Below are 113543 nucleotides of genomic sequence, written 5' to 3'. Positions count from 1 at the left end.
ATCGTCGTAGCGGTACTCCACCCGGTCGGGGAAGGCCTCCTCGTTCCAGAGCGGGACGGCCTCGATGCCGCAGGAGGCGGCGGCCCGGAGCGTGTCGTCGTTGTACTCGCCGTAGGGCGGCCGGAACAGCCGCGGGCGGGCGCCGATCTGCTGCTCCAGCTGGTCCTGCTGGCGGCAGATCTCGTCGCGCTGCTGGTCGTAGCCGAGCACCTTGAGGTTGCGGTGGTTGATCGTGTGGTTGTTCACCGCGTCGCCCTGGGCGGCGAGCCCGCGGAAGTAGCCGTAGTCCTCGCGCGCCAGGTAGTCGGCGACGAAGGTGCTGAGCGGGATCCCGAGCTCGTCCGCCATCCGGGAGAACTCCGGGTCCTTCTCGGCGCCGTCGTCGACGGTCAGGAAGACGATCTTCTCGCTGGTCGGCACCCGGTAGACCACCGGGGGCCGGCCGTCCTGGAGCTTCACCCCCTGCACGGGGCTGAGCTCCGCCCTGGCCGCGGGCCGCTGCGGGGCCTTCAGCGGCGGCCGCTCGACTCCCCAGCGGTGCGCGGTCTCCAGCGCGGTGCGCACGGCCGCCTCCCTCCGGGCCACCGCCGCGCCGGCGGCCTCCTCCTCGGCCCGGGCCGGGCCGGGCAGCATCAGCGGCGCGGCGGCCGGCCGCGGCCCGCCCCGGTCGGCAGCCTCCTTCGCCGCGCCCTCGGCGGCCCCCTCGGCGGGAACGGCGCTCGCCACGGCCCGGGCCGAGTCCGGACGGCCCGTCGGGGGTGCGGCGCAGCCCGCGACCGCGGCCGACAGGCAGACCGCCACCGCGAGGCCGGCCCTGGCCCGGTGACTCCCCCTCAACCCCCCATTAATCACATGATCTGACAATGTGTTCATGGAGCACTGCTCCCCCGCACCACCCCCCGGCCAATCCCCTCCTCACCCGCCCGGCCTACCGCACCGCCGGGGCCGCCGGCGCGGCGAAGTCCCCCTCCCCCGGCCCCGCCCCGGCTGCACCCGGTGCGGCGGCGCCGGCCCTGCCCGGTCCCGCGCACCCCCGCCGACCTCGGAAAACGCCTCGCTTCCGGGGAGGGCGGCCGACCATAATGCGCACATGACGATCACCGTTCCGCGCCCTGCCGACCGCTGGGACGTCTCCCCGGCCGATGTGGGCTCGGAGGAGGCGCAGGCGCTGCTGCGCGACTACTACATCGACGTCGCCAACCGGTACTACCGGCTGCACCTCGGGCGCGACGGCACACCCGAGGAGATCGAGTCCGGCCTGGCCGGCTCCCCGAGCGACGACCTCGCCGCGCCCACCGGGGCGTTCGTGCTCGGGCGCTACGACGGCGCGGCGCAGGCCTGTGCCGGGTTGCGTGTGCGGGACGCGCGAACGGTGGAACTGACCAGGGTGTTCGTCCGCCACGCGGTGCGCGGCACGGGCGGCGGCGGGCGGCTGCTGGCCGCCGTGGACGAGGCCGCGCGGTCGCTCGGCGCCGGGCGGATCGTGCTGGACACCCGGCTCGACCTGGTCGAGGCCCGCGCGCTGTACAGCCGGCACGGGTACGCCGAGATATCGGCGTACAGCACCGGGCCGTACGCCCAGATCTGGTACGGCAAGGACGTCACGGCGCCGGCGCATGCAGACCGTTGAGCTGGTCTGCGACGCCGCCTTCGACCGCGCGGTGCGCGAGGTGTGGCAGCGGCTCTCGGACGGCGGGGTGGACAGCCTCGCCCACAACACCCATGCCGGCCACCGCCCGCACCTCACCCTGGCCGCCTGCGCCCGGATGCCGGCCGACGCCGGGCCGCGGCTGGACGAACTCCTCGCCGGGGCCCTGCCGCTGACCGTCCGGCTGTCCGGCCTGGTCTCGTTCGGCGCGCGCAGCCGGCGCCGGGTGCTCTCCTGGTCGATCGTGCCCACCGTGGAGCTGGTCCTGCTCCACCAGCGGGTCTGGGAGATCCTCGCCGAGGCCGAGGAGCCCGGCCCGTACTACCTGCCCGGCCGCTGGTCGCCGCACCTCGGGCTCACCCGGCGGCTCGAACCGGACGCCCTCGCGCTCGCCCACACCGTGCTCGGCCGCCACCCGGACCTCGTCGGTGACTTCACGGCGGCGCGGAGCTTCGACTCGGAGAGCCAGCAGACCACCTGGCTGGGGGCGGGCTGAGCACGGAGGCCCGGCCCGGTCACCCCGGAGCCGCCCCCAGAGCCGCCGGGGACTCCGCGTCGCGGGCGAGCAGCCGCGGTTGTCCGGTGCCGTCCGCCGGGACGGTCCAGACGTCCGCGCCCGTCCCGGAGTGCGGCAGCCCGTAGGCGACGGTGGCGTCGTCCAGCCAGGCCGCCTGGTCGTCGACGCTGCGGGTCTCGGTGAGCGGGGTCTCGGCGAGATCGGCCAGCCGCAGCACGGTGAGCCGCCAGCCGCCGTCGGGCAGCATCCGCTTGTAGGCCAGCCGGGTGCCGTCGGGGGCCAGTGACGGGCACTCCACGTCGTCCTTGAGGGTGCGCAGGCTGCGGGCGGCGAAGTCGCCCGCCACGAGGGAGCGGTGGCCGTCGGCCGACAGCGTCGCGTAGAAGCGGTTGTCGTCCGAGGTGAAGGTGACGCCCCAGACGTTGGCGTCGGGCGCGGGGGCGTGACCGTCGACCGTGAAGTCCTCCAGGTTGCCGACCAGGGTGCCGCCGCGGGTGTCGAGGATGCCGGAACGGGTGGAGAACCGGCCGCCGTTGTAGGAGTCCCCGGTGACGAAGACCGTCCAGGAGACCATCCGGCCGGAGGCGGAGACCCGGGCCCGGCTGGGGACACCGTTGAGCGGGATGTTGCTCTGCCGGTGCAGCTCGCGGTCGAGGACGGTGAGCTGGTAGGAGCCCGGGCCCTCCAGCAGGCAGACACCGGTCCCGGCGGCCGCGTACACGCGGGCGCAGGGCAGCGTGGAGGGGGTGCGCCGGCCATCGGGGTGCTGCACCGCGAGCAACCCCGTCCGGGTGTCGCGGACCAGCAGCCCGGGGCCGTCCAGGGTGGGCGCGGCGTCCGCCGGGTCACGGGCGGGGACGGGCGCGGCCCGCAGCACGGTGTAGCCGACGGCGACGGCGGCGAGCAGGACGGTCGCGACCAGGGCGGTGAGGATGCGCCACTTCATGGCGAGGGGTGTCCTTCGTGCGAGGGCGGGACGGACGGCGGGGCGGACGGGGAGACGGGCGGAGAGGACGGCGGACGGGGACGCGGCGGGGCCGCCGTGAGCAGGGGGGCGGAGACGGCCAGGGCGGTGGCGGCGGCGCCGGCCGCGCCCAGGCAGGCGGTCGGCGCGCCCCACGCCTGCCAGGCCGCCCCGAACGCCACCGAGGAGCAGAGCGCGGCCAGGGCCTGCCCGGTCTGCAGCAGGGCGAGTCCGCTGGTGCGCAGTTCGGGCGGCAGCAGCGGCCCGGCGAGGGCCATCAGGACCCCGTCGGTGGCGGCGTAGAAGGCTCCGTGCAGCAGCAGGACCAGCGGCACCAGCAGCACCGGCGAGCCCGGGCCGAGGGCGAGGAGGACCTGGACGGCGACCACGGCGCCGAAGCCGCCGAGCACCACCGGCCGGTGGCCGGTGCGGTCGGCGAGCCGGCCCAGGGGCGCGGCCAGCAGCAGGTAGGCCAGCGCGGAGCCGACCGCCAGCAGCGGGAACGCGGTGAGCGGCAGGTCGTCGCGGCGCTGGAGGAGCAGGTAGACGAACCCGTCGCCGACCGTGGTCAGCGCGAGCAGGGCGGCGACCGCGCAGAGCCGGCGGAACGGTCCGCGGCGCAGCAGTGCCAGCGCGGCGCCCGGCCGCACCCGGCCCGCGGGCAGGGGCTCCTGGCGGTCGTGGACGAAGAGCGCCAGCAGCAGGACGCCGAGCAGGGCGAAGCACAGGCTGGTCAGGAACACCGCGTCGTAGGAGCGGCCCGAGCCGGCCAGCGCGAGCACGCCGACCGCGACGAGCGGCCCGGCGAACGCCCCCAGGCTGTCCAGGGCGCGGTGCGCGCCGAACGCCCGGCCGAGCCGGTCGGCGGGGACGGAGAGGGTGATCAGGGCGTCCCTGGGCGCGGTGCGCAGGCCCTTGCCGGTGCGGTCGACCGCCAGGACGGCGCCGATCGCCGCGGGTGCGGCGGCGGTCAGGAGCAGCCCGGCCCGGGCGGCGGCCGACAGACCGTAGCCGATCCCGGCGACGAGCTTGCGGCGCCGGAACCGGTCGGCGGCGTAGCCGCCGAGGAGCCGGGTGAGGGCGGTGGATCCGCTGAACAGGCCGTCCACCACACCGTACTGAGCGGTGCTCAGGTGCAGTCCGAGGACGAGGTAGGCGGGGAGCACCGAGCCGACCATCTCGGCGGAGACGTCGGTGACCAGGCTGACCAGGCCGAGGGCGAGGACGTTGCCGGTGAGGACCCGCCGGGCCGGGGCCCCGGTCGTGGGGGCCCCGGCTCGCACGCTGGAGAGGTACACCGGCTCAGCTCAGCGTGATGTCGTCGAACCAGGTGATGCTGGGATCACCCGGGTAGTCGTCGTCGTGGTTGACCAGCTGCACGGTGTAGGAGTGGCCGGGGGTGAGGGTGTCGGTGACCTGCCGCCAGCCGCCGTTCGCGGTGCAGGTCCTGGGCAGCGGGGTGGCCGTCGTACCGCTGGTGTTGTGCCGGACGGTGACGGTGGCCCAGGCGTAGTCCACGCTGTCCCGGCAGTCGCCCTTCCACCAGACGGTGAGCCTGGTGATGCCGGGTGGGGCGGTGAAGGTCTGGCTGAGGACGGAGTCGCCGTCGGTCGGCCCGCTGGATCCGGCCGCGCCGCCGTAGGCGCCGGAGTGCGGCACGTCGGCGACGGCGGTGGTGCCGGTGCGGGTCCAGCCGTTGAAGGTGCCGTACTCGAAGCCGCCGTTGACCAGGCCGGCGGGCGGAGAGGGGGTGGGCGTCGGGGTCCCGGTGGGCGAGCCGGTGGGTGTGCCGGTGGGCGTCGGGCTCGGGGTCGGCGAGGTGGTCCAGATGTCGGTGATCGGGGCGGCGCTCGCCGCGTTGCCCAGGGCGCCGAGGCCGTAGGCCTCCTCGATCGTGCGCAGGACGCCGTAGTGGTCGATGCGCTCGGAGTAGACGCCCGGGCGGACCTTCTCGCCCACGAAGACGGTGGCGATCTGGTTGACGGAGCTGAAGTTGTCCTCGTCGAAGGTGACGACCAGCAGGCTGTTGTGGGTCTTGGCCCACTGCGCGTACCCGTCGAGGTTGGTGCGCAGCCAGGTGTCGCCGGTCTCGGGTGCGCAGTCGTGCATGTCGTTGCACATGTCGGGGATGACGAAGGAGACGGTCGGCAGCTTGGTGTAGTCCGTCGGGAAGCCGCTGTAGGGGAGGCTGGCGGCGGCCGGGACGTTGTCGAAGTCCGCCCAGGGGTTGTGCTTGCGGACGTAGTTGCCGCTGCTGCAGCCGGTGTAGCCGGTGGACGGCAGGCCCTCGGAGTAGCCCTTGAAGGTGTACCCGGCGGCGGTGAGCTGGCTGCCGAGGTTGGCCTTGCCGGTGAAGTTCTGCGGGCAGGAGTCGCCCGTCACGCCTTGCAGGTCGCCGGAGAACAGCGCGACGTAGTTGCCCTGGCTGGGGTGGGTGATGCCGAACGAGCGGGAGAAGCTCGCGCCCTGCCCGGCCAGGGAGTTGAGGTAGGGGACGGCGGGGTTCCCGATGATCTTCGAGTAGTCCTTGTTCTCGAACAGGACGACGACGACGTGGTCCGGCCGCGGTACGGCGGCGGCGGTGCCGCCCTGGTCCGGCGCGGCGGACGGGCGGGCGCCCATGGCCGCCCCGGCACCGGTGAGGGCGATCAGGAACGCCACCACGGCGGTGATCACCGATCTGGTTCTCGGCGCGGGCCGCCGCCCGGGCGGGGACTGCGGTCTGAGTCGGGACTGCGCTGCCGGCATGGCCTGCTCCTCGGTCTCGCACCGGTCCGGGCCCGCCGGATCCGGTCCGTGCGGGTGTGATCCGGATGGTTTTGTCGCGGACATGGTGGAGGCGGCCCGGGTGGGAGCGATAGCGTGCGGGCGGCCGTCCGCACGCCCCGCGACGCGGCCGCAGCGGCGCCGCCTGGGGCGATGGACCGGCGGCGCTGGAAATCCAGTACCGGCGAGTAACCACGGGATCCGCGATCGACGACCTCCACGGCGCGCCGCACGGCGGCCCGTTCCACAGCGCCCTGCGCTCGGCCATCGCCGCCCGCGGCCTCAGTCTGGAGCGGCTGCACGAACGGCTGGCCGCCGCCGGACTGCGGGTCAGCGTCTCCACCCTGAGCAACTGGCAGCGCGGCCTGAGCCGGCCGAGCCGCCCGCAGAGCCTGCGCGCGGTCGCCGGGCTGGAGCGGGTCCTGGGCCTGGCGGCGGGCTCGCTCGGCGGTCTGCTGGAGGAGCCCGCGCACCGCGGCCGCCGCCTGCCGGCCCCCGCCCCGGGCACCCCGGTGCTTCCGGCGAGCCGGCTGCGGGCCCGGATGGACGTCCCGGCCGAGCCCGAGCTGGACGTCCTCGCCGTCCAGGACGAGGTGACCGTCTCCGGGGCGGGCTGGGTCGCCACCACCCGGACGGTCGTCCGCGCCCGCCGCTCCGGAGTGGCCCGGCACGTCGTGCTCAACCACGTCCGCGGCGACGCGCTGCCCGAGATCCGGGCCGGCCGGGACTGCACGCTCGGCCGGGTGCGGACCGACCGCGCGGCCGGGCTGGTCGCCGCCGAGCTCCTCTTCGGGCCGCTCGGCCGCGGGGAGACCTTCGCGGTGAAGCACAGCACGGCCGCCACCGAACCGGAGCCGTACTACGGGCACTGGTTCCGCACCGCCGGGCAGCACTACGAGTTGACGCTGCGCTTCGAGCCCGGGACCGGGGCCCGGCGGGCCTACCGGATCTGGCGGCTCGACGCGCGCTCACCGCACCGGGACGTGGTCCGGCTGCGGCTCATCGACGGCCGCCTCGCCCACTTCGCCGACTTCGACCTCTCCCCCGGGTTCCACGGCATCCGCTGGACCGGCCGGGAGCCCTGAGGGGCCGGCCCTCCCCGGGCCTGAGCTGTCCCTGGCCCTGAGCTGTCCCTGGGCCCTGAGCTGTCCCCGGGTCAGCTCCCGTCCGCGGGCGGGTGGTAGGTGATGAGCTCACCCCCGATCCGCCAGGTCCCGCCGTCGGCCGAGGCGCCCCGCATGCCGTGCAGGACGTCGGCGCCGGCGCGTTCGACGACGGCGACGGTCCCGATCGAGGCGAAGCCGAAGGTCCGCGCCGGGTCCCAGTCGGTGCTGAACCGCAGCCGGCGGCTCATCTGCGCCCAGCCCTCGGGGCCGCCGGCGACGACCCAGGCGTCCGGGGTGGCCGCGGTGAAGCGGGTGGCCGGGCGCAGCCAGGAGGCGGCGGCCTCGGGCCAGTCGACGACGGCGAGCACCTCCCCGCCCCGGGCCCGCCAGGCCTCGGCGAGGGCTCGGGCGGCGGCGGTCGCGGCCTCGGCGCGGCCGTGGCCGATCACCACGGACCGGATCCGCTCCGGTGGCCCGGTCAACAGGCCGAGGAGGGAGGCGAGTTCGGCCGGGGTGTGGGCGGCCGGCGGCGGCAGCGGCGGGCCGCCCGGGCCCGGAGCGAGGGGCGAGCGGGGGCGCCCGAACCCGTGGGGGCTGCTCATGGTGTCTCCCTGTCGGTCCGGTCCTTCGGGTCGCCGTGCCCGCCACCGCGCGTACGCCTCCGGCAGGCAGACCGCGCACGGACGGTAGCCGGCGGCGCGGGCGGTGGCCGCGTCGGCGAAGAACACCCGGTGGCGGACGTAGCCGCCGGCGGCGATCGCGCGCAGCGCGCTGGGGCAGTCGAGCCGACCGTAGAGCCGGCCGCGGCGGTGGCCGCCGAGGGTGCCGGGCACGGCGCTGCGGTACGGGCGGCCGTCGGCGCCGAGCAGGAGGTGGTCCCGGCCTGATGCGCGGGTGGTGTCGGCTCCGGACACGGTGGCTACGCGGCGTCGTGGAAGACGAGGCCAAGGGTGTGCCGCCGGCCGGTGCGGACGGTGCTCACCCCGTGCCGCACCGGCGCGGCGGACCAGCCCCGGGCGGAGGGCACCGGGCGGTCCCGGGTGGTGAACACCAGGCCGTGGCCCTGGGGGAGGGTGAGGGAGGTGCCGCGGGACTGGGCGCGGGGGCGCTGCTCGACCAGCAGGAACTCGCCCCCGGTGTAGTCGGCCCCGGCCGCGTCGAGGCCGATGACGACCTGGAGGGGGAAGACCAGGTCGCCGTACAGGTCGCGGTGCAGGGCGTTCCAGTCGCCGGGGCCGTAGCGCAGCAGGATGGGGGTGGGCTTGGTCTGCCCGGCCTCGTGGCACAGCTCCAGCCACTCGGCGAGGGTGTCGGGCCACGGCGCGGGCCTGCGGAGCCTGGCGGCCCAGTCGCGGGCGATCGGGAGCAGGCGCGGGTAGAGCGCCTCGCGCAGCTCGGCCGGCAGTTCGGGGAAGGGCTCCCGGAAGTAGCGGTAGCGGCCGGAGCCGAAGCGGTGGCGGGCCATGTCGACGGTGCTGCGGAAGTACCGCTCCTCGTCGTACAGGGCGGCGACCGCGGCGCACTCGCCGGGGGTGAGCAGCTGCCCGGTCGGGGCGCAGCCGAACGCGTCGATCTCGGCCGCGAGCGCGGCCCAGTCGGTGGCGGCGACGCGGTCGGCCGCACGGCCGGGGCTGGTGGTGGGGATCATGTCCGTCTCGCTCGGTGTCGGGGTGGGTGTGCGCGGATCGCGGGGCGGGTGACGCGGGTCGGCAGCGTGGATCAGGCCGCGCGGGCCGGCAGCGCGGGTCGGAACGCGCGGGTCATGCCGCGAGCGCGCCCTCGTGGGTGAGCAGCAGCCGCTTGCGCTCGACGCCGCCCGCGTAGCCGGTGAGCGAGCCGTCGGCGCCGATCACCCGGTGGCACGGGCGCACCAGGAGCAACGGGTTGGCGCCGAGCGCGGCCCCCAGCGCCCGCACCGCCCCAGGCGGGAGCCCGGCCCGCTCGGCCAGCCCGCCGTAGCTGGTGGTGGCGCCGTACGGGACGGTCTCCAGCGCCGCCCAGACCCGCCGTTGGAAGTCCGTGCCGGCGCCCGCGGCGTACTCCAGGTCGAAGCCCTTCGCCTCGCCCGCGAAGTACGCCCGGATCTGCCGGGTGACCTCCCCGAACGCCTCCGGCGCGCGGATCCAGTCGTCCCGGACCTCCGCCGCGTTCTGCTGCCCGGTCATGGACACCGAGGCGAGGGCCGTCCCGCCCTGGGCGGTGGCGGACTCCTCGCCCACCAGCAGCAGCTCGCCCACCGGGGTACTGATCGTCGTGTAGAGGGTCACGGTCCTTCTCCAGCCGCTCGTCAACCTGTCGTGCACCACCCACTCTGCGGTCTTTCCCGCGCTGGATCCGGCGGGATTCGGACACGGCGTTCCGCCGCCCCGGGCCGTGCGCCCGGACGGCGGGGGCCAGGCCGGGACCAGGCGGGGATCAGGTGGGGACAAGCCGGCGGCGTCAGCCCACGGCGAGGAGGGCGGCGTTCAGCTCGGCGGTGTCCGGCGGGTTGGCACCCGCGCGCGAGACGGTGAGTGCGGCGGCCGCGGCCGCCGTGGCCAGGGACCGGTCGAGGTCGGCGCCGGCGTGGCGGGCGTGGAGCAGGGCGGCCATGAAGGAGTCGCCGGCCCCGACGGTGTCCACGACCGGGACGGGGACGGCCGCCGTCTCGGCGCGGCGCCCGTCGGAGGTCAGCGCGAAGGCGCCCTGCGCGCCGAGGGTGACCGCCACCGTGGCCGGTCCGAGGTCGAGCCAGCGGCGCGCGACGGACTCCGGGTCCTGGCCGGGGTAGAGCCAGTCGAGGTCCTCGTCGCTGGCCTTGACCAGGTCGCTGAGCGCGACGCAGCGCTCGACCCGGCGGACGGCCGACTCCCGATCGCCCATCAGCGCGGGCCGCACGTTGGGGTCGTAGCTGACGCCGGCCCGGCCGGGCCGGCGTCGGACCAGGGCGAGGACGGCCGCCGCCCCCGGGTCGGTGACGGCGGCGATCGAGCCGATGTGCAGATGGCCGGGTACGAACGGGAGCTCGGCCGCCGCCAGCGTCCAGTCGATGTCGAAGCTGTAGCGGGCCCGGCCCTGCTCGTCCAGCTCGACCAGTGCGGACGCCGTCCGGGCGCCCTCCCCCGGGTCGGCGAGGACGGCCACGCCCGCGGACTCCAGGTGGGCCCGGATCAGCCGGCCGTGGGGATCGGCGCCGAGCTCGGTGAGCAGGGTGGTGGGCAGGCCGAGCCGCGCCAGCCCGTAGGCGACGTTGGCGGGACTGCCGCCGGGGTGGACCCGGTCGGGCCCGCCCGGGGTGCGGACGATGTCGGCGACGCACTCGCCGATCACCAGGAAGCTCGGGGCGGGGCTGGTCACGGCTGCTCCTGACGGTCCGGGGCGTCGGCGCGATGGCGGCTGCCCAGCCTACGCGTTCGCGCGGCCGGGCCGCGGCCGGACCGGAAAAGGGCATGGGAACGGCCGCCGGACCTGGCCAGGTTCTCCGACGGCCGTGGCCCCACCCGTCAGGGGGTGGAACACTCCGAACGCTATGACAGCCCGCAGCCGGTCCGCTACCACTGTGGTCCGTCCGGGGGAGGCCGCGTGTCACGGGACCGCCCGGACTGTCCGACCGGTCCACTACGATCCGTGGTCGGACGGTCGCTTTCCGGTGTGCGGCTTCCGGTGTGCGGCCGGCCCGCCGCGCACCCCGACGACCCGGCACGACCCGGCACCACTCAACACGACCCGGCACGACCTCGACCCCGAAAGCGGTGATCACCCTGCCCAGGCTCCGCTCCGGCCGCCGTGGCCCCGCCGCCCTGGCGCTCGCGCTCAGCACGGCGGTCCTCTGCTCCGCCGCCCCGCCCGCCGCCGCCGCCGGCGCGGGCGGTGTCGGCGACCCGGTCTTCCCCGCGCTCGGCAACCCGGGCTACGACGCGCTCGCCTACGACCTCTCCTTCGCCTACCGGCCCGACAGCCGCACCGTGGACGCCACGACCGTCCTGACCGCCCGCGCGCTGACCGGCCTGCCGGAGTTCGACCTCGACGCGCTCGGCCTGGACGTGCACACCGTCCGGGTCGACGGCCGACCGGCCGCCTTCCGCCTCCACGACGAGAAGCTGACCGTCACCCCGGCCCGGCCGGTGCGGCGCGGCACCGTGCTGAAGGTGACGGTCGCCTACACCGCGGACCCACGCGCCAGGCCGCCGCACACCGGCTGGGTGCCCACCCCCGACGGGTTCGCCGTCGCCGGGCAGCCGGACGGCGCGCACACCGTGTTCCCCTGCAACGACCACCCAAGCGACAAGGCCCGGTTCACCATCGCCGTCACCGCGCCGGACGCCCTGCTCGGTGTGGCCAACGGGACGCCCACCGGTACCGAGCGGCGCGGCGACGGGCTGACCACCCGCCGCTACGTGTCGCGCGATCCGATGGCCACGGAGCTGGTGCAGGTCTCGGTCGGCGACTACACCGTGCGCGAGCGCACCGGTCCCGGCGGGCTGCCGCTGCGGGACGTCGTCCCGACCGCGCGCGCCGCCGACCTCGAACCGGCCCTCGCCCTCACCCCCGCCCAGCTGGAGTGGGCGGAGCAGCACCTCGGGCCGTTCCCGTTCGAGACGTACGGGCTGCTGCCCGCCAACACCGACGACGAGGCCGCCTTCGACTTCACCGGTCTGGAGACGCAGACCCTGACGCTCTACAAGCCGAACTTCCTGCGCCAGCCCGAGCGCCTGATCGGCTCGCACATGATGCACGAGCTGGTGCACTCCTGGTTCGGCGACAGCGTCTCCCCGGGGACCTGGGCGGACCTCTGGCTGAACGAGGGCCACGCCGACCTCTACGGTCTGATGTACCGCTACGAGCGCGGCTGGCCGGACTCCGGCGGCTTCACCACCCTCACGGACCGGATGCGCGACGTGTACGCCCGGGGCGACCAGTGGCGGCACGACTCCGGCCCGGTGGCCGCGCCGACCGCCGCCGACCTCTTCGACAGCCAGCGGTACACCGGGGGCGCACTGGTGCTGTTCGCGCTGCGCGAGCGGGTCGGGGCGGCCGTGTTCGACCGGATCGAGCGCACCTTCCTGCAGCGGTACCGGTACGGCACGGCCACCACGCGGGACTACGTCCGGACGGCCTCGGAGGTCTCCGGCCGGGACCTGTCGGGCTTCCTCGGCGACTGGCTGTACGGGCGGCGCACTCCGCCGATGCCGAACCACCCGGACTGGACGGTCACTCCGGTGCCGGCCACCGCGCGGGGCGACGCCGCCCCGCGCGGCACCGGGACGCTCTGAGCGTCCGGGGCGGTTCCCGGTACGCCCCGGCGCGCCGGTCCGGTGCTCCCGGGCGCCCTCCGCGCGCCCCTGCGCGGCGGTCGCCCGAAGGCACATCGTGGTGCCCACGGCCCGCCCGCCGCCCGGCCCAGCTCCGGCCGGCTCGCGGGCCGTCCAGCGTTCCGGACCGGACCGCCGCCGCACCTCGGCCACCCCCCTGCCACCCGCCCGCGCGCCGTAGGAAATAGTTGCGGTGACCAGGCAACCCGCACGGACTCCCAACGCGTTCAGCTTCCGTGAGAAGGACACGACTGGCGGGAATGATGGGGACACCATGGCGGGGACGGCACGATGAGGGATGCGACTCCGGACTTCGAGGAGTTCGTCGCGGCCCGCAGCCCTCGCCTGCTGCGCATGGCCTGGCTGCTCACCGGCGACCCGCACCTGGCGGAGGACCTGTTGCAGACCGCGCTGGCGAAGGTCTGGCCGCGCTGGGAGAAGATCGCCATCGACCGGCCGGAGGCGTACGTCCGGCGGGTGCTGGTGAACTCGCACGTCTCCTGGTGGCGGCGGCGCTGGCACGGGGAACTGCCGCACGGCGACCTGCCGGAGCCGCCGACCACCGCCGACCCGTTCGAGAACTGGGCGGTCAACCAGGTCGTGGCCGCCGCCGTCCGGGCCCTGCCGCCGCGTCAGCGGGCGGTGGTGGTGCTGCGCTACTTCGAGGACCTGAGCGTGGAGGAGACCGCCGAAGCCCTGGGCTGCACCTCGGGCACGGTCAAGAGCCAGACCCATCGGGCCCTCCAGGCGCTGCGCGGCAAACTGCCCACCCCGGAGCTGATGTTCGACGGGGGACGCCGTGACCTGGTCTGAGCACCCCGATCCGGACAGCCCGCGGGCCGCCGACACCGAGGAGGAGCGGGAGCTGCGGATCCTGCTGCACCGGGCCGCGCCCGAACTGCCCGCCCCCGACGACCGGATGGACCGGATCCGCGAGCGCGCCGACCGGACCCGCCGCCGCCGGCGGGTCGCCGGACTGTCGGCGGGCCTGACCACCGGCCTGGTCGCCGCCTTCCTCGCCGCCGCCCCGGCCACCGCCCCCGCGCCGTCCCCGGCGGCGCTCCGGCCGGCGGGCACGCCACCGCCCGCCACCGCCCCCGCGGTCTCCCCCGCCGCGACACCCGCCGTGCCCGGCCCTCCGACCAGCGCCTCCCCCTCCCCCACCGTGCTCGAACGGGAGATCCCCTTCGGCGTGGTCGACGGCCTGCGCCTGGACGCCCCGAGCACCTGGTACACCCTGCACCTCCCGACCTTCGATCCGCCGGGCACCACCGGCTTCGTCGCCACCCAGCCCCTCACCACCGCCCCGTCCTGCACCCGGGAGCAGGTCTTCTGCCTGACGACCGGCGCGCTGGACGAGGGCGGGCTGCTGATCGCCTTCGGGCTGGTCCGCGACCCCGATCTCCAGGGCAAGCTGGCCACGGCCGTCGGGCCGGCGGTCGACATCCCCCTCGACAAGGAATGCGGCCGGATCGGCGGCACCCGGCAGCTCCGGGGCCACCACACCGTGGAGACCGTCGGCACGACGGCCGTGATCGAGCTGACGGCCTGTCTGCGGGAGCCCGGCGAGAAGGCGCTCCAGCAGGTCCAGCGGATCCTCGCCTCGGTCCGTGCCGCGGAGGATCCCACCATCGGGTCAGGCATTACGGGCCGCTGACCCGCGTCCCCTCCGGTCCCACCCGGACGGCGGAGGCACCGGGCCGCAGGGCCTCCGAGCTGCAGAGCCTCCGAGCTGTCGGCGCCGCGTTGTCGGGCCGCCGGGCGCGGCCGGATCCCTCGTCAGCCGTCCCGCTGGTCCCGGCCCGAGGAGTCGGGGAACTCCGGGAACGCGTCCCGCAGCGACGGCCGCAACGGGCTCGCGGGCCGGGCCGCCAGCGCCGCGGCGAACCCCCGCCGTGCGGCGCTCATCGCCGGGGACACGACGGCGTCGAAGTCGGCCACGGTCCGCAGGCCGAACGGCCGGACCCGGGAGTACCACGTGCGCCTGCGCAGCCCGAGGCTCAGCCCCAGGTCGCGGAGCTCCCCCGGCCAGTCCGTGGAGGCGTTGTCGGGATCGTCTGCGTCCCACGGCTCCAACAGGATCACCGTGTCCGGGTTGAGCCGGAGGAACAGGTGCAGCTGCGACAGCCGGTCCCGGTTGCGCAGCGCCCACCGGTCCACCAGGAGAAGGGCGGGATTCACCGGGCCGCCGTTGTCCAGCAGCACCTGCACCTCCTCCTCGAACGTGTGGACCGAGGCGTCCATCCCGAGCCGCCGCACGGCCTGTGCCGTGTGCTCGCCCAGGGAGATCTCGGCCCGCGGCTCGTACGGGTTCCAGTCCGTCCGCTGCGGGCCGTAGAACTCCGGGCGCCGGCCCGGCGGCAGTTCGTGCTCGGCGAGCGACAGCACCAGGACCCGCAGGCTGAGCACGTCCTCGGCCCGGCGCAGTGCGGCCGGGTGCTCGAAGGCGTTGGGCTGGGACAGCAGGTCCAGGGGGCGGCCGGTCTGGATGACCGTCTCCTCGGCCACCTGGACGATCCGGCTCGCCAGCCGGTGCACCGCCACCTCGTACGCGGAGCGGGAGTCCGCGCTGCCGATCAGGGCGAGCAGCCCCGGCTCCCCGTCGCTGCGGGCGCCCTGTCCGGTGACCACGAGCTGCCGGGCGACCGCGGGTATCGCCCCCTCGGGCAGCGGCTCCCAGAGCACCGGCACGATCCCGGTGGCCCGTCGCTCACCGGTGCCGACGCGGTACACCGGGCGGCGGGAGAACGCGTACCACTCCCATCCGCAGACCTCGTTGGCGAAGTAGTCGGGCGAGTACAGCGGTACGAAGACCCGACAGGACGCCAGGGCCCGGGTGTTGCGGGCGGCCCAGCGCGTGCCGAGACGGTCGGAGGTGTCCATGAAGCCGACCGTGGCCGCGTCCCACTCGGTCGGGACCAGTTCCAGGACGGCCTCGCGGAGATCCTCGAAGAACACCTCCAGCCGCCAGCCGGTGGCGGGCGACCCGGACGGGCCGCCGCGCGTCAGATGGGCGTGGCTCAGGTAGAAGTAGGGCTTCGGGTCCTGCTCCGGGAGGGCGTCCGGCGCGGTGAGGGAGCGGGTCCGGGCGGTCGCCTCCGGCCTGGGCTCCTCCGCCGAGCGCGCCACCCGCTCCGCCACCTGGTCCGCCGCCTGCCCTTCCGCCGGCTCCGCCGGAGCCGGCGGATTCGCCGCCTCCGCTGCCGGTTCCTCCTGCGGTTCGCCCGCCGGCCCTTCCAGCGGTTCCTCCACCGGTTCCGCCACCGGGGCAGGGCGGGCCAGCGACTCGGCCACGGCCGTCAGGCCGCGTCGGCGTGCTTCGGCCTCCAGTGCCTCCCGGGCCGTGGGCACCGCATGCTCGACCAGCACGGACCAGAGCCGGTCCGGCGGTTCGGCCTCCGCCGCCCTCCCGCGGTGGCGCGCCTCCAGCACCGGGTTGACCAGGTAGTGCGGACCGCGCTGCGGCTCGTCGCCCAGGTACGCGTGGACCTGTCGCAGCAGGCCCGGCAGCCCGAAGATCGGCCGGCACGCGTCGCCGAGCGCCGCGGAGAACCAGGACGCGCCGAGTCGGTTCCGCTCGTCGTCCCCCAGGTAGACGAGTGCTCCGGCCCACAGCAGGCCGGACGACAGGGCGGGCGGGTGGCCGAGCGCACGGACGGCCAGGGCGGCATCGAGCATCGCCCGGACCTCCGCCGGGGCGGTCCGCCGGCGCTCCAGGAGCTGCGGCACACCCGCCATCGCCTGGATGATCCGGCGGTCCCCGGCCAGCAGGGCCGCGTCGGCGAGGCGGCTGTCGAAGGCCGCCGCCTGCTCGGCCTCCTGCTCCGAGAAGGCGTCCGGGACGGTGATCAGGTCGCTGGCCGCGATCAGGGCGCGGACCGGTGACCACCTGTCGGCCCCATCACCGCCGCTGAGGTGCTGCACGTAGGAGGACCGCATCGTGCCGAGCAGCAGGACCGGCCTGCGCTCCTCGTCGTCCAGCAGCTGCCGGAGCAGCCGGGCGAAGGCGTTGCGCTCCGACTGCGGTCCGTCCAGCAGCAGACGCTGGATGTCGTCCAGCCAGATCACGCTGAACGGCCCGACCTCGGCCGGGACCAGCTCCCGCCAGCGGTCGATCCGCTGCAGGCGCCAGTGCGGTGGCAGCTGGCGCAGCGCCTCGTAGCAGGCCCGCGTCGTTCCGGTGACCGCGTTGCCGACCAGCAGAACGGACCGGTTCCGGCCGGCGTCCGCCTCGCGCACCAGCGACCGGAGCCGCTTGTCGTGCTGTCGCTCGAAGTACCGCCCCAACCCGTCGGGCGTCTCGGGCCCGTCCTCGGGCTCGTCCCCGGGCGCCGTCATGTGGACACCGAACGCGAGCGGCGTGATCAGGTCCGCGAGCGAGGGGGCCGCCGCGGTCGGGGGCGGCCCGGCCTCGGCCGACTCCGCGAAGGGCAGCGCGGCTCCGTCCACCAGGCGGCTGCCGCTCCGCCCGGTGACCCGGGCGGCGGTGAAGTCCGCCGTCGCGGCGCGGCGGGCCTTGAGGTAGGCGGCGACCTGGTGGCGGACGGTGCTGCGGATCTCCGCGACCTCGTCGCGGCGCTGGGCGGCCAGCAGGGCCTCGCGGACGCCGGGCAGGAAGTCGAAGCGGAGGGCGTCCGGGTCGGCGCCGGGCGGCGGTGGCTGCCAGGGGGCGAGCAGCCCGCCCAGCAGGACCTCGGCGAGGTGGCCGTGGTCGGCCTGCGGAAGCATCACGCGGCGGACCAGGGTCATCACGGGGAGGACCAGCGGGACGGCGGAGAGGTGGCCGGCCAGTTGCCGGGCGAGCGGGGAGGCCGTCTCCCGGAACTGCTTGAGCGCGGGATCGGCGCTCTGCGGCAGGGCGGGCGGTGCGACGGGGGCGGGGGCGCCGTCGCCGACGAGCAGACTGCTCAGTCGGCTGCGCCGACCGGTGCCGGAGACCAGGGAGGCGAGGGCGCCCAGCGCGGACGGCGAGGCGTCGACCACCGGGACGGGCATCGGCCGGTCGGACCGCAGCCTGCGGTGGGTGCGGCCGCGCGGGCGGGTGGCGGTGGCCTCCCAGCCGGTGTTGGGCGCGGCCGGTCCGGTGGCGCGCAGCCAGAGCGGGGTGGGGCGGACGGAGCCGCGCGACCACAGGCGCTCGGGCAGGACGTTGAGGAGAGCGACGGAGCCGTGCCGCCCCCAGCCGCGCAGGACGGTGTCCAGGGCCGGGCCGCCCCAGCCGCCGCCGACGGTGTCGGTGACGACCAGGACGAGCCGGCGTCCGGACGGGTCGGCGATCTCCTGCGGGCGCCGGGGCGCACCGCCGGGGCGGGCGGCGAGGGAGGGCGTGCCGCCGGCCTCGGTGCCGCCGAGGTACCAGGTGCGGACGTCGCGGAAGACCCCGGTCTGGGCGACCACCCGCCGCAGGTCGGCGACCAGGTTGTGCCAGAGAGTCATCGAGCGGTGGGTGTCGATGACCAGGGCGAGGTCGAGCCAGCGGCCGGGCGTGGGGCGCAGCACGGGGACCAGCAGGCGCTGGTCGACGCCTGCGCTGACGGTGGCCTCCTCGTCGAGTTCGGGCTCGCCGCGGCTGTCGGCGAGGGTGCGCCGGCCGAGCGGGCGCAGGGCGCGCATGACGGCGAGCGGGTCGGCGAGGGCGCCGGCCCGGGCGACCCGGACGAGGTCGCCGCGCCGGGCGGCGGTGCCCTCGTCCGGGTCTTCGGGGTCTTCGGGTTCCTCGGGGCTCCCGGGTGCGGCCAGGTCGGCGGTGGCGTAGTGCTGTTCGAGCGGGCCGTCGGCCGAATCGCCGGAGCCGGGGTTCCCGGTCCGGTCCTCGGGGGCGTCCTGGTCCGCGGGGGCTGGTGCGGCGGGCGGCTGCGGGCGGTCACGGCCGGAGTCGTCGAGGCAGCCGGCCAGCCAGAGGATGTCGGCGAGCTCCTCCGGTCCCAGGTCGGCCGCCGAGGCGGCATCGGCCTCGGCGAGTGCGCGCAGCAGCCGGGCGATCACGGCGAGGCCGGTCCGGTGAGCTTCTGCAGGACGGTCCGCAGGAAGGTGTCGCGTTCGGTGTCGTCGGACCAGGCGCCGCTGAGCCGGAGTTGGACGGCGTTGAGCAGCTGGTCGGTGGCGAGGTCCCCTTCGACGCGGCGTTCGTCGAAGGCGCGGATCAGCCCGTGGACGAGGTCGCGGCGGTCGTCGTCGAGCTCGGCGGGCAGGTGGAGGCGCTGTCTGATGATCTGTTCGAGCTTCTCGGTGCTGGGCGGCTGGACGTGCAGGCGGATGCAGCGGCGCAGGAAGGGCGGTGGGAAGTCGCGTTCGTTGTTGCTGGTGAGGATGACGACGGGGAAGGCCAGGCACTGGACGCGGCCGTGGTCGACGCCCACGGTGGCCTCGGTACCGGCCGCCGGGTCCGCTCCGAAGGTGTCGTCGGTGCCGATCCGGACCCGGGGTTCGCGGGCGGCGATCCGGGCGAGTTCGGGGATCTCGAAGCCGCCGTCCTCGAAGACGGTGAGCAGGTCGCCGGGGAGATCGATGTCGCTCTTGTCGATCTCGTCCACCAGCAGGACGCGCGGCTGCCGCTGCGGAAGCAGTGCGGTGCCGAGCGGGCCCAGCCGCAGGTAGGGGGCGATCGAGCGGTCGGGGGCGGGCGGGGTCGGCGGGTCGGCCGCGTCGCCGCCGCGCAGCTGCTGCAGGTTGGCGTCGTGCAGGCGGCTGATCGCGTCGTAGCGGTAGAGGCCGTCGCGCAGGGTGCTGCGGCTGGTGATCGGCCAGTGCAGGACCGGGCCGAGGCCGAGGTCGGCGGCGATGCTGTAGGCGAGGGTGGACTTGCCGACCCCGGGCTTGCCGGTGACCAGCAGCGGGCGGCTCAGGTAGAGGGCGGTGTTGACGGCGTCGGTCTCGGCCTCGTCGGGGACGTAGCCGGTGCCGCGCCGGGTGGTGCGCTCCCAGGCGGGGCCGGTGCGGCCGGGCGGGCGGTAGCCCGGGTCGGGGGTGCCGTCGAAGTCGCGCCACGGCGGCTGCTTGCCGGCCAGCCGGGCGAGCCGCTCCTCGGGGGTGCCCGCGCCCTGGTAGATCCACCAGTCCTTCATGGGCTCCTCTTTCCTTCCCTTCGGGTGGGTCGGGTGGGGTCGGTCGGTGGGTCGTTCGGGTCGTGTCGGTCAGTGCGGGTCATGCGGGTCGTGCGGGTCGGACAGGTCGGACGGGCGGTCAGGAGAGCGATCTGGTCTGCGGGCGGTGCTCGGGGTCGTCCCAGAGCAGGCCGAGGGGTTCGCCGCCGGGGCAGCCGCCGCAGCCGCCGGGCGGGCCGCCGATCCGGACCTGCCGTACGGCGGCGGGCAGGCGGCCGAGGTCGAACTCCCCGGTGGCTCCGGCCGCGGCGAGCACGGCCGCCAGGCCGTCCGCGGTGCGGGCCCGGCAGCCGCCGCAGCCGGGGCCGAGGGCGCCGTCGGTGCCGTCGGCGCCCCCGGTTCCGTCGGCGCCGCGGTCGGTGTCCGTGCGGGTACCGGATTCGGTGCGGGTACCGGAGTCGGAACCGGTGGAGGTCCGCCGCCAGACGGCGATCGGCATCCCGGCGTCGAGCAGGATCTCCAACCGGTCGGACAGCGGTGCACCGTGCCGGTCGAGCAGGGCACAGACCCCGGGCGGCCGGGCTGGGCGGCGTAGAGCACGAAGGTGCTGCGGCCCGGTGCGCGGCCGCCGCTGCCGTACCGGGTGCTGCCGAAGGTGGAGCGGACGCGGGAGGGCACGTCGAGCCGGCAGGCGTCGCCGATGGACACCACCCGGGGGAAGCGGCCCCGGGTGATGCTGGTGGACCGCCAGAAGCGGAGGGCCGAGTCGAGGTCGAGGTGGTGGACCGACTCGGTGCCGGCGTCCGCGAAGGGCAGCAGCAGCCGGTCGTCGTCGTCCGAGTAGCCGTGTCCGGCCCAGTAGAGGACGAGCAGGTCGCCGTCGCACTTGGGCAGTTCGCGGAGCAGGGCGGCCTCGATCTCGGCCTTGGTGGCGGGGCGGTGGTCGGGCAGCGGGTCGGCCGGCGGGTGCCCCTGGACGGCCGGAAGCGGGGAGAGGAACAACCGGACGTTGGCCTCGGGGACGCCTGCGCCGCCGGTGAGCCACTCGGCGAAGCGGACGGCGTCCCGGGCCGGGCCGCGGAGGTTCCAGTCGGCTCCCACCCGGTACGACTCGATGCCGACGACCAGGGCGAAGACCCGTTCGGGGGACAGCTGGGGGCCGGGGCCCCCGGGGGTGGGCATCACCCGCCGTCCTCCGGGGCGGTCGCGTCCGCCGGGCCTGCGCCGCCCGTCGGCCCCGCGGCGGGCGTGCGGGTGGTGGGGGCGGTCGCCGGGGTGGTGGGGGTAGCGGCCAGGGCGGCAGGGGCGGTCGCCGGGGTGGTGGGGGCGGCGGCGAGGGCGGCGGCGATCCGGTCGTAGAGGGCGGGGAGCTTGAAGTAGGCGCTGTGGCAGTACGGGAACGGCTGGCGGCTGCTCACCTCGTGGTCGGTGACCCGGGGGTCGCCGGGAAAGACCGGGGCGGCCCGGTACCCGAGGAGGTCACCGGGGTCGTAGATGTTCAACCAGTCGGGGAACCCGCTCGGCAGGCCGCTGCCGGGTTCGAGCCCGTTGAGCGCCCCGAGCTCGTGCAGGAAGGGCGCCTGCGAGCCGACGGTGACCAGCAGCCGCAGGTCGGGCGGGACGCCGCGGTCGGCGGCGGCCAGGGCCAGGCAGTCGACCAGGGCGATGCCGCCGAGGCTGTGCCCGATCACGACGGTCGGGCCGGGGGCGGCCGCGATCCGCTCGGCCAGGTAGGCACGCAGCGGCCCGCCGCGCGCCTGGTAGCGCAGGATGTCGCCGAGCGCGGGGGTGGCGCCGACGGTCAGCGCGCCGCGTCGGCGTTCCAGCAGGCGCTGGCCGCCCACCCGCATGCCGAGCCTGCCGAGGACGCCCGCCGCCCGGCCGAGCGGTCCGCGGGCGGTGCCGCCGAGGCGGTCGGCGAGGAGTTCGGCCAGCCGGTCGCGTTCGTCGGCGGTGCAGAGCGCCCGGGGGCCGGCGGCGGCGAGCAGTTCGGCGGTGAGTGCGCGGGCGGTGGCGGCGGTCAGCTCGGCGGCGGCCGCAGCGTCGACGGCCTGCTCGCAGGCCTCGGCGAACTCCTCGGCGGCGGCGAGGCGGCGCAGCGCGGCCGGGAGGTGCGCGGCGAGGGCGGTGGCGGCCAGGAGGGTGGCGAGTTCGTCGGCGGCCGGGGTGCCCGCCGCGGCGGGGCCTGCTGCCGGCCCTGATGCGGGGCTCGCCGTGGGCTCCGGTGCGACCTCCGGCGCAGGCTCCGGCGCGACCTCCGGTGCGAACTCCGACGCGAGCGCGGCCAGCCGGTCGGCGACGGCCTGGCCCGGGGCGTGGGCGCCGGGGATGCCGAACCCGTCGTCCTCGGTGGGTAGTTCGGCGAGGACGCGCAGTTCGCAGAGCGGGTCGACGAGCAGCAGGGTCCAGCCGCCGTCCGCCCGATCGGGGGCCTCGGGCCAGTCGGGCCAGTCGGCTGGGTCCGCCTGGCCCGCGTGGCCCGGCTGGCCGTCCAGTGACCCGGGTGCGCCCATGGGCAGGCCCGCGAACCCGGGAATCGAGGCGCCGCCGGCACTGAGCGTCGCGCCGTGCTCGTCACCCCAGTAGCAGGGCACCACGTCGGCATCCGGGAACCGGGCCCGGAGCTCACGGGCCACCAGCTCGAACAGCGGGTCGTAACCCTCGCGCCGTACCCCGGTGCCGTGCACGAACAGGAACCGCATGACGCCCCCGCGTTCTCCCCGAACTCCCCCGCCCGACCAGCACCCTAGCGCCGCCGCCGCCCGCCGACACCCGGTCCGCCACAAAGTCCGCCACAAAACCGTCGGGCTCCCCGCGCGGGTGGCGGGGAGCCCGTGGGGCGGCGACGGGCGCCGGGTGGGTCAGTAGCGCAGGACGGCGGCGATCCGGCCGCGGCCAGCGAGCTCGTCGGCCGGGACGAACTGGACCTTGGCGCCGGTGTCCAGCGCCCGCTCGACGATCTCGTCGACCATGTCGTCGCGGACGTCCGGCTCTCCGGCCGGGGCGGGCACCAGGTGGCTGTCGGTGACCCGGACCGGCTCCCAGTAGTCCTCCTCGACCGCCACCAGGCCGGCCCGGCCCTCGGTGACGCTCTGCCAGACCTCGTCGATCCCGGCGGCCAGCGCCTTGACGCCCTGGGCCTGGTCGAGGCGCTCGTGCAGCTCCGCCACCGCCTTCTTGCCCTGCTGCTCGACGGTGGCCCGGACGGCCTCGGCGACGGCGGCCGCCTGGGCGTGGCCGAGACCGCCCCGGTGGACCTGGGCGGTGGCGCGCTTGGCGGCGGTGCCGACCTCGTCCAGCAGCGACAGCGCGGCAGCCTCGCCGAGCACGTACAGCGGGCGGGCGTCGGTCTCCAGCAGGACGGCGAGCGCGGTGTCCGCCTCGCGCAGGAAGCGGCGGGTCTCCTCGTCGCGGAAGGTGCTGGGCACGTCGCCGATCCGCTCCTGGCGCTCGACGTCCCAGTCCGGCCGGACCTGGTCGAGCGGGAAGCCGCCGGCGGCGTGCTCGACCAGCCTCGGCCCGGTGCCGTTGAACAGGGCGACCCGGTCGGCGGCGACGGTCAGCACCCAGTAGGGCGCGCCGGCCGTGGAGGCGGAGACCAGGTTGCGGGTCAGGAAGGTCTCGGCGAGCACCACCCTGGCGGGGACGGTACGGGGCAGCGACCACACCTGGTGCTCGCCCGGCGCCGCGAAGATCACCAGGCCGTCCTCCGCGTGGACCAGGTCGACCTCGGCCAGCGCCCGGTCCAGCTGGTCGACCACGTCCAACCGGTCGGCCCGCGTGACCGCCTCGTCGGCGTGCAGCCGGTTCTTCGCCTCGGCCACGAGGTTGCGCAGGCGCACCGGGTCCTGGGTGTTGTCGGGCTCGCTGCGGTGGGTGGGCAGCAGGACGGAGACGGCCGGGTAGCGCCGGGGGCGGCGCAGCTCGGCGAGGACGGCAGGCGTGAGCTCGGCTGCGTGCATCGGGTGCCCTTCTTGTCGTGGTTGCGTCGGCTTGTCGGGTGCCTCGGCAGGATCGGCACTATCGGCTGTTTTTCTGTTTTGCCAGAGTTTGCCGGATTTGCCTCCCCGACCCTTCCCCATCCGAACGCCTACCTATGCCCGTCACCACCGAAAAGGTGTCCGTATGCGGCGCGGTCCCGGGCGGGCGCGGGCGGTCTCGCGCGGTCGGGAGCTGTTCAGGGGTCGAAAGCGCCACGGCCACGGGCGCGGGATCCGGCCCGGGGCGGGAGAACGGCTGCGAACGGCGGGTGTTAACTTCCTTCCCGTGGCGGAGCACCAGGACGAGACCAGGGCGGCCTACGACGGGGTCGTCGAGCTGTACGCGTCGATGTTCGACGACCGGCTGGAGACGCGGCCGTTCGCGCGGAACATGATCGGCACCTTCGCCGAGCTGGTGCGCGGGTCGGGGAACCTGCGGGTAGCCGATGTCGGCTGCGGGCCCGGACATCTGACGGCCATGCTGCACGAGCTGGGGCTGGACGCCTTCGGGCTCGACCTCTCCCCGGCCATGGTCGACCACGCCCGGCGGACTCGTCCGGCGCTGCAGTTCGACGAGGCGCGGATGGAGGCCCTGCCGGTCGAGGACGGCACGCTCGGCGGGGTACTGGCCCACTACTCGATGATCCACACCCCTCCCGGGGAGCTCCCCGCGCTGCTCGCCGAGCAGGCGCGCGTCCTGGCACCGGGCGGCCTGCTCCTGGTCTCGTTCTTCGCGACCGACGCGCCCGAGCCGGTCCGCTTCGACCACAAGGTGACGCCCGCCTACAGCTGGCCGGCGGACCGCTTCGCCGACCTGCTCGCCGGGGCCGGGCTCGTCACGTTCGCCCGGCTGCTCCACGACCCGGCCTCCGAGCGGGGCTTCCTGGACGCCCACCTACTGGCCCGCCTCCGCTAGGGCGTGTTTGCAACGTCCCGCCGGGCTCAGGACGCAATGTCCGATTGTCGCCAGCGCCCTTCCCGTCGGATCGTCACCATGACCTGCATGACCGCAGAGAACTAGGTCCTGTCCGGCCGATCTTGCCGGGCGCGCAACGCCGGGCATCCCGCCTGGACGCACGCCCGAATCACCCAAGTACGTCCAGTACGAGGGCGATCCGGGCGCACGCCCAACCGGGCGCCCACCGCCGCACGCTGATCCGCCAAGATCGACCGGACAGGACCTAGGATCTCCCGGCAACGGGCAACCCTCCTGCGGTTCGTGATCAACGGATCCGCACCGACGTGCCGCCAGGTCTCCGTCACTGGCGTGGGATGGGTACGCCTGCGGAGCGGAGTCTGGCCTCGGTGAGGGCGGTCAGGCGGGCTGAGGCCGGGGCCTGCTCCCCGCGGTGGTTGTTGATCAGCCGGTACTGGGTGGAGGCCCTGTTCCAGGCCCGCTGGCTGGCGGGGTTCCCCAGCAGCGCGGGGTTGGCGAGGTAGTGGTCGGCCATGGCGGTCGCGAGTTCCTCGATCCTCGGGTCGTCCGGCTCCCAGCCGTCGGCCTCCTGGCCGCGCTTGGCCAGGTCGATGTACCCGGGGTCCTCCAGCCGGTGTTCGAGCTGGGACAGGAAGCCGTCGAAGCCCTCCGGCACCAGCACTCGGGCCAGTACCAGGGCCTCGCGCTGCGCGGCCACGTAGTCGGGGCCGAAACCGAGGCCGGGCATCCGGTCCAGGAGCGTGCAGGCGCGCTCGGGCAGCAGGGCCCGGTCGCCCTCGGCGAGCCGGTGCAGCATGTCGAGGCGCGCGACCAGGTCCGCGATCCGTTCGGTGAGCTGCTGCGCGACGTCGGCGAGGCCGTCGGCGAACCGGTCGGCGTCGGCGTCGAGCAGCGGTCCGGTCTCGGCCAGCGGCACCCCGGCGGCGGCCAGCGTCCGGACCTGCACCAGCCGCAGCAGCTCCGCCGATCCGTACCGCCGGTAGCCGGAGGCGTCGCGCTGCGGCTCGTCGACCAGTCCGGTCCGGTGGTAGTGCCGCACCGTCTTCACCGTGACGCCGACGAACGCCGCCGCCTGTCCGATCGTGACCCCGCTCGTCATCCGCTCAGCCTGCCTCGTGCTCGGGCCCGGCCACGCGCACAGCGCGGCCGAGCAGGGGACGGGGCCGCGCCGGGCCCGTCCGGCCCGGCGCGGCCCCGGTTCGCGTCCTGTCCTGTCTGACGTACGGCCAGAAGGGGCCGCCCTCGAAGCGTACGGGCCCGGGTGATCAGCCCGTCGGCCGCGCCGGGTCGGCCTGCCCGCCGCCGAACACCTCGCTGACGAGCCTCTTCTGGGCGGCCTGGAAGGCCGGTGCTATGGACATGTCGGCGTCGTCCACGTAGGTCAGCCCGGCGGTCATGGTCGTACGGCCGTCGGGCGTGCTGTACATCAGGGCCGCCGAGCCGATGGTGGCGCCGTTGTGGTGGAAGACGGTGCCGCCGCCCGGGCCCAGGTCCTGGGCGAACACCCCCAGGCCGTAGCCGATCGTGGCCTCCGGGGTGCGCATCTCGGCCAGCAGTCCGGCCGGCAGGAGCCTGCCGCCCATCAGTGCGGAGAAGTACGTGTGCAGGTCCTGCGTGGTCGAGATCATGTCGCCGCCGGCCGCGACCCAGGAGGGGTTGTGCCGGGTGACGTCGAGCGTCCTCTCCTGCCCGGCGTCCTCGTAGCGGTAGTAACCGTGGTTGTGGGGCTCGGGGATCTCCGGCGAGGCGCCCGGCGCCACGGTGCCGGTCAGTCCCAGCGGCCCCAGGATCAGCCGCTGCAGCTCCTCGGCGAACGACCGGCCGGTGACGCTCTCGATCACCAGCCGGGCCAGCACGTAGTTGGTGTTGGAGTAGCTCCAGCCCGACCCCGGCGCGAACCGCGCCGGCTTGGACAGCGACAGCCGCACCAGCTCCTCGGGCAGGTAGGTGTGGAACCGCTTCTCCACCCACTCCCTGCCCCGCCACGGGACCCCCGGCACGACCGTCCCGTCCTCGTGGAGCTCGCCGGTGTGGCTGAAGATCCCGCTGGTGTGCTGCAGGAGCATCCGCACCGTGATCCGCCGGTCCAGCCCGAACCCGGGCAGGTAGTCACCGGCCGGGGCGTCCAGGCCGACCCTGCCCTCGGCCACCAGCAGGAGCACCGAGGCCGCGACGAAGCTCTTGGTGCTGCTGCCGATGCGGAAGTGCCCGTCGGTCAGCACCCCGGCGCTCCGGCCGAGCTCGCACGCCCCGGCGCCGGCGACCCACTCGCCCCGCTCGTCGTTCACCCGCAGCTGCACCCCGAGAACACCGCACGCGACGACCTCCTCGATCGCCTTCCGCAGCTCCGGGCGATCCTGCTGCTGACCGGCAAGGGTGATGGACATGTTGCTCCTTCGGATCTGCTGTGCCCGCCTCGGCGTCGGGCCGTTGCGACGAGCTTCCGGCCTGACCCAAGGTCAACCTCAACTGTGTTCCGGCTCACAGTGCGACCGCGGACGGGAAAACGCCTCGCTCTGCCCGGCGCGACAGCTACCGATGCGGTCCCACCGGTCTCAAGTCCCGGGCCGACTCCCCGGCTGATGCAAAATCAGGACATGTTGATCGCTTGATAGTTCTGCCATACCGCTGGTCCAGCCCCTACGCTGAGCGCTGCCACGCATGGGGACCGAGGGGAGTCACTGGTGGGGGACGTCATCATGGTGGATCTCGGCGGGGGCGCGCTCGTCCACGCCGGGGTGACGGTGCCGGAGCGCGCGAAGGCCACGGCCGCCGCACCGGTCGAGGCGGTCGGCGCCGCCGGGGTAGGGACCGCTTCGGGGATACGGGACACCGTCGGGGCGCGGGACGCTGCCGGGCAGCCGCCGGTCGGCGTTCCGCCGCGGTCGGACGCGGTCGGTAACGGGCCGGGCTGTGGACCGCCCGGTGTCGGGGCCCCGGTCGGACCGCGGGTGAGCGGCGCCCGGTGACCGGCCCGTGGCCGCTCGGGGTGGAGGCCGCGCTGACCGCCGTCGTCGAGGTGTGCGACGACTCCGGCTTCCTGGGCAGCGGGTTCGTGCTCTCCCCCGGCACCGTGCTGACCGCCGCGCACGTCGCCCGCCGGGGCCGCAGCGGGCTGGGCGTGCGGGGTCCGTGGGGCTGGGTCGGCGCGACCTCTCCCGTCCGGCTGTTCCCCGCCGAGCCGGGCGACGGCAGGTTCCACGCCTTTCCCGACCTCGCCCTGCTCGACCTCGACCGGGAGGTCGAGCAGGCGCCGTTCGCCCTGGACGCCGGGCGGCCGCCGAATCCCGGGACGGTGGTGCTGGTGGCCGGGTTCTCCACCTACACGCCAATGCCCGGGGCCCAGGAGGACTCGCTGCTGCTCACCGTGGCCGGCCCGTCGGCGGGCTACCTGCGGGTGACCGGGGACGAGGTGAAGGACGGCTTCAGCGGCAGTATGGTCATCCGACTGGACTCCGGCGCGGTGTGCGGGGTCCTGAAGGGCAGCCGGGACTTCGACGGCGTCCGCGGCGGCTGGTTCACGCCCCTCGCGGCGCTCGCGGCCGCCCTGCCGGCGGGCGACCCCTTGCAGAAGGCGCTGACCCCCGGGGCAGGGACGGCCGCGATGGCACGGCCTGCCGAGGAGGCGCAGCCCACCCAAACGACACGTCATGCCGATCTGGCACGCGATGCCACCCCCGCCGGGCCGGCCGCGCCGGCACCTCGCGCCGCTGCGGCACGACCTGCCACGTCGACACGACGTGCCACCACGCTGCCCGGGGCACGGGAGCTCGTCCCTCTCCTCCTCGCGATCCCGGACATGGACGACCCCGACTTCCGCCGACAGGTGCTGCGCGGCGCAGCAGAACGGCTCGGCCCGGCCGCGCCGCTCCGGGTCGCGTACCGGGCACAGGCGGTCGACCACCTGATCGAGACGGTCCAGGCCTGTGCGAGCCACCGCGATCCGGCAGCGGCCCTGACCGCCGTGCTGGACACGCTGGACTTCCTGCGCCCCGGCCTCGCGGCCGTCGACGAACTCCGCGCGCTGGCGGGCCTCCCGGAAGCCGACCCGGACGCGTTCGACGGCCCCGACGGCGCCGACGACCCCGGCGGCCCCGGCGGACCGGTGGGCAGACCGTGGTAGAGCGCCGCGGTCTGCTCGCCCGCCTGGGCGGCCGCCGCCGACCCGGCGCCGCAGACACCGACACCGGCCTGCCGAACGGCGCACCCGCCGACGGCGGGCCCTGGCCGACCGGCGCCGACCGGCAGCTGTGCGAGATCCTCGCCGAGATCCCCGGCGTCGGAGACCCCGCCTTCCGTGAACGCACTCTGGAGGAACTCGGCCGCCGGCTCGGGCTGCCCGGCGCGTTCGCCGTCCCCTACAGCGCCCTCGCCACCGACCACCTCCAGGACGTCGTCCGCGGCTGCCGCCGCTGGCACGACCCGGCGCAGGCCCTCCTCCAGCTCGCCGACGTCCTGCGCTTCCAGCGCGACGGCACGGCCGCCGTCGGCTGGCTGACCGCCTGCGTCGAGGCGATCACGGTGCCCGGTCTGCTCGCTCCGGCCCCGCAGCTGGCCCTGCTGCGGATCCTGCGCACCGTGCGGCCGACGCCCGCCCCGGCCAAGGTCCTGCACCTGGTCGAGGCCGCCTGCGCGCCAGGCGAGACCCACCCGGTGCGGAGCCAGGACGGCCTTCCCGAGGCGGTGACCCGGCTCAACCAGGCCCGGCTCGACCAGCCCCACCCCGGCCGGGCCCCTCACCACCAAGCCCACCACCAAGCCCATCACCAGTCCCACCAGGCCTGCTACCACCAGCCCCGCACCGATGACACCCGCACCGACGGCGCCCGGACCACCACGCACCGGCTCGGCCAGTCGACGGCGGCCCATGACCCCGAACCGCCGGACGACCGGGCGGCTCCCCCGCTGCTGCTGCGCTTCCTGACCAGACTCGCCCAGGAGGCCGCCGGCCCGGAGGCCACCGCGCTGACCGACCTGGTCAAGCAGCAGGCCCACGAGCTGGGCGTCGCCGAGGCGGACCTGGTCGCACCCGCCTCGGCGCCCGCCGCCCACCGCGGCAGTCCGGCCGAGCAGCACCACCCGCTGGTGCTCCAGATCGTCCTGGACGACGTCTCGCCGGTCGGCTCGGACGCCGAGCCCGTCTACGCCTTCGAGGCCCTCCTGTACGACACCACCGAGCACCCGTGGCGGCTGGTGTCCAAACACGCCTCGGACGACCAGATCCCGCAGTCCGCCCTGCGCAGCAGCGGCAGCCGGCATCTGACGACCTGGCGGGAGCTGGCCGCGGCGGCGGCCGACGCCGAGGGCCTGCGGGTGGAGTTCCTGCTGCCGTGGTCCCTGCTCGGCCACCCCGCCGAGCTGTGGCCGATGGACGAGGACGACTACCCGGTCGGTATGCACTTCCCGGTGGTGGTCCGCTCACTGGACCGGATCCGGTCGGCGCTCTGGCACCCCGCGTGGAAGAACAAGTGGCGGGCCCTGGAGGCGGCCGTGGACAGCGGCGCCCCGGGTACCGTCGCCGACCTGCCGGGCTGGTTCGCGCTCGATGCCGACCTGGGCCCGATCGACGCCGAGACCAGCGGCCGGACCCTGCACGTGGGCGGCCGCCAGGGCGACGTTCGGCGGTGGCTCGACGAGCGGCCGCAGACCGCGATCCTGGCGCTGTGCTTCCCGTACGCCTACCACCCGAAGCACCGGGCCGTGCCCTACCGCGCGGTCAAGGACGCCGTCCGGGAGGGCATCCCGGTCATGCTCTGGCGGCGCGACTCCGGCAGTTCCATCGAGCTGCACGAGCTGCTGGGCGAACTGACGGCCTCGCACCTGGCGGGCCTGGCGGCCCACATCCACCGCCGGCGCCGGGCCTCCGCCGAGGACGACCCCGCCGACCTCGGACACCACCTCACGCTGCTCTGGGACGAGCCCGGCCAGGCCGCCTGGCTGGCGCCGACGCCGTTCAGCACTCCCGCGCACCGCACCGCGCCCGACCCGGACCCGGGCGGCCGGACCGGCGCGGCCCCCCGTCCGACGCCCCACCAAACCCCCCGTCCGGCGCCCCACCCCGACCAGCGGGCGGCCCAGCAGGAAGGACAACCCGCGTGACGACCCCGTACGACGACGCCCTGCCCGACTCCGGCACGCCTCCGCAGGCCCCACCGCCCGGGCACCAGCAGCACCAGCAGCACCAGCACCAGCACCAGCACCAGCACCAGCACCAGGGCGGCGGTGCCCCGGACTGGTGGATCTACCGCAGCACCGGCGTCCCGCACGACGGGATCCGGCGGCTGCCCGACGCCCCGCCCTGGCGCTCCTTCCGCCGCGACGGCGAGGACGGCGCCGACCTGCCCACACCGCCGGAGATGTCCGAGGCCGTCGCCTTCCGCAAGCTCGGCCGCGACCACCAGGCCGCCGCCTACCAGGCCGACGAGAAGGAGATCCACCTCGTCAACATGGCCCTGCACCTGCGCCGCCCGCTCCTGGTCACCGGCCCGCCCGGAGTCGGCAAGTCCACCCTGGCGTACAGCGTCGCGCACGAACTGGGCCTCGGCCCGGTGCTGCACTGGCCGGTGACCAGCCGCGCGACCCTGCAGGAGGGCCAGTACCACTACGACGCGATCGGCCGCCTCCAGGACACCGGCCTGCGACCCGGCGGCGGCACCGGCGGCGGCACCGGCGCGGAGGGTCGATCGGCCCCCGGCATCGGCCCCTACCTGCGGCTCGGCCCGCTCGGCACCGCGCTGCTGCCCTGGGACCGGCCCCGGGTGCTGCTCATCGACGAGATCGACAAGGCCGACCTCGACCTGCCCAACGACCTGCTCACCGTCTTCGAGGAGGGCGAGTTCGTCATCCCCGAGCTGAACCGCCTGGACGAGGAGGACGCCCAGGTGATGACGGGCGACGACGACGGCTGGACGTCCCTGAGCCGGGGCCGGGTGCGGTGCACCGAGTTCCCCCTGGTCATCCTCACCAGCAACGAGGAACGCGAGTTCCCGGCCGCCTTCCTGCGCCGCTGCCTGCGCCTGGAGATCCCCCGGCCGGGCCCGGACAAGCTGGCCCGGATGGTCGCCGCGCACCTGTCCGGCCCGGGGGCCGCCGTCCCGGCCGAGGTCCGCGAGCGCCTGATCGCCCGGTTCCTGGCCAAGCAGCAGGAGGAGGGCGCCGACCTCGCCAACGACCAGCTGCTCAACGCCCTGCTGATGGCCTCCCGCGGCCTGTGGGACAGCGACGGCGGCCGGGACCTCCTCGACACCCATCTGCTGCGCTCACTAGAGGAGCGGTGACACCCCGATGTCCACCGCCCCGAGGTCCGAGCCGTCGACGCCAGCCGCGTCGGCGCCCGTCGCGTCGACGTCCACGGCCCCGGTGCCCGGGGAGCTGCTGCGCCAACTCGGCCGTCTGCTGACCGCCGACGGCGCCGAGCCCGAGGGCAGCACCGACCCGCGCGACCTGGCCGATGTGCTCTGGCTCGCCCGGGTCTGCGGGCTGCGCCCGGACACCGGACCCGAGCCGCCCGGGCCGCTCCACCCCGGGCTGCCGGCGCTGCCGACGATCGACGCGGAGGAGGACGAGCGGGCGGCCGCCGCCTGGGGGGCCGCGCTGCGCGCCGCGGTCGACCGGGCCGCCCAGGAGCAGGACCGCGCCGGCGCCCCCGCCGCCCGGCCGCCCGCGCCCGACCGCCCCGACCCGGCACCGGCGGCCGCCGGACCGAAGCCCTCCGGGCAGCACGAGGAGACCGGTTCGCCCGGCGTCGTCCCGCTCCACCTGCCGCCCGTCCCGGACACCCCCGGCCACCGGGACCGGCCCGCCGCCACCGTCCGCAGCCCCGCCCGACCCGCCCTGACCGGCACCCTCGCGCTCTCCCGCGCCCTGCGCCCGCTGCGCCGCTCCGTGCGCTCGGTGCACGAACGGGTGCTGGACGAGGCCGCCACCGTGTCCGTCTCCGGCCGCGCCGGACTGGTGCTGCCGGTCTGGCAGGGCGCACCGGAGCGCTGGCTGGACGTGGACCTGGTGGTGGACTGCGGTCCGACCATGGCCGTCTGGTCCTCGCTGGCGGACGAACTGGCCGCGCTGCTGCGCCGCCACGGCGCGTTCCGACGGGTACGCGCCTGGTCGCTGCACGAGCGGTACGGCGTGCCCGTCCTGACGCCGCGCCACCACGGCGCGCCCGCCGCCTCCCGCTCCGCGATCCGCCGGTCCGCCCGCCCCGGCCTCGGCCTGACCGCCGACCCGCGCGGGCGGCGGATCGTCCTGCTGCTGACGGACGGTGTGGGCCCGCTCTGGCAGGGTTCCGCGCTGCCCGCCGCGATGCACGACTGGAGCCGCCACGCCCCGCTCACCGTGCTCCAGGTACTGCCGCGCAGGCACTGGCACCGCACCGCGCTGCACCCCGTCCCGGCCCGCGCCAGGGTCCGGCCGGGCGAGCGGCCGACCGTGCTGTTCACCGCCGAGGACCCGTGGGGCGAGCCGGCCGCGGGCGCGGCGTCCGACCGGTCGGCGCCCGGCACCGCCTGGGCCGGCGTGGTCGAGCTGCGTGCCGACTGGCTGGCGCCCTGGTCCCGGATGCTCTCCGGCCGCGCCGCCGACTGGACGCCGGTGCTGGCCGTGCCGCTGGACGGCCGGCCGGCGGGCCCCGGCGGCGGCTCGCCCTTCGGCCCGCCGCCCGCACCGGCCCGCCTGCGCCCCGGCGCCGAGTCGCCGGCCGAGCTGCTCGCCCGCTTCCGCCGGGAGGCCTCCCCCACCGCCTACGAGCTGGCCGGGTTCCTGGCCGCCTCCCCGCTCAGCCTGCCGGTGATGCGGCACGTCCAGCAGGCCATGCTGGTGGAGTCCTCGGCGGCCCACCTGGCCGAGCTCTACCTCTCCGGCCTCCTGGAGCGCCGCTCGCCGGAGCAGCCCGGCGAGGACCCGGAGTCGGTGCTCTACGACTTCCGCCCCGGGATCCGCAGCAGGCTGCTGTCCACCCTCACCAGGGGCGAGTCCGCGGAGGTGCTGCGCGTCCTGGCCGGGGTGTCGCAGTCGGTCGCCGGGACCTTCGGCACCCTCGACTTCCGCGCGCTGGCGGCGCTCGCCGAGGCCGCCCCGGCCGGGGCGCCGGCCCTGCCCGCGCACAGCGTCCCGTTCGCCGAGGTGGCGGTCGAGGTCCTGCGCGGCCTCGGCGGCGCGGACGGCGCGCTGGCCGACCGGCTCGCCGTCAGCCTGCCGTCGGGGGCCCTGAGCGGCCCCTCGACCGGCCAGGCGGCCCGGCCCGCCCGTCGGCGGCCCTTCCGGGGCGGGCTCACATCGGGCACCACGCTTGCCGCCGGCGTCGTGGCCGGGGCCGGCATCGGCGTGGTGGCACGGCGCTGGTGGCAGCGCCGCGCCACCACGGCCGCCCCGCCCGCGGAAACGGCCGAGCAGACCGAGGCGCAGACCGAGCCCACCTGGAACAACCTGCCGCCGGACCGCCCCGACATGACCGGACGGGAGGGCGAACTCGTCGAGGTCGAGCGGATCCTGCACCCCCGCGGCAGCGCCTCCGCCGCCCGCTCGGCGCACTACCCCGCCCGGGAGCGCTCGCTGTGCGTCGTCCAGGGCCCGCCCGGGGTCGGCAAGACCTCGCTGGCGCTGGCCCACGCCCACCTGCACCGGGAGTCCTACTCACTGGTCTGGTGGGTGGACGGCCGCAGCCACGCGCGGATCCTCCGGGCCTTCACCGAGCTCGCGGACCTGTTCACGCTCACCGACGGCGGGCCGCACGCCGAGGACGCGGACGGGATCGGGGCCGGGGACGCGGACGGGGGCACCGCGGAGGCGCTCAACCGCCTGCTGACCGAGCACCCCGGCTGGCTGATCGTCATCGACGGCCTCGGCGACGAGATGGGCGAGCAGGAGCGCTGGCTGGCCGGATACTCCCCGCGCACCCTGGTCGGTGACCACTGGCCGCCCGACGGCTACGGCAGCGTGCTGGTCACCACCCGGATCAACAGTGCCGACCGCCGGGCGCTGGAGGGCCATGTCCTGCCCCTGACCCCCGTCCGGGACTGGTCCGGACCGGACGGTCCGGCGGTGCCGGGCGCCGATCCCGGGGACCACCTGGCGGCCCTGCCCGACCTGCTCGCCCGGGCCAGCGGGACCACGGCCGTCCGGGACGACGGCCCGGCCGCGTCGGACGCCCGGAGCGAACCGGCCGTCTCCTACGACGCGCTGCTCGACCGGCTCTCCGACCGCGACGGGCGGGCCATGGAGATGCTCTCGGTCTGCGCCTTCCTCGCCCCCCAGGGCCTCAGCCTCGAACTGATCGCCCAGGGGCTGCGGGCCGCCGCCGACGAGCCCGGCACCGGGGCCGCCCGCCCCGACGGCCGCCCGCTGACCGACGTGCTGGGCCGGCTCTCCACCGCCCGCCTGCTGCAGATCGCGCCCAACAGCCGCACCGGCTCGATCGCCATCCAGAGCCACGAGCAGCTCCAGCGCGCCGTCCGCGCCCGGATGACACCCGCACAGCGGCGCGGGTGGGCCCGGGCCGCACTGCAGGCCGTGCTGGCCTGCTTCCCCGCCGACCCGACCTCGCCCCAGCACTGGGCGGCCTGCGCGGCGCTGCTGCCGCACGCCCACACCGTCGTCCAGCGCGCCGAGGACGACCACGCCGAGAGCACCGCCCGGCGCTCGCAGCTGCTCCACCGGCTGGCCCGGTTCCGCGCGCGGCAGGGCGACCTCGCCGCCGCCCAGGCCTACCTCACCTACCAGGAGTCCCTGCGCATCCGGGCCGGGCTGGCCGGGCCGGAGGAGGTGGACTCGATCCTGCTGCTCGCCGAGGTGCTGCGGGCCTGTGCCCGGTACGGGCCGGCCGAGCGGCAGGTCCGGCAGGCGCTGGCGGAGCTGTCCGGGCAGCCCGCCGGGCCCGCCACCACCCTGCTGACCGTCCGCGCCCACCGGCTGGCCGCCGCCCTCCGCCGGGACCTGGCCGACCCGGCGGGCTCGCTGCGCGAGCTGCAGGCCGCGCGGCAGGCCCTCGGCGGACTCGGCCGGCTCGGCCGGGCGGAGCGCTCGCACCGCGAGCTCGTGCTGCCCACGGTGGCGATCGATCACAAGGCGGCCCAGATCGAGGTCGCCATCGACCGCGAGCTGGCGCTGACCGAACTGGAGGGCGGCCGGCTGGGCGCGGCCGCGGACCATCTGGAGCGGGCCTGGACGGAGCTGCTGCGCCTCGGCTCGCAGCTGAGCTGGATGTCCCCCGTGCTGGAGGTCTCGATCCGCCAGGACCGCGCCCGGCTCTCCCTGCTCCAGGGCCGCCCCAGCGTGGTGGCGTGCGATCTGCTCGCGCAGAGCGTGCGCCAGGCCGGCGCCGACCACAACGACCACGACGCGGAGTCGCTGGACCTCATCATGGGGGCCAGCGAGATCCTGGTCGACACCGTCCGCGAGTACTTCGAGCAGTTGAAGACCCCCCAGGAAGGCCTGCCGGGCACCTACTACCCGCTGCGGGACCGTCAGCTCGCCTCGGCGGCCGCGATCGTCGACGCCGTCCTGGCCTACCGGCGCGGCCGGGCGGAGCTGCAGCCGCACCGGCTGGCCGCCGCCCTGGACGTGTCCGGCATGCTGCTCGCGGCGCGCGGCCACCGGGAGGAGGCGCTGCGGACGCTGGCCGAGGCGGCGGAGCTGCACGAGCGGGTGCACGGCCGCGGCCACCCCGCGTGGGCGGACAACCGGTGGCGGCTGGGCCGGGTGCTCGCGGCCGCCGGCGACCGCGGGCAGGCCCAGGCGCTGTTCGCCGAGGCCCGGGCGGTGCTGGTCGCCAGGCTCGGCGCGGACCACCCGCGGCTGGTGCCGGTGGAGGCCGCGCTCCGGCGCCCTCCACCGGGTTCGGGCCACGAGAACGGGTGAACCCGCCGGCCCGTCCGTAACCCGGGTGGCGCAGCGTCGTTGGGCGGGGCATGAAGAAGCGCAGCATGCTCGCCGTCGCCTCGCTCGCCGTGGGCGTCGTCGCCTCCCTGACCGCTCCCAGTGCGCACGCCAGCGCGGTCGGCGGTCAGGGCGACCTGGCCGGACCGCTCGCCCAGAGCGGGGTGCTCGACGCGGCGCCGGGGGCCGTCCAGGGACAGGTCGGGGACGCCGGTGGCGTGGTCGGCGAGGCCACCGGCCATGTCACCGGGCAGGCGTCCGACCTGGTCGCCCGGTAGCGCACCGCCTCCGGTCCGCTGCCTGCCGCTCCTCCCTGCCCCCCTTCCCCGCTATCCGAGTGCGGTGCCGAGGTCCTGGGTCCAGTAGAGGCCGGCGGGGCCGGTGGCCACGCCGATGCCGACGTCCTTGAAGGCGCAGTCCAGCATGTTGGACTGGTGGATGCCGCCGTCCATCCAGCGGCTGACGACGACCGCGGGCGCGCCGGGGCCCCGGTCGAGGTTCTCGCCCCACTGGGACCAGCGGTAGCCGGCGGCCGTCAGCCGGGCGTCGGCCCGGGCGCCGTCCGGGTTGACGTGGTCGAAGAAGCGCCGGGCGACCATGTCCTCGGCGTGCTTCTGGGCGGCCGCGTGCAGCTTCGGGTCGATCCGCAGCTGGCCGCAGCCCACCTTGGCGCGCTCGGCGTTGACCAGGTCGACGAGCTGGCGCTCCGGGCTGGGGGCGGTCGGACGGGGGCTGGGTGACGCCGTGGGAGAGGCCGTGGCGGTCGGCTCGGGCGGATCCGTCGGTGCGGGCGGGGAGACGACCGGCGGGGGCGCGGCGGTGACGGTCGGCGTGTCGGCGGCCGTCGGCCCGGGTATCGGGACCGCCGCCGGGGTGTCGGGCGCGGCGGCCGGAGGAGTCGGTTCGGGCGCGGCCTGCTCCGGCGGCGCGTGGTGCGGCCAGACCAGGGCGAGGGTCGCGACGGCCAGCACGGCCGCGGCCCCGCCCGCGACGGCGGTCTTCCGGGCGAGGCCCGACCGGAAGCCCTGGCCTGCGCCACCGGGGTGGACGGCGGCAGCGGCGGCCTGCGGGTCGAACGGCACGGGTGCGTCCGCCGGGATCGGCACCAGCGCCAGGCCGGCCAGCAGCCCCTCCGCCGGGAAGAGGTCGCGGCCCAGTCCGTCGCAGGCGGCGCAGCTCCGGATGTGCCGGGCTATGCGCTTGCGCCACACCGAGCCCGGGGTGCCGTCCCAGCCCGCGGTGAGCTCGGCCAGCTCGGGGCAGCGCGGGTACGCGGTGAGCGCCCGGACCACCACCCGGCCCGCCTCCAGCTGCTTCTTCATCCGCTGCACCCGGACGGCCGCGTGCTGCGGCGTCAGGTCGAGCGCCTCGGCGAGTTCGGCGCGGGTGAGGTCTCCGCAGGCCTCCAGCCACCACAGGGCCAGCAGCTCGCGGTCGTCCGGGTCGAGCCAGCGGGTGGCCTCGGCGACCTCCCGGCGCTGGCCGGACAGGCCCAGGCGCAGGATCGTGAGGTCGGTGAAGTCGGCGCGCGGGTCGGCCACCTCCCAGCTCTCGTCGAGGCCCCCGACGGCCGCCTGCTGCTGGCCGGTGGAGCGGCGCCTGATCTGGTTCATGGTGATCGCCACCAGCCAGGAGCGGAACGACTCCGGGTCGCGCAGCCCGTCCAGCCCGTCCAGGGCTCGGATCATGGTCTCCTGCGCGACGTCGTCCACATCGGCGTGGCCGTTCAGCGCGCGCCCGGCCACGTTGTAGACCAGCGGGAGCCAGGCGGCGACCAGCGCCTCCTGGGCCTGCCGGTCACCCGCCTGGGCCGCGAGCACGAGGGTCGTCCCGGTCCTGCTCTGCACGTCAACGTTCATGGGTCCGTACTCCGTCTTGCCGTCATCCGTCCGCCGCTGCCTCCTCGGAGACCTGGGGGGAGTGCTCAGATAACAACAATTCGCGCGGATTCGGAAAACGGGGGTCGTCGGGGGTCGGGCGGGGGGTCAGGCGGGGGCCGCGAAGACCTGGGTCCACCAGGGGCCGCCGGAGCCGGTGCGGACGCCCACGCCGAGCTCCTTGAAGGCGCAGTTGAGGATGTTCGCGCGGTGGCCGGGGCTGTTCATCCAGGCGTCCATCACGGCGGCCGGGTCCTTCTGGCCGCGGGCGATGTTCTCACCCCAGGTGCTCCAGCGGTAGCCGTTCGCCTCGATCCGGTGGTCGGCGTGGTAGCCCTCGGGGCTGGCGTGGTCGAAGTAGCTGCGGTCGGCCATGTCCTCGCTGTGGCTCTGCGCGGCGGCCGCCAGGCGCGGCTCGGCGGTGACCGGGCCGCAGCCGTGCTGGGCGCGCTGGGCGTTGACCAGGTCGACCACCTGCTGGGCGTACTGGGCGGCGGTGCCGCTCGCCGGGGTGGTGGCGGGCTTGGGCGGTGTGGCGGCCGTGGTGGTCGCTCCGCTGCTCGCCGACTTGGTGGCGGTGGTCGGCCGGGCGGAGCCGGTCGGGCTCGGCGAGCTCGTCGGCTTGGCCGTCGCGGAGGGGCTCGCCGCGGGCGTGGACGGGCCCGCGGTCGTGCCGGTGGCCGTGGGTGTGGTGGCGGAGGCGGAGGTCGGCGCCGGCGCGGCCTGTGCCAGGTCGGTGGCGGGCGGGGAGGCTGCGGCCGACCCGGCGGCCGCGGCGAGGGCGCTCGGGTCGCCGCCGGAGGCGCCGGGCACCTGGATGCCCTCGTGGGTGCCGGCCTCCGCCGCGATCTGCGGCTCGAAGGCCACCGCGCTCTGGTCCGAGGTGTTCTCCGCCCCGCCGTACACCGCGAATCCGGCGCCGGCGAGCGCACCGATCACGCCGGTGCCGGCCACGGCCGCCACCACGACGGTCAGCGGTCCGATGCCGCCGCGCCGGCGGCTCCGGTGCCCGCGTCGCCGGCCCCTGGCCTCGGCGGCCCGGCGCTCGGCGCGGCCGCCGGATGGGCCGACGGCCGGGAGGATGGTCGTCCTGTCTTCGCTGTTCACCCGCACACGCTTCCTGCTCGGGTCGGCCGAAGTGGTGCCGACACCTGGGAGACCTCCGCGCGGTACGCCGATAACAAAAAGTACGAACGAATTTCCGTGCGCGATCGGACCGGTCGCGAGCAGGGCCTCAGTCGGCGGCCCGGACGCGGTGGGGCGCCTGCTCCGGGGCCATGTCGTAGGTGACGAACATCGTCCGGGTGGCGACCTGGTCGTACTTGGAGCGGGCCCGGTGGTTGTCGTCGGCGGTGATCCAGCGGACCACGTTCCAGCCGCGCTCGGCGGCGATCGCCCGCAGCCGGGCGAGCAGCTCGTCCACCGCGCCGCCGCCGCGTACCGCAGGGGTGACGAACAGGTCGTCCAGGTAGCAGCCGACCGCGCCGTGCAACGGACGTGAGAACGGCCGGTAGTGCGCAAGCCCGACCGGGGTGCCGTCGGGGTCGCGGACCAGCAGGGCCTCCAGCTCGTGCGCCGGGTCGGTGAGCCAGGACCAGACCAGGTCGGCCTTCTCCTCCGGCATCGGCACCTTGTAGAAGGCGCAGTACCCGCGGAAGAGCTCGCGCCAGGCGGCGAAGTCCGCGCTCCCGGGCGGGGTGACCGTCCAGGGGGTAGCGGCGGTGCTGGTGGTGGGCATGGGCGTCATCTCGGCCTCCGGGCGTCGGGCGTTGGGCTGCGGGCGTCGGACGGCGGGCGTCCGGCGGGTCACGGACTGCGGACGGCCCGGTGCCGCGCCGGGTACCGGCACAGCATGACGGTCCGTCGGATCACCGAGCTCTGACGCGGTGGACAAGTCGACGGCCGTCCCGCTCCAGAGTGTCACCGGCGCGTGTCCTGCCGTCCGCGCCGGTCCCGGCCGCCGATGCTGGACCTCCCGCACCCCTGCCGCCCCACGTCCCTGCACGCCCCGCACCCCGAGGAGTCCCCGCATGCTGCTCCGGCACCTGGCCCTGACCTCCCGCGCGGTCGCCGCCGAGTCCGGCCGCCGGGCCAAGACCACCCTGCTCGCGGACGGCCTGCGCGAGCTCGGCCCGGCCGAGGCGCCGGCGGCGGTGGCCCTGCTCTCCGGCGAGTCGCACCGGCTGCGCACCGGCATCGGTCCGGCCGCCCTGCGCGACCTGCCGCCGCCCGCTGCCGAGCCGTCCCTCGGCGTCCGGGAGACCGAACTCACCCTGGAGCGGATCGCCGCGGTGCACGGCTCGGGCGCGCAGGCCGAGCGCCGCCGGCTGCTCACCGGGCTGTTCGACCAGGCCACCGACGTGGAGCAGGCATTCCTGCGGGCCGTCCTGGTCGGCGAACTGCGCCAGGGCGCCCTGGACGCGGTGGTGGCGGACGCCGTCGCCCAGGCCGCCGGGGTGCCGGCCGCGGCCGTGCGGCGGGCCCTGATGTTCCGGGGCTCGGCCCGCGCCGTGACCGAGGCCGCGCTGACCGCCGGAGTGTCCGCGCTGGACGCCTTCCGCCTGGAGGTGGGCCGCCCGGTGCGGCCGATGCTCGCCGCCTCCGCCCCGGACGTGGCCGCGGCGCTGGAACGGACCGGTCCGGCGGCACTGGAGTGGAAGCTCGACGGCATCCGGGTCCAGGTCCACCGGAACGGCCCGGACGTCGCGGTGTTCACCCGCAGCCTGGACGACATCACCGCCCGGGTGCCCGAGGTGGTCGAGGCGGCGCTCGCACTGCCCGTCAGCGCGGCGGTGCTGGACGGCGAGGCGATCGCCCTCGGCCCCGACGGCCGCCCGCGCCCGTTCCAGGAGACCGCCGCCCGCACCGCCACCCGGCAGGACCTCGACCGGCTGCGCGCCGAAGTCCCGCTCAGCGCCTACTTCTTCGACCTGCTGCACCGCGACGGCGACGACCTGGTGGACCGCCCCGGCCGGGAGCGCTGGGCCGCCCTGGCCGAGGCCGTACCGGCCGGGCACCGGGTCGCCCGCACCGAGACCGGGGACCGGGCACAGGCGCTGGCGTTCTTCCGGGAGACCCTGGCGCTCGGCCACGAGGGCGTCCTGGTGAAGGATCCGGCGGCCGCCTACGCGGCCGGGCGGCGCGGCGCCGGGTGGATCAAGGTCAAGCCCCGGCACACCCTGGACCTGGTCGTGCTCGCCGCCGAGTGGGGCAGCGGACGGCGGCGCGGCCTCCTCAGCAACCTGCACCTCGGCGCCCGCGCGGCGGGCGAGCCCGGGCTCGGCCCGTGGGTGATGCTCGGCAAGACCTTCAAGGGGCTGACCGACGAGACGCTCGCCTGGCAGACCGAGCAGCTGCTCGCCCGCGAGACCGAACGGGACGCCTACACCGTGCGGGTACGGCCGGAACTCGTCGTGGAAATCGCGTTCGACGGCGTTCAGCGCAGCCCCCGCTACCCCGCCGGGCTCGCCCTGCGGTTCGCCCGGGTCCTGCGCTACCGGCCGGACAAGCAGCCGGACGAGGCCGACACCGTCGCCACCGTCCGGGAGATCGCCGCCGCCGAAGGGCTGTGATCAGGAGATGACGATCCCTCACATCACCTGCGCCCCTGCGGTATTCACAATGCGAGCGAAATCGGCCATTCTGCGCGATCCCGGCGCCGCACCCTTCGTGTGCGACAGAGCGGCGGTTAGGTTGGTATCAGCAACCGAGGGATCCAACGGGGGCGACAACGGGGGGCCGAGCGGCCCGGGCGATCCGGTGCCACACCAGTGAGAGGTGTCCGTCCCATGCAGGTGAGCATCGACCAGGACCGCTGCTGCAGCTCCGGCCAGTGCGTCGTGACCGCGCCGGAGATCTTCGAACAGGGCGACCACGACGGTCTGGTGAGACTTCGCCGGAGCACCGTGGCGCCGGAACACCTCGCCGACGTCCGGCTCGCCTCCGAGCTCTGCCCCGGCGGCGCGATCACCGTCACCGAGGAGGCCTGAGGCCGGTCCGGCCGACCCGCCCCAGGGCCCGGCCAGGCCGGCCGTCCGAGCCGTGCGCCACGCCAATCCGTCTGCCACGCAAGGAGACCCCACCTTGACGAGCACGCCCACCGCCCCCGCCCTGCTGCTGCCCGCCCCCCAGACCGGCGGCTGCCCCTTCGGCCCGCCGTCCGCCTACGCCGAGGCCGCCCGCACCGGCCCCGTCACCCACGCCGAGCTGATCGACGGCACCTCCTGCTGGCTGGTGACCGGCTACCCCGAGGTGCGCACGGTCCTCGCCGACCGCCGCTTCAGCGCCGACGCCCGCCGGCCCGAGTTCCCCTTCCTCGCCCCCGACCGGCGCGCGCTCGTCGCCGCCAACCCCAGCTTCATCCGCCTCGACGACCCCGAGCACGCCCGGCTGCGCCGCATGGTCACCGAGGACTTCCTGGTCAAGCGGGTCGAGGCGCTGCGCCCCGAGATCCAGCAGATCGTGGACGAGTCGATCGACCGGATGACCGGGCAGGGCTCCCCCGCCGACCTGGTCGCCGGTTTCGCGCTGCCGGTGCCCTCGCTGGTGATCTGCCTGCTGCTCGGCGTCCCGTACGAGGACCGGGAGATCTTCCAGTCGCTGAGCCGCGTCATCGTGAGCATCACGGCGCAGGAGCCCGAGGCCCGCCGGGCCCAGGGCGAGCTGCTGGACTACCTCGGCGGCCTGGCCGCGCACAAGCGCGAGCACCCGGGCGAGGACATCCTCAGCCGGCTCGCCGCCCGGGACGACCTCAGCCTGCGGGAGATCGCCGCGACCGGCCTGCTGCTCCTGGTCGCCGGGCACGAGACCACCGCCAACATGACCGCGCTCTCCACCGTCCTGCTGCTGCGCCACCCCGAGCAGGCCGCCCGGCTGGCCGACCCGGCGGCGGTGCCCGGTGCCGTGGAGGAGCTGCTGCGCCACCTCACCATCGTCCACACCGGCCTGCCCCGGCTGGCCCTGGAGGACGTCGAGCTGGGCGGCACGCTGGTCCGGGCCGGTGAGGGGGTGATCGCGATGCTGTCCACCGCCAACCGGGACGAGGAGCTGTTCGGCGCCCCGGGCCACCTGCCGGTCGACGAGCTGGACCTCGACCGGGACGCCCGTCGCCACCTGGCCTTCGGCTTCGGCGTGCACCAGTGCCTCGGCCAGCCGCTGGCCCGGGCCGAGCTGCAGATCGCCCTCGCCACCCTGTTCAGGCGGCTGCCCGGGCTGCGGCTCGCGGTGCCGGAGAGCGAGCTGGTCTACCGCCCGGACGCGATCATCTCCGGGGTGGAGGCGCTGCCGGTCGCCTGGTGAGGCCGTCCGGGAGCACACTCCGCCGAAAGCTCGGTTGGCCCTGGCGCGGGCGCGGAGGCAGGCTGGAGGGGCGACAAGCAGACCCGGCCCGGCCACCGCCCGACGTGACGGCGCCCCGGCCGGCCGAGGAGACGGAGCCCGCGATGACCGACATGAGCGCACGGTCCGAGGTAAGCGTCGACCAGGACGAGGACGTTCGCGCGGCCGACCCCGAGGAGGGCATCACCTCGATGCAGAACCTCCACGCGCAGGAGACCTCCCAGGCCGAGGGCGATGCCCTCGACGAACCGGGGGCCACCGGCTGACCGTCCGCGACACACGAGTTGCCACGAGGCCGCCCGGCAGCCGGGCGGCCTCCGCGACCGCCGGTGTCGCTGCCCGGGCGGCGGCGGACGGGCGAGGGAGGATGAGTGCATGAGCGAGCAGCAGCAGGGCGAGCAGCAGACCAGGCCACCGGAGGACCCGCGGGCCTCGTGGGCCACCTGGACCACACAGTCGATCATCAGCGGACCCGGCGGGGTCACCACCGCGGAGGTCGGCCCGATCTCCGGCGACCTCACCGTGCACACCACCTGGGTGGACGGCGAGGCACGGCTGACCGTGCAGTACACGGGCGCACTGGACTGGTACACCGTGGACGGGAGCCCCGTCCGGGCGGCGGACGAGATCACGGCGCGGGCGATCCACCAGGCGATGGTGAACGGCGTCAAGGCCGGCCGGGGCGCGGTCGCCCCGTCGGCACCCTAGGGCTCGTCGCTTCGCCCCCGGGGCCGGCCCGATTCGACTCGGGCCGGCCCCGGGTCGGTTCGGCGCCGGCCGGTTCAGCCCCGGTCGAGTCGACCCGGCTCGGTGCGGATCCCGTCCGGTCCGTCCAGGTCCCGTCCGTCCTGACCCCGTCCATTCTGGTCCCGTCGGTCCCGGTCCCGTCGGTCCGGGTCGGCGGCGGACCAGTAGGACGGGTCGGCCGGGTGGCGCGCGCGCAGGTCCTTGCGGACCTCGCGGGCCAGTTTGCGCGTGTCGCGCCGGTTCACCGTGGCGCCGATGCCCGCACCGACCAGCAGCGGGGTCAGCGAGGGCAGGCGGCGCAGCGAGCTGCGGGTGAGCCGTTTGCGGACCTGCTGGCGGACCTCGGCGCCGAGCGCCATCGCGGCGAAGCCGGCCGGTCTGACCAGGACCGTCGCGTCGATGCCCCGGCGGTTGGCCCAGGCCGCGACGTAGGCGGAGGCCCGCTGGGTGGTCGAGCCGGTGGCCGGCAGGCCGTACGCCTCGTGCAGTTCGGCGATCAGCTTGATCTCGACGGCTGCCACGGCGAGCGTCTCGGCGGCGATCTCCACCGGCATCGCGGGCGGCACCGGGAGCATCGCGGCGGCGCCCACCCCCGCGCCCAGGGCGCCGGAGGCCCGGCAGGCGCCGGTGACCAGCAGATCGGCCAGCTGGTCGGCATCCGCGGCGGCCGGGTGCTGGGCCCGCAGGGTGGCCAGGGTGCGGACCGGGATGCGCGGTGCGGCCTGCACCAGCTGGTCGGCGAGGGCCCGGCCGCCGAACTTGGCGCCCTTCGCGGCGGCCCGTCCACCGGTGCCGATCAGCCGGCTGACGGAGGCGACCAGGGCCGCTCCCCGGCGCCGCCCGCGCTCGGCCCCGTACTCGGCGACCTCCCGGTCCAGGGTCTCACCGGGCTTGCCGGGCTCGAGCTGCTCCAGCTCCTCGACCAGTTCGGCCAGTTCCTCGGCGACGTGTTCGGGGGTGGGCTCCTCGCGCCCGGAGCGTCCCGGTTTCCTGAAGATTGCCATGCTGTGCCGGTACCCGGTGCGGCGCGGCGGTACGCGCTGTTCCGCGATCTCCGACCGCGCGGGCGACCCGGCACGCCCCGCCGCGACGGAGGTCCGGGTCGGCCGGGCGGTCCGGTCAGCCTGAGGTCCGGGTCAGCAGGGCGGTCCGGGTCAGTCGGCGATCTCCACCCCGCGCCAGAAGGCCACCCGGCCGCGGACGTGCTCCGCCTCCGGCTTCGGCTCCGCGTAGAACCAGGCCGCGTCCGGGTTCGTCAGGCCGTCGACCTGCAGGGTGTAGTACTCGGCGGTGCCCTTCCAGCCGCAGACCGTGGTGGTCCCGGACGGGATCAGGTACTCCACCCGGACCGAGTCGGCCGGGAAGTAGTGGTTGCCCTCGACGACGGTGGTGTCATCGCTCTCGGCGATGACCGTGCCCTGCCAGCGCGCTGTGGTCATGCGCCGATTCTGCCCGAGACCGCGCCCGCGCACCGGCGGTTCGCCGGGTTCAGGGCAGCGGCTGGGCGTGCACCGGCAGGTGCGGGGACTGGTGGCCGCCGCTGGCGAGCATCCGGACCTCGCCCGCGTCGCTGATCTCGGCTCGGACGATGCCGCTGGCGTCCTCGTACACCGGGTGCCCGCCGGGGCCGGTCGCGCTGGTGCGGTTGACCACGACGACGTCCTGCGGGGCCTGGGTTCCGGGGGTGCCCGGGAAGGTGAGCGCGTAGCGGTTGGGGGGGTTCATCACCGACCTCCTGGTCCCTGCCGGTCCGCCGTCCCTCTAGGCGGTGGCATCGGCGGTACGGGCGTGGGCGCCACGCACCTCCAACTCGGCGAGCAGCCGTGCGGTGGCGTCGGCGACGGCGTCCACGGCCCGGTCGAAGGCCTCCCGGTTGTGCGCCGCCGGGGCCCGGAACCCGGACACCTTGCGGACGTACTGCAGGGCGGCGGCGCGGAAGTCCTCCTCACCTGCGTCGGGCGTCACGGGTGGTCTCAGCGTCTTGATACTGCGGCACATGCACCCAGTCTCGCGCGCGGGCGCCCGGCTGGCGACCCCCGTCGTGTAACCGTCCCGCCATGGACGGCATACGGGGGCGACACCCGGCGGCATTAGGATTTCGCCCGAACTAAACAGCTTCGTCCCCACCCTCGCCCACCCTCGCCCACTCTTCCACCGGCCCGACGACCGTGCCGGCCCCTCCCGCTGCCCGCCTGCGTCGGGCGTCACCCCGGAGTCACCCCTTGCCTCTCGCGCTGGTCGCCCTGGCCGTCACCGCGTTCGCCATCGGCACCACCGAATTCGCCGCCATGGGGCTGCTCCCCCAGGTGGCCGACAGCCTCCACGTCTCCATTCCCCAGGCCGGGTGGCTCATCTCCGCCTACGCCGTCGGTGTGGTGATCGGCGCCCCGCTGCTCACCGCGGCCGCGGCCGGGCGGCCGCGCAAGGCCGTGCTGGTCGCCCTGGCCGGCCTGTTCGCGACCGGCAACCTGCTGTGCGCGCTCGCTCCCGACTTCTGGTCGCTCGCCGCGGCGCGACTGGTCACCGGGCTGCCGCACGGTGCGTTCTTCGGCGCCGGGGCGGTGGCCGCGGCCGAACTGGTCGCTCCGCACCGGCGGGCCCGGGCGGTCGCCGTGATGTTCTCCGGACTCACCGTGGCCAACATCATCGGTGTCCCGGCCGCCACCCTGCTCGGCCAGCACCTCGGCTGGCGGGCCACCATGCTCGTGGTGGTCGCGATCGGCGCGGCCGGCACCCTCGCCATCGCCCGGCTGGTGCCGGAACTGCCCTCCCCCGCGCAGGCGGGCCTGCGGCACGAGCTGTCCGCGTTCCGCAGCGGACAGCTCTGGCTGGCGCTGGGCACCGTGGTGTTCGGCTGCGGCGGCTTCTTCGCCTGCTACAGCTACATCGCACCGCTGCTCACCGAGGTCTCCGGGTACGCCACCGGGTCGGTGACGCTGGTGCTGGCGCTGTTCGGCGTCGGGATGACGATCGGCAACGTGGTGGGCGGCTTCGCGGCCGACCGCGCGCTGCGCCCGACCGTCTGCGTGGCCTTCCTGCTGCTGGCCGCCACCCTGGCGCTGTTCGCGGTGACCGCCCGGACCGAGTGGTCGGCGGCGGTGACGGTGGTATTGATCGGGATGTTCGGGTTCGCGATCGTCCCGGCCGTGCAGACCCTGGTGCTGCAGAAGGCGCGCCAGGCGCCGACGCTGGCCTCGGCGACGGTGCAGGGCGCGTTCAACCTGGCCAACGCCCAGGGGGCGTACTTCGGCGGGCTGGCCCTGGACGCCGGGCTGGGCTGGACGTCGCCGACGCTGGTCGGCTCCGGGCTCGCCGCCTCGGGTGCCGCCATCGCGCTGGTCGCCTGGGCGGCGGACCGGCGGCGCCCGGAGCCGGCCGGGCCGACGGCGGTGGTCGCGCTCGCGGCGGACGGAGGCGCGGTGGACGGGGTCGCGACGGACCCGGTCGGGGTGGACGGAGGCGCCGTGGACGGAGTCGACCCCGAGGCGGCCGTGCGCGGCTGAGCGCCGGAGGGGGTCGCGTCGGCGCCCGGTTCCGTGGGCGCCGGGCACGTCTGCTCACGTTCCAGGCGGTGCCGCCCCCGGGCTCCCGGGGGCGGCACCGGCCGCTGGGACGGTGGCCCCGGCCGCTACTCGGCGGGCCCGACCGGCTCTATGCTCCGGTGGCCTTCGGCGAGCAGGAGGTAGCCCTCGCCGTTGAACTTGATGCCGGCCCGCTCCTCCTCGGTCAGCTCCCGGCGGACCTTGGCCGGCACCCCTGCGACCAGCGAGCCGGGCGGCACCTGCATCCCCTGCGGCACCACGGCGCCGGCGGCGACCAGCGAACCGGCGCCGATCCGGGCGCCGTTGAGCACCGTGGAGTTCATGCCGACCAGGACGTCGTCCTCGATCACGCAGCCGTGCAGGACGGCGTTGTGCCCGACCGAGATCCTCTCGCCGACCACCAGCGGGAAGCCCAGGTCGGAGTGGAGGGTGCAGTTGTCCTGGATGTTGCTTCCGGCGCCGACCGCGATCGACTCGGCGTCGCCGCGCAGCACCGCGCCGTACCAGATGCTGGCTCCGGCGGCGACCGTCACGTCCCCCACCACGACCGCGTTGGGGGCGACGAAGGCCGTCGGGTCGACGGAGGGCACCTTGCCCCCGACTGCGGCGATCAGCGGCTCTGCCATGTCTCGTCCTCCTGGTGGCGACTGTTCATCATGCGCCTGCCATGATGGCACCTCGGCCGGCCCGGGTGGCCGGGATTGCGGTCAGCCGATCTTCCCGGCGGCCCCGGCAAGGCCCGCCAGACCGGCCGGGCCCGTCAGACCTGTCAGACCTGTCAGACCGGCCGAACCCGCCGGGCCGGCGGGGTCGGCGGCCGGCGGACGCCCGCCGCACTCCCCGGCGAGGATCAGGCGGTTGAACGCGGCGTTGGCGGTGTCCGGGTCGGAGACGTCGTACGGGTTGACGGAGGCCGCGAACTGGCGCCGCCCGCCGGCCTCGCCGAGCATCACGGTGGTGTAGCCGGGGATACCGCCGCCGTGGCCCCAGAACTCGCCGCAGGGGGTGGTCATCCGCTGCAGGCCGAGGCCGTAGGTCGCGCCGTCGCCGATGTCGGCCGTCCGCTGCATCTCGGCGAGTTCGGCCGGGCCGAGCAACTGCCCGCCGAGCAGGGCGGAGATGAACCTGGCGAGGTCGGCGGTGGTGGAGATCCCGGCACCGGACGCGCCCGCCATGCTCGGGTCGAGCAGGGTGGCATCCGCCGGGCCGGTGTCGAGCGGGAGGTAGCCGTGGGCGTGCGGGCCGGCGATGAACGGCGAGTGGACGGGCATCGAGGTGCCGGTCAGCCCGAGCGGGCGGATGATCCGGCGCTCGACCTCCTCGGCCCAACTGCGGCCGGTGGTCCGCTCGATCAGCATCCCGGCCAGGATGTAGTTGGTGTTGGAGTAGTGCCAGCCCTGGCCGGGCGCGAAGTACGGCGGGTGCGCGGTGGCGATGTCGACGAGCTGCTGCGGCCGGTACGGCGTCCACCGGCCGCCGGCCAGCCACTGGCGCACGACGGCCGGGTTGTCGAAGTTGAAGGCCGCGTCGTCGGTGTAGCTGACCAGCCCGCTGGTGTGGTTGAGCAGTTGGCGGACGGTGATGCCGGCGCCGTTCGGCACCGCGCCGGGCAGGCGGCTCTCCACGGAGTCCTCCAGGCCGATGCGGTGCTCGGCCACCAGCTGGAGGACGACGGTGGAGACGAAGGTCTTGGTCACGCTGCCGATCCGGAAGCGGCCGTCGGCCGAGGCGGCGGCCCCGGTGGCGAGGTCGGCGCTGCCGACCGCTCCCGCCCAGGCGGTCCGGCCACCCTCCCGCACCCGGGCGAGGGCCGCCGTGGAACCGCCGGGCCCCGTCATGGCGCGCAGGGCGGCGTCCAGGGCCGCCCGGTCGACGCGCTGCGCGGAGCCCGCGGCGGGCTCGCCGTCGGCCGACGCCGTCACCCGGTAGGGCGCCGGCGCGTCCGCCGCACCGGCCGCCGGGGCGAGCGCGCCCACCAAGCCCGCGCCCGCGAGGACCACCGCCGCCGCCCGGGCGGCGAGGCCGCGCCTGCCCCCGCGCCCCGGGGAGCCCCCCGCCACCGTGTCCGTCGGTCCCGTCCTTGCCGTCGTTCCCGTCGTTCCCGCCATGTCGCCCTCCCGCGGTCGAGCGGTCGGACGCCGACGGCATCCGACCCGGTCCTGACAGCTGACACGCTGCCAGGCCGGTGCCGGTGCGGTCCTCAGCCCCAGGTCTCGTACGTGTCCGACCCAGGTGCCGACTTCCCCACGTGTCGCTCCGCCTCAGGTGCCGGACCAACCCTGAGGGATCCCGGAGCCCGCAGCCGGGTGCCCCCGAGAACCGGGGTCAGGCGACCGGCGCCTTGACCCGCAGCACCTCGATGAACGCCCGGAGCCACGCCGGGTGGTCCGGCCAGGCGCGGGCCGAGACGACCACGCCGTCCACCACCGCCTCGCCGTCGACGTACTCGGCGCCGGCCGCGGCCACGTCGGGCTCCAGCGCCGGGTAGGCGGCGCTGCGCCGACCGGAGAGCACCCCGGCCGCGGCGGTGATCAGCGGGCCGTGGCAGATCTGCGCGACGGGCTTGTCGCCCTCGAAGAAGTGCCGCACGATCCGCTGCAGCTCGGGGTTGTTGCGCAGGTACTCGGGGGCGCGGCCGCCGGGGATGACCAGCGCGACGTACTCGGCCGGGTCGACGTCCGCGAAGGCGAGGTCGGCGGGCCAGGTGTAGCCGGGCTTCTCGGTGTAGGTGTCGAAGTCGTCCACGAAGTCGTGGACCACGAACTGCAGCCGCTTCTTGCCAGGCGCCGCGATGTCGACCTGGTAGCCCTCCTCGCGCAGCCGCTGGTAGGGGTAGAACACCTCCAGCGACTCCGCGGCGTCACCGGTGACGAGCAGGATCTTCGATGCCATCGTCGACATCCCTCCACTTGATAGACCGTCAGGCACGCTTCGGGCCCTGGCCGGTGATCCCCGGCCGGGCCGTGGACCAACCTCCCGCACCGGCGCAGCCGACGCAACAGGGCGCACCGGGTTCGTGACGGCGCGCGAGCGGTCGCGCACGCGGGCCGTGGACGACGCGCGCCCCCGGAAACCCGGATGTCTAGACTCCTGCTGCCCGCGCCGCCTTCCCCGAAGGGAGTCCGTCCCCGATGTCGGACCGCACCACGTACCTCGTCCTGCCCGGCTACCAGGGTTCGGAGGCCGAACACTGGCAGAGCCGTTGGGAGGCCGCCGACCCGGCGGACTTCCGGCGCGTCCGGCAGGCCGACTGGGACCACCCGGACCCGGACGCCTGGGTGGCGGAGCTGGACGCCGCCGTCGCCCTCGCGGCCGCCGCCGGCCCGGTCGTCCTGGTCGCCCACAGCCTGGGCTGCGCCACGGTGGCCCGCTGGGTCGCCACGGCGCCCGCCGGACACACCGCCGCCGTCCGGGGCGCGCTGCTGGTCGCGCCCGCCGACATCGACACCGCGGACGTCCCGGCGCTCCTTGGATTCCGCCCGGTGGCCGTGCAGCCGCTGCCCTTCCCCGCGGTGGTCGTCTCCAGCACCGACGACCCGTGGGTCACCCCCGAGCGCGCCCGTCACTTCGCCCGCGCCTGGGGCGCCAGGTACGTCGAGCCCGGCGCCTACGGCCACCTCAACGCGGCCTCCGGGCTGGGTGACTGGCCCGAGGGACGCAAGCTGCTCGCGGAACTCTGAGGCCCGCCGGGGCGGCCGGCGCGGGTCACGGGCGGCCGAGCGGACCGATCGGAGGGCGGGGGCCGCCGAGCGGGCGAGGGCAGGGCGAGAGCGGGCCAGGGCGGGGTGGGCGGAACTTCTCCCGCAGTTCGCCCGAAGGCCACCCGGCCGGGCGCCACTGCTCCTAGTCTGCGGGCGACGACCACGATCGCCACGCCACCAGTGCGAGCAAGGAGCACCCATGACGTACCGTCCGCTCGACGGCAGCAGCCCGGCCGAGCCCGCTCAGGGCGCCGACTCCTCGCGCCGCCGGTTCCTGCGCGCGACCGGCGCCGCCGGCCTCGGCGCCGCCGCGTTCAGCGCCGCGGGCGCCGGTGAGGCCTTCGCCGCGTCCGGCGACGAGCAGCCCGACGGCTCCGACGAGCGCGGCGCGGCCGCCGCCCGCCCGAGCGGCACCCGCACCCCGGTACGCACCGGCACCGGCCTGGACCGGCTGCCGCACCCGCTGATCATCGGCCACCGCGGCGCCCCCGGCTACCGCCCCGAGGAGACCCTCGGCTCGTACGAGCTGGCGCTGGAGCTGGGCGCGGACGTCATCGAGCCGGACCTGGTGCCGACCAAGGACGGCCACCTGGTGATCCGGCACGAGAACAACATCGCGGAGACCACCGACGTCGCCGACCACCCGGAGTTCGCGGGCCGCAAGGCCACCAAGACCATCGACGGCGTCTCCCTCACCGGCTGGTTCACCGAGGACTTCACCCTCGCCGAGCTGAAGACGCTGCGCGCCAAGGAGCGGCTGCCGCTGCAGCGCCAGCGCAACACCCTGTACGACGGCCGCTGGCAGATCCTGACCTTCCGCGAGCTGGCCGACTTCGCCCGCAAGCGCTCGCGCTCGCTCGGCCGGGACGTCTGGCTCTACCCGGAGACCAAGCACCCGAGCTACTTCCGCTCGATCGGCCTCCCGCTGGAGGAGCGCCTCGCGGACGAGCTGCGCCGCACGGGCCTGGCCGGCAAGCGTGGGCAGGCGATCCTGCAGTCCTTCGAGCCGAGCAGCCTGCAGCGGCTCGCCAAGCTCGTGGACAACCCGCGGATCCAGCTGCTGAGCGGCCCGAACACCCAGCCGTACGACTTCGTGCTGTCCGGCGACAAGCGCACGGTCGCGGACCTGGTGACCCCGGCGGGGCTGCGCTGGATCGCCTCCTTCGCGCACGGCATCGGTCCGACCACCCAGCTGATCGCGCCCGTCGACGCCACGGGCAAGCTCCAGCAGCCGACCACGCTGGTGCGCGACGCGCACGCGGCCAACCTGCTGCTGCACCCGTACACGGTGCGCAACGAGAACGGCTTCCTGCCGCTGGACTACCGGCGCGGCACCGACCCGAACGCCTACGGGGACGCGATCGGGTGGGCCTGCTACCTCTACGAGCTGGGCGTGGACGGGTTCTTCACCGACCAGACCGACACCAGCGTGCTGGCCCGGCAGGACTTCTGGGCCGCCAAGGGCGTCAACTGACGCTCCCGTCACAGGACACGGCGGTGCCCCGGGCCGTTGGACAGCCCGCGGCACCGCCGTCAGCGGTCCGCCCGCCGGGAGCTCCCCGGCGGGTGGCGCTCTAGCGGGTGGCGGTCCGCTGCTGCTGCTCGACCCGCTGGGCGGCCTTGCGGCGGTCCGGGGCCTGGACGTCGACGGTGGTGCCGGCGCCCGAACCCGGCTCCTGCGACCAGCCGCGGATCCGGTCGGCGACCGCCTTCAGCCGTGCGTCACCCGGCGGGACGGCCAGGTAGAACAGGCCCTCGTCCACGTGCTTGTCGTCGCCGCCCCAGGCGACCACGCCGTCGAGCTCGGCGAGGATGTCACGGATGACCAGCAGCTCGTACGGGAAGTAGCCGCCCTGGACGCCCGGCGGGTAGCTGCCTGGCCGCAGGGCCACGGCCGTTCCGGAGGCCAGGTTGCTCTCGGCGAGCGCGGAGGAGCGGATGCCCTCCGGGCTGCGCCAGCCGGCCACCTCCTCGGCCCGGAGCTCGGCGACCTCGTAGTGGTAGCGCCGCGCCAGATGGACCAGCACCGTCTCCACCTGGCCTATCCGGACGGCGAGTTGTGCGGTCGTACCGGGCAGCGGACGCGTCCAGACCGCCCCGCCCGCGTCCACCGCGTTCTCCATCCGCCAGCCGTTGGCCGAGGTCCGGGCGTTGCGCACACCCGGCTGCGGCGCCGCGTCGGCCCCGGCCCGGCCGGCCGCTGCGCCGGTCGCCGGCGCGGCCGCAGCCGCGGCCGCGGCCGGCTGGGCCAGCACGGTACCCGCACCGGCGACGAGCAGCCCGGTGGCCGCCGTCCCCTTGAGAACGCCGCGCCGCGAGATCTCCGATGACACTTCTTTCACCCTCCCGGAATCACTGTTCAGAACCGGCCCGGCGCTTCCCGCGCACCGGGCCGTGGCCGCTCGCGGGCCGCGTGGATCAGAGGCCGCGCTGCGGCGCAAAGTACTTCTCCAGCGTGCGGTAGAGCCCGATCACCCGGCGGCCGTACTCGTCGGCCTTCGGGCCGGTGCCGTTGTAGCGGGCGAGCAGCCGCTCGACGTCGGCCTCGCCGGTCTCCGTCGTCGGCCGGTCCAGACCGAGCCGGGCGGCGTTGTGGAGCGTCAGGTAGGCGACGGTGGCGATGTTGTACTGCTGGTCGTCGTGCAGCTTGTTCCAGACGGCCGCGCGGTCCCTGTCCCAGGTGAGGCTGCTGCCGTTGATGATGCCCTGGTCGATGCAGTGGTTACGGGCGTCGATCGCCGCCGCGGCGGGGATCCGGCCGAGCCCGGTGGCGGAGTCGGCCTGCGCGCCGCGCCTGACGGCGTCGTCCGCGGCCGCGTCCAGGCCGTCGAACCTGCGGATCTCCCACAGCACCGGTGCCTGGAGGAGCGCCTTGCGGACGTTCAGGGTGCGGGCGAGGCGGGTGAACAGCCAGTCGTACGCGAGGACCGTCTCCAGGGCCTGGGTCGTGGAGTTGGCGAAGGTCGTCGTGGTGTCCTCGTCGAGGATGCCGGAGCCGCCGCTCTCGGGGACGCCGAGGCCCTCCAGGTACTGCTGGACGTCCTTGAGCAGGGCGCCCTTCTGCGCGACGGCGAACTCGACGTCCGGGCGGGCGGGGCTGGTGCCCGGGTCCACGCCGTCCTGGCCGAGGTCGCGGCCGGAGGCGATGTCGTTGTCGATCTCGATCGCCCCGTCCCCGGTGCCGACGGTGATCGTGGCGATCTGGTCGAACGCCCAGTTCGTCGGCATCGGGTAGCCGAGGTTCCCCGAGAAGCCCACCGACATGTCGGAGACGAAGCTGGTGCCGGCGTAGCCCACCGCGCTCACCCGGGAGCAGGCGTTGCGCGGGCCGTAGATGCCCACCTCGTAGCGGGAGTTCTCCCGGATGGTCTCGAAGACGCCGCGGAAGTGCGGGATCACGCTGTCGGTGATCTGCTGGTCCAGCGCGTCGAAGTCCACCGCGAAGTAGATCCGGGTGCCGTCGCGGAACCCGTGGAAGCGGGCCCACTCGATGGCGGCGAAGGCGTCGGACCGGCCCTGGTTGTAGGTGAAGTAGCTCGCCGAGCCGCCCCAGGTCTGGTAGATCGGGAAGACCCGCAGCCCCTTGGAGAAGATCACCGACAGCTCGCCGGGCTGGATCATCTTGTTGAGCGTGGTGTTCGGCACGTTGGACAGGTAGCGGCCGACGGTCTGGTACCCGGCCGCGACCAGGGAGTCCGCCCGGGCCGGCGTGACCTGGGTGACGCAGTCGAACGCCGTGCCCTTGCGGGTCGTGTCACCGCTGGTGGCCAGGAGCGAGGCCCAGGTCTGGAAGTCGCCGCGGCCGGTCACCGGCAGCTTCACGAAGGACTGGAACTCGGCGGTCTGGGAGGCCAGGATCGCGTTGAAGGTGCTGTTGAAGCTCACCCCGGCGCGCTGGTTGAAGACCATCGCGGCGGTGAACAGCTGCACCCAGGTGCCGGTGGAGCCGACCTTGACCGTGTTGTTCCGCACGCCGGCCTGGGTGCCGGGGCCGAACACCCCGTTGGCGACGTCGTCGCTCATGCCGATCTCGTACTGGACCGCGAACATCAGCGCCCGCTGGACGTCGCGCGAGTAGATGCCGTCGCAGGGGACGACGAAGAAGTTGCGGCGGCCGACGTACTTGCCGTTCATCCACTGCTGGATGGCCCGCACGGCCTGGCTGCCGGAACCGGTGACCGCGTACGCGTCCATGTTCAGCAGCGCCTTGAACAGCTTGGGCACCATCGCGTCGCCCGGGAGGGCCCCGGCCACGCCCGTGTCGGCCTTCAGCTTGCGCACCGCGGCCGCGACCCGGTCGCTGTAGACGCCGTCGAGGCCGCCGCCGTCGTAGCCCTTGCAGTACAGGCCGGCCTGGACGATCCGCACGACGTTCGCCGGCTGGGTGCCGGTCCGGTCGATGGACGGCCACTTGCCCTGCAGGGTGGAGAGCGTGGTCGGCCCGAAACTGTCGGAGAGCGCGGTGATGCCCAGCTCGTACTGCAGTGCGCGGGTCAGCGCGTACATCAGCGGCCAGCCGGTCCTGCCGTCCTCGGGGACGGTGCCGATCCCGGCCACGCTCCCGTAGGTGGTGTTGATGAACCGCTGTGCCTGCCGCACCATTTCGTCTGCCAACGAGGCCCCCTCGATCGTGAACGTCTTCGGGGGAGGCGCCGGTCACGGCGTGTGCGGACCATACGTCAGGAGGACCGTTCGTACGGCCTCTGATCTTCCCCCGCCGCGCAGCCTAACAGTGTCCCCAGCAGCCCCCGGACCTGCCTTGGGCGAATCGTTTCGCCTGGTCCGCCGACCCTCGAAGCCGCAGGCCCGGGCGGGAGCGATCGCTCCGGCCCGGGCCTGCGGAAGGCCTAGCCTTCGGTGGTCGGCTGGTCCTGCTGGTCCTGCTGCTGGGTCTGGGCCTGCTGGGTCTGCTGCGGCTGCTGGGACTGCTGGTTGCGCGGGCGGCCGGGCTGCTGCGAGGAGCCGCCGCCGGGACGGTTCGGGCCGGTGCCGGGTGAGCTCGGACCGCCGCTGGGCGAGCCGGTGCCGCCGCTCGGGCTCGCGGTCGGGTCCTTCTTGGGCGGCGGGTCCGGGATGTAGACGGTGTTGAACCTGGCCTCGGGCATGTCCCGCACCGCGCGGCTCATCGCCATCTGCCAGATCGGGCCCGGCCCGGTGGCGCCGAAGATCTCCGGGAAGTAGGCGCCGCCGATCCGGATGTTCTTCATCGGCACTCCGCCGGCCGGGCCGCCGAGCCAGACCGAGGCGGCCAGGTTCGCGGTGTAGCCGCTGAACCAGGCGGACTTCTTCTCGTCGGTGGTACCGGTCTTGCCCGCGATCTGCCGGTCGTCGTCGAGGCCGAGGTCGCGTGCGGTACCGCCCTTCTCGGTCACCCCGAGCAGCACGGTGTTGATCACGTCGGCGGTGTTCTCGGACATCGCCTGGCTGCACTTGGCGGGCGACACCGGCACGTCCCGGCCGTCCACGGTGACGATCCGGTTGATCGCGACCGGCGCGCAGTAGGTGCCCCGGGCGGCGAAGGTCGCGTACACGTTCGCCATCACCAGCGGGCTGACCTCCTGGGTGCCCAGGCCCAGCGCCGGGAGCTCCTGGAGCGGGGCGCCGCTGGCCTTGCCCGCGACACCGAGCTTGTTGGCCATCTGCTTGACCGCGCAGAGCCCGATCTCCTGCTCCATCTGCACGAAGTAGGTGTTGACCGAGAGCGCCATCGCCTGCTTGAGGTCGTAGGGACCGCTCTCGCCCGCCGACTCGTTGGGGATCGAGCCGCCCTTCTTGCCCTTTTCGAGGTTCTTCCAGGTGCCGTCGCAGGTCTTCGTCGTCGGCCAGTCCATCCGGTTGGGCGCCGGGTACTGCTGGGTGGACGGCAGCCCGGCCTCCAGCGCGGCGGCGGCCACGATCGGCTTGAAGTTGGAGCCCGGCTGGAAGCCGTTGCCGCCGCCCATCGCCGCGTCCACGTTGTAGTTGACGACGGTCTGGTTCTTGTCCTTGTCGAGGCCGTACGGGCGGGTCTGGGTCATCGCCAGGATCTTGCCGCTGCCCGGCTCGACCATGGTCATCGCCGCCGAGACCGGATCGGTGACGAACACCTTCTTGGTCACCGCCTCCTGGGCGGCGGCCTGCTTGTCCGGGTCCAGGGTGGTGTAGACGTTCAGACCGCCCTGGTCCCACAGCTTCTTGCGCTCGGCCGCGGTCTTGCCGAACACCGGGTCCTGCTTGACCACATGGCGCACGTAGTCGCAGAAGAAGCCCATCCCGGCGTTGGCGGTGATGCAGCCGTTCTGCGGCTCCTTGTACTTCAGCCCCAGCGGGACGGCCTTGGCCTCCCTCGCCTGCTCCGCGGTGATGTGCTTGTTCTCCACCATCTTGTCGATGACGGTGTCCCGGCGCTTCTGGGCGGCGACCGGGTGCAGCTTCGGGTCGTACTGGGACGGGTTCTGCACCAGGCCCGCGAGCATCGCGGCCTCGGGCAGGTTGAGGTCCTTGGCGTCCTTGCTGAAGTACCGCTGGGCGGCCGCCTGGATGCCGTAGGCCTGGTGGCCGTAGAAGGTGATGTTCAGGTAGTTCGTGAGGATCTGGTCCTTCGTCAGATCCTCCTCCAGCTTGATGGCGTACCTGAGTTCCTCGATCTTGCGGCCCAGGGTCTTGCGCTGGGCGTCCAGCACGGCCTGCGGATCGTCGCCGGCCTTCTCGACGTTGACGTTCTTCACGTACTGCTGGGTGAGGGTGGACGCGCCCTGGACGGTCGCGCCGCTCTCGGCGTTCTTGGTGATGGCCCGCAGGACGCCCTTGAGGTCGACGGCGCCGTGCTCGTAGAAGCGGGCGTCCTCGATGTCCACCTGCGCCTGGCGGATCAGCGGGGCCATCTGGTCGGCGGGCAGGACGGTGCGGTCCCGCTCGTAGACCTTGGCTATCAGGCCGCCCTTGGCGTCGTATATCTGGGTCGCCTGAGTGAGCGGCGGGGTCTTGAAGTCGTCCGGAATGCTCTCGAAACTCTCGGCACCGCTCTTCGCGCCGAGCCCCAGCGCGCCGGCCGCGGGCAGGGCCACACCTGCCAGCAGGACGCCCGCCAGGGTGCTGTAGCCGAGGAACTTCAATCCGTGGCCCACCATGCCCAGCGGGGTCTCGCGGCGCCTGGGGCGCGGGACCCAGGTGTCGCCCGGGTCCGAGGCAGGTATGCGGCTCTTCGGTGACATAGCTGGAACCCTACGTCCACGAAAACCGCGCGTGGGACGGGTGTTCGCCAAGCTTTGTCACAAATCGGCGACAGATTCACCTCGTCAGGACACCTCGGACACCTGGCCGATGGGCGACCCTCCAGCCGAAGGGACCGTTCGTCTACGGCCGTTCACGAACGGCCGCCTCGGTGCAGGCGGCACCCCAGCCGAGCAGCGCCGCAATACGAGCGACGCCTCAGCCCGAGCGGCGCTTCCGGAGCAGGCCGAACACCGCGGCGCCGGCGGCGAGCAGGACCAGCAGCCCCACGCCGCCGCTCGACGGGCCGTCGGACGCGGGCGCCGCCGCGTCCCCGCCGGCCGACGGGGACGGCGCGGCGGACCCGGCCCCCGGGGCGGGCGCCGGTGCCGGCGTGGTGGACGGCGGGACGGTGTCGGGGAGTTGGTCGTTGTCGAGCGGCTCCCGCCAGACCGGGCTGTTCTTTCCCTCGGCGCCGTACAGCACGGCCCGCCCGTCGGCGGAGAAGGTGACGGACTCGCCCTGCCCCTGCCACGGGGCGGAGAGTGGAGCGGGTTTGACGGGCGCGTCACCCTGCCAGCGGTACAGGGTGGCGCCGAGGTACCCGCGCAGCACGAGCCGGGTGCCGTCCGGGGAGAAGGCCCCGTCGGTGATCCAGGGCACGTCGGCGACCCGGCGGAAGGTGTTGATGCCACTGGCGGAGAGCTTCTCCGGCCCCTGGTAGAGGCCGCCACCGCCCTGCTTCTTGCTGGCGATGTAGGCCCGGCCGGTGACGGGGTGGACCATCAGCGCCTCGGCGTCGCGCGGCCCGTCCTCGTAGCGGACCCGGTAGCGGACCGCGTCCACGGTCTGGTCCCGCAGTTCGGCGGGCTCGGCGAAGGCGTAGATCCAGACCTCCGGCCACTTCCCGCCGAGGTTGTCGCCGATGTCCCCGAGGTAGAGCCGCCCGTCGGGGCCGAGCGAGATCGCCTCGACGTCGCGCGGTTCCACTCCGCGCAGCGTGACGGTGGCGACGGTCCGGCCCTGCGAGTCGACGGCGTAGACGTACGGGCCGTCGTCGCTGTCGTTGTGCGTCCAGTAGACGCCCGGGTGGGACCGGCTCGCGGCGAGGCCACTGGACTCGGTGATGCGCGGGTCCCCGATGGTGAACAGCTGCCCCGCGGGGTCGGCCGCGCGGGCGGGCGGCGCGACCGTGAGGGTGGTGGCGGCGGTGGCGAGGCACGCCAGCAGCAGTGCCGCCGTTCGTCCGACCGACCTCTGACCTGCTTCCGTTCGCATCCTCAGCACCTGTCGATCCTCCCACGGCTGCCGAACGGGGTGAGCGGGCACCGGACCCGGGACGAGGGCGGGGTGCACCGTTTTCGTCACCTTGACGAGATCAGCCGCCGCCCAATATCGTCTGAGTGACGAAAAGGGGTGGTCATCCATGGCCGACATCACCAGGCGCTTCGGGCTGCGCCACCTGCGCGCCGTTCCCACCGCGCACATCCGCCACCTGCGCCGCGGCGAGGTCGCCCACGACGGCACCGGACTGGCCTTCTGGTTCCGCCCGCTCACCGCCGCGCTCTCCGAGGTGCCGGTGGACGACCGCGAGCTCGCGATGCTCTTCCACGCCCGCACCTCCGACTTCCAGGACGTCACCGTCCAGGCGACCCTCACCTACCGGATCACCGAGCCGGCCGTCGCCGCCGCCCGCGTGGACTTCGGCATCGACCCCGACACCGGTGCCTGGCGGGCCGCCCCGCTGGACCAGCTCGCGACCCTGCTCACCGAGACCGCCCAGCAGCACGCGCTCGGCCTGCTCGCCCGCACCACGCTCGCCGCCGCGCTGGTCGACGGCGTCAGTGCGGTCCGCGAGCGGATGGCCGACGGGCTCGCCGCGGAACCCCGGATCACCGAGACCGGGCTCGCCGTGATCGCCGTCCGGGTGGTCGCCCTGCGGCCCGAACCCGAGGTCGAGCGAGCCCTGCGCACCCCCGCCCGCGAACTGGTCCAGCAGGAGGCGGACCGGGCCACCTTCGAGCGGCGCGCGGTGGCCGTCGAACACGAGCGCGGGATCGCCGAGAACGAACTCGCCAACAAGATCGAACTGGCCCGGCGGGAGAAGCAGCTGATCACCCAGCAGGGCGCCAACCGCCGGCTCCAGGCCGAGGACGAGGCGGTGGCCGACCGGGTCCGCGCCGAGGCCGAGGCCGAGCGCCGGACCAGGCTCGCCACCGCCGAGGCACAGGCCGCACGCGCCCTCGGCGACGCCCGAGCCGCCGCCGAGGCCGCCTGGCTGACCGCCCACCAGCAGGCCGACCCGGCCGTCCTGCGGGCGCTCGCCCTGATGCGGCTGGCCGAGCACCTGCCCCGGATCGACAGCGTCACGCTCACCCCGGACCTGGTCACCGGGCTGCTGGCGAAGCTCTCCGGCGCAGCGGGTGGGGAGTGAGCCTCGCGCCCCGGGCGGTCCTGGTGCGCCGCCGCACCGAGTACGAGGAGCTGCTCGCCCACCACGGCACGCCCGGCCAGGCCGCCTTCTTCCTCTCCTCCCGGGGCCGGTCCGCCGACGAGGTGGAGCAGCGCCACCACCGGCAGGCGGACGCCCTGGCCCGGGCGGCGGCGGCCGTACCGCTGGACTGGCGGCGGACCAGGGTCGAGCGGGCCGACCTGCCGCGGTTCCTGTTCGAGCCCGAGGACGTGGTGGTCGTGGTCGGCCAGGACGGGCTGGTCGCGAACGTGGCCAAGTACCTGGACGGCCAGCCGGTGATCGGCGTGGACGCCGATCCGGGCCGCAACCCCGGCGTCCTGGTCCGCCACCGCGCCGAGGCCCTGCCCGCGCTGCTCCCGGCGGCGGTCGCGCGCAGCGGCGCCCGGCACCTGGAGGAGCGCACCATGGTCGAGGCGGTGGCCGACGACACCCAGCGGCTGCTGGCGCTGAACGAGGTGTACGTCGGGCAGCCCGGGCACCAGACGGCGCGCTACCGGCTGGCCGTGGACGGTTCGGCGGCCGAGCCGCAGGCCTCGTCCGGCGTGCTGATCGGTACCGGGACGGGGGCCACCGGCTGGTGCCGCTCCACCTGGCTGGAGCGCGGCGGCCCGATCGACCTGCCCTCGCCGGCGGCGCCCGAGCTCGGCTGGTTCGTCCGCGAGGCCTGGCCCTCCCCCGCGACCGGCACCTCCCGGGTGCACGGTCTGCTCGGCGACGGGCAGCAGCTGGTCCTGACCGTCGAGTCCGAGCGGCTGGTCGCCTTCGGGGACGGCATCGAGGCGGACGCGCTGGAGCTGACCTGGGGGCAGAGCGTCCGGGTGGGCGTGGCCGCGACCCGGCTGCGGCTGCTGGGCTGAGGCCGGGCCCGTCGGAGCGCGGCCCTTCGACAGGGGGCCGTCCCCCGCAGGGCCGCCGCCCGTCAGAGCAGGGTCAGGATGCGCGGGCCGTCCGCGGTGATCGCCACGGTGTGCTCGATGTGCGCGGCCCGGCTGCCGTCGACGCTGCGCAGCGTCCAGCCGTCCGGGTCGGTGTGGTAGTCGTCCCGGCCGCCGGCCGTGAGCATCGGCTCGATCGCGAGCACCAGTCCGGGTCGCAGCGGGTAGCCGCGGCCCGGTCGGCCCTCGTTGGGTACGTGCGGGTCCTCGTGCATCCGCCGGCCGATGCCGTGCCCGCCGAAGCCCTCGAGCAGCCCGTGGCGGGCGCCGCGCGCGACGGTGCCGATCGCGTGTCCGATGTCCCCGACCCGGTTGCCGACCACGGCCGCGGCGATCCCGGCGTCGAGCGCCCGGCGGGTGGCGTCGATCAGCTCCGTGTCCCCCGGCCTCGGGGTGCCGACGGTGAAGCTGACCGCCGCGTCGCCCGCCCAGCCGTCGAGCACGGCGCCGCAGTCGATGCTGACCAGGTCCCCGTCGCCCAGCCGGTAGCCGTCGGGGATGCCGTGCACCACCGCGTCGTTGACGGAGGCGCAGATGACCGCCGGGAACGGCACCGGTGCGAAGGCCGGCCGGTACCCGAGGAACGGCGACGACGCCCCCGCCGCCCGCAGCACCCCGCGCGCCACCTCGTCCAGTTCCAGCAGGCTCACCCCCACGGCGGCCGCCTCCTCCACCGCGGCCAGGGCCTGCGCCACCACCCGCCCGGCCTCGCGCATCGCCGCCAGCGCCGCGTCCGACTTCAGTTCCACCACGACTGCACTCCTCGTCCCGCACTGCCAATTCTTATACCGGTATATCTATCACGGTCTCGGCGGTATTAGTATCGGGGCATGGTGAGGACCCCACTGACCCCCTGGGAGCGCGAACGCGGCGAGCGCTTCGGCGCGCTGCTGCGCGAGGCGCGCGGCGAGCGCAGCATGGTCGAGGTGGCGGCCGTGGCCGGCATCTCGGCGGAGACCCTGCGCAAGATCGAGACCGGCCGGGCCCCGACGCCGGCCTTCTTCACCATCGCCGCGCTGGCCTTCGCCCTCGGCCTCTCGCTCGACCGGCTCGCCACCGCGGTCGCCGCCACCGACCCCGCCGAGGACGAACCGGCACTCTCGGCCTAGCCGCTACGGAGGGCACGCGGCCCGCCTTCGCCTGCCCTCCGGGGGGACGGCCGGGCGTCCGCGGACGGCACGGACACGCGCGGCGGGAAGAGCCCGGAAAGATTCCTGGACACCGATGTCGAGAACGCGCAACCGGCTCCGTCCCGGTGGTGATCGCGACCACAATGGGTCGCACCAGCACCCAGGAGAGACACCATGGCCAAGTACCTGTTGCTCAAGCACTACCGCGGCGCCCCGGCGGCGGTCAACGACGTGCCCATGGACCAGTGGACGCCGCAGGAGATCTCGGCGCACATCCAGTACATGCGGGACTTCGCGGCCCGGCTGGAGGGGACCGGCGAGTTCGTCGACGGCCAGGCACTCGCCCCCGAGGGCAGCTGGGTCCGGTACGACGGCGAGGGGCGCCCGCCGGTCACCGACGGCCCGTTCGCCGAGACCAAGGACCTCATCGCCGGCTGGATGGTGATCGACGTCGACAGTCACGAGCGCGCCGTCGAGCTGGCCGGGGAGCTGTCCGCCGCCCCCGGTGCGGGCGGGGAGCCGATCCACGAGTGGCTCGAACTGCGCCCGTTCCTGGCCGAGCCGCCCACCATCACGGAGTGACCTCCCAGGTGAACGAGGTCCTGCTCCGGAGCCTCACCCCGAGCGTGCTCGGGATCCTCGTCCGCCGCGGAGCCGACTTCGCGGCGGCCGAGGACGCCGTGCAGGACGCGCTGGTCGAGGCGGTCCGGCTCTGGCCGGCCGACCCGCCGCGCGACCCCAAGGGCTGGCTGATCACCGTCGCCTGGCGCAAGTTCCTCGACGCGACCAGGGCGGACACCGCCCGCCGCCGGCGTGAGGACCTCGTCGACGACGAGCCGGCGTCCGGGCCCGCGCCCGCGGCGGACGACACGCTCCAGCTCTACTTCCTGTGCGCCCACCCGTCGCTGACGCCCTCGTCCGCGGTCGCGCTCACGCTGCGCGCCGTGGGCGGGCTGACCACCCGCCAGATCGCCCGGGCCTACCTGGTGCCAGAGGCGACCATGGCCCAGCGGATCAGCCGGGCCAAGCGCACCGTCTCCGGCGTGCGCCTCGACCGGCCCGGCGACGTCGCCACCGTGCTGCGCGTCCTCTACCTGGTCTTCAACGAGGGCTACTCCGGCGACGTCGACCTCGCCGCCGAGGCGATCCGGCTCACCCGGCAGCTCGCGGCCGCGATCGACCACCCCGAGGTGGCGGGGCTGCTCGCCCTCATGCTGCTCCACCAGGCCCGGCGCGCCAGCCGGACCGCGCCCGACGGCAGCCTGGTGCCGCTCGCCGAGCAGGACCGCGGCCGCTGGGACACCGGGTCGATCGCCGAGGGCGTCGGGATCCTCCAGACGGCCCTCGCCCGCGACCGGCTGGGCGAGTTCCAGGCCCAGGCCGCCATCGCGGCGCTGCACGCCGACGCGCCCACCGCCGAGGAGACCGACTGGGTGCAGATCGTCGAGTGGTACGACGAGCTCGCGCGCCTGACCGACAGTCCGGTCGTCCGGCTCAACCGGGCGGTGGCGGTCGGCGAGGCCGACGGTCCGCGCGCCGGTCTGGCGGCGCTCGCGGCGCTGGACGAGTCGCTGCCCCGCCACACGGCGGTGGCGGCGTACCTCCACGAGCGCGACGGCGACCTGGCGACGGCCGCACGGCTGTACGCGCAGGCGGCTCACAAGGCACCCGACCTCGCCGAGCGCGACCACCTGACGCGCCAGGCCGCCCGGCTCAACGCCCTCCGGCGGCGCTGACGGGTCGCGCCCGGTTCCTCCTCGGCCGCCGCGATGACGCTCCGGCCACCCCGGCCGCACCGGCCGCCGCCGTGACGCCCCGGGGGCCCAAGGGCCGGCTCAGATGTCCCGGACGAAGAGGATGGCGTCGGTCCGGTCGGTGGTGGCCGGGTCGAGGGAGAAGTAGGTGTGGTCGGCCGGGACGCGGGGTGCCGGCTTCCGGTCGAGGGCCGCGGCGAGCCGACCCGGGTCGAGGACGGCGCGGGCGTGCGGCAGGGTCGACAGGAGGCCTTCGAGGGTGTCGGGAGGGGGGATGTCGGAGCCGCGGGTGCCGAAGGTGGTGGCGGCGAAGGCGTACCGGTCGCCGAGGCGGGTGCCGATGACGGCGCCCGCGCTCCACCACTGCAGCAGCTGGCCGGCGAACCGCACCTGGCTCCGGTCGCGCTGCAGGTGGCGGTTGTGGGCGAAGGCGAGGACGGGCCCACGGCGGGCCTCGCGGCGGACGACGGCGTCCAGGTTGTCGGCCATCATCGCGTCGCGCAGGCCCATCAGGGTGCTGACGCGGGTGGGCGCGGTGTCGGCCAGGCCTGCGTGGTAGCGCAGGAGTCCGGTGGCGGTGCGGGCGTGCAGACCGGCGCGCCAGTGCTCCTCGGCGGACGTGACGGCCACCAGGTGCGGGGCGTGCAGGGTGAGCAGCACGCCCAGATCGTCGGCGGCCAGGCGCAGTTGGGCGGCCTCGGGGGTGCGGCCGACGGACCGGGCGGGGTCCGTGAGGGCGGCCGGGTCGGTCCAGCGCTCGTCGGGGCCGAGCAGGTCGTCAAGGGTCTCGCGGCTCCAGGCCGGGTCCAGGTGGTCGGCGAGGTAGGCGTGCAGGGCGGTCAGGGCCGGGCGGGGGCTCGCGGCGCCGGTCGTCTCCAGGGGGCCGTCGAAGCCGTGGAAGCGGAGCCGCTCGTGCCGGGGGCGCTGCTCGTTGTGGGCGCGCATCCAGCGCAGGAGTTCGCGGTTGGCGGGTGAGGCGCCGAACCCGTGGCTGAAGCCCCGGCCCGCCGCGTCGTCGAGGGTCCCGGTGCCGTCGGCCACGTACGCGTCGGCGACCAGGGCCGAGAGGCAGTCGGTCTCAAGGGCGATCGAGCGGTAGCCCTCGTGTTCGACGAGGTGGCGGAAGAGCTCGTTGCGCAGCTCGGGGAAGGCTTCGACGCCGTGGGTGGGCTCGCCGAGGCCGAGCAGGAGGGTGTCAGGGGACAGGAGCGCGGTGAGGGCGCCGCCGCTGAACGGGCGGGCGGCGTCCCGGATCGAGGCCGTCATGGATTCAACCGTATCGTTGAACCTTCGGTGTAAACTTTGGCGCCATTTCCGGCTGTCGGCGAGGACGAACCTTCACATGCGGTTGCGACCCATCGATCTGGCGCGCGAGCACGGCCTGTCCACCCAGGCGGTGCGCAACTACGAGGAGGCGGGGATCCTGCCGCCGGCCGAGCGCACGCCGCACGGCTACCGCGTCTACGCCCCGCGCCATGCGGCGGCGTTGCGGACGTTCCTGGCGCTGGTCCCCGCCCACGGCCATGCGACCGCGGGGGCGGTGATGCGGGCCGTGAACGGCGCCGCGGTCGAGCAGGCGCTGCGGTTGATCGACGAGAGCCACGTCCAACTGGCCGACGACCGGCGGACGTTGGACGCCGTGGCGGCGGCGCTGGGCGACCTGGCGCCGCCGCGCGGGCCGGAGCCGGGTGGGACGTTCATCGGACCGCTGGCGCACCGGCTGGGCATTCGGCCGGCGACGCTGCGCAAGTGGGAGCGGGCCGGGCTGGTCACGCCCCGCCGTGACCCGCGCACCGGCTACCGCGTCTACACCTCCGCCGACGTGCGCGACGTGCTGCTCGCCCACCAGCTGCGGCGGGGCGGGCACGGGCTGGAGCAGATCGCCCGGGTGCTGGAGCGGGTGCGGTCGGCGGGCGGCCCGGAGCCGCTGCAGGCGACGCTGGAGGAGTGGCGCGAGCGGCTGACGGCCCGGGGCCTGGCGATGCTGTCGGGTGCGGCCGCGCTCGACGGCTACCTGGGGACGAGGCTCCGGGCGGGAGACGCTCCCCCGGGGCGCGCCTGAACGGCTGACCGGTGGTGGGGCGGTCAGCCGTTCAGGGGTGCCTGCGCGGACAGGGAGTGCCTGCGCGGACAGGGAGTGCCTGCGCGGTCAGGGAGTGTCTGCGCGGTGAGCGGGTCCCGGCGCGGTCAGGCGGTGATGCCGCCGTCGAGGACGAGGTCGGCGCCGACGGTGAAGGCCGCCTCGGGCGAGGCCAGGTGGAGGACGGCTGCGGCGATCTCCTCGGGGGCCCCGGCGCGGCCGACGGGGACGCCGGACTTCATGCGGTCGGCCTTCTCGGCGGCGTTCTCGCCGGGGCGGGTGGACATCGTCGTCTCCACCGGACCCGGGCTGACGGAGTTGATGCGGACGCCCTCGCCGATGTGGTCGCGGGCGGCGCTGCGGGTCAGGGTGGCGACGGCCGCCTTGCTGACGGCGTAGGCACCGAGACCGGACAGGCGCATGTGGGTGCCGAGGTTGGAGGAGAGGTTGACGATGGCGCCGCCGCCGTTGGCCCGCATGTGGGCGATCTGGTGCTTCATCGCGAGGAAGGTGCCGGTGACGTTGATGTCGAGTACCCGCTGCCAGTCCTCCTCGTCGAGGTCCGCGATCGGCGCGGGGTTGCCGAGGATGCCGGCGTTGTTGACGGCGACGTCCAGGCCGCCGAAGGCCTCGACAGCCTCCCGCACCAGCCGGGCGGCGTCCTGGCCCTTGGACACGTCGGCGACCAGGGCGACGGCCTTGCCGCCCTCGGCCTCGATGAGTGCGACCGTCTCGGCGAGCGGGCCCCCGGTGCGGCCGGCGACCGCGACCCGGGCGCCCTCCCGGGCGAAGGCGAGGGCGATCGCCCGGCCGATGCCGGTGCCGCCGCCGGTGACCAGGACGGACTTGTCGGCGAAACGCGTGCTCATGCGGAGTACTCCTTGGTGTGGATGATCTGCGGGTGTCGGGTGGTTCGGGACGCCGCGGCCACGGCCGCGGCGGTGAGGGCCAGCCCTGCGGAGGCCGCCGCGAAGGCGGTGGCGTAGCCGCCGACCACGGTCGGGCGGGTCGCCGCGAGCGCCATCAGGGCGGCCAGGCCGGTGGTGGGGCCGAGCTCCATGGCGGTGTTCAGCACGCCCGCCGCCAGGCCCGTGCGCTGCACCGGTACACCGGCGGTGGCGAGGACCGCCGAGCCGGCGAAGGCCGGTCCGGCCCCGGCGGGCAGCAGGAGCAGGCCGGGGAGCAGCCCGGTCGTGTAGGGGGTGTCGGGTCCGAGGCCGGCGAGCAGGGCCAGGCCGGCCGCCGCGAGCAGCAGGCCCCCGGTGGTGACGGCGGCGGCGCCGTAGCGGGCGGCCAGCCGTCCGGCGGCCCGACCGGCCAGGAGCAGTGCCGCGGCGTACGGCAGGAAGGCGGCCGAGGTGGCCAACACGCTCCAGCCGCGCACCTGTTGGAGGTAAAGGGCGAGCAGGAGGAAGGTCAGTGCGGTGCCGGCGGCGGTCGCCATGACGGCGGCCAGGGCGGCGGCCCTGCGCCGGTCGGCGAGGAAGCCGGGCGGCAGCAGCGGGTCGGCGGTCCGGCGCTCGGCGGCCGCGAAGGCGAGCAGCAGGGCGAGGCCGGCGGCGAGCGGTCCGAGGACGACGGGATCGCTCCAGCGGTGCTCCCCGTAGCTGACCAGGCCGTAACTGGCCGCGCAGATACCGGTGGTGGCGAGAACGGCGCCGCGCAGGTCGAGACCGGGCCGGGTGCGGCCGGGCCGCGCTCCGGGCGGCGCCTCGGACGGCGCCTCGGACGGCGCCTCGGCCGGTGGCTCGACGGGCGGCTCGACGGACGGCTCGACGGGCGGCTCGGCCCGTGGGAGCCAGCGTCCGGCCAGGGCGAGCCCCGCGAGGGCGACCAGCACCGGCACGGCGAACAGCCAGCGCCACGAGACCCAGGTGGTGACCACGCCGGAGAGCAGGTTGCCGCCGGTGGCGCCGAGCACCGAGAGTCCTCCCCAGGCCGCCATCGCCCTTCGGTAGTCGGCGACTTGGGGGTGCAGTGCGCGGACCACCGCGACTGCGGCCGGGGCGGCGAGCGCGGCGCCGATCCCCTGTGCGAAGCGGGTGGCGAGCAGGACGGGGAAGTCGGGAGCGGCGGCCGCGGCCACCGAGGCCGCCGCGAGCAGGGCGAGGCCGACCCGCAGGACGCGGCGCCCGCCGTGGCGGTCGGCGAGCCTGCCACCGAGCAGCAGCAGGGAGCTGAAGGAGAGTCCGTAGGCGGCGCTGAGCAGCAGCACGCCGGACGGGCCGAGCCCGAACTCCCGGGCGACCAGGGGCAGCGGGACGGACAGGATCATGATCGTGAAGATCAGCGTCGCCTGGACGCCGCCGAGCAGTGCGAAGCCTGGACGTAAAGCCATGGAACCCACCCCCTTACTATATTGACCGTTCGGTCCAGTATTGAGACAGCAGAAGGCACCGCCACAGCCCCCGCGAATCCTCAGTCCAGCAGTGCGAGCGCCTGCTCCGCGGCGTCGCGCACCCGGACCGCACCCTCGTCGGTCTTGCCGATCACCCGCAGACCCTGCATCAACACCAGCAGCATCCGGGCCAGCGCCCGCGGGTCGCGCCCGTCCGGCAGCTCGCCCTGCGCCTCGGCGCGGACCAGGGCCGCGGTGAGCACCGCCTCCAGGTGCCCCAGGCTCGCCTCCACCCGGCGGGCCGAGTCCCGGTCGTGCGGGGCCAGTTCGACGGCGGTGTTGGTGATGAAGCAGCCGCGCTTCAACCCGTCCTCGGCGGCCTCCCGCGCGTAGCGGCGGACCAGCGCGCGGACGGCCGGCAGGACCGGTCCCGGCTGCGAGAGCTCGGCCAGCAGCACCGGGTTGGACTGCTCGGCGTAGCGCTCCAGCGCCCGCAGGTACAGCTCGTGCTTGTTGCCGAAGGTCGCGTAGATGCTGGCACGGGCGATCCCGAGCCCGTCGACCAGGTCGGCCATCGAGGTCGCCTCGTAGCCGCGCTGCCAGAACAGCTCAAGAGCCGACTGGAGCGCCGCGTCGGGGTCGAATTCCTTGGTCCGTGCCATGTCCTGAACCCTAGCCCTATCTAGATCGATCGGTCAAGAAAAGAAGGCCCGCTCCGGATCACCCCGGGGCCGACCCCGAATCGACCCGCGCCACCCCGACCGCGCCGACCACTTCGGGGGCGATTCATCTGACGGAGTATTGTCAACCAACCTGGAGTAAGGCTACCCTTACTCCCCACCCTCGCCCCCTCTCGCCCGTTCCCCCCACAGGAGGCGCTTCCCCCATGCCAGCACGCCCCATTCCGGCGGTCGACACCGCCCGCCCAGTGATCCTGACGGTCTTTCGGGTCGTCGTCGGCCTGCTCTTCGCCTGCCACGGAGTCGCCTCGCTGTTCGGCGTACTCGGCGGCGCCAAGGGCGGCGGCTCCGTCCCGGTCGGCGAGTGGCCCGGGTGGTGGGCCGCCCTGATCCAACTCGTCGGCGGCATCCTCGTCCTGGTCGGCCTCGGTACCCGGACCGCCGCGCTGCTCTGCTCCGGCTCGATGGCGTACGCGTACTTCTCCGTGCACCAGGAGCACGCGCTGATGCCGATTCAGAACGGCGGCGAGGCCTCGGCCATGTTCAGCTTCGCGTTCCTGGCCATCGCGGCGCTCGGCCCGGGGCCGTTCGCGCTGGAGCGGCTGCTGCCCCGGCGCGCCGGCACCGGCCTGACCGGGCAGCCGGGGAGCGCCGAGCGCGCCTCGCAGCCGGCCCCGACGCGCTGACCGAACCGGGTGCAGCAACCGGGGCGGGCCGGTCCACCGGCCCGCCCCGACCCGTTTCAGCCCTCGGCGAGGTGACGCTCGACCGTGGCCACCTTGGCGGTGAGCCCGTCCGTCACCCCGGCCCGGTCGTCGATCTTGATCACCGTGCTGACCCGGTTGCCGTAGGCCTTCACCGCCTCGATCGCCTCCCGGATCACCGGCATCACCTCGTCCCACTCCCCCTCGATGCTGGTGAACATCGCATCCGTGCGGTTGGGCAGCCCACTCGCCCGGACCACCCGGACGGCGGCGGCGACCGCCTCCCCGACATCCTCACCGATCCCCAGCGGGGTGACCGAAAACGCTGCGATCACGACTCCGTCGCTCCTCACTCCATCGCCCTGCTCGGGCGTGCCCGAGGCCCCGGAACCGGGGCCGAGCCCAGGCTAGTGCCGCGCGAAACCGCGCCGAAGGCCCTCACACCACCGTCGGCAGCGGCGGCTCGACCGCCAGCGGCGCGGTGCTGCGGGCCCGGTGCTGCGCGGCCCAGGAGGCGAGGGCGACGGTGCAGGCGTGGTCCAGGTGGCGCAGCCCCGACCGGTCCAACTCGACCGGGCGGTCGGCCGGGAGCCGCTCCAGCGCGTCGAGGAGCCGGGGCAGCCGCAGGAAGGTCGCGTTGCCGCTCAGCCGCACCCGCAGCACCCCGTCGCCCTCGTGCGCCGGGGCCTCCTCCACGGCGATCTGCAGGTGCGAGGTCTGCCAGGCCGACTTGACGACGGCCAGGCCGATCCCGATCAGCACGCCCTCGAACAGGTCGGTGGTGATGATGGCGACCGCCGTCACCCCGAGCACCACCGCCTCCCCCCGGTGCTCGCGGCAGAGGCCGGCGATCCGCCGGACCGGGACGAGCTTGGCGCCCGCGTGCACCAGCACGGCGGCCAGCGCCGTCAGCGGGATCAGCCCGAGCGCGCCGGGCAGCAGCGCGGTGAACAGCAGCAGCCAGGCCCCGTGCAGGGTGCGCGAGGTCTTGGTGCGGGCGCCCGCCTGGACGTTGGCGGCACTGCGGACGATCACCGCCGTCATCGGCAGCGCGCCGAGCAGCCCGCAGAGCGTGTTGCCGACGCCCTGGGCGGTCAGCTCGCGGTCGTAGTCGGTGCGCGGTCCGTGGTGCATCCGGTCGACGGCCGCCGCGCTGAACAGGGTCTCGGCGGAGGCGATCAGCGTGAAGGCGAGGATGGTGCCGAGGCCCGCCGCGCCGGCCAGCGCGCCGAGCGCGTCGCGGTCGGGCAGGGCGACCACGTCCAGCAGGCCGGACACCCGGACCCGGGCCACCGGCAGGTCGGCGACGGCCGTGACGGCGGCCGCGATGCCGACGGCGGCCAGCGGCGCGGGCACCGCCCGGGCGACCCTGGGCGGCAGGTACGTCCAGAGCACCAGCAGCAGCAGGGTGGCGATGCCGACGCCCACGGCGGCCGGGGCGGCGGCGCCGGTGGCGGCGTCGCGCAGCAGCGCGGGCAGCCCGGCGATCTTCTCGGGCCCGGTGGCGGGCGCCTTGCGGTCGGCGAGCGCGTACAGCTGGCCGAACAGCAGGGTCAGGCCGATCCCGGCCAGCATGCCGTGCACCACGGAGGCCGACATGGCCCGGAACCAGCGGCCCAACCGTAAGGCGCCCATGGCGAGTTGGAGCAGACCGGTGGCGAGGACGAGGATGCCGAGGGCGCCCGCGCCGAACTCCTGCACGGCCTCGTAGACCAGCACGGTCAGTCCGGCGGCGGGGCCGCTGACCTGGAGGCTGCTGCCGGGCAGGGCGCCGACCACCAGGCCGCCGACGATCCCGGTGACCAGCCCCAGCTCGGCCGGGACGCCGGAGGCTACGGCGACCCCGACGCAGAGCGGCAGCGCGACCAGGAAGACCACCAGCGAGGCCGGCAGGTCGTACCGCCAGGGGACGGCGCGCAGCGCGCGGAGGGGGCCGCGGCCCGGCGGGGCGTTCTCGCGCGGGCCTCCGGGCGGGCTGTTGCTGGGGCGGCTCACCGGGCCACCGCCGGGGTGCGCAGGGGCGGGCGGGGGAGACAGCGGGCGGGGTGGTCCATGGGTGCGCTCCTTCCGCGCACCCGCCGCGGCGGGCGCGCTGTTGCTGGGCACGGCGCGGTGGGCCGCACGGTCCGGTCAGCCGCACCGCGCGATCAGGCGCACGGCGCGGGCGGTGACGGTGCGGGCGAAGGGACGGTGCGGCGGCGGCCCGGGTGGCCGCTGGTTGTCGCGGTGGGTCGCGGTGGCTGACGGCGGCGGGGCGGGTGCGGTCAGGGGGCTCGTCCCTCGATCGGGTGCGGGCGGACCGGGCACGCTGGTCCTGGACGGGACGCGACGGCCGGAGCTCCCCCGCTCCCCGGTCGATCCCGGATCCCCCTGCCGCAGCCCTCGTTGAACATGGAAACCATGACGGGCCCGGCGTGGCACCGACGGTACCCAGCACCCGGGCACAGGCCGACCTCGCTCACCATCCCTTCACCCGTACCTCACACCGGCCCCGCATCCCGGCCCGGATCGGGCCCTTCGACGGGTACGGCAGTTCGCCGGTCGAGAAGACGTCCGAATACGCACGACAGCGCGCGGGGCGGGGCCGGGCCGCCCCGCCGGGCATCCGAGGCAGCACCACCCCGCCGGGTACCCACGGCAGGGCCGACCCGCTTGCAGCAAACGACGACGACCGGGCCCGGAACGCCCCGCAGAGCTGGAGGAAGCGGCGGTGGTCCGCCCCCGCCGGCCGTGGCAGCCTGACGGGACGCCCTGCGCGCCGCCCGCCACCTGCGGTTTCCCCGACCGCCGCCCGGCGCGCCAGGCTTCCACATTCTGTTGAAAGTCCCCTTGACGCCCCGACAGGCCTCGCCTTACTTTGTTTCCACATACAGAAACCGTTCTTCCGTATGGTGGAATTCTGGAGATGAGCCCTCCGACCCACTGCGGGCCGACGCAGGAGAAACCCGATGCCTCGTATGACAGCCGCCCGCGCGGCGGTGGAGATCCTCAAGCTCGAAGGCGTTGAGGTCGCGTTCGGCGTGCCGGGCGCAGCGATCAACCCCTTCTACGCCGCCCTCAAGGCCTCCGGTGAGATCAGGCACACGCTGGCCCGGCACGTCGAGGGCGCCTCCCACATGGCGGAGGGCTACACCCGCGCCAAGGCCGGCAACATCGGTGTCTGCATCGGCACCTCCGGCCCGGCCGGCACCGACATGATCACCGGCCTCTACTCGGCGATCGCCGACTCGATCCCGATCCTGTGCATCACCGGCCAGGCACCGGTCTCCAAGCTGCACAAGGAGGACTTCCAGGCCGTCGACATCGCCTCGATCGCCAAGCCGGTCACCAAGGCGGCGACCACCGTGCTGGAGGCCGCGCAGGTCCCCGGCGTCTTCCAGCAGGCCTTCCACCTGATGCGCTCCGGCCGTCCCGGCCCGGTCCTGATCGACCTGCCGATCGACGTCCAGCTGACCGAGATCGAGTTCGACCCGGACACCTACCAGCCGCTGCCGGTCTACAAGCCCCGCGCCAGCCGGGCCCAGGCCGAGAAGGCGCTCCAGTTCCTGCTGGAGTCCGAGCGCCCGCTGATCGTCTCCGGCGGCGGCATCATCAACGCCGACGCCTCCGACCTCCTGGTCGAGTTCGCCGAGCTGACCGGCGTCCCGGTCATCTCCACCCTGATGGGCTGGGGCACCATCCCCGACGACCACGAGCTGAGCGCCGGCATGGTCGGCGTCCAGACCTCGCACCGCTACGGCAACGCGACCTTCCTGGAGTCGGACTTCGTCCTCGGCATCGGCAACCGCTGGGCCAACCGCCACACCGGGTACAACCTGGAGGCGTACACCAAGGGCCGCAAGTTCGTCCACGTCGACATCGAGCCCACCCAGATCGGCAAGATCTTCGCCCCGGACTACGGCATCGCCTCCGACGCCAAGGCCGCGCTGGAGCTGTTCATCGAGGTCGCCAAGGACCTCAAGGCCGCGGGCCGGCTGCCGGACTTCGGCTCCTGGGCCGCCTCCGCCCAGGAGCGCAAGGCCACCCTGCTGCGCCGCACGCACTTCGACAACATCCCGATGAAGCCGCAGCGCGTCTACGAGGAGATGAACAAGGCCTTCGGCCCGGAGACCCGCTACGTCACCACCATCGGCCTCTCCCAGATCGCCGGCGCGCAGATGCTGCACGTCTACAAGCCGCGCAACTGGATCAACTGCGGCCAGGCCGGCCCGCTCGGCTGGACCATCCCGGCCGCGATCGGCGCCGCCACCGCCGACCCCGGGACCCCGATCGTCGCGCTCTCGGGCGACTACGACTTCCAGTTCATGATCGAGGAGCTGGCGGTCGCCGCCCAGCACAAGGTCCCCTACATCCACGTGCTCGTGAACAACGCCTACCTCGGCCTGATCCGCCAGGCGCAGATCGGGCTGGACATCAACTTCCAGGTCAACCTGGAGTTCGAGAACATCAACGCCCCGGAGCTCGGCGTCTACGGCGTCGACCACGTCAAGGTCGCCGAGGGCCTCGGCGTCAAGGCGATCCGCGTCACCGACCCGAACGAGCTGGCCGCCGCGTTCGAGGAGGCCAAGAAGCTCGCCGCCGAGCACAGCGTCCCGGTCGTGGTCGAGGCCATCCTGGAGCGCATCACCAACATCTCGATGAGCCGGACCGTCGACATGAGCAACGTGACCGAGTTCGAGGAGGTCGCCACCCTGCCGGAGCACGCCCCGACGGCGATCAAGCCGCTGGCGCTCTGAGCGGCGCCCGGTCGTGAGCGGCGGCCGACCGGCCCGGCCCCGGGCCCGGTGGTAGTGGGGGGCCTCTCCCCCGACACCACCGGGCCCGCCCCCCGCCGGGGCCTCCGGCAGGCGTTCGGCGCGGCTATCGTGCGGGTACGCATCAAGGAATGCCCGCGCGACCACCGCGCGGGCTTCCGCACCCCCGGGAGGCCCGAGCCGTGCCCTTCACCATGAGCGTCGCCGACCGCGAGAGCTTTCTGGCCGCCCCGCACGTCGGCGTGCTCGCCGTCGGCGGCGCGGGCGCCGAACCCGGCGCCGGCCTGCTGGCCGTCCCGATCTGGTACTCCTACCGCCCCGGCGGTGTGCTCACCGTCCTGACCGGCCGCGACTCCGCCAAGACCCGGCGGATCACCGCCGCGGGCCGCTTCGCCCTCTGCGCCCAGCAGGAGGAGCCGCCCTGCCGCTACGTGAGCGTCGAGGGCCCGGTGGTCGCGATCGAGGACCGGCTCGACCCCGCCGAGCGCGCCGCCATGGCCCACCGATACATGCCGACCGCCACCGCCCGCGCCTACCTCGCCGCCACCGCCGAACAGCTGACCGCCGACATCGCCATCCGGATGCGCCCCGAGCGCTGGCACAGCGCCGACTTCTCCGCCGTCGCCGCGCGGCTCGGTTCGAACACCGCCCCGGCGGCGGAACACCCGTAGCCCGGTTGTGGTTGACGTAGGCGGGAGCGGCTACCGTTCCGAGCGAGTCCCGTGACGAGGCCCGCAACGAGTCCCGTCCCGACACCCGACCATCCCGAAGGGCACCCACGTGAGCCTGTACGACATCCCGCTGCGCACCCTGTCCGGCGAGGCCGCCTCGCTGGCCGACTACAAGGGCAAGGCGCTGCTGATCGTGAACGTCGCCTCCAAGTGCGGCCTGACCCCGCAGTACGCGGGCCTGGAGCGGCTCCAGGAGCGCTACGCCGCGCGCGGCTTCACCGTGCTGGGCTTCCCGTCGAACCAGTTCGCCGGGCAGGAGCCGGGCAGCTCCGAGGAGATCCAGACCTTCTGCTCCACCACCTACGGCGTCAGCTTCCCGCTGTTCGAGAAGACGGACGTGAACGGCGACGACCGCCACCCGCTGTACGCGGCGCTGACCCAGACCGCCGACGCCGAGGGCCAGGCCGGGGACGTCTCCTGGAACTTCGAGAAGTTCCTCGTCTCGCCGGACGGCACCGTCGCCGCCCGCATCCGCCCGCGCACCGAGCCGGAGTCCGACGAGGTCATCACCGCGATCGAGGCCCTCCTCCCGGCCTGACGCACACCACACCCGCCGAACGGGCCCGGGGCCACCGCCCCGGGCCCGTTCGCATGCCCGCCCGCCCGGCGCGCAGGCAGTCGGCGGGTCTCCCGGACGGACGCGGTGTTCGGGAGCGGCGGCGCTCAGCGCGGGGTGACCCAGTGCGGTGCCCAGGTCCCGGCGGTGCCGTGGCCGGCCGGGGTGGTGGCGAGGTGGGCGCGGAGGGTGGCCAGCGCCGGGTGGGGGTTGTCGCGGTGCCAGAGGAGCGAGTGCGGGTAGACGGGCGTCGGATCGGTCACCGGGATGCGGCGCAGGCCGTGGCCGGCGGGCCAGATGAGGCGGGTGTGCTCGCCCATGAAGGTGGCCAGGGCCGGGGTGTCGGCGATGGTGTCCAGCAGGGCGTCGGAGCCGAAGTTGGGACCGGTCGCCTCGATGGCGAGGCCGAACTCCGCGACGAGGTCGTCGTAGTAGGCGCCCCACTCGCTACCGGGGACGATGCCGGGCATCCAGATCCGGTGGCCGGCCAGCTGATCGACGGTCACCGACCGTGCTCCCGCGGCGACAAAGGTGCGTACTGCTTCGAGATCCACGCGGCACTAGTGAACAACGGACGGTTGTGGAGAGCCGGCAGTGCGGTTGTTCGACTCAATCGACCCACAGAAGTTGGACCAGAACCGCAACTCACGCACAGGCGCCGAGAGTACCCGTGCGGCGTGTCGACCCAGGCTCGCGGTCATGGTGGTCCGTGAGGTGGAATGGGTCCGATCGGGCCGTGGGTCTGATGATCGGGCTGGAGTGCTTGGGTGGGGACGATCCTCAAAGGCGTGAGCCACGTGCGCTGGCACGAGTTGAAGCATGCCCATGGATCTGCGGCAGAGGTTCCCGGTCTGCTGTCGCGGATCGCGTGGGGCGACGCCCGGGCGAGCGAGGAAGCACCGCCGCCGGTCCCGTCGGGCAGGGACCATCCCCCGCGCGCGGGGAACGGGAACGAAGCCCGGCCGGGATCAGAACTCGGCTGTGTCGAGTTCGAGGCTCAGTGGGGCCGGTAGCTGTAGAGGGGTTCCGAAGGGGTGGGGCCCTTCGACCCGGGTATAGCCGAGCTGGCCCGGCTGGGAGAACAGGGTGCAGGTGCGTTCCTGGCGGTCGACCAGGAGGTACACGGGAGCGCCGAACTGCGAGTAGCGCCGACGCTTCGCGGTCCTGTCGGTGTCACCGTTCGATGGTGACGTCACCTCGACGACGAGCACGGTCTGGTCCGGAAGGAGTGCTCCCTCCGTCTTCGCCAGCTCGGCAGGAACCACCGCGAGGTCCGGCACGTAGAAGTTCTCCGTACCGGGCAGGTCGAGGTTCCCGGAGCCGGCCCGAAGGCCCAGTTCGCGCATGCGGGGCCCGATCTGCTCACGAATCAGATCGACAGAGCTCTCGTGGGCCCAGGACGGTGACACGGGGGTGATGACTCCCTCGACGATCTCGACACGGTCACCCGCAACATGCTGAATCGCGTACTTCAGGGCCTGCTCCGGATTCGGCACCCGACTGTAGTCACCCGGGCCGGCATGCGCTGTGCTCACGTGCTGCTCTCCTGTCCGGATCTCAGATCCTCAGAGCGGACCGGACCATTGACAGTTGGTCGTGTCTGCTGCGGCCTGGCTGCCACGGCCGCAAGTACCGCGCCGGCCCCGGTGAGCACAGGCGCCAGGAGGAGCCAAGGCACCCAGTAACGGTACTAGATGAGTGAGTCCGATGCCCTCACTGGTCATAGGCGATGAGCGAGCGCTTGATCGTGGCGCCGGTGTTCGAGTTGTGCCAGATCGCGGCGGCGGCGGCGAGCAGGCGTTGACCGGTGCGGGCGAGGACGCCGGCCTCGGTTCGTACGCCGTGCTGCTCGAGGCTGAGCCGGCCCTTCAGGGTGTCGATGACCGCTTCGATGCCGCCGGGTTTCGGGCGCAGTTGGGGACTTGCTTGGGCGGTGTGGCCAATGCGTTCCGTCGTGACAGCCCGGCCCGGTCACGCCGTGCGGACGGCCTCGTCGTGGGTTGTGCCGACTGCGGACATGATGGCTTGCCAGGGGCCGGCGTCGAAGATGAGCTCGATCGAGGTGATCCGGCCGTCGCGCAGCCGGAAGTGCTCGGCCGTGCGCTGGGTGATGCCGATGGCCGGGGTGGTGTGGACGTCGTAGACCAAGGTGGCCTCGGTCTCGCCGTACAGCTCGCTGATCAGCTCCACACCGGTGACGATGCCGAGGAGCCCGTCCAAGCCGTCGAGGTGGCCGGTCGGGCTGTCGGAGGTGATGAAGGGGCTGCGGAAGCGGAAGCCTTCGCCGATCTGGGCGGCGGCTGTGGTGACGTCTCCCTGGAACCGGGCCTCGTGGTAGGCCCTGACCGTGCCTCGGGTGGTTGTGTCGATGGTCAAGAGGTGCTCCTTGGCCGTTGGTTCAGGAGGCCGGTGGCTGGTCTTGCCGGGCCGCGTTCAGGTACTGCTCCATGCGTTGCTGGTTCTCGACCACGCGCAGGGACAGATCGCGGAACCGGGCGAGTTCGTCTTCGGTGAAGCCCTGGAAGACGGCGGACATGGCGCGTTGGGTCGGCTGCCGGAAGGCGTCCAGCCAGTCGCCGCCCGCAGGTGTGATCCTGGCTCGAACCGACCGGCGGTCGCGCTGGTCCTGGACCCGCTGAGCCAGACCGTCGCGCTCCAGCGTGTCGACCAGGCCGGTGACATTGCGGGAACTCACACCCGCCGCACGGGCCAGTTCGCCGATGCTCAGCCCCTCGTCCGCGGCCGTGTTCAGCCGTGCGAGGACGTCGAGCGCCCCCGCGCTGAGCCCACGTCCCCCCACACCGTACGAGCGCAGCCTGTCAACCGCCTGCGAGGCCGACCGGACGGCCGCAGCCGTCTCCAGCGCGAGGGTGTCGCCCCCGGCCGCGAACGCCTGCATCGAGTCCCGGACACCAGGGTCGTAGAGGAAGCCATCAGAGTCACGGACGGCACCAGAAATATGTACGTGCTTCATAATGAAGCAGCACTCTACTCTGCCAACGACGACACCACCAGAAACCGTGACGGTTGGTCAGTTCGACCTTCCCTTGGGCTGCTCGCATGGCACACCTGATGCCAGGCGCCAGGGATGTCCACCACCGCCTCCTCCCCCGGTGGCGCTGTGGTCGCGGGTGGGGACTCAGGGCCGGGCGGGGCCGTCGGCGCCGGGGGCGGGGTGGTCGGAGTGGTCGGGGAGGTCGACGGACAGGAGGTGGTCGGCGCCGCCTTCGAGGAGTGCGGCCGTCTCGGTGGAGCGGGGGAGCATGGTCTTCTCGTAGCCGCGGACGGCGTCCTCGACGGTGGCGGAGCCGGCGAGGGCGAGGGCGAGTTCGGCGGCGTCGAGCATGGCGAGGTTGACGCCGACGCCGAGCGGGGGCATGAGGTGGGCCGCGTCGCCGAGCAGCGTCACGGTCGGGCTGGGCTCCCAGGTGTGCGGGACGGGGAGGGCGAGGATCGGGCGGTCGACGTAGGGGCCGTCGTTGTCGGTGATCATCCGGCGCATGCGGGGCGACCAGTGCGCGAACTCGTCGAGGAGCAGCGTGCGGAGGGCGTCGGTGTCGTCGGCGGTCAGGCCGCTCCGGCTGATCCAGTCGACCGGCACCCGCCGGATGACGTAGACCCGGATGTGGTCTCCGCTGTTGCGCTGGGCGAACAGGCCGCGGACGCCGTCGGCCGCATGGGCGCCGCCCGGGCCGACCAGTTCGGCGATGTCGGGGTGGCGGTTCTCGACGTCGGAGAACCTGGCCTCCAGGAAGCTCACCCCGGTGTACCGGGGGACGGCGGGGGACACCGCCGGGCGGACCCGGGAGAAGGCGCCGTCGGCGCCGATGACCAGATCGGTCTCGACGGTCGTGCCGTCGGTGAAGTGCAGCTGCCGCGGCCCGTCGGCGGGCCCGCCGACCGCGTCGAGGGATCGCCCCCAGCGCACGGTTCCCGGCTGCAGGGAGTCGAGCAGCAGGTCCCGTAGCCGGCCGCGGTCGATCTCCGGCTTGAAGGACTCGCCGACCTCCGGTACCTGGTGGGACGTCATCGTGCCGGTCGGGTCCATCCGGCGCATCTCCTGCCCTTCGGGGCGGGCCAGCGCGAAGAACTCGTCGAGCAGGCCGGCTTCGCGCAGGGCGACCTGGCCGTTGTCGGCGTGCAGGTCCAGGGTGCCGCCCTGGTTGCGGGCGTGGGGGCCCCGGTCGCCGTCGTAGACGGTGACCGCGATGCCGCGCCGCTGAAGGATGCGGGCGCAGGTCAGCCCGCCGGGTCCGGCGCCGACGATGCTGATCCTGGCCCGGGCAGGTGCTACGGGGTTCACGGTGTTCCCTTCGCCGGCGCCGGATCACGGCTGCGGCCCTGTGCCGTGCCGCGGCCACTCGGGCAGCGCCATATTTGCAACGGATTCAAAAATACAACGATTCCAACTTTCCGCAAGGCCGGGTAGGGTTGGCCCATGGCAGAGACGATCGACGGCACGGCAGCGGGCGGGCGGCGCGAACGCAAGAAGGCCGCCACCCGCCAGGCGATCGCCGACACGGCACTGCGGCTGTTCCTGGAACGCGGCTACGAACAGGTGGGCGTCCGCGAGATCGCCGAAGGCGCCGACGTGTCGGTGTCGACCCTGTTCAACTACTTCCCCCAGGGCAAAGAGGCCCTGGTCTTCGACGAGGACGCCCGCAACGAGGCCGCCCTGGTCCGTGCGGTCACCGACCGGCCGCCGGGCCAGACCGTCCCCCGCGCGCTGCGTGCCTACCTCATCGGCTTCGTCGACTCGGCCCACACCCGGGACCCTCGCTTCGCCGACTTCCAGCGGCTCATCCAGGAGACCCCCGCCCTGCGTGAGCACTCCCGGTCGATGTGGCTGCGCCACGAACACGCTCTGGCCCGCGCTCTCGCCGACCAGACCGGTCGGCCGCACGACGACCTGGTCTGTGCCGCCTACGCCCGGTTCACGCTCGAAACCCTCGCGTTCGCAGGCTCCCGCCCCGACCCCGTCGCCGCCGTCGACCAGGCCTGTCTCCTGCTCGACCAGGGCTGGACGGCCGCCGCCGCCCGGGCTGTTCCCGAGCCCGCCTGACCCACCAGGCCGGCCAGGCGGCCCGCCGACGCCCCGACCGCGCACGGCTCATAAGGCCCGCAGGGGCCACCGGGGTGCGGGGCTCAGGGGCAGTGGTAGGCGAAGGAGGCGGCCGCCGTCCTGGGGCCCGGGGAGAGGAGGTCCAGGGTCGCGGTGGCCTGGAGTGAGCCCTGGCCCTCGAAGCTCCAGCGGAGCACCAGGTCGGTGCGGTGGGTGCCGGAGCGGACCTCCTGGGCGATCTCGTCGGAGGTGGTGCCGTCGCTGCGCAGCCAGCGGTAGCGGATCGTGCCGGCTCCGCCGTTGGTCTCCACCGCCGCCGTGATCAGCGCTGTGCCGCCGCAGCCGGGGCCTGCCGGGTCGGTGGTCACGCCGACGCCGGTGACCGCCAGGGCGGGGGTGGTGAAGCGCCAGTACAGGAAGGCCAGGACGGCCAGCAGCACCGCGATCGGCACCAGCCAGCGTCGCATCCGGCGGGGGCGGCGCGGCTGCTGTGCGTCGGGGACGGCGGCTCCGTGCCAGACCGCGGCGGCCTGCGGCGGGACACCGGGGCCGAAGCGCCGCAACTCGCCCGGGGCGAACGGCTTCTCCGCCGGGTCGGCGGCCGGCGCCGGGCCGGGTGCCCGCGTGGTGGCCGGGCCGGTCGTGACGACGCCCGGGGCCGTCGCCAGGGGGTCGACGGCCGTGGCGGTCTCGCCCGGGTCCGAGGCGCCGCCCCAGGCCCTGGGGTCCAGGAACGTCGCGCTCGCGGCGTCGGACCCGGCCTCGGCGGCCGGCGGCGTTGCGGCCCGGCCCGGCTCCACCGTCCGCCCCTCCCCCGCCACGGGGGCACCGAGCCGGACGGTCCGGTCCGCGGCCGCACCCACCACCGGAGCGCTCACCACCTGGACGCCGTCCAGCCGTGCGGTGGCCTCGGCGTCGGGGCCGTCCGCGGTCGGTGCCGCGGCCGGTGCCGCAGTGGATGCCTCAGTCGATGCCGTGGCCGGAGCCGCGGCGGGCTGGTCCAGCGTCACGGTCCGCTCCTCGGCCGCGGGGACGGGTCCGAGCCGGACGGTCTGCGCGGCGCCCGCCGCGGCGGCACCGAGCTGGACCGTCCGGTCGGTCTCCGCACCCGTCGGCGGGACGGAGTCGGGGCGGGGCGTGGACATGGCTTCTCCAGAGAGCGGGAGGAGGGACGGGCCGGATCGGTGACGGGAAGGGGGCGGGGCCCAGCGGGGCAGACCAGGACAGCGCAGACCAGGGCCGGGCAGCGCAGGGCTCAGCGCGGCGGGTCGCAGAGGTAGGCGGCCACCGACTGCGAGGTCTTGCCCGGCCTGGCCGCCGCCGGCGTGGTGCCGACGCTCACGCCCCAGGTCGGGAAGGTGTCGGCCGAGCCGAAGTCGTGCGGCCGGGTGACGGTGGCGCGGCCGTCGCGGACCACCACCGTGTCGGTCGCGACGGTGATCGTTCCCCGGCCCGCGGTGTGGAACCAGTTGAGCGTCAGTGTGCCGGTGCCCGTGCCCTGGGCGACCACGGTGACCGTCGCGGTCAGGCTCCACCGGCCGCTGCAGGTCAGCGAGTCCAGGTTCACCGTGGTGACGGCGAGGGTCGCCGGGGCGACGGTCGCGGTCGGGGTCACGGTCCCGGTCGGCGCCGCGGTGGCCGTCCCGGTCGGCGCGGCGGTGGTGGCGGCCGGTCCGGTGGGCGGCGCCGACGGGGGCGCGGCCGTGGGGGCCCCGCCACCGGGCGGCACCGACGGCGCGCCGGAGGTGGTGGCGGCGCCCGTCGCGGGCGGGGTGCCCTTGGCCGTGGGCGTCTTGCCGGTCGGTGAGGTCGTGGGCGAGGCGCTCGGACTGCCGGAGTCCGTCGCCGACGGTGCGTCCGTCGGGGAGGACGGCCCGGCGCTCGGGGTGTCCGCGGCACTGCTCGCCGCGGGCGACGGGCCGCCCGTCGGACCGGGCGCGCCGAGCGTGGTGGTGGCCTCCGGGGAGGCGTCGGCGACCACCGTGCGGGCACCGCCCTCGGTGGCCCCGGCTATCGCCATCCCGGCCAGCGTGGCCAGGGTGAGGGTGCCGGCCACGACCCCGACGAGTGCCTTGCCGCGGCCGCCGAGGCGTGCCCCGCGGCGGACCAGGGTCTCCCGGAGGACGGCGGCCGGAACGGCGTCGACACCGGCCGCGGCGCCCGCACCCGCCGGCGCTCCGGCGCCGCCCTGCGCGGTGTGGGCCAGCGAGGTGTGGGCCAGCGAGGTGCCGCCGGCCGCGCCCCCGGCACCGGGCAGCAGCAGCGCGAGCAGGGCCACCAGCCCCGTCAGGTCGAGCCGGCCCTTCTCCTCCCACTGCGGCCCGTAGCCCGCCGACGCGACGGCTTCGAGCTCCTCGACCAGCGCGGCCGCACTCTCCGGCCGGGCCCCCGGGTCCTTGGCGAGGCCCGCCAGGATCAGCGGCCGGACCGGGTCGGGCGCCAGCTCGGCGGGGATCGGGGCCTCGGTGTGCTGGACGGCGAGCTCGGCGATCGTGGTGCCGCCGTACGGGCGGGCGCCGGTGAGGCACTCGAAGAAGGTCACGGTGGCGGCGTAGACGTCGCCGGCCGGGGAGGCGGGCCGCCCCGCCCACTGCTCGGGCGGCATGTAGGCGGGCGTGCCGGAGACGTCGCGGTCGTCGCCGCTGGGCACCGCGATGCCGAAGTCCACCAGCTTGGAGGTGCCGGCCGTGTCGACCAGCACGTTGGCGGGCTTGTAGTCGCGGTGCACGACCCCGGCGTCGTGGGCGGCGGCCAGGCCCAGCAGCGAGCCCTTCAGGACGACCAGGGCGGCCTCCGGGGTGGTGGCGCCCTCCGCGCGGAGCAGGTCGCGCAGCGCGATCCCGTCCACCAGCTCCATCACGATGGCCGAGCCCCGCTCCCCCTCCACGTACTCGTAGAGCCGGGTGACGTGCGGGGAGTCGACCGTCGCGAGGACCTCGGCCTCCCCGCGCAGGGCGGGCGTGCCGACCGAGCCGTGGAGGTACTTGATCGCCACGGGCGTGCCGGTCGTCCGGTGCCGGGCGAGCACGACCCGGCCGCTCGCGCCGGAGCCGAGCTCCCGCTCGTGGAGGTAGTCCGGGAGCTCCCAGGGGCGCTCGTCCTCGATCACGTGGTCGCCGCCCGCGGGGGCCGTGCTGCCCCCGGCCGGTCTGCCGTCCTGCTGCCCGTCCTGCTGCTTCCCGTCGTCCATCGCGTCGTACTCTCCCCGTGACTGCCTGCTCGGCCCTGCGGCGTCGCACCCTACGACACCGCGGCTACTGCCTGGGACGCGGCCCGTGAACAGCGGGTTCCGGGCGGCTGGGACCGCAAGGTCACGATTCGGGTGATTCGCACACCCTGCCAACCATTCGCCCGGCCGGGTGGGTTCGGCGGCCGCCGGGCGGCCCGGTCACCGCGGGGTCCGCGGGCACGGGAGCACGGGAGCCCGGCGGCGCCACAGGGGCACCGGAACGGAAACGGGCCAGGAAGCGGGCCAGGAGGCGGCCCGGCTCACGGCAGCAGCAGCCGGGTGCCCGGCAGCAGCTCCCCCGCCCGGGCCGCATCGCGCAGGTGGGCGAGCAGGGTCTCCCGCAGCGCGGCCGCCGCCCGGGTGAGCGGCACCTCGTGCCCGTGCGCGACCGCGATGGTCCGCCCCAGGCCCGGCCCGGCGAAGGGGGTGACGACCAGGCCCGAGCGGGCCGCGACCATCCCCGGCAGCACGGCCGGCCCCAGCCCCGCCCGGACGAAGCCGAGCACCGCGTCCATCTCGCCGCCCTCCACCGCGAACTCCGGCTCGAACCCGGCCGCCCGACAGGCCGCCAGGGTCGCCTCCCGGAGGTCGTAGCCCTCGCGGAACATCACCAGCGGCCGCCCGCGCAGCTCCGCCACCCGCACCCGGCGGCGGCGCCCGGTGGCCGTCCCGGAGACCAGGACCAGCTCCTCGTGCAGCAGCTCGGTGACCGACAGCGCCGGGGCCTCCTCGCCACTGGGCGGGGTGATGACCAGCGCGAGGTCCAGCTCCCCCGCCGCCAGGCTCCGGACCAGGTCGCGCGAGCCGCCCTCCCGCACCACCAGCGCCACTCCCGGGTACCGGTCCCGGAAGACCCGCAGGACATCCGGGACCAGGCTGGTGCACAGGCTCGGCGGTGCCCCCAGCCGCACCCGGCCGCGCCGCAGCTGCACCGTCTCCTGGACGGCGAGCCGGGCGCTCTCGGTGTCGGCGAGGATCCGCCGGGCCAGCGGGAGCAGCGCGCTCCCCGCATCGGTGAGCGCGATGTTGCCCCGGGTGCGGTGGAACAGCTCGGCGCCCAACTCCCGCTCCAGCGAACGGATCTGTTGCGAGAGCGACGGCTGTGCGACATGGGCCGCCTCGGCCGCGCGGGTGAAGTGGAGGGTCTCGGCGACCGCGAGGAAATAGCGGAGTTGCTGGAGCTGCACACGCCCAGGATAGGCGCACACGATAGCCGGCGACTATCGTCACGAGCCGCATCATGTCTTGGACGCACCGTCGCGCGCTGCCTACCGTTGCAGGCATGACAACCGCGACTCGGACGGGCCGGCATCCGTCCACCCTGGCGACCCTCTGGCGGTCGACCGTCGGCAAGAAGGCGGTCATGGCCGTCAGCGGACTGGTCATGCTGCTGTACCTGGTCGCCCACATGCTCGGCAACCTCAAGGTCTTCTTCGGCCCGGACGACCTCAACGGCTACGCGCACTGGCTGCGCACCCTCGGCCAGCCGGTCCTGCACTACGAGTGGTTCCTCTGGGTCGCCCGGGTCGGCCTGCTGGCGGCCGTCGGACTGCACGGCGTGGCCGCGTACCAGCTCAGCCGGCGCGACCTCGCGGCCCGGCCCGCCAAGTACGTGCACCAGCGGCGGCGGGCGAGTTACGCGACCCGGACCATGCGGTGGGGCGGGGTGATCCTCGCGCTGTTCCTGGTCTGGCACATCCTGGACCTCACCACGCTCACCGTGAACCCGGCCGCCGAGCACGGCCACCCGTACCAGAACATCGTGGCCTCCTTCTCGAACTGGTACAGCTGCGTGATCTACATCGTCGCGATGCTGGCCGTCGGGCTGCACATCCGGCACGGCTTCTGGAGCGCCGCGCAGACCCTCGGCGCCAACAACGCCCGCCGGGACCGCGCGTTGAAGCTGACCGCCAACGGCCTGGCGCTGGTGCTGACCGTCGGTTTCCTGTCCGTCCCCGTCGCCGTGATGACCGGAGTGGTGAGTTGAGCACGTACGCCGACTACAGCGTCGGGGAGCCGATCGCCGACACCAGGGCCCCCGCCGGGCCGATCGAACAGCGATGGGACCAGCGGCGGTTCGACGCCAAGCTGGTCAACCCGGCCAACCGGCGCAAGCACACCGTGATCGTGGTCGGCACCGGCCTCGCGGGCGGCGCCGCCGGCGCCACGCTCGCCGAACAGGGCTACCACGTCGTGCAGTTCTGCTTCCAGGACTCCCCCCGCCGGGCCCACTCGATCGCCGCCCAGGGCGGGATCAACGCCGCGAAGAACTACCGCAACGACGGCGACTCCGTGCGCCGGCTGTTCTACGACACCGTCAAGGGCGGCGACTTCCGTGCCCGCGAGTCCAACGTGCACCGGCTCGCCCAGGTCTCGGTGGAGATCATCGACCAGTGTGTGGCCCAGGGCGTCCCGTTCGCCCGCGAGTACGGCGGTCTGCTGGACACCCGCTCCTTCGGCGGCGTCCAGGTGTCCCGCACCTTCTACGCCCGCGGCCAGACCGGCCAGCAGCTGCTGCTCGGCGCCTACCAGGCGCTGTCGCGCCAGATCGCCGCCGGGAACGTCGAGATGCACCCGCGCACCGAGATGCTCGACCTGCTCGTCGTCGACGGACGGGCCCGCGGCATCGTCGCCCGCGACCTGGTGACCGGTGCGGTCTCCACCCACACCGCCGACGCGGTGGTCCTCGCCAGCGGCGGCTACGGCAACGTCTTCTACCTCTCGACCAACGCCAAGAACTCCAACGCGACGGCCGTCTGGCGCGCCCACCGGCGCGGCGCGCACTTCGCCAACCCGTGTTTCACCCAGATCCACCCGACCTGCATCCCGCGCTCGGGCGACCACCAGTCCAAGCTCACCCTGATGAGCGAGTCGCTGCGCAACGACGGCCGGATCTGGGTGCCCGCGGCGCCGGGCGACACCCGGCCGCCGGCCGCGATCCCCGAGGCCGAGCGGGACTACTACCTGGAGCGGATCTACCCGTCCTTCGGCAACCTGGTGCCGCGCGACATCGCCTCCCGGGCCGCCAAGAACGTCTGCGACGAGGGGCGCGGGGTCGGCCCGGGCGGACAGGGGGTCTACCTGGACTTCGCGGACGCCATCCGCCGGCTGGGGCGCGACGCCGTCGCCGCCAGGTACGGCAACCTGTTCGAGATGTACGAGCGGATCACCGCCGAGGACCCGTACCAGGTGCCGATGCGGATCTACCCCGCGATCCACTACACGATGGGCGGGCTCTGGGTCGACTACGACCTGCAGACCACCGTGCCCGGCCTGTTCGCGATCGGCGAGGCCAACTTCTCCGACCACGGCGCCAACCGGCTCGGCGCCAGCGCGCTGATGCAGGGGCTCGCCGACGGGTACTTCGTCCTCCCGCCGACCGTCAACGACTACCTGGCCCGCAACCCGCTGCCGCCCGTGCCCGCCGACCACACCGAGATCGCCGTCGCCGAGGCCGAGGTGACGGACCGGCTGAACCTGATCCTGGCCGTGGACGGCGACCGGACGCCCGACTCCTTCCACCGCGAGCTGGGCGAACTCCTCTGGGACAAGTGCGGCATGGCCCGCGACGAGGCCGGCCTGCGCGAGGCGCTCACCCGGATCCCGCAGCTGCGCGAGGAGTTCTGGCGGCGCATCAAGGTGCCCGGCACCGGCCTGGAGCTCAACCAGTCGCTGGAGAAGGCCAACCGGCTGGTCGACTACTTCGAACTCGCCGAGCTGATGTGCCTCGACGCCCTGCACCGCGCCGAGTCCTGCGGCGGCCACTTCCGCCTGGAGAGCCAGACCCCGGACGGCGAGGCCGCCCGCCGCGACGAGGAGTTCTCCTACGCCGCCGCCTGGGAGTTCACCGGCACCGGCAGCGCACCCGTCCTGCACCGCGAGCACCTCGACTTCGAACACGTCCACCCCACCCAGCGGAGCTACACATGAACCTCACCCTGCGGATCTGGCGGCAGGCGGGCCCGGACGCGGCCGGCTCGATGACCACGTACCGGGTCGGCGGGATCAGCCCGGACATGTCCTTCCTGGAGATGCTCGACACCCTCAACGAGGAGCTGATCATCCGCGGCGACACGCCCGTCGCCTTCGACCACGACTGCCGCGAGGGCATCTGCGGCGCCTGCGGCATGGTCATCAACGGCCAGGCGCACGGGCCCGAGCGGACCACCACCTGCCAGCTCCACATGCGGCACTTCTCCGACGGCGACACCATCGACATCGAGCCCTGGCGGGCCGCCGCCTTCCCGGTGGTCCGGGACCTCGTGGTGGACCGCTCCGCCTTCGACCGGATCATCGGCTCCGGCGGCTACATCAGCGCCCCGACCGGCAGCGCCCCGGACGCGCACGCCACGCCCGTCCCCAAGGAGGCCGCGGACACCGCGTTCGAGCACGCCGAGTGCATCGGCTGCGGCGCGTGTGTCGCCGCCTGCCCCAACGGCTCGGCGATGCTCTTCACCTCCGCCAAGGTCGTCCACCTCAACGTCCTTCCGCAGGGCGCGCCGGAGCGGAACTCCCGGGTGCGGAACATGGTCGCCGCGATGGACGCCGAGGGCTTCGGCGGCTGCACCAACACCGGCGAGTGCGCCACCGCCTGCCCCAAGGGCATCCCGCTGCCCAGCATCGCCGCGATGAACCGCGCGTTCCTCCGCAGCGCCGCGGGCTGAGCGCCGGTCCCCGCTCCCCGGGTCCCCCGTGCCGCGCGGCGCAGGGGACCCGGTCCGGTACGCACCACCCGCGTCGGCGCAAGCCCCTCACGGCACTTGACCGCCGCGGGCACACCGTCGACACCCGGTGGCCACCGCACGGGCCTGATCACAGCTCGGCAACGCGCCGGAGCCCGACCCGCCCGCGCCTATAGCGTCTCCCCACCACGCTCACACCGATCTCATCAGGGGAGATCATGCGTACCTCAGCCCTCGCCCTTTCCCTCCTCTCCGCGGGCCTGCTCGCGGCCGCCACCGGCTGCTCCGACGCCTCGCCCGCGTCAATCCCCGCCCCCCGGCAGTCCGTTGCGGCGGCGCCGGTCGCCGCCACCACGACCGCGGCGCCCGCGCCCGACGCCGCCTCCGTCACCAAGCAGCTCGCCGCCGCCGGGCTGCCGGTCAGACTCACCGTCACCTACGACGCGACCAGCGATCCCAACGGCAAACTGGGCCGACCCCACCAGTACATCGGCAAGACGGCGTTCGACGACACCCGGGTCAGCAGCCTGGAGAAGGCGGTCGCCGACGCCTCCAAGGGCAGGCGCGACTCGATCTCCTACGGCGGCACCGTCGAGGTGTTCGCCACCTCCGAGGACGCCCAGGGCTGGGCGGACTACATCGACAAGGCGCAGCAGGCGATGGGAGGGCTGATGACGCCGGACTACATCCTGCGCAAGGGCCCGGTGGTGGTGCGGGTCTCCCATCTGCTGACCGCCGAGCAGGCGAAGGCGTACGAGGCCGCGCTCTGAGCCCGGATCGCCCCCGGCCGTGCCCCCGTTCCGGTCCGGAGCGGGGGCACGGCCGTTTCCGGGCTCCCCGGACGGGTGACGCTTCGTCGGACCGCTGCTCGTACCCGGGATTTCACGCTACCGTGGGGGTCGCTCCAGGGAGGGTTGCATATGCCCGAGGTTCAGTCCTGCTACGGCTGTGGCGGGTCCGGTGGAACCCAGAAAACCGAGGCCACGGTCGAGTTGGACGAGGAAGGGGGCATGGTGTCACGGACCAACACCTTCTGGTCGCCATGCAGTCAGTGCCAGGGATCCGGGACGGTGATCGTCGGATGAGGATGGTCTTCGAGTGCGTCGAGTGCGGCGTCCACTATCTGCCGCCGGAGGGCATGGTGTACCCGGACGGGCCCGCCTCGCCGCTGTGGTGCGCGCGCTGTCAGGAGGCGAAGCGGGCGGCCGGGGTCGGTGAGGACCCGCTGCTGGCGCGGGTGGCGCTGGCCGCCGCGCGGGCGGCGCTCGCCACCCGCGCGGCGGGCGGCGACGAGCCGGTCCGTTCCGATGTCCGGCCGTCGCGGCCGCCGTTGTCGCGCCGGGCGCGGTCGGGGCCGGGCGGGGTGCGCGGAAAGCTGGCCTGAGCCCGGGGAGTCGGGGCGCTCGGAGGCCGGGCCCGACCGGTCCGGGCCCAGGACGGCCATGAGGCACCAGGGCTGAGGCCTGCGGGCTCAGAGCTCAGAAGAGGGACTCCTGGGCGTCCCGTACCGGCGGGCGGACCCGGGGGCGCAGGGCCAGGCCGCTCGGCGGTCGGCCGGTCACCGGGGTGAGGGTCCAGCCGGTGAGCAGGCGGGTGTCCAGGAGGAGCGGGGTGGGCTCCTCGGGGTGGTCCAGCAGCAGGTGTCGGCCGATCGGCGGGCGCAGCGCGCCGGCCACGACCGCGCCGGCGGCGAGCGGGCCGATCTGCCGGTAGTCGGCGGGGGCGCCGTCGGCCAGTCCGAAGAGCTCGACGTGGTCGCCGACGGGGTGGTCGGGCAGGAGGTCCAGGGCGTGCCCCCGGAGCAGGCGGTGGGCCTGTTCGCGGGCGTCGGTGAGGACGGCCCGGCGCCGGTCGGCGTCGCTCTCCTCCCACCAGCCGTCCACCTTGACCCGGCTGGTGAAGCGCTCCCGGGCCAGCCCGGAGGCGGCGACGGTGAGTTCGGCCCGGCGGACGGCGGGGAGGGCGCCGCGTCCGGCGAAGGTGTAGGCCAGGGCGCCCTGTTCGAGCAGTCGGCTGCTGCCGCGCTGTTCGGCGGTGAGGCCGACCTTCAGCAGGCCGTCGCCGAACCAGGCGAGGTAGAGCAGGTAGGTGCGGCCGTCGTCGAGGATCTGGTCCCGGGCCAGGGCGAGGCCCCGGTCGACGCTCTGGCAGGCCTCGCACTGGACGGCGCCGCCCTCGGGCGCGATGACGGCCCGGTGCGGGCAGGGGGTGCGCTCGGACCGGCCGGCGATCCAGGCGCCGGTGCAGCGGCGGGGGCCTGCCAGCAGCCAGCCGACCTCGGTGCCGGCCGTGACGGCGCGCTCGTGCACGCGGCCGCCGTTGGTGGCGCTGAGCACCGGCCGCCCGTCCTGCCAGTGCAGGCCGGTGGAGATCCAGCCGGTGGGCCCGCCCGGCTGCTGCTGTGAGTGCACGCTCGTCCTCCCGTCCTCCCGGTCCGAACCAACGAGGTTACCCGGCGGCTCGGACAGCCGGGTCGGCGGGCGGGAGGCCGGGAGGGCGGGCGTTGGTACCGTCGGACCATGATCGATGAGACCTCCCCCGCGACCGCCCCCGAGCCCGGCCCGGTCACCGCCGACGACCTCGCCGACGTCCTGCGGCTGGCCGCCGGGACGCTGCGCGCGGTACGCGGGGACGCCGACTGGTCCCGGCCCGCCGGGACGCTGGAGTGGGACTGCTGGAGCACCGTCGAGCACCTGGCCGACGACCTGCTCGCCTATGCCGCCCAGCTCGGCCCGCAGAACCCGCCGCTCGACCGCTACGTGCCCATCGTGTCCTCCCGTCCGTTCCCGGGCGGCCCCAACTCCTTCGTCTTCGCCCGGCGCGAGACCGGGCCGGACGGGCTGGTCGAGGTGCTGGAGGCGTGCGGCGCCCTGATGGTGTCGATCGCCCGCACGGCCTCGCCGCAGACCCGCGCGTACCACCCGTGGGGTGTCTGCGACCCGGCCGGCTTCACCGCGATGAGCCTGGTGGAGACGCTGGTCCACCTGCACGACGTCGCCGAGGGCCTCGGCACGGTGTGGCTGCCGCCCGCGGACGTCTGCCGCCGCACGCTGGCCCGGCTGTTCCCCGACGTGCCCGTGGAGCCCGGCGACGACCCCTGGGCGGTCCTGCTCTGGGCCACCGGGCGCGCCGAGCTGCCGGGCCGCCCGCGCCGGACCGACTGGCGCTGGTACGCGGAGGTCCGGCCGCCGGCCGCCTGACCCGGGCGCACCTGCGGCAGTTGCGCCCCGGCCACCGCCCCATTCCCCGGCGGGAATTGGCACGGCTCACCGGCCCGGCCACGATCGGTCCACCGCAAGCCGCACAGCAGGGAGCCCGACATGCGTTCGTACCGACTCGACAAGCCCGGCCAGTCCGACGGCCTGGTGCTGCACGAGGGAGAGGAGCCGGCCCCGGGACCGACCGAGGTCCTCGTGAGGGTGCACGCCGCCACCCTCAACCGCCGGGACGCGCTGATCCTCGGCGGCCGCTACCCGCTGCCCGCCCGACCGGGGGTGATCGCGCTGAGCGACGGCGCGGGCGAGGTGGTCGCCACCGGTGGCGCGGTCACCCGGTTCCGGCCGGGGGACCGGGTGACCGGCAGCTACTTCCCGCGCTGGACCGGCGGGCGGCTGCGGCCCGAGCTCGGCGACCAGCTCGGGTGCACCGTCGACGGCCTGCTGACCGAGTACGCCGTCCTCGACGAGCAGGCGCTGGTGGCCGTACCCGACCATCTGACCTGGGCCGAGGCGGCCTCTCTCAGCTGCGCCGGGGTGGCGGCCTGGTCCGCGCTGACCGGCGGCGGCCCGCTGCCGCCGGGCGGGACCGTGGTCACCCTCGGCAGCGGGGACGTCTCGCTGTTCGCCGTGCAGTTCGCCAAGCTGCACGGCTGCCGGGTGATCGCCACCAGCGGGAGCGCCGCGGGCGCGCAGCGGCTGGCCGCGCTCGGCGCGGACCATGTGATCGACTACCGGCGCACCCCGGAGTGGTCGCAGGAGGTCCGCCGGCTGACCGGCGGCGAGGGCGCCGACCTGGTGGTCGAGACGCACGGCCCCGCGACCATCGAGCAGTCGCTGCGCTCCGCCGCGCTGTACGGGCAGATCGCGCTGCTCTGGGTGGTCGGCGAGGAGCCGGCCGAGCTGCGGATCCCCGACCATGCGTACGCGGGGACCATGGCGACCATCCGCCGGTACTTCGTCGGCAGCCGCAGCGACCTGGAGGCGATGACCCGGGCGGTCGCGGCCCACGCGCTGCGGCCGGTGATCGACCGGGAGTTCGGCTTCGAGGAGGCGCCGCAGGCCTACCGGCACTTCCTGGCCGGCGGGACGGTCGGCAAGGTGGTGATCCGGGTCGCCTCCTGACGCCCCCGCGCCCCACCGGGACGCCGGTCGACCCACCCGCCGACCACCGTATCGGCCACCCCGTCGGCCACCCCGCCGGCCGTCCCGCCGCTCCGGGCGGCGCCGCAGGTCGCGGGCGCTTGGGAGGTTCACCCGTCCACGTTCTATTGTGGCGGGCGCGGTGGCGGCGCGGCCGGGAGGCAGCGCCGCAGGGTCGGTGCGGAGCGAAGGGGTGGCTGGTGGCGGGGCGGCGGAACAACGGGGTGCTGGCGGTCTGGGCGGAGGCGCAGCGACAGCAGCAGCGCCGGGAGGAGGCCCAGTGGCGCGCCCAGGAGGCCGAACAGCGGCGGCGCGAGCGCGAGGCGCGCGAGGCGCAGCGGGCGGCGGCCCGGGGCGAGCGGGAGTCGCTGCGGGCCTACCAGCAGTCGCGGGAGGCGGAGGCGGCCCGGCGGACGACCGAACTGGACGGCCGGGTCGAGGAGTTGCGGGGGCTGCTGGCGGCGGGCCTGGGTCGGCCGGCGTTCAGCCCGCAGGCGCTGCTGGCGCCGCGCGCCGTGCCGTCCTTCGAGCCCGGGCGGCTCGGGGAGCCGGTGCCGATGCCCGACCAGGCGCACTACCAGGTGCCGCCGCCGGATCCGGTGCAGGCCCGCAATCCGGGGGTGTGGCAGCAGTACGAGCAGTACGTGGCGCAGGCCCGGGCCCGGTTCGAGCAGGACTGGTACGCGGCGCAGGCGGATGAGGCGGACCGGCAGCGGCGGCTGGCCGAGTACCACGGGCAGTACCTGGAGTGGGTGGCCCAGCACCGCCGCCAGGACGCCGAACGGGCGTCCGGCACCGAGGAGTTGCTGCGGCGGTTGCGGGCCGGGGAGGCGGAGGCGGTGCAGGAGTACTTCACCGCGGTGCTGTACTCCTCGGCGGCCTGGCCGGAGGGGTTCCCGCACCGGCTGGTGGCGGCCTGGGAGGCGTCGACGCGTCAGCTGGTGGTGAACTGGGAGCTGCCGGGCGCGGACGTGGTGCCGGCCGCCGCCCGGGTGCGGTACGTGAAGACGGACGACCGGGAGGCGGAGGTGGCGCGGCCCGCCACCGAGCGCAAGGCGCTGTACCGGGAGGTGCTGGCGCAGAGCGGGCTGCGGGTGGTCACGGAGCTGTTCCGGGCGGACCGGGACGGCCTGCTCGCCTCGGTGGTGCTGAACGGCTTCGTGTGCGGGATCGATCCGGCCACCGGCCGGGAGGCGGAGCGGTTCCTGTCCACGGTGACGGTGACCAGGGCGGAGTTCTCCGGCCTCGCGCTGGACCGGGTGGCCGCCGTGGAGTGCTTCCAGGGGCTGGGCGGGCGGCTGTCGGCGCGTCCGGAGCGGCTGGACGAGGTGCGCCCGGACCGGCTGCCGGAGACGGTCGGCGGCAGCCTGGCCGGGCAGGGCGGGGAGGACGAGCCGGACCTGTTCGAGATGGACCCGATCGAGTTCGAGGAACTGATCGCGGAGCTGTTCCGGCTGCGCGGCTTCCGGGTGATGACCACGGCCCGCAGCGGGGACGCCGGGGTGGACGTGGTCGCCGACGACCTCGACCCGGTGACCGGCGGGCGGATCGTCATCCAGGCCAAGCGCTACCGTTCGACGGTCTCCCCCACGGCCGTCCGCGACCTCCACTCCACGGTGCAGCACCACGGCGCGAACAAGGGCATCCTGGTGACCACGGCCGGGTTCGGTCCGGGCTCGTACGACTACATCCGCGGCAAGCCGCTGACCCTGGTGAGCGGGCCCGAGCTGGTCGAGCTGCTGGCGGAGCAGGGGCTGCGCGGGCGGCTGGGCGGCGGGGGCGGCGCCGACGGGGGCGGGGCCTCCGGCGGGGCGGCCCGCACGGCGGAGGCGGCCCCGGAGCCGGCCGGCCGCCGGAGCACCGTGGAGCTGTCCTGGCGGTCCCGGACGGCCGGCGGGGACGCGGTGGAGCTGGACGTCTCGGCGTTCGTCTGCACCTCCGGGCGGGTGCTGGACGACGAGCACTTCGTGTTCTTCAACAACCCGCAGGACCCGCAGGGCGCCGTCCGGCTGCACCCGACCCGCTCGGTGCCGGGCGAGCCGGTGCGGGCGGCCGGGCTCACCCTGGATCTGGACCGGCTGGCGCCGGGTGCGGACGAGGTGGTGATCGCGGTCTCCACCGAGGAGGAGGAGCCGTCGGCGCTGCCGCTGGGCTATGTGCACGGGCTGGCGATGCAGGCCGTGTTCGGGCCCGGTGCGTCCGGGCCGGAGAGCTGGGCGGCCGCGACGGGCGGGATGCCGGACACGGCGCTGATCGTCGGTTCGTTCCACCGGGCCGGCGCGGAGTGGACGTTCAAGCCGTCCGGGGTGGCGGTGGCGGGCGGGCTGGCCGGGCTCGCGGTGCGCTGGGGCGTCTCGGTCGAGTAGCGGCGGGGCCCGGCGCCCGGGGTGACCGCCGTGGCGGCGGTCACCCCGGGCGGGGGCGTCAGCGGCGGTGGAACAGGACCTCCGGGTCGGCCGAGGTCGGCCCGTCCAGGCGCGGCGCCGGTGTCCCGCGCAGGTGGAGGTCGAAGAACGCGCCGACGTACGCGCGGGTGATCTGCTGGGAGCGGGTGCCCGAGAGCGGGGTCTCCGGGTGGGGGTAGCCCGCCGCGTCACCGAGCACCGGCCAGTCGGTGAAGGCGGGGTGGCCGGCTCCCGTGACGGTCAGCCAGCGCTTCCAGCCGTCCAGCCGGGGCCAGGTGTCCTCCCAGGAGGTGTCGGGGAAGTCGGGCGGCAGCAGCGCCGGGTCCCCGGCGAGCATCAGGAAGGGGCGCCCGCCGAGGCCGGCCTCGGGTACCGGGGTGAAGAAGGTGCCGTCCATGTTGACCCCGGCGTCCACGCGCGGGTCCGCGGCCATGGTGGCCGAGGCCGCGGCGCCGCCGATGGAGTGGCCGGCCATGCCGATGTGCCCGGCGTCGATCAGCCAGGAGTACCGCCAGGCGGGGCGCGGGCCGGTGAGCCGGTCCAGGACGAAGGACATGTCGCGGGCCCGGCCGTCGGAGACCCGGTGCAGCGATCCGTCGGCGACCTGCTCGCAGGCCTTGCAACCGAGCAGGCGCCCGCCGGGGAAGAGGGTGCCGTCGGACTCGTAGGCGTGGTCGACCGCGGCCACCACGTAGCCGCGGCTGGCGAGTTCCTCGGCCAGGGTGGTCAGCGAGGCGCGCGGCATGGTGAAGCCGGGCGAGAGCAGGATCAGCGGGTAACGGTGGGGCGCGATCCGGGGCAGTGCGCCGGCGCGGGCGTTCGTGCGGGTCGCCGCGACGCGCTCGGGCGTGGTGTACGAGCCGAGTTCACCCCGGTCGGTGAGCAGCGCCTTGGCCTCGGGGACGGCCATGTAGGGGGCCGCCGTCCCGGTGCGGGCCGTCGCCGGGTAGTACAGCGACAGCAGCAACTCGCGGTCCGCGGTGGGCACCCAGGGGTCCTTGCGGTCCTGGTCCACCAGGTGGAGGGTGTCGCGCCCGACGGCGAAGTCACCGGTGGGGCGGGGAAGTTCGAGGGCGGTACGGTCGCCGGCCGGGGTGGTGGCGGCGACGGCGCCGGTCGCCAGGGCGCCGGGTACGGCGAGGACTAAGCCGAGGGCGACCGCCGTCAGCGTGCGCATGATCTTCTGCATGCCCGCATCCTAGGGCATTTAGGCAAGGCTTACCTAAGCAATTATGGGCCCCTCGGTACGCCGCCGGCAGACGTCGACCGATCGCGGCGAGGTGAAGGGTGACCGGCGCACGCTCCCGGACAGGGAGGAGCCCCGGCCGGAACGGGTACCGGCCGGGGCTCCAGCTCTGGGGGGTGGGCGATACGTTTCGCCCAGGTTCGGACGGCGGCTCAGCAGCCGTTGAGGATCGAGCTGAGCGCGCTCTTCTCGGCGCTGTCCACGCTGAGGCCGTAGTAGTACTTCACCTGCACCCAGGCGCGGGCGTAGGTGCAGCGGTACGAGGTCTGCGGCAGCCAGTGGGCCGGGTCCTGGTCGCCCTTGCTGCGGTTGGAGGAGGCCGAGACGGCGATCAGCTGCGGACGGGTGAGGTCGTTGGCGAGGGCCTTGCGCTGGTCCGTGGTCCACGACCAGGCGCCGGAGCGCCAGGCCTCGGCCAGCGGCACCAGGTGGTCGATGTCGAAGGAGGAGGCGGTGGTGGTGGTGACGTTGTCGTAGGCCGACACCCAGGTGCCGCTGGTGGCCGAGCAGTTGCTGGCGTTCACCACGCCGCTGCCGTCGCGCTTGAGGACGGTCTCGCGGGTGTCGCAGGTGCCGGCGATGGTGATCCAGTGCGGGAACAGCGCCCGGTCGTAGGTGCTTTCGTGGGACTCGGCCGCCACGGCGATGGAGGCCAGGTAGGTCCGGGCGGTGGCCGCCGAGACGGGGGTGGGCAGCGCGGCCTGGGCGGAGCCGGCACCGGCGAGCAGGGTGGCCGCGGCGAGCAGCAGGGCGCCGAGGGCGGCCACCAGGGCACGGTGGAGCGGGCGTATCGCGGGCATGCGGGTACTCCAGGGTGGGATGGAGGAGGGCAGGGGGGAGCCCCCGGGCTCAGTGGAGCGGGCCCGGGCCGTCAACCAGCATGGCGCCCTTCGGTTTACGCGGGTAGACCCTGAAGGTGAACTTTTGACTGATGATCAGTTCGGCACGCCGGGGGCGCACGCCAGGAGGTACGGACCGGGTGCCCGGGCGCGGGACCGGGCGGGCCCCGGCAGGGTGCCGGGGCCCGCCCGGGGCGGTGGCGGTCGGGGCCGGACAGCGGTCGGAACGGGACCGCGGTCAGGCCGGGGTAGCGGTCAGAACGGAACCGCTGTCAGGACGGGCGGCGTTCCACCATGGCGGCGAGCACGCTGCGCCAGTCCTCCCCCGGCTCCGGGCGGAGCAGGTCGGCCAGTGCGTCGGCCCGGTAGCGCCAGGGGCGCCGCAGCTCCGGCTCGGCGTCCGCCCGCAGCTCGATCACGCTGGACGAGCCGAGCAGGCGGACCAGTTCGCCCGCCAGCTCGGGCCAGGAGACGTGGCCGGTCACCGCGTTGACGATCCGGCCGGACGCCCGGCCGGTGCCGTCGGCGCAGCCGGTGACGGCCCGCGCGAGGGCCGCCGAGTGCACCCAGGAGGCGCCGTACCAGTCGGGGCCGTCCGCCTCCGGGGCCGGCAGGACGAGCGTTTCGCCGGCGCTCGCGGCCTGGTAGAGCGCGCCGGTGGAGCCCCAGCGGAGCTGGTCGCGCAGCCGCCGGTGCGGGCCCCAGACGATCGGGGAGCGCACCACCGCGCCGCGGCCGCGGCCGGCCTCGACGGCCTCCAGCAGCAGGCGCTCGCAGTCGAGTTTGGCCTGTCCGTACGGGCTGACCGGCTGCTCGGCCGGGCCGCCCTCGGGCACCTCGGTCGCGGTCGGCCGGCCGTAGGCGTCGATGCTGCCGACGAAGACGAAGTCGCCGCCCTGCCAACCGTCCAGCAGCGTGCGCATGGCCGCCAGGTCGGTCGCGTGCTCGGTGAAGGTGCACGCGGCGTGGATGACGGTGTCGACGCCCCCGACCGCGCGGCGCAGGCTGTCGAGGTCGGCGAGGTCCCCCTCGGCGACCTCGACGCCCTGCCGGGCCAGCAGGTGCGCCGACTCCGGCCTGGCCAGCGCCCGGACCGGGCGGCCCTGGGCCAGCAGCTCCTGCAGGACGGCGGCGCCGACCCCGCCGGTGGCGCCGGTGAGCAGGACGGTGCCCGCCCGGGCGGGGCGGCGGCCCGCGTCGGACGGCCGCCCGGGGGCGGCGCGGCGCTCGGCGGCGCGGGCGTCGAGCAGGACGGCGAGGGCGCGCGGGGTGCGCTGCTCCAGCACGTCGAGCCCGGTCAGCGGCAGCCCGGTGCGGATCCGCAGCCGCTCGGCGAGCTGGACCGCCACCAGGGAGTGCCCGCCCAGCGCGAAGAAGTCGCCGTCCGGCTGCGGGGTGGTGCCGAGCAGTTCACCGAAGGCCGCCCGGACCGTGTCCAGCGGCTCGGACCCGCCGGCCGGGGTGGCGCCAGCGCCGGGCAGCCGGGCCTGGTCGACCGAGCCGTCCGCCTGCCGGGGCAGGGCGTCCACCAAGGTGACGGCGGCCGGGAGGCGGTTCGCCGGGACGCGGCGGCGCAGCGCGGTGCGCAGGTCCAGGCCGCTCGGTGCGTCCGGGCCGCGGACGACGGCAAAGGCGATCACCGGTCCGCCCTCGGGGGCGAGGACGGCGGCCTCGGCGACCCGGGGGTCGGCGAGCAGCGCGGCGACGGCGGGGTGCTCGGTCTCCCGGGCGGCCGGCTCCCCCGCTGCGGCATCGGCGGCAGCAACGGTATCGGTGGCAGCAGCAGCGGCGCCGTCGGTGGCAGCGGTGAGCCGGGTGCCGGGCAGGTCGCCGAGGAGGCGGGCCGGGTCAGCCGCGACGGCCGTGAGCAGCTCGGCGAAGGCGGTGAGCAGCCGCCGGGCGGTGGGCTCGTCGAGGGCGGCCGTGTCGTGCTGGACCAGGCAGCGGGGCTGCGGACCCTCCTCGACCAGCAGGGCGAGGCCGAACTTGGCCAGCCCGAGGTCGATCTCGACGGCCTCCGCCGTGAGGCCCGGCAGGGCGAGCGGCTCGGCCGGGCGGATCAGGTCGCAGCTGACGGCGAGCAGCGGGTTGCCGTCCGCGTCGCGGGCGGCGGCGCCGAGCCGCTCCAGGATCAGGTCGAACGGGACGTCGTGGTGGGCCTGGGCGTCGAGCAGCGCGGCCCGGACCAGGCCCAGCACCTCGGTGAAAGCCGGGTCGCCGGGGAGCTCGGCGCGGATCGGGAGGGTGTTGACGCCCAGTCCGACCAGTCGGCGCAGTTCGGGCCGGGCCCGGTGGCCGCCGGCGCAGCCGACGGTGAGGTCGGGCTCGCCGGTGGCCGTGCGCAGGGTGGCGAAGGCCGCCGCCAGAACCACGGCGAACAGGGTGGCGCCGTGCTCCGTGCCGAGCCGCCGCAGGCCGTCGAGGGTCGCGGTGGTGAGCGGGGCGGTGTGCAGGCCGGCCTGCCGGGTGCGCGCGCCGGGCGGGACGGGCCGCAGCAGCGCGGTGCCCCGGGCGCCGGTGAGCGCGGCGGCCCGGCGGTCGGCGGCGGCGGTGAGCTCGGCGTCGCGGGCCCGCTCCCAGCGGGCGTAGTCGGCGTACTGGGTCTCGACCTCCGCCAGCCCGGCGGGCCCGCCGGTGCGGGCGGCCTGGTACAGGGCGGCGAGGTCGGCGCCGAGGACGGGCAGCGAGCCGCCGTCGACGGCGATGTGGTGCAGCGTCAGCAGCAGGATGTGGTCCTCCGGGCCGTGCCGCAGGAGCAGGGCGCGCAGGACCGGGCCGGCGGCGAGGTCGAAGGGACGGGCCGCCTCGGCCGCCAGGAGCTCCGGTGTCTGCGCGGTTTCGGCGGGCACCACCGGGAGCGGGACCGGGTCGGCCGGGCCGACCTCCTGGAAGGGCTGGTCGCCGCGCTGCCCGTAGCGGGTGCGCAGGACGGTGTGGCGGGCGGTGAGGGCGGTCAGCGCCTCGGCGAGCGCCGCGGTGTCGAGCGGGCCGCGCAGCCGGGTGGCGAGCGGCACGTTGTAGAGGGCGCCGCCCTGGCCGAGCCGGTCCATCAGCCACATCCGCTGCTGGGCGTGCGAGAGCGGGGCCGGGCCCTCGCCCCGGAAGGCCGCCGGGGAGGCCGTCCGGTCCTGGCCGGTCCCGGCCCGGTGGCGGGCGAGCCGCAGCAGGGCGGCCTGGTCGGTGGCGGTCATCGGAGCTGCTCCCTGGGGTTCGCGGGGACGGCGCGGTCGCCGTCGGCGGGGTCCGTGCCCGGGCCTGTGCCGGGGTCCGCGTCGGGGTCCGTGCCGTGGGCGGCGAGGAGGGCGCGTTCGATCAGCGCGGCCTGACCGGCGACGGTGGGGTGGTCGAGGAAGTCGCCGAGCGGGAGCTCCACGCCGAGGTCCTCGCGCAGGTCGTCGACCACCCACATGGCCAGCAGCGAGTGGCCGCCCTCGGCGAGGAAGTCGGCCTCCGGGGAGGCCACCGGGTGTTCCAGGGCCCGCGACCAGGCCGCGGCGACGACCTCCTGGATCGGGGTCAGCGCGGGGGCGGCCGGCGCCTCGTGCGGGGCCTCCCCCTCCTCGGCGGTCCCCTTCTCGCCGCTCTCGTCCTCGGCCAGCGCCCGGCGGTCGACCTTCCCGGTGCCGGTCAGCGGCAGCGCGTCCAGGACGGTCCAGGAGGTGGGCACCAGGTGGGCCGGCAGCAGGTCGGCGAGGCGGCGGCGGAGCACCTCGGGCGCGAGCCGCACGCCCTCGGCCGGGACGACGTACGCGGTGAGCGCGGCGTTCTCCTGGCCGGGCCGGCGGACCACCACGGCGGCCTCGGCGACCTCGGGGTGCCGGCGCAGGGCGTGCTCGATCTCGCCGGGCTCGATCCGGAAGCCGCGCACCTTCACCTGGTCGTCGACCCGGCCGTGGAAGTCCAGGACCCCGTCCGGGCGTTGGGCGACCAGGTCGCCGCTTCGGTAGGCCCGGCCGGTGCCGGGGAGCTCGCGGAAGTACTCCGCCGTGAGGTCCGGCCGGCCGAGGTAGCCGGTGGCCAGCCGGGCTCCCGCGATCCACAGCTCGCCCCGGGTGCCCGGGGGCACCGGGGCCTGCCGCTCGTCCAGGACGAGGACGCGGGCGCCGCCGAACGGGCGGCCGATCGGCGGCGGCCCGGCGCAGTCGGCCGGGGTGAGGCGGTGCAGGGTGGTGTAGGTGGTGGCCTCGGTCGGCCCGTAGGCGTTGACCAGCTCCAGCCAGGGGAAGGCCTTCAGCACCGCGCCCGCGTGTTCGGGCGCGAGCGCCTCGCCGCCGACGATCAGGGTGCGCAGCAGGCCGAAGATCCGGGACTGCCGGGCCGCCAGGTGGTGGAAGAGCGCGGTGGTGAGGAAGGCGGTGGTGACGCCGAACCGCTCGATGTCGGCGGCGAGTTCCTCGGCGCCGGGCCGTTCGGCGGGCGAGACGGCGACGGCGGCCCCGCACACCAGCGGGGCCCAGAGCTCGAAGGTCGAGGCGTCGAAGGTGGCGGGCGAGTGGAACAGCACGCGGTCGCCGGGGCGCAGCGCGATCGCGTCGGGGGCGGTGACCAGGTCGGTGATCGCGCCGTGCGGCACCTGGACGCCCTTGGGGCGGCCGGTGGAGCCGGAGGTGTAGATCACCAGGGCGGCCGTCTCCGGAGCGTTCACGGCCGGCCCGGGCAGGGCGGGGGCGTCCTCGCGGTCGGACCCGCCGTCGGACCCGCCGTCGGCGAGGACGAGGGTCCGCCCGTCCGGCAGGGCGGCCTCGGCGAGCAGTGCCTTGTCGCCGAGGGTGAGCCGGACCCCGGCGTCCTCGATCATCGCGTGGGTGCGCGGCCGCGGATAGGCCGGGTCCAGCGGCACGGTGTGGGCGCCGGCCCACCAGACGGCGAGCTGGGCGACGACCAGCCGGGTGGAGCGGGCGCAGAGCAGGCCGACGGCGCTGCCGGGGCCGATCCCGCGGGCGGTCAGCTCGGCGGCCAGCAGGCCGGCGGCGGTGACGAGTTCGCGGTAGGTCAGGACGGTGGTGCCGTCGGTGACGGCGAGGGAGTGCGGGTGCTGCTCGGCCTGCCGGGCGATCAGGACGGGGACGGCGGCGGGCTGCCCGGCCGCGGCGCCGCCCGAGGTGGGAGCGGTCATGGTGGTTCCCTTCCGGGCGCCCCGGCCGGGGCCGGGGCGCCCTGTGACGGCGTGCGGTCAGGCGGTGGCGACGACGCCGGGGCGCCGGTCCTCGACCAGCCGCCCGATGCTGCGCAGGTCGGGCTGGCGCAACAGCTGGGCGGCGCGCAGCCGGACGCCGTACTCCTCCTCCAGGGCGGCCAGCAGCCGGGCGGCGGCGAGCGAGTTGCCGCCGGCGGCCAGGAAGTTGTCCTGCGGGCCGAGCCCGGAGCGGCCGAGCAGCTCCCGGCAGAGCCGCAGCACGGTCTGCTCGGTGGGCGTCGCGCCCTCCTCCCCCGCCTCGGCGGGGCCGGCGGCCTCCTCGGCGGCCAGCAGGGCGGCGCGGTCGACCTTGCCGTTGGCGTCCAGCGGGAAGGCGTCGACCAGGCGGACGACGGCCGGCACGGCCTGCTCGGGGAGCCAGAGGCGGACGTCGGGCAGCAGGGCGGCGCCGTCCGCGAGCTCCGCGCCGGGCGCGGGCTGGACGAAGGCGACCAGTCGGGCGCCGGCCGGGCCGGGCTGCGCGGCGACGACGGCCCGGCGGACCCGCCCGTCGCGTTCGAAGGCCGCCTCGACCTCGGCGGGTTCGATCCGCACGCCGCTGACCTTCACCTGGTCGTCGAGCCGGCCGTGGAACTCCAGCACGCCGTCCGGGCGCATGACCACCCGGTCGCCGGTGCGGTAGACCCGGTCGGTGCCCTCGACGCCCTCGGGCGCGCCGACGAAGCGGCGGGCGGTGAGCTCCGGGTCCAGGTAGCCGATGGCCAGGCCGCGGCCGCCGATGCACAGTTCACCGGCCTCCCCGCGGGGCACCGGGTGGCCGTCCTGGTCCGTGACCAGCACGACGGCGCCGGGCAGCGGCAGGCCGATCGGCGGCGCGCCGGTGCCGTGGTCGGCGCCGGGGGCCATGGTGTGCACGGTGGTGGCCACGGTGGCCTCGGCCGGGCCGTAGTCGTTGTGGACGGTCGCGGTGACGTCCGGCCCGGGGGTGCGGCGCAGCCGGTCGCCGCCGATGGTGAGGTGGCGCAGCGCCAGGCCGGTCGGCCAGGGCCGGTCGAGCACCGGCTCGGCCAGCGGGGTGGGCAGGACGGCGACGGTGATCCCGGCGGTGCGCCACCAGTCGGTGAGCGCGTTCCGGTCCCAGCGGACGGCGTCGGGGGCGACGCTCAGGGCCGCGCCGGAGGTGAGGGTGCCCCACAGCTCCATCAGGTGCGGGTCGAAGGCGACGCCGATCAGCAGGCTGTGCCGGTCGCCGGGGCCGAGGCCGGTCAGTTCGCGGTACCAGTGCAGCATCGCGCCGAGCGAGGACTCCCCGACGGCCACCGCCTTGGGGATGCCGGTGGAGCCGGAGGTGAGCACCGCGTAGTGGGTGCCGGTGGGCGCGGCGATCGCGTCCGCCGGGGCGGGGGCGAAGGCGGCGACCACGGTGGCGGCGGCGTTGGCGCCCTCGGTGGGGAGGGCCAGCGGGAGCCGCTCGGCGGCGCGGTGCGCGGGCGGCAGCAGCTCCGGGTCGCCGATCAGGCAGGTGACCCGCAGGTTGTCGGCGACGGCCTGGAGGCGGCGCTCGCCGGGGCGGGGGCCGAGCGGCAGGTGGACGGCGCCGAGCCGGGCGACCGCCAGGGTGGCGGCGACGAGGGCGGCCGAGTGGTCCAGGCAGAGCCCGACCAGGTCGCCGGGGCGGACCCGGTCGCGCAGGGCGTCGGCCAGGGTGTCGGCGAGGCGGTCGAGTTCGGCGTAGCTCCAGCGGTGCGCGCCGTCGATCAGCGCGGGGGCGTCCGGGGTGCGGTGCGCCCAGCTGGTGAAGAGGTCGAGCACGGCGCCGTCCTGGTGCGGCCGGCCGTACCCGATGCTGAGGTCGGTCATCTTGGGTCCTCCGAAGGGGTGGTGTCGGCTGCTCAGCTCAGGCCCATGGCCTGGGCGACGATGACCTTCTGGACCTCGGAGGTCCCCTCGATGATCGTCATCATCCGGACGTAGCGGTACAGGAACTCCAGCGGGTGACCGCGCACCCAGCCGGTGGCTCCGTGCACCTGGAGCGAGCGGTCCACCGCGCGGACGGCGGTCTCGGAGGCGGTGAGCTTGGCGAGAGCCGCGTTCTCGGGCGCCTCGGTGCCGTCGTCGACCAGCCGGGCGCAGGCCAGGGTCAGCAGCTTGGACGCCTCGACCTCGGCCCGGGTGGCCACCAGGTGCTCCTGGACGTGCTGGTAGGCCCCGATCCGCTGGCCGAAGGCCTGCCGCTCCCGGGCGTACTCGACACCGAGCCGCAGCGCGTACTCGGCGACGCCGTTGCACATCGCGGCGACCACCAGGCGCCCCCGGGAGAGGCTGTCCATGGCGAGGGCGGTGGCGGCTCCGACGCCCTCGGCGCCGCCGATCACCGCGTCCATCGGGACGGTGACCTGGTCGAGGGTCAGCTCGAACAGCGGCTCTCCGGACATGCCCTCGTAGCGCTGGCCGATCCGCAGGCCGGGCTGGTCCATCGGGAGCGCGAACGCGGTGGCGCCGGCGGTCGGGCCGGCGCCCGTGCCGAGGTCGGTGGCGGTGACCACGAGGGCGAGGTCGGCGCGGTCGGCGTTGCTGACGAAGGTCTTGCGGCCGTTCAGCACCCAGTGGTCGCCGTCGCGGACGGCGGTGGTGGTGAGCCGGAACGCGTCCGAGCCGGCCTGCGGCTCGGTGAGGGCGAGGCAGCGGGCGGCCTCGCCGCGCACCAGCGGCACCAGGTAGCGCTGGACCTGCTCGGGGGTGCCGTGCCGCAGCAGCGGGCTGGGGCCGTCGGAGCCGGCCAGCGCGTACTGCGCCAGCGGGCAGCCGCTGCGGCCGGCCGCGTGGTGCAGCAGCACCACGGCGGTGAACGGCATGCCGGAGCCGCCGAGCTCCTCGGGGTAGTCGCCGGCGTAGAAGCCGAGCGCGGCCGAGCGCTTGCGGACGTAGGCCCGCAGGTCGCTGGGCACCTGGTCGTCGGTCTCGGGCAGGTCGGCGGCCAGCGGGACGAGCTCGCGGCGCACGAAGCTCTCGAAGGCGTCGACCAGTTCGCGGTGGTCGGCCTCCAGGACGGCGGACGGGGCGGAGCTCATCGGGCACCTCCGGTCAGGGCGCGGGCCTGGTCGGCCAGGACGGGGTTGCGGAACAGCGTGCGCAGCGCCGGGCGGCTGCCCAGCCGCGGCTCCAGCCAGGCCGCCAGCTGGGCGGCGAGCAGGGAGTGGCCGCCGACCTCGAAGAAGTGCGAGTCGGCGGTGAACCGGTCGTGGCCGAGCACCTCGCGCCAGGCCTCGGCGACCAGTTCCTGGCCGGCGTCGGCGAAGGCCCGGGCCTGCGGGGCGTCGCGCTCGGCGGCGGCGGGCGCCTCGGCGGCGAGCCGGGCCAGGGCGACCCGGTCGGGCTTGCCGCCGGGCAGGACTGGCATGGTGTCCAGGGCCGTCCAGCCGGCCGGGACGAGCCCGCCGGGCAGCCGCAGCGCCAGGGCGGCGTGCAGGGCGGCCTGGTCGGGCTGCTCGGTGCCCTCCAGGAAGCCGACCAGGCGGGGGCCGCCGGCCGGGTCCTGGTGCAGCACGACCGCGCAGAAGCGGCCGCCGAGCTCGGCGCTGGCCGCGGCCTCGATCTCCTCCAGCTCGATCCGGTAGCCGCGGAGCTTGACCTGGTTGTCCTGGCGCCCGAGGAACCAGAGCCGGCCCCGCAGGTCGCGGAAGCCGCGGTCGCCGGTGCGGTAGACCCGCTCGCCGCCGAGGGCGGGGACGGTGACGAACCGGGCGTCGGTGGTCTCGGGGTGGCCGAGGTAGCCCTCGGCCAGCGTGCCGCCGCCGACCACGAGTTCGCCGACGCCGCCGTCCGGCAGCGGCCGCAGGCCCTCGTCCAGGACGTGGACCCGCACGCCGGGCAGCTCCAGGCCGAGCGGGATCTCGGCGTCCTCGGCGAGGTCGGCCGCGGTGACCTCGTGCACGGTGGAGGTGACGGTGGCCTCGGTGACGCCGTAGGCGTTCAGCACCGTGGCGGTGGTGTCGTCGGTGAGGCCGCTGAGGGCGCGGGAGGGCAGCCGCTCGCCGCCGAGCACCAGCAGCCGGGGGGACCAGCGGCCGTCCCGCAGCGCCTCCCGCAGGTCCTCGCGGACCGCCAGGAAGTAGCTGGTCGGCAGGTTGGCGACGGTGACGCCGCGGGCGGCCAGCACCGCCACCAGCTCGGGGCCGGTGGGCACCTCGCGCTGCGGCACCACCAGGGCGGCGCCGGCGGCGAGCGAGGGCAGCACCTCCTCCAGCGCCACGTCGAAGGACGGCCGGGCGAACAGCAGGACCCGGTCGGCGGGGGTCAGCGCGTACCGGCCGGCGAGCGCCGCGACGTAGCGGGCCAGGGCCGTCCGGCCGACCAGCACCGGCTTGGGCACCCCGGTCGAGCCGGAGGTGTGGATCACGTACGCGGCGCCGTCGAGCACCGCGGCGGGCTCCGCCTTGGGGAACGCCGGGCCGTCCAGCAGGGCCGGGGTGACGCCCTCGGCCGGCAGCGCCGCGGCGCTCTGCCGGGTGGACAGGACCAGGGCCGGGCTCAGCCGCTCCAGCAGGAGGCCGAGCCGGGCCGCCGGGTCCTCGGCGGACAGCGGGGCGTACACCGCGCCGAGGCGCAGGCAGGCGAGCAGCGCGACGACGCTGTCCACGCCGCGCGGCAGGACGGCGGCGACCGGCACGCCCGGGGTCACGCCCGCGGCGCGCAGCCGCTCGGCGAGGGCGCCGACCCGGCGGTCGAGGTCGCCGTAGGTGAGCCGCTCGGAGCCGGCGATCACGGCGAGGGCGGTCGGGTCGTGGGCGGCGGCCGGGTCGAGGGCGACCTCCTCCCGCACGGCGGCGGGGTCGAGGGCGGCGGGGGCCGGCGCGGGCTCGGCCGGGGCCAGTTCGGCGAGGGCCGTCCCGGGCCGGTCCAGGTAGCAGCGCAGCAGCTCCAGCAGGCGCTCGGCCAGCAGCCCGGCGACCTCCTCGCCGAACAGGTCGGTGTCGTAGTCCCAGACCAGGGTCATCCCGGCGGCGCCGTGCTTCTCACCGACCACGCGGCGGTCGTCCGGCAGCAGCACGAGGTCCAGGTCGAAGCGGGTGGTGCCGGTGTTGAAGCCCTCGTACAGCGAGATCTCCAGGTCCGGTGCCTGGAGGTCGGGCAGCGCCGCGTCGTGCGCGCTGAACATCACGCTGAACAGCGGGTTGTCGGCGCCCGTGGTGTGCAGCCCGAGGGCGCGGGTCAGCTCCTGGACGGGCACGTCCTGGTGGGGCAGGGCGCGGAGCAGGACGTCGGTCGCCTCGTCCACCGCGTCGGTGCCGGAGGCGGCCGGGTCCAGCCGCAGCCGCAGCGGAACGGTGTTGACGAACATGCCGAGGGTGCCCTCGAAGCCGAGCGGGCGGTTGCCGACGGCGGTGCCGATGACCAGCTCGCGGTGGCCGCTGTGCCGGCGCAGCAGTTCGGCGAAGAGGGTGAGCAGGGTGCTGAACGGCGTGTGGCCGTCCTGCCGGCCGCGCTCGCGCAGCCGCTCGGCCAGGTCCGCGCCGATCGACTGCCGCAGCTGTCCGCCCCGGTGGCGGCGGACCGCCCCCGGCTGGGCGAGCCCGGGCAGGGACATGTCGAGCGGCGCGTTCGCCAGCTCCTGCTGCCAGAAGTCCAGGCTGCGTTCGCGGGCCTCGGTCCGGGAGCCGTCGGTGTCGATCCGGACGTGCTCCTCGTAGGAGCGGGTCTCGGACAGCACGACCGGCTCGCCGAGGACGTGCGCGCGGTAGACCGTGAAGAGGTCGCGCAGCAGGATCGCGAACGAGTGGCCGTCGTGGATCAGGTGGTGCTCGACGTGGATCAGCCGGTGGTGGTCGTCGCCGAGCCGGACGAGGTGCCAGCGCAGCAGCGGCGCCTGCGTGGTGTCGAGCGGTTCGGCGGCCTCGGCGGCCAGCAGTGCGCGGAAGGCCTCCTCGGGGTCGGCCTCGCCGGAGAGGTCGCCGACGCGCAGCCGCGGTTCGGCGTCGACGGCGACCCGCTGGCCGGGCACGCCCTCCGGGCGGGCGACCAGTTCCAGGCGCAGGCCGGGGTGGTGGGCGATCACGCCCGCCAGGCCGGCGCGCAGGGCGTCGGTGTCGAGCGGGCCCCACAGGTCGAGGGCGGCGGTGAAGTTGTAGGCGCGGCTGCCGGGGAGCATCTGCTCGTGCAGCCAGACGATCTCCTGCGAGGAGGAGAGAGCGAACATGGTCGGTTCCCTTGCGGTGGGCGGGCGGGTGTTCGGTCAGGCGGTGGGGCGGGCCTGGTGGGCGCGCCCCGGGCCGGGGCGGGCGCCGGGGGTGGTGGCGCGGGACGCCGGTGGTCGGGTGGCTCGGTGGTGCCGGGTGGCGCGGTCGCGCCGGTGGCTCCGGTGGCTCGGTGGTGCGTGCCGGGTGGCTGTGTGGTGAGCGCCGTGGCGACGCGGTGGTGCGTGCCGGGTGACGCGGTGGTGCGGCGGCGGTCCGGGGCGCCTCAGCGGGCCGGACTCAGGTGGTCGCCCAGGGTGGTCAACAGCAGCGCGAACGCGGCCTCGGCGGCGGCGTCCGGGCAGCGCTCGCGGTCCCAGGCGAGGCGGACCAGCAGGTCCTCGCCGTGCGAGGCGGAGACGGCCAGCGGCGCGCCGAGCGGCCGTCCGGCCAGGTGGGTCTCCCGGCCCGCCGTGCCGTCGAGGACCAGCGGCGGGCGGCGCTGCAGGTCCTCGAAGGTCAGCAGGCCGTCCAGCTCGCCCGACCACTGCGCCCCGGCGGACCGCGCCGCGCGGACCAGCTCGTCGAAGGGCGTGTCGGCGTGGTCCAGGTCGTCCCACCAGGCGTCGCCGAGCTCGTCCAGGCTCCGGGGCGGGCCGGCCGAGGCCGGGTGGACCAGGGTGTTGAGGAAGCAGCCGAGGACCGGTGGCGCGCCGGGCGGGCGGCCGCCCCACGGGTAACCGAGGGCGAGGGTCCGGTCGGTGCCGAGCAGGCGGTGCGCGGCGGCCGAGACGGCGTCCAGCAGGGCGGGGAAGACGGCGCCGCGGGCCGCCCCGGTGGCGGCGGGCAGCCGCTCGCTGAGCATGCCGGTGGGCTGCGGGGGCGCGTCCTGGCCCCTGCGGCCGGCCGACGGGGGCCCGTCCGCTCCGCCGAGGCCGCCCAGCCGGGCGGCCCAGTGCGCCTGGGCGGCGGTGTTGGCGGCGGCGGCCTCGGCCGCCAGCTGGAGCTCCACCGCCTCCCGGTACCCGGCCGAGCCGTCGGCGGTCGGATCCGCGGCGGACCGCCCGTCCTGCGCGTACGCCTCGGTGAGTTCGGCGGTGACGATGCCGAGCGACTGCTCGTCACAGGCGGCGTGGTCCAGGGCGAGCGCCAGCAGCTCCTCGTCGCCGTCCGGGTCGGCCGCCAGCAGCAGGCGCAGCGCGGGCCCGTCGGCCGGCCAGTCGAGCAGGGCGCGCAGCAGGGCTCCCCGGGCCGTGTCGGCGGGCCCGACCGGGGCCAGGGCCACCTCGACGGACGGTTCGCCGAGCCGCAGGACGGGGGTGCCGCGGACGGTCCCGAAGCGGCCGCGCAGGGCCGGGTGGCTCGCGGCCAGCCGGATCGCGGCGCGGTGCAGCCTCGGCAGGTCCACGGTGCCGCGCGGGAAGGCGAAGAACAGCGGTACGACGTCCGGGCGGTGCTGCGGGTCCAGTTGACGGGAGATCAGGAAGCGGCGCTGGGCGCCGGTGAGCGGGAGCAGTTGCGGGGGGCCGTCGGCGGCGGCGACGGACCGGTACCGGGCGAGGTAGGCGGCGGTGATGCTCGGGGGCACGGACGGGTCTCCGTTCGCGGTTTCACGGTTCAGGGCGTGGCGGTACGGGGCGCGGCGACTCAGGACGCGGCCGCGCGGGGCGTGGCGGTTCGGCACCCGGCGGTTCGGCACCCGGCCGTTCGGCGTCCGGCGGGTTCAGGGCGCGGCCGCTCGGGGCGCGTCGACCCGCCGGGCCGGCCGGGCGGTCCGGGTGCCCTGCCGGGCGGTCGGGCGGTCGGGGCGCGGGAGGTCAGGAGACGGGTCTGGCCCCGGCCGGGTCGGCCTCGGGGGCTGCGGCGGCCTCGGCGGTCTGCCCGGTGCCGGGCTCCGGCTGGTCCTCGACGGGCAGCTCGCGCAGGCCGCGCAGCGGCGAGAACAGGAGCGGGAGCGGCACGAACAGGAAGCCGACGGCACAGGCCCAGAGGGCGGTACGCGGCCCGGCGGCGTCGGCCAGCGCACCGCCGGCCAGCGCACCGAGCGGCAGGGTGCCCCACACCAGGAAGCGCATGGTGGCGTTCATCCGGCCGAGCAGCTCGGGCGGGCAGACGGTCTGGCGGAAGCTCACCTGGGCGACGTTGTAGACCACCGAGCCGAACAGCACCACGGCCGAGCCGATCCCGAACAGCACGACCCCGGCGCCCCTGCCGGACAGCGGCCAGAGCATCGCGAACGGTGCCACGACCACCGCCGAGAGCCAGATCAGCCGGGCCTGGCCGACCCACCGGGCCAGCGGGCCCGCGCACAGCGCGCCGGCCAGGCCGCCGACGGCCGAGACCGACAGCAGAACGCCGATCGCGGCGGGTGAGAGCTCCAGCGTGCGTACCCAGAACACGGTCTGAACGGCCATCAGGACGGCGGCGAACAGGTTGGACAGGGCGGTGGTGGCGGCGATCACCCGCAGCAGCGGGTGGCCCAGCACGTACCGGACGCCCTCGCCGATCTCCGCCCGCAGCGCGCGCCCGGGCTCCGGCCGGGGCTTGGGCTCCTCGACCCGGATCCCCCACAGCAGCACCACCGAGACCAGGTAGCCGATCGCGTCCGCGACGATGGCCAGGGGTGCGCCGATCAGCTGGACCAGCCCGCCGCCCAGTCCCGGGCCGGCGATCTGGGCACTGGACCGCACGGTCTCCAACGCACCGTTGCCGCCGACCAGGTGCTCGCGCGGGAGCAGCTGCGGCAGGAAGGACTGGTGGGCCACGTCGAAGAAGACCGTCGCCACCCCGACGACCAGGGCGACCAGGTAGAGCTGAGCCATCGTCAGCACGCCCAGCGCGGCGGCCGGCGGGATCGAGGCGACGGCGAGGCAGCGGACCACGTCCGCGCGGATCAGGACCGGACGCTTGCGCATCCGGTCCAGCCAGGCGCCCGCGGGCAGCCCGACCAGCAGAAAGGCCGCGGTCTCGGCGGCGGTCAGCAGACCGACCTGGAAGGGCGTGGCGTCCAGCTCTAGGACGGCGACCAGGGGCAGGGCGACCAGGGTCACCTGGTTGCCGACCTGGGCGGCGGCGGCCCCCGAGAGGAGGAGTCGGAAGTCACGGTGGCCCAGCAGGCGGTCGGCCGCCGGGCGAGGAGTTTCGTTCATCAGTACGACTCTCGGTGACGACTTCGATACCGGGCAAGCGGTACGACCGTTTCCGGACTTCCCCGGGGACGGCCGGATCCGATCGCCCTCCCTGGCCCCTTAACCCCCCTTCACCTGCGCGGGGCCGCCCCGGGAGGCGGTTCGGCGGCCCTACCAGCAGTGTCGTGGCCGAGCGGTGAATCCGGTGACACGCGTACGACCATGTCCGGTATTCGGACACTTATCCTCAGCTCACCGGACGGCTGGATTCAACATGGCTGGATCCGGCGAAGTGCTGATCACGCGTCACTCAGCCATCACACCGGTGTGATAGAAGGCCGCATCGGACCGTGAAGACCTGGCTGTTCGTCACTTTCCCTTCGCTTCGCCGGACTTGCGCGCCGGTCCAGGACCGTGAGCGAGGCATCGGAACCGGCCCGCCAGGGCCCACAACGCAGACCGCCCCGCCCGGCGGTGGCCGGGCGGGGCGGTCCTGGTGCGGAACGAGGTCAGGCAGCCGGCTCGGCGCCGTCGGCGCCCTGCGGGGCCGTCTCGGCCGGTGTGACGGGCTTGGCGGGGGTGGTGGTGCGGCCGCCGCCGAAGAGGTTGAGGAACACGGCCAGCGTCGGGA

The 113543-nt window shown here is 75.1% G+C and carries 92 protein-coding genes and 2 pseudogenes (1 of these 94 running past the window's edge); 39 read left to right on the top strand and 55 right to left on the bottom strand.

The genetic code is table 11. The features are described 5' to 3' along the window. Positions 1-837, bottom strand: partial view of a polysaccharide deacetylase family protein gene (locus ACFVVX_RS23895; RefSeq protein WP_387948624.1) — the 5' portion only. The gene continues 147 nt to the left of window position 1, outside the view; 837 of the gene's 984 nt are visible here — the first part of the coding sequence; its start codon is at positions 835-837; its stop codon lies beyond the left edge, outside the window. A 253-nt stretch (positions 838-1090) separates the two neighbouring features. Here ACFVVX_RS23895 and ACFVVX_RS23890 point away from each other — a divergent pair, with 253 nt between their 5' ends. Continuing rightward, positions 1091-1630, top strand: coding sequence for a GNAT family N-acetyltransferase (locus tag ACFVVX_RS23890; RefSeq protein ID WP_387948623.1), 540 nt, complete (start codon positions 1091-1093; stop codon positions 1628-1630). After that, a complete protein-coding gene (locus tag ACFVVX_RS23885) occupies positions 1617-2144 on the top strand; it encodes a 2'-5' RNA ligase family protein (RefSeq protein ID WP_387948622.1) in 528 nt (175 codons plus the stop codon). Before ACFVVX_RS23890 ends, ACFVVX_RS23885 begins: the two co-directional genes overlap by 14 nt. A gap of 19 nt (positions 2145-2163) precedes the next feature. Here ACFVVX_RS23885 and ACFVVX_RS23880 read toward each other — a convergent pair whose 3' ends face one another. Genes ACFVVX_RS23880 through ACFVVX_RS23870 form a run of 3 tightly spaced genes read right to left on the bottom strand, consistent with a single transcriptional unit; the run spans position 2164 to position 5805 of the window. After that, positions 2164-3111, bottom strand: coding sequence for a hypothetical protein (locus tag ACFVVX_RS23880; protein WP_387948621.1), 948 nt, complete (start codon positions 3109-3111; stop codon positions 2164-2166). Beyond that, positions 3108-4412 carry an MFS transporter gene (locus ACFVVX_RS23875; RefSeq protein ID WP_387948620.1) on the bottom strand — a complete coding sequence of 435 codons (1305 nt, stop codon included), beginning with the start codon at positions 4410-4412 and terminating at the stop codon, positions 3108-3110. Before ACFVVX_RS23875 ends, ACFVVX_RS23880 begins: the two co-directional genes overlap by 4 nt. Positions 4413-4431: 19 nt before the next feature. Then, the gene (locus ACFVVX_RS23870; RefSeq protein ID WP_387948619.1) at positions 4432-5805 is read right to left on the bottom strand and encodes an alkaline phosphatase family protein; all 1374 of its coding nucleotides are present in this window, start codon (positions 5803-5805) and stop codon (positions 4432-4434) included. Positions 5806-6407: 602 nt separating this feature from the next. Between ACFVVX_RS23870 and ACFVVX_RS23865 the strand changes: the two genes are divergently transcribed. Further along, positions 6408-6980 carry a hypothetical protein gene (locus ACFVVX_RS23865; protein WP_387948618.1) on the top strand — a complete coding sequence of 191 codons (573 nt, stop codon included), beginning with the start codon at positions 6408-6410 and terminating at the stop codon, positions 6978-6980. A 71-nt stretch (positions 6981-7051) separates the two neighbouring features. Here the strand turns inward: ACFVVX_RS23865 and ACFVVX_RS23860 are convergent, their stop codons facing one another. From ACFVVX_RS23860 to ACFVVX_RS23845, 4 genes are all read right to left on the bottom strand, one after another. Next, positions 7052-7915 carry an Ada metal-binding domain-containing protein gene (locus tag ACFVVX_RS23860; RefSeq protein WP_387948617.1) on the bottom strand — a complete coding sequence of 288 codons (864 nt, stop codon included), beginning with the start codon at positions 7913-7915 and terminating at the stop codon, positions 7052-7054. 5 nt (positions 7916-7920) lie between these two features. Beyond that, a complete protein-coding gene (locus tag ACFVVX_RS23855) occupies positions 7921-8649 on the bottom strand; it encodes a 2OG-Fe(II) oxygenase (protein ID WP_387948616.1) in 729 nt (242 codons plus the stop codon). Positions 8650-8761: 112 nt separating this feature from the next. After that, the gene (locus ACFVVX_RS23850; protein WP_387948615.1) at positions 8762-9268 is read right to left on the bottom strand and encodes a methylated-DNA--[protein]-cysteine S-methyltransferase; all 507 of its coding nucleotides are present in this window, start codon (positions 9266-9268) and stop codon (positions 8762-8764) included. 172 nt (positions 9269-9440) lie between these two features. Further along, the gene (locus ACFVVX_RS23845) at positions 9441-10337 is read right to left on the bottom strand and encodes a carbohydrate kinase (protein WP_387948614.1); all 897 of its coding nucleotides are present in this window, start codon (positions 10335-10337) and stop codon (positions 9441-9443) included. A 395-nt stretch (positions 10338-10732) separates the two neighbouring features. On the opposite strand from ACFVVX_RS23845, the gene ACFVVX_RS23840 reads away from it, so the two are divergent. From ACFVVX_RS23840 to ACFVVX_RS23830, 3 genes are all read left to right on the top strand, one after another. Further along, a complete protein-coding gene (locus ACFVVX_RS23840; protein WP_387948613.1) occupies positions 10733-12253 on the top strand; it encodes a M1 family metallopeptidase in 1521 nt (506 codons plus the stop codon). A 330-nt stretch (positions 12254-12583) separates the two neighbouring features. Continuing rightward, positions 12584-13105, top strand: coding sequence for a SigE family RNA polymerase sigma factor (locus ACFVVX_RS23835; protein WP_387948612.1), 522 nt, complete (start codon positions 12584-12586; stop codon positions 13103-13105). Further along, positions 13092-13949, top strand: a complete 858-nt coding sequence (locus ACFVVX_RS23830) for a hypothetical protein (RefSeq protein ID WP_387948611.1) — start codon at positions 13092-13094, stop codon at positions 13947-13949. The genes ACFVVX_RS23835 and ACFVVX_RS23830 overlap by 14 nt, the downstream gene beginning before the upstream one ends. A gap of 122 nt (positions 13950-14071) precedes the next feature. Here the strand turns inward: ACFVVX_RS23830 and ACFVVX_RS23825 are convergent, their stop codons facing one another. From ACFVVX_RS23825 to ACFVVX_RS23800, 6 genes and pseudogenes are all read right to left on the bottom strand, one after another. Next, positions 14072-18277, bottom strand: a complete 4206-nt coding sequence (locus ACFVVX_RS23825; RefSeq protein ID WP_387948610.1) for a TIR-like protein FxsC — start codon at positions 18275-18277, stop codon at positions 14072-14074. Further along, positions 18274-19356, bottom strand: a complete 1083-nt coding sequence (locus tag ACFVVX_RS23820) for an AAA family ATPase (RefSeq protein ID WP_387948609.1) — start codon at positions 19354-19356, stop codon at positions 18274-18276. Before ACFVVX_RS23820 ends, ACFVVX_RS23825 begins: the two co-directional genes overlap by 4 nt. A gap of 118 nt (positions 19357-19474) precedes the next feature. Beyond that, positions 19475-20026, bottom strand: coding sequence for a hypothetical protein (locus ACFVVX_RS23815; RefSeq protein WP_387948680.1), 552 nt, complete (start codon positions 20024-20026; stop codon positions 19475-19477). Then, positions 20023-20517: pseudogene (locus ACFVVX_RS23810) on the bottom strand (caspase family protein); the annotation flags it as partial. The gene ACFVVX_RS23815 and the pseudogene ACFVVX_RS23810, both read right to left, overlap by 4 nt. Continuing rightward, entirely contained in the window at positions 20517-22037 is a 1521-nt protein-coding gene (locus ACFVVX_RS23805) for a hypothetical protein (protein WP_387948608.1), read from the bottom strand. The pseudogene ACFVVX_RS23810 and the gene ACFVVX_RS23805, both read right to left, overlap by 1 nt. Before the next feature lie 159 nt (positions 22038-22196). Beyond that, positions 22197-23297, bottom strand: a complete 1101-nt coding sequence (locus tag ACFVVX_RS23800) for a chemotaxis protein (RefSeq protein ID WP_387948607.1) — start codon at positions 23295-23297, stop codon at positions 22197-22199. Positions 23298-23601: 304 nt separating this feature from the next. Between ACFVVX_RS23800 and ACFVVX_RS23795 the strand changes: the two genes are divergently transcribed. Then, positions 23602-24231 carry a class I SAM-dependent methyltransferase gene (locus ACFVVX_RS23795; RefSeq protein ID WP_387948606.1) on the top strand — a complete coding sequence of 210 codons (630 nt, stop codon included), beginning with the start codon at positions 23602-23604 and terminating at the stop codon, positions 24229-24231. Between the two features lie 343 nt (positions 24232-24574). On the opposite strand, the gene ACFVVX_RS23790 is transcribed toward ACFVVX_RS23795, so the two are convergent. Together ACFVVX_RS23790 and ACFVVX_RS23785 are read right to left on the bottom strand one after the other, a co-directional pair. Continuing rightward, positions 24575-25351, bottom strand: coding sequence for a MerR family transcriptional regulator (locus ACFVVX_RS23790; protein WP_387948605.1), 777 nt, complete (start codon positions 25349-25351; stop codon positions 24575-24577). 166 nt (positions 25352-25517) lie between these two features. Continuing rightward, positions 25518-26639: a serine hydrolase domain-containing protein gene (locus ACFVVX_RS23785; protein WP_387948604.1), complete on the bottom strand. Its 1122-nt coding sequence runs from the start codon at positions 26637-26639 to the stop codon at positions 25518-25520. Between the two features lie 578 nt (positions 26640-27217). Between ACFVVX_RS23785 and ACFVVX_RS23780 the strand changes: the two genes are divergently transcribed. The 5 genes from ACFVVX_RS23780 to ACFVVX_RS23760 are packed head-to-tail and all read left to right on the top strand — an operon-like array spanning position 27218 to position 36401. Further along, positions 27218-28375: a trypsin-like peptidase domain-containing protein gene (locus ACFVVX_RS23780; protein ID WP_387948603.1), complete on the top strand. Its 1158-nt coding sequence runs from the start codon at positions 27218-27220 to the stop codon at positions 28373-28375. After that, positions 28369-30351 carry a hypothetical protein gene (locus tag ACFVVX_RS23775; RefSeq protein ID WP_387948602.1) on the top strand — a complete coding sequence of 661 codons (1983 nt, stop codon included), beginning with the start codon at positions 28369-28371 and terminating at the stop codon, positions 30349-30351. The genes ACFVVX_RS23780 and ACFVVX_RS23775 overlap by 7 nt, the downstream gene beginning before the upstream one ends. After that, the gene (locus tag ACFVVX_RS23770; protein ID WP_387948601.1) at positions 30348-31529 is read left to right on the top strand and encodes an AAA family ATPase; all 1182 of its coding nucleotides are present in this window, start codon (positions 30348-30350) and stop codon (positions 31527-31529) included. Before ACFVVX_RS23775 ends, ACFVVX_RS23770 begins: the two co-directional genes overlap by 4 nt. Before the next feature lie 7 nt (positions 31530-31536). Next, a complete protein-coding gene (locus ACFVVX_RS23765; protein WP_387948600.1) occupies positions 31537-36105 on the top strand; it encodes an SAV_2336 N-terminal domain-related protein in 4569 nt (1522 codons plus the stop codon). A 50-nt stretch (positions 36106-36155) separates the two neighbouring features. Beyond that, positions 36156-36401, top strand: a complete 246-nt coding sequence (locus ACFVVX_RS23760) for a hypothetical protein (protein WP_387948599.1) — start codon at positions 36156-36158, stop codon at positions 36399-36401. A 51-nt stretch (positions 36402-36452) separates the two neighbouring features. Here the strand turns inward: ACFVVX_RS23760 and ACFVVX_RS23755 are convergent, their stop codons facing one another. The 3 genes from ACFVVX_RS23755 to ACFVVX_RS23745 all read right to left on the bottom strand — a co-directional run bounded on the left by ACFVVX_RS23755 (position 36453) and on the right by ACFVVX_RS23745 (position 39738). Then, positions 36453-37982 carry a sigma-70 family RNA polymerase sigma factor gene (locus ACFVVX_RS23755; protein ID WP_387948598.1) on the bottom strand — a complete coding sequence of 510 codons (1530 nt, stop codon included), beginning with the start codon at positions 37980-37982 and terminating at the stop codon, positions 36453-36455. Between the two features lie 126 nt (positions 37983-38108). Further along, entirely contained in the window at positions 38109-39107 is a 999-nt protein-coding gene (locus tag ACFVVX_RS23750) for a CAP domain-containing protein (protein WP_387948597.1), read from the bottom strand. A 127-nt stretch (positions 39108-39234) separates the two neighbouring features. Further along, positions 39235-39738, bottom strand: a complete 504-nt coding sequence (locus tag ACFVVX_RS23745; RefSeq protein ID WP_387948596.1) for a GNAT family N-acetyltransferase — start codon at positions 39736-39738, stop codon at positions 39235-39237. A gap of 292 nt (positions 39739-40030) precedes the next feature. Here ACFVVX_RS23745 and ACFVVX_RS23740 point away from each other — a divergent pair, with 292 nt between their 5' ends. The 5 genes from ACFVVX_RS23740 to ACFVVX_RS23720 all read left to right on the top strand — a co-directional run bounded on the left by ACFVVX_RS23740 (position 40031) and on the right by ACFVVX_RS23720 (position 44045). Beyond that, positions 40031-41572, top strand: coding sequence for an ATP-dependent DNA ligase (locus tag ACFVVX_RS23740; RefSeq protein WP_387948595.1), 1542 nt, complete (start codon positions 40031-40033; stop codon positions 41570-41572). A 216-nt stretch (positions 41573-41788) separates the two neighbouring features. Further along, complete coding sequence (locus ACFVVX_RS23735; protein ID WP_387948594.1) at positions 41789-41989, top strand: ferredoxin; 201 nt, start codon at positions 41789-41791, stop codon at positions 41987-41989. Between the two features lie 94 nt (positions 41990-42083). Next, a complete protein-coding gene (locus ACFVVX_RS23730) occupies positions 42084-43298 on the top strand; it encodes a cytochrome P450 (protein WP_387948593.1) in 1215 nt (404 codons plus the stop codon). A gap of 143 nt (positions 43299-43441) precedes the next feature. Further along, positions 43442-43603: a hypothetical protein gene (locus tag ACFVVX_RS23725; protein ID WP_387948592.1), complete on the top strand. Its 162-nt coding sequence runs from the start codon at positions 43442-43444 to the stop codon at positions 43601-43603. A gap of 109 nt (positions 43604-43712) precedes the next feature. Next, the gene (locus ACFVVX_RS23720) at positions 43713-44045 is read left to right on the top strand and encodes a hypothetical protein (RefSeq protein ID WP_387948591.1); all 333 of its coding nucleotides are present in this window, start codon (positions 43713-43715) and stop codon (positions 44043-44045) included. Between the two features lie 74 nt (positions 44046-44119). On the opposite strand, the gene ACFVVX_RS23715 is transcribed toward ACFVVX_RS23720, so the two are convergent. The 4 genes from ACFVVX_RS23715 to ACFVVX_RS23700 all read right to left on the bottom strand — a co-directional run bounded on the left by ACFVVX_RS23715 (position 44120) and on the right by ACFVVX_RS23700 (position 46082). Beyond that, complete coding sequence (locus ACFVVX_RS23715; protein WP_387948590.1) at positions 44120-45088, bottom strand: hypothetical protein; 969 nt, start codon at positions 45086-45088, stop codon at positions 44120-44122. A gap of 150 nt (positions 45089-45238) precedes the next feature. Beyond that, a complete protein-coding gene (locus tag ACFVVX_RS23710; RefSeq protein WP_387948589.1) occupies positions 45239-45523 on the bottom strand; it encodes a DUF427 domain-containing protein in 285 nt (94 codons plus the stop codon). A 49-nt stretch (positions 45524-45572) separates the two neighbouring features. Beyond that, positions 45573-45809, bottom strand: coding sequence for a DUF6296 family protein (locus ACFVVX_RS23705; RefSeq protein ID WP_387948588.1), 237 nt, complete (start codon positions 45807-45809; stop codon positions 45573-45575). Between the two features lie 36 nt (positions 45810-45845). Beyond that, a complete protein-coding gene (locus ACFVVX_RS23700; protein WP_387948587.1) occupies positions 45846-46082 on the bottom strand; it encodes a DUF2277 domain-containing protein in 237 nt (78 codons plus the stop codon). Positions 46083-46306: 224 nt separating this feature from the next. On the opposite strand from ACFVVX_RS23700, the gene ACFVVX_RS23695 reads away from it, so the two are divergent. After that, a complete protein-coding gene (locus ACFVVX_RS23695) occupies positions 46307-47587 on the top strand; it encodes an MFS transporter (RefSeq protein ID WP_387948586.1) in 1281 nt (426 codons plus the stop codon). A 125-nt stretch (positions 47588-47712) separates the two neighbouring features. Here ACFVVX_RS23695 and ACFVVX_RS23690 read toward each other — a convergent pair whose 3' ends face one another. From ACFVVX_RS23690 to ACFVVX_RS23680, 3 genes are all read right to left on the bottom strand, one after another. Beyond that, entirely contained in the window at positions 47713-48252 is a 540-nt protein-coding gene (locus tag ACFVVX_RS23690) for a gamma carbonic anhydrase family protein (protein ID WP_387948585.1), read from the bottom strand. A gap of 81 nt (positions 48253-48333) precedes the next feature. Next, positions 48334-49734 (bottom strand): serine hydrolase domain-containing protein, encoded by a 1401-nt coding sequence (locus ACFVVX_RS23685; protein ID WP_387948584.1) that lies wholly within the window; start codon positions 49732-49734, stop codon positions 48334-48336. A gap of 217 nt (positions 49735-49951) precedes the next feature. Further along, positions 49952-50518: a DJ-1/PfpI family protein gene (locus ACFVVX_RS23680; RefSeq protein ID WP_387948583.1), complete on the bottom strand. Its 567-nt coding sequence runs from the start codon at positions 50516-50518 to the stop codon at positions 49952-49954. 239 nt (positions 50519-50757) lie between these two features. On the opposite strand from ACFVVX_RS23680, the gene ACFVVX_RS23675 reads away from it, so the two are divergent. Further along, the gene (locus ACFVVX_RS23675; protein WP_387948582.1) at positions 50758-51306 is read left to right on the top strand and encodes an RBBP9/YdeN family alpha/beta hydrolase; all 549 of its coding nucleotides are present in this window, start codon (positions 50758-50760) and stop codon (positions 51304-51306) included. Positions 51307-51526: 220 nt separating this feature from the next. Further along, on the top strand, positions 51527-52801 hold the full coding sequence (locus ACFVVX_RS23670) for a glycerophosphodiester phosphodiesterase (protein WP_387948581.1): 1275 nt from the start codon (positions 51527-51529) through the stop codon (positions 52799-52801). 100 nt (positions 52802-52901) lie between these two features. On the opposite strand, the gene ACFVVX_RS23665 is transcribed toward ACFVVX_RS23670, so the two are convergent. The 4 genes from ACFVVX_RS23665 to ACFVVX_RS23650 all read right to left on the bottom strand — a co-directional run bounded on the left by ACFVVX_RS23665 (position 52902) and on the right by ACFVVX_RS23650 (position 59796). Beyond that, positions 52902-53660 (bottom strand): twin-arginine translocation signal domain-containing protein, encoded by a 759-nt coding sequence (locus ACFVVX_RS23665; protein WP_387948580.1) that lies wholly within the window; start codon positions 53658-53660, stop codon positions 52902-52904. Between the two features lie 85 nt (positions 53661-53745). After that, positions 53746-55941: a glycoside hydrolase domain-containing protein gene (locus ACFVVX_RS23660; RefSeq protein WP_387948579.1), complete on the bottom strand. Its 2196-nt coding sequence runs from the start codon at positions 55939-55941 to the stop codon at positions 53746-53748. A gap of 233 nt (positions 55942-56174) precedes the next feature. Continuing rightward, a complete protein-coding gene (locus ACFVVX_RS23655) occupies positions 56175-58520 on the bottom strand; it encodes a transglycosylase domain-containing protein (protein ID WP_387948578.1) in 2346 nt (781 codons plus the stop codon). Between the two features lie 217 nt (positions 58521-58737). Further along, positions 58738-59796, bottom strand: a complete 1059-nt coding sequence (locus ACFVVX_RS23650; protein ID WP_387948577.1) for a hypothetical protein — start codon at positions 59794-59796, stop codon at positions 58738-58740. Positions 59797-59944: 148 nt separating this feature from the next. On the opposite strand from ACFVVX_RS23650, the gene ACFVVX_RS23645 reads away from it, so the two are divergent. Together ACFVVX_RS23645 and ACFVVX_RS23640 are read left to right on the top strand one after the other, a co-directional pair. Continuing rightward, a complete protein-coding gene (locus ACFVVX_RS23645) occupies positions 59945-60952 on the top strand; it encodes an SPFH domain-containing protein (protein ID WP_387948576.1) in 1008 nt (335 codons plus the stop codon). Further along, positions 60949-61848, top strand: coding sequence for a hypothetical protein (locus ACFVVX_RS23640; protein ID WP_387948575.1), 900 nt, complete (start codon positions 60949-60951; stop codon positions 61846-61848). Before ACFVVX_RS23645 ends, ACFVVX_RS23640 begins: the two co-directional genes overlap by 4 nt. A 62-nt stretch (positions 61849-61910) precedes the next feature. Here the strand turns inward: ACFVVX_RS23640 and map are convergent, their stop codons facing one another. Next, positions 61911-62678 carry a type I methionyl aminopeptidase gene (gene map / locus ACFVVX_RS23635; protein WP_387948574.1) on the bottom strand — a complete coding sequence of 256 codons (768 nt, stop codon included), beginning with the start codon at positions 62676-62678 and terminating at the stop codon, positions 61911-61913. A 78-nt stretch (positions 62679-62756) separates the two neighbouring features. Between map and ACFVVX_RS23630 the strand changes: the two genes are divergently transcribed. The 3 genes from ACFVVX_RS23630 to ACFVVX_RS23620 all read left to right on the top strand — a co-directional run bounded on the left by ACFVVX_RS23630 (position 62757) and on the right by ACFVVX_RS23620 (position 64792). Then, positions 62757-63035, top strand: a complete 279-nt coding sequence (locus ACFVVX_RS23630; RefSeq protein ID WP_387948573.1) for a helix-turn-helix domain-containing protein — start codon at positions 62757-62759, stop codon at positions 63033-63035. A 195-nt stretch (positions 63036-63230) separates the two neighbouring features. Then, entirely contained in the window at positions 63231-63638 is a 408-nt protein-coding gene (locus tag ACFVVX_RS23625) for a YciI family protein (protein ID WP_387948572.1), read from the top strand. A gap of 8 nt (positions 63639-63646) precedes the next feature. Then, positions 63647-64792 carry an RNA polymerase sigma factor gene (locus ACFVVX_RS23620; RefSeq protein ID WP_387948679.1) on the top strand — a complete coding sequence of 382 codons (1146 nt, stop codon included), beginning with the start codon at positions 63647-63649 and terminating at the stop codon, positions 64790-64792. 99 nt (positions 64793-64891) lie between these two features. On the opposite strand, the gene ACFVVX_RS23615 is transcribed toward ACFVVX_RS23620, so the two are convergent. Beyond that, the gene (locus ACFVVX_RS23615; RefSeq protein ID WP_387948571.1) at positions 64892-66076 is read right to left on the bottom strand and encodes an erythromycin esterase family protein; all 1185 of its coding nucleotides are present in this window, start codon (positions 66074-66076) and stop codon (positions 64892-64894) included. 76 nt (positions 66077-66152) lie between these two features. Between ACFVVX_RS23615 and ACFVVX_RS23610 the strand changes: the two genes are divergently transcribed. Further along, positions 66153-66872 (top strand): TioE family transcriptional regulator, encoded by a 720-nt coding sequence (locus ACFVVX_RS23610; protein ID WP_387948570.1) that lies wholly within the window; start codon positions 66153-66155, stop codon positions 66870-66872. 125 nt (positions 66873-66997) lie between these two features. Here ACFVVX_RS23610 and ACFVVX_RS23605 read toward each other — a convergent pair whose 3' ends face one another. From ACFVVX_RS23605 to ACFVVX_RS23595, 3 genes are all read right to left on the bottom strand, one after another. Continuing rightward, on the bottom strand, positions 66998-67759 hold the full coding sequence (locus ACFVVX_RS23605; RefSeq protein WP_387948569.1) for an SDR family NAD(P)-dependent oxidoreductase: 762 nt from the start codon (positions 67757-67759) through the stop codon (positions 66998-67000). Further along, complete coding sequence (locus tag ACFVVX_RS23600; protein WP_387948568.1) at positions 67756-69228, bottom strand: MFS transporter; 1473 nt, start codon at positions 69226-69228, stop codon at positions 67756-67758. The genes ACFVVX_RS23605 and ACFVVX_RS23600 overlap by 4 nt, the downstream gene beginning before the upstream one ends. A gap of 80 nt (positions 69229-69308) precedes the next feature. Next, positions 69309-69890, bottom strand: coding sequence for a TetR/AcrR family transcriptional regulator (locus ACFVVX_RS23595; protein WP_387948567.1), 582 nt, complete (start codon positions 69888-69890; stop codon positions 69309-69311). Between the two features lie 224 nt (positions 69891-70114). Between ACFVVX_RS23595 and ACFVVX_RS23590 the strand changes: the two genes are divergently transcribed. Continuing rightward, positions 70115-70594: a DoxX family protein gene (locus ACFVVX_RS23590; protein ID WP_387948566.1), complete on the top strand. Its 480-nt coding sequence runs from the start codon at positions 70115-70117 to the stop codon at positions 70592-70594. A gap of 56 nt (positions 70595-70650) precedes the next feature. On the opposite strand, the gene ACFVVX_RS23585 is transcribed toward ACFVVX_RS23590, so the two are convergent. Both ACFVVX_RS23585 and ACFVVX_RS23580 read right to left on the bottom strand, forming a co-directional pair. Then, complete coding sequence (locus tag ACFVVX_RS23585; RefSeq protein WP_387948565.1) at positions 70651-70947, bottom strand: MTH1187 family thiamine-binding protein; 297 nt, start codon at positions 70945-70947, stop codon at positions 70651-70653. A 103-nt stretch (positions 70948-71050) separates the two neighbouring features. Continuing rightward, the gene (locus ACFVVX_RS23580; protein WP_387948678.1) at positions 71051-72532 is read right to left on the bottom strand and encodes a SulP family inorganic anion transporter; all 1482 of its coding nucleotides are present in this window, start codon (positions 72530-72532) and stop codon (positions 71051-71053) included. Between the two features lie 1037 nt (positions 72533-73569). Here ACFVVX_RS23580 and gcl point away from each other — a divergent pair. From gcl to ACFVVX_RS23565, 3 genes are all read left to right on the top strand, one after another. Then, a complete protein-coding gene (gene gcl / locus ACFVVX_RS23575; protein WP_387948677.1) occupies positions 73570-75348 on the top strand; it encodes a glyoxylate carboligase in 1779 nt (592 codons plus the stop codon). Positions 75349-75548: 200 nt separating this feature from the next. Further along, complete coding sequence (locus ACFVVX_RS23570) at positions 75549-76037, top strand: pyridoxamine 5'-phosphate oxidase family protein (protein ID WP_387948564.1); 489 nt, start codon at positions 75549-75551, stop codon at positions 76035-76037. Positions 76038-76146: 109 nt separating this feature from the next. Then, positions 76147-76635 (top strand): glutathione peroxidase, encoded by a 489-nt coding sequence (locus ACFVVX_RS23565; protein ID WP_387948563.1) that lies wholly within the window; start codon positions 76147-76149, stop codon positions 76633-76635. A gap of 125 nt (positions 76636-76760) precedes the next feature. Here the strand turns inward: ACFVVX_RS23565 and ACFVVX_RS23560 are convergent. The 5 genes and pseudogenes from ACFVVX_RS23560 to ACFVVX_RS23540 form a co-directional block, all read right to left on the bottom strand. Beyond that, positions 76761-77174: pseudogene (locus ACFVVX_RS23560) on the bottom strand (LysR family transcriptional regulator); the annotation flags it as partial. A 447-nt stretch (positions 77175-77621) separates the two neighbouring features. Then, entirely contained in the window at positions 77622-78188 is a 567-nt protein-coding gene (locus tag ACFVVX_RS23555; protein WP_387948562.1) for a Uma2 family endonuclease, read from the bottom strand. 436 nt (positions 78189-78624) lie between these two features. Next, positions 78625-79029, bottom strand: a complete 405-nt coding sequence (locus ACFVVX_RS23550; RefSeq protein WP_387948561.1) for a hypothetical protein — start codon at positions 79027-79029, stop codon at positions 78625-78627. Between the two features lie 22 nt (positions 79030-79051). Beyond that, positions 79052-79552, bottom strand: coding sequence for a MarR family winged helix-turn-helix transcriptional regulator (locus ACFVVX_RS23545; RefSeq protein ID WP_387948560.1), 501 nt, complete (start codon positions 79550-79552; stop codon positions 79052-79054). A 240-nt stretch (positions 79553-79792) separates the two neighbouring features. Then, a complete protein-coding gene (locus ACFVVX_RS23540) occupies positions 79793-80956 on the bottom strand; it encodes an FAD-dependent oxidoreductase (protein WP_387948559.1) in 1164 nt (387 codons plus the stop codon). A 135-nt stretch (positions 80957-81091) separates the two neighbouring features. Here ACFVVX_RS23540 and ACFVVX_RS23535 point away from each other — a divergent pair, with 135 nt between their 5' ends. After that, positions 81092-81715, top strand: coding sequence for a TetR/AcrR family transcriptional regulator (locus ACFVVX_RS23535; protein ID WP_387948558.1), 624 nt, complete (start codon positions 81092-81094; stop codon positions 81713-81715). A gap of 83 nt (positions 81716-81798) precedes the next feature. Here the strand turns inward: ACFVVX_RS23535 and ACFVVX_RS23530 are convergent, their stop codons facing one another. The 3 genes from ACFVVX_RS23530 to ACFVVX_RS23520 form a co-directional block, all read right to left on the bottom strand. Next, complete coding sequence (locus tag ACFVVX_RS23530; protein WP_387948557.1) at positions 81799-82860, bottom strand: hypothetical protein; 1062 nt, start codon at positions 82858-82860, stop codon at positions 81799-81801. Between the two features lie 110 nt (positions 82861-82970). Continuing rightward, positions 82971-84905, bottom strand: coding sequence for a protein kinase (locus ACFVVX_RS23525; protein ID WP_387948556.1), 1935 nt, complete (start codon positions 84903-84905; stop codon positions 82971-82973). 299 nt (positions 84906-85204) lie between these two features. Then, a complete protein-coding gene (locus ACFVVX_RS23520; protein ID WP_387948555.1) occupies positions 85205-86131 on the bottom strand; it encodes a LysR family transcriptional regulator in 927 nt (308 codons plus the stop codon). A 95-nt stretch (positions 86132-86226) separates the two neighbouring features. Here ACFVVX_RS23520 and ACFVVX_RS23515 point away from each other — a divergent pair, with 95 nt between their 5' ends. The 5 genes from ACFVVX_RS23515 to ACFVVX_RS23495 all read left to right on the top strand — a co-directional run bounded on the left by ACFVVX_RS23515 (position 86227) and on the right by ACFVVX_RS23495 (position 91010). Continuing rightward, complete coding sequence (locus ACFVVX_RS23515) at positions 86227-86931, top strand: succinate dehydrogenase cytochrome b subunit (RefSeq protein WP_387948554.1); 705 nt, start codon at positions 86227-86229, stop codon at positions 86929-86931. After that, entirely contained in the window at positions 86928-88874 is a 1947-nt protein-coding gene (locus ACFVVX_RS23510; protein ID WP_387948553.1) for a fumarate reductase/succinate dehydrogenase flavoprotein subunit, read from the top strand. The genes ACFVVX_RS23515 and ACFVVX_RS23510 overlap by 4 nt, the downstream gene beginning before the upstream one ends. Continuing rightward, the gene (locus ACFVVX_RS23505; protein ID WP_387948552.1) at positions 88871-89608 is read left to right on the top strand and encodes a succinate dehydrogenase/fumarate reductase iron-sulfur subunit; all 738 of its coding nucleotides are present in this window, start codon (positions 88871-88873) and stop codon (positions 89606-89608) included. The genes ACFVVX_RS23510 and ACFVVX_RS23505 overlap by 4 nt, the downstream gene beginning before the upstream one ends. A 236-nt stretch (positions 89609-89844) precedes the next feature. Beyond that, positions 89845-90396, top strand: a complete 552-nt coding sequence (locus ACFVVX_RS23500) for a hypothetical protein (RefSeq protein WP_387948551.1) — start codon at positions 89845-89847, stop codon at positions 90394-90396. A 311-nt stretch (positions 90397-90707) separates the two neighbouring features. Further along, positions 90708-91010, top strand: coding sequence for a hypothetical protein (locus ACFVVX_RS23495; protein WP_387948550.1), 303 nt, complete (start codon positions 90708-90710; stop codon positions 91008-91010). A gap of 94 nt (positions 91011-91104) precedes the next feature. On the opposite strand, the gene ACFVVX_RS23490 is transcribed toward ACFVVX_RS23495, so the two are convergent. Then, on the bottom strand, positions 91105-92037 hold the full coding sequence (locus tag ACFVVX_RS23490) for a DUF2797 domain-containing protein (protein ID WP_387948549.1): 933 nt from the start codon (positions 92035-92037) through the stop codon (positions 91105-91107). Between the two features lie 108 nt (positions 92038-92145). Between ACFVVX_RS23490 and ACFVVX_RS23485 the strand changes: the two genes are divergently transcribed. The 3 genes from ACFVVX_RS23485 (at position 92146) to ACFVVX_RS23475 (ending at position 96350) form a co-directional block, all read left to right on the top strand. Beyond that, complete coding sequence (locus tag ACFVVX_RS23485) at positions 92146-92826, top strand: hypothetical protein (protein ID WP_387948548.1); 681 nt, start codon at positions 92146-92148, stop codon at positions 92824-92826. 120 nt (positions 92827-92946) lie between these two features. After that, positions 92947-93966, top strand: coding sequence for an NAD(P)-dependent alcohol dehydrogenase (locus ACFVVX_RS23480; protein ID WP_387948547.1), 1020 nt, complete (start codon positions 92947-92949; stop codon positions 93964-93966). Positions 93967-94184: 218 nt separating this feature from the next. After that, the gene (locus tag ACFVVX_RS23475) at positions 94185-96350 is read left to right on the top strand and encodes a restriction endonuclease (protein ID WP_387948546.1); all 2166 of its coding nucleotides are present in this window, start codon (positions 94185-94187) and stop codon (positions 96348-96350) included. A 58-nt stretch (positions 96351-96408) separates the two neighbouring features. On the opposite strand, the gene ACFVVX_RS23470 is transcribed toward ACFVVX_RS23475, so the two are convergent. The 9 genes from ACFVVX_RS23470 to ACFVVX_RS23430 form a co-directional block, all read right to left on the bottom strand. Next, on the bottom strand, positions 96409-97578 hold the full coding sequence (locus ACFVVX_RS23470) for an alpha/beta hydrolase family protein (RefSeq protein ID WP_387948545.1): 1170 nt from the start codon (positions 97576-97578) through the stop codon (positions 96409-96411). A gap of 209 nt (positions 97579-97787) precedes the next feature. After that, complete coding sequence (locus ACFVVX_RS23465; protein ID WP_387948544.1) at positions 97788-98435, bottom strand: HNH endonuclease family protein; 648 nt, start codon at positions 98433-98435, stop codon at positions 97788-97790. A gap of 311 nt (positions 98436-98746) precedes the next feature. After that, positions 98747-101665 carry a condensation domain-containing protein gene (locus ACFVVX_RS23460; RefSeq protein WP_387948543.1) on the bottom strand — a complete coding sequence of 973 codons (2919 nt, stop codon included), beginning with the start codon at positions 101663-101665 and terminating at the stop codon, positions 98747-98749. After that, on the bottom strand, positions 101662-103590 hold the full coding sequence (locus tag ACFVVX_RS23455) for an amino acid adenylation domain-containing protein (protein ID WP_387948542.1): 1929 nt from the start codon (positions 103588-103590) through the stop codon (positions 101662-101664). The genes ACFVVX_RS23460 and ACFVVX_RS23455 overlap by 4 nt, the downstream gene beginning before the upstream one ends. Positions 103591-103647: 57 nt before the next feature. After that, positions 103648-105471, bottom strand: a complete 1824-nt coding sequence (locus ACFVVX_RS23450) for an amino acid adenylation domain-containing protein (protein ID WP_387948541.1) — start codon at positions 105469-105471, stop codon at positions 103648-103650. Positions 105472-105503: 32 nt separating this feature from the next. Continuing rightward, positions 105504-106682, bottom strand: a complete 1179-nt coding sequence (locus ACFVVX_RS23445) for an acyl-CoA dehydrogenase family protein (RefSeq protein WP_387948540.1) — start codon at positions 106680-106682, stop codon at positions 105504-105506. Further along, complete coding sequence (locus ACFVVX_RS23440) at positions 106679-109807, bottom strand: amino acid adenylation domain-containing protein (RefSeq protein ID WP_387948539.1); 3129 nt, start codon at positions 109805-109807, stop codon at positions 106679-106681. Before ACFVVX_RS23440 ends, ACFVVX_RS23445 begins: the two co-directional genes overlap by 4 nt. A 263-nt stretch (positions 109808-110070) precedes the next feature. Further along, positions 110071-111372: a condensation domain-containing protein gene (locus ACFVVX_RS23435; protein ID WP_387948538.1), complete on the bottom strand. Its 1302-nt coding sequence runs from the start codon at positions 111370-111372 to the stop codon at positions 110071-110073. A gap of 229 nt (positions 111373-111601) precedes the next feature. Next, positions 111602-112933 carry an MFS transporter gene (locus ACFVVX_RS23430; protein WP_387948537.1) on the bottom strand — a complete coding sequence of 444 codons (1332 nt, stop codon included), beginning with the start codon at positions 112931-112933 and terminating at the stop codon, positions 111602-111604. Between the last annotated feature and the right edge of the window lie 610 nt (positions 112934-113543).

It is taken from the genome of Kitasatospora sp. NPDC058170, assembly GCF_042883905.1.
In the GTDB taxonomy this organism is placed as follows: Bacteria; Actinomycetota; Actinomycetes; order Streptomycetales; family Streptomycetaceae; genus Kitasatospora.
This window is presented reverse-complemented; position numbering and strand designations above follow the sequence as displayed.

Bases quoted from the DNA above. Each gene is read 5' to 3' on its own strand.
- ACFVVX_RS23530 (WP_387948557.1), bottom strand. From the start codon at position 82,860: ATGTCCACGCCCCGCCCCGACTCCGTCCCGCCGACGGGTGCGGAGACC.
- ACFVVX_RS23545 (WP_387948560.1), bottom strand. From the start codon at position 79,552: ATGCAGGCGTTCGCGGCCGGGGGCGACACCCTCGCGCTGGAGACGGCT.
- ACFVVX_RS23525 (WP_387948556.1), bottom strand. From the start codon at position 84,905: ATGGACGACGGGAAGCAGCAGGACGGGCAGCAGGACGGCAGACCGGCC.
- ACFVVX_RS23655 (WP_387948578.1), bottom strand. From the start codon at position 58,520: ATGTCACCGAAGAGCCGCATACCTGCCTCGGACCCGGGCGACACCTGG.
- ACFVVX_RS23800 (WP_387948607.1), bottom strand. From the start codon at position 23,297: ATGCACGCAGCCGAGCTCACGCCTGCCGTCCTCGCCGAGCTGCGCCGC.
- ACFVVX_RS23680 (WP_387948583.1), bottom strand. From the start codon at position 50,518: ATGGCATCGAAGATCCTGCTCGTCACCGGTGACGCCGCGGAGTCGCTG.
- ACFVVX_RS23755 (WP_387948598.1), bottom strand. From the start codon at position 37,982: ATGAACGTTGACGTGCAGAGCAGGACCGGGACGACCCTCGTGCTCGCG.
- ACFVVX_RS23880 (WP_387948621.1), bottom strand. From the start codon at position 3,111: ATGAAGTGGCGCATCCTCACCGCCCTGGTCGCGACCGTCCTGCTCGCC.
- ACFVVX_RS23885 (WP_387948622.1), top strand. From the start codon at position 1,617: ATGCAGACCGTTGAGCTGGTCTGCGACGCCGCCTTCGACCGCGCGGTG.
- ACFVVX_RS23535 (WP_387948558.1), top strand. From the start codon at position 81,092: ATGGCAGAGACGATCGACGGCACGGCAGCGGGCGGGCGGCGCGAACGC.
- ACFVVX_RS23725 (WP_387948592.1), top strand. From the start codon at position 43,442: ATGACCGACATGAGCGCACGGTCCGAGGTAAGCGTCGACCAGGACGAG.
- ACFVVX_RS23785 (WP_387948604.1), bottom strand. From the start codon at position 26,639: ATGTCCATCACCCTTGCCGGTCAGCAGCAGGATCGCCCGGAGCTGCGG.
- ACFVVX_RS23760 (WP_387948599.1), top strand. From the start codon at position 36,156: ATGAAGAAGCGCAGCATGCTCGCCGTCGCCTCGCTCGCCGTGGGCGTC.
- ACFVVX_RS23445 (WP_387948540.1), bottom strand. From the start codon at position 106,682: ATGAGCTCCGCCCCGTCCGCCGTCCTGGAGGCCGACCACCGCGAACTG.
- ACFVVX_RS23630 (WP_387948573.1), top strand. From the start codon at position 62,757: ATGGTGAGGACCCCACTGACCCCCTGGGAGCGCGAACGCGGCGAGCGC.
- ACFVVX_RS23430 (WP_387948537.1), bottom strand. From the start codon at position 112,933: ATGAACGAAACTCCTCGCCCGGCGGCCGACCGCCTGCTGGGCCACCGT.
- ACFVVX_RS23465 (WP_387948544.1), bottom strand. From the start codon at position 98,435: ATGCCCGCGATACGCCCGCTCCACCGTGCCCTGGTGGCCGCCCTCGGC.
- ACFVVX_RS23720 (WP_387948591.1), top strand. From the start codon at position 43,713: ATGAGCGAGCAGCAGCAGGGCGAGCAGCAGACCAGGCCACCGGAGGAC.
- ACFVVX_RS23590 (WP_387948566.1), top strand. From the start codon at position 70,115: ATGCCAGCACGCCCCATTCCGGCGGTCGACACCGCCCGCCCAGTGATC.
- ACFVVX_RS23765 (WP_387948600.1), top strand. From the start codon at position 31,537: ATGTCCACCGCCCCGAGGTCCGAGCCGTCGACGCCAGCCGCGTCGGCG.
- ACFVVX_RS23455 (WP_387948542.1), bottom strand. From the start codon at position 103,590: ATGACCGCTCCCACCTCGGGCGGCGCCGCGGCCGGGCAGCCCGCCGCC.
- ACFVVX_RS23600 (WP_387948568.1), bottom strand. From the start codon at position 69,228: ATGGCTTTACGTCCAGGCTTCGCACTGCTCGGCGGCGTCCAGGCGACG.
- ACFVVX_RS23480 (WP_387948547.1), top strand. From the start codon at position 92,947: ATGCGTTCGTACCGACTCGACAAGCCCGGCCAGTCCGACGGCCTGGTG.
- ACFVVX_RS23745 (WP_387948596.1), bottom strand. From the start codon at position 39,738: ATGCCCACCACCAGCACCGCCGCTACCCCCTGGACGGTCACCCCGCCC.
- ACFVVX_RS23495 (WP_387948550.1), top strand. From the start codon at position 90,708: ATGAGGATGGTCTTCGAGTGCGTCGAGTGCGGCGTCCACTATCTGCCG.
- ACFVVX_RS23735 (WP_387948594.1), top strand. From the start codon at position 41,789: ATGCAGGTGAGCATCGACCAGGACCGCTGCTGCAGCTCCGGCCAGTGC.
- ACFVVX_RS23610 (WP_387948570.1), top strand. From the start codon at position 66,153: ATGCGGTTGCGACCCATCGATCTGGCGCGCGAGCACGGCCTGTCCACC.
- ACFVVX_RS23515 (WP_387948554.1), top strand. From the start codon at position 86,227: ATGACAACCGCGACTCGGACGGGCCGGCATCCGTCCACCCTGGCGACC.
- ACFVVX_RS23710 (WP_387948589.1), bottom strand. From the start codon at position 45,523: ATGACCACAGCGCGCTGGCAGGGCACGGTCATCGCCGAGAGCGATGAC.
- ACFVVX_RS23675 (WP_387948582.1), top strand. From the start codon at position 50,758: ATGTCGGACCGCACCACGTACCTCGTCCTGCCCGGCTACCAGGGTTCG.
- ACFVVX_RS23450 (WP_387948541.1), bottom strand. From the start codon at position 105,471: ATGACCGACCTCAGCATCGGGTACGGCCGGCCGCACCAGGACGGCGCC.
- ACFVVX_RS23685 (WP_387948584.1), bottom strand. From the start codon at position 49,734: ATGGCGGGAACGACGGGAACGACGGCAAGGACGGGACCGACGGACACG.
- ACFVVX_RS23890 (WP_387948623.1), top strand. From the start codon at position 1,091: ATGACGATCACCGTTCCGCGCCCTGCCGACCGCTGGGACGTCTCCCCG.
- ACFVVX_RS23485 (WP_387948548.1), top strand. From the start codon at position 92,146: ATGATCGATGAGACCTCCCCCGCGACCGCCCCCGAGCCCGGCCCGGTC.
- ACFVVX_RS23505 (WP_387948552.1), top strand. From the start codon at position 88,871: ATGAACCTCACCCTGCGGATCTGGCGGCAGGCGGGCCCGGACGCGGCC.
- ACFVVX_RS23790 (WP_387948605.1), bottom strand. From the start codon at position 25,351: ATGACGAGCGGGGTCACGATCGGACAGGCGGCGGCGTTCGTCGGCGTC.
- ACFVVX_RS23470 (WP_387948545.1), bottom strand. From the start codon at position 97,578: ATGCAGAAGATCATGCGCACGCTGACGGCGGTCGCCCTCGGCTTAGTC.
- ACFVVX_RS23715 (WP_387948590.1), bottom strand. From the start codon at position 45,088: ATGGCAATCTTCAGGAAACCGGGACGCTCCGGGCGCGAGGAGCCCACC.
- ACFVVX_RS23820 (WP_387948609.1), bottom strand. From the start codon at position 19,356: ATGAAGGACTGGTGGATCTACCAGGGCGCGGGCACCCCCGAGGAGCGG.
- ACFVVX_RS23805 (WP_387948608.1), bottom strand. From the start codon at position 22,037: ATGCGGTTCCTGTTCGTGCACGGCACCGGGGTACGGCGCGAGGGTTAC.
- ACFVVX_RS23440 (WP_387948539.1), bottom strand. From the start codon at position 109,807: ATGTTCGCTCTCTCCTCCTCGCAGGAGATCGTCTGGCTGCACGAGCAG.
- ACFVVX_RS23645 (WP_387948576.1), top strand. From the start codon at position 59,945: ATGGCCGACATCACCAGGCGCTTCGGGCTGCGCCACCTGCGCGCCGTT.
- ACFVVX_RS23650 (WP_387948577.1), bottom strand. From the start codon at position 59,796: ATGCGAACGGAAGCAGGTCAGAGGTCGGTCGGACGAACGGCGGCACTG.
- ACFVVX_RS23700 (WP_387948587.1), bottom strand. From the start codon at position 46,082: ATGTGCCGCAGTATCAAGACGCTGAGACCACCCGTGACGCCCGACGCA.
- ACFVVX_RS23835 (WP_387948612.1), top strand. From the start codon at position 12,584: ATGAGGGATGCGACTCCGGACTTCGAGGAGTTCGTCGCGGCCCGCAGC.
- ACFVVX_RS23855 (WP_387948616.1), bottom strand. From the start codon at position 8,649: ATGATCCCCACCACCAGCCCCGGCCGTGCGGCCGACCGCGTCGCCGCC.
- ACFVVX_RS23605 (WP_387948569.1), bottom strand. From the start codon at position 67,759: ATGAGCACGCGTTTCGCCGACAAGTCCGTCCTGGTCACCGGCGGCGGC.
- ACFVVX_RS23500 (WP_387948551.1), top strand. From the start codon at position 89,845: ATGCGTACCTCAGCCCTCGCCCTTTCCCTCCTCTCCGCGGGCCTGCTC.
- ACFVVX_RS23705 (WP_387948588.1), bottom strand. From the start codon at position 45,809: ATGAACCCCCCCAACCGCTACGCGCTCACCTTCCCGGGCACCCCCGGA.
- ACFVVX_RS23625 (WP_387948572.1), top strand. From the start codon at position 63,231: ATGGCCAAGTACCTGTTGCTCAAGCACTACCGCGGCGCCCCGGCGGCG.
- gcl (WP_387948677.1), top strand. From the start codon at position 73,570: ATGACAGCCGCCCGCGCGGCGGTGGAGATCCTCAAGCTCGAAGGCGTT.
- ACFVVX_RS23690 (WP_387948585.1), bottom strand. From the start codon at position 48,252: ATGGCAGAGCCGCTGATCGCCGCAGTCGGGGGCAAGGTGCCCTCCGTC.
- ACFVVX_RS23595 (WP_387948567.1), bottom strand. From the start codon at position 69,890: ATGGCACGGACCAAGGAATTCGACCCCGACGCGGCGCTCCAGTCGGCT.
- ACFVVX_RS23670 (WP_387948581.1), top strand. From the start codon at position 51,527: ATGACGTACCGTCCGCTCGACGGCAGCAGCCCGGCCGAGCCCGCTCAG.
- ACFVVX_RS23615 (WP_387948571.1), bottom strand. From the start codon at position 66,076: ATGACGGCCTCGATCCGGGACGCCGCCCGCCCGTTCAGCGGCGGCGCC.
- ACFVVX_RS23460 (WP_387948543.1), bottom strand. From the start codon at position 101,665: ATGACCGCCACCGACCAGGCCGCCCTGCTGCGGCTCGCCCGCCACCGG.
- ACFVVX_RS23740 (WP_387948595.1), top strand. From the start codon at position 40,031: ATGCTGCTCCGGCACCTGGCCCTGACCTCCCGCGCGGTCGCCGCCGAG.